Below are 113,885 nucleotides of genomic sequence, written 5' to 3' on the forward strand. Positions count from 1 at the left end.
GCGCCACCGTGCCGTTGCCCGAGTAGCCCAGCGTGAGGCCGTCGGGCTTGGCCTTGGCGGCCTTGACCAGGTCGTCAAAGGTCTTGTAGGGCGAGTTGGCGGGCGCGGCCATCACGATGGGCGCGGAAGACACCAGCGCCACGGGAACCAGATCCTTCAGCGGGTCATAGGGCAGCCTGGCGTACAGCGAGGGGTTGATGGCCAGGTTGCTGGTCTGGCCCATGACCAGGGTATGGCCGTCCGGCGCGGCCTTGGCCACGGCATCCACGCCCAGGTTGCCGCCGGCGCCGGGCCGGTTGTCCACCACCACGGTCCACTTGTTGTGGTCCGCCAGCCGCTGGGCCACGGTGCGCGCAATCATGTCCGTGCCGCCACCGGGCGGAAACGGCACCACCAGGCGGATGGGCTTGCGGGGATAGGTGTCCTGGGCCTGTGCAGCGCCCATGGGCACGATGGCGGCAACGCCGACCAGGGCGGCAAGAAGGCGTGCATTGAGGCAACGCGAAAGCGAGGGAATCGGCATGGCGGTTTGTCTCCGTTTGTTGTGTCCAACGCCCGCATGGCTGCGGTGCGTGGGACGAACTTTATGAAAACGTTTCAACCCATACAATGCCGTTTCATACAGCGCAACCAATTGCATGCCTTGCACCATGAACAAGCCCCCCAGCACCCCTTCCCCGGCGCAGCCACCCGATGACAAGGCCAGCCCGGCCAAGGACGGCGGCGTCATCGCCGTCACGCGTGCCTTGCAGCTGCTTGGCGCCTTCGCCCTCGGGGAGTCGCACCTGTCCCTGGCGGAACTGAGCCGGCGCTGCGCGCTGCACAAGACCACGGTGCTGCGGCTGGCGCGCACGCTGGCGCAGTCGGGCTTCATGGTGCAAAGGGACGATGGGGACTGGCGCCTGGGCCCGGCCGCAGGCTGGCTGGGTGCGCGCTACCAGGCGGGCTTTGATGTGCAGAACGTGCTGGAGCCCGCGCTGCGCGCGCTCACGCAGGCCAGCGGCGAGAGCGCGGCCTTCTATGTGCGCGAAGGCAATGTGCGCACCTGCCTCGTGCGCGTGGAAGGGCCGCAGGCCCTGCGCCACCATGCACGCATGGGCGAGGGGCTGCCGCTGGACCAGGGCTCGCCAGGGCGCGTGATCCTGGCGTTTTCAGGCGAGCCGGGGCCGGTGTACGAGCAGATCCGCCAGCGCGGCTACCACTGGTCCATCGGCGAGCGCGAACAGGGCGTGGCCACGGTGTCGGCGCCGGTGTTCGGCATGCACTGGCGGCTGATGGGATCGGTGTGCATCTCCGGGCCGGCATCGCGCCTGCCCGAGTCCCGGCTGGAAGCCATGGCGCAGACCGTGATGGCGGCGGCCAACCAGCTGTCCTATGCGCTGGCGGGCAGCGCCAGCACACAGGCCCCTGTGGTGCGCGCCAGCCAGTGGCACCCCTGAGAACCCCTTCCGGGGCGACGCCCGGAAGGTGGATGGCCGCTTACTGCAGCGCGCCCATGGGCAGGGCGATGGGCTTGCCGTTGAGCGTGACCTGGCCGGCCTGCATCTTGAGCGCGCTGACCAGCTTGTCGCCTTCCAGGCGGGCATAGCCCGTGGCCTGGGCCATGCCCAGCATGCCTTCCACGTCCTCGGCCGAGACATCGGGCTTGCCCGATGCCTTGAGCAGCGGCTCCAGCCAGGCCTTGGGCAGGCTGGCATTGGCCTGCAGTGCCGAGGTCTTGAGCAGCGCCGGCATCCAGCCGGCCTGGGCGACCTGCTCCTGCGTGGGCGCGCTTTGCACTTCGGCGCCGTACTCCAGGTGGCCGGTCTGGCCCTGGTAGGTGGCCTGCAGCTTCATGGAGTAGGCCGGCAGGGCCGCCACCAGGCGCGGAGCGTTCTGCATCAGCACGCCCATGCCCTGCTCTTCCAGCGATTCCAGCGCCTTGACCAGGCCCTCCTTGCGGTAGCCCTCGACCATGACGCGCTGGAAGCCGCGCAGCGCCTCGATGTCCAGGCGCTGGATCTTTTCCTCGTAGCCCACGGACTCGAAATCGATGGGGCCGATGCGGCCCGTGCCCTTGACCTGGGTGGTCATGCCCAGCGTGGTCTTGTCGGACTCGATGACCGAGCTGCCGTCCACGTTCTTGAGGTCCAGCAGCGTCTTGGCCTCGCCGCCTTCGGCGGGCGTGCTGCTCATGCCGAAGCGGGCGATGCGCACGCTGGCCTTGCCGGGGCCCAGGCCCCACAGGCCGTCGATGACCTTGTTCTCGAAGCTGCTCTCCAGGCCCGTGAGCATGATGCTGGTGCGCTCCACCGGCGCTGCGGCCGGCTGGGTGGGGAGGGCCTCGTCGTTGTCGGATTCCTCCTCCTCGCCCTCTTCCTCTTCCACGCCCATGGACTTGTCGCGGCTGGGCAGGCCCAGCAGGGCCACCTCGGGCCAGCGCCAGGTGCCCTTGACGCTGCCACCGCCCAGGGCCGTGTCCAGCACCATTTCCTGCCAGCGCATGGTGACTTCCTGGTCGCCCAGCTCGCCGGCGGGCAGCAGCAGGCGCACATCCTGGCCGCCCGTGAAGTGGTGCACGCTGGTCAGCGTGGGAGCGACAGCCTTGGCCAGGGTCTGGCGGCTCTTTTCGTCCAGGCCGTCGAGCGCAAAGCGCGTCTCCGACACCGCTGCCGCCAGGCGGCCACCGGCCAGCGGGCCGTGGCGCACCGTGGTGTCCACCACCAGGCGCACGGGCTTGGGGGCGGCTTCTGCGCCGGCGTCTGCAGCGGCGGGCGCATCGGCCTCGCCAGCCGCAGGCCACTGCAGCACCAGCTTGGCCTGGGACGACAGGAATCCCTTGTGGTATTCGTCGGTCACGACGGCCTTCTCGCCCAGCACCTTGCGCAATTCGGCCACGGCATCCTTGTAGCCGGACTCGGCCCTTTGGCCCGTATACCAGGTGGTTCCTCCATAGGCCACGACGGCCAATGCCACGGCAGCAGCCACTGCGGTTTTCTTGTTGCTCATTGTGAATATCCCGTGATGAATAAGACCCTCCCCCTCGGGCGGGCCGCGCGACTGTATCAGTTCGGCGTTTCACCATGCATCGGCAATGGGCTGCGCATTGGCCCGCCTGCACCTTGTGCGGTGGTCCCCTATGGGCGCAAGGCGTTGCCCAGCCCTTGCCAGGCCTTGTCTCCAGCGGCTTTCAAGGATTGGGACCTGGGCATTGCATGCGGGCAGCAGGCATGCGGTTTTTTCAATTGCTTACCTTTTCCGGACACGATTGGCATACCAATTGAATCCATGGAGAACGCTATGTCTCCGCAGATATGGGGCGAATGCACCTTTGCCCTCTTTGCCCTTTTTTGCCGGCTTGCCTGAATGCAGTCCCGAAAGCCAGCAATGACCGCACTCACCCGGCCTGCAACAGAAATGGCAGAGCCGCGTCCAGCAGTGCGTCGGGCGCCTCCTCGGCAATGTAGTGCCCACAGGCCAGTGGCCGACCGCGCACATCGTCGGCCACGAGCTGCCACTCGCGCAGCGGATCGAAGCAGCGGTGCACCACGCCCTCCTCGCCCCAGAGCACCAGCAGCGGCATGGACAGCCTGCGCCCCAGCCGGCGGTCCTCGCGGTCATGGTCCAGGTCGATGCCGGCCGAGGCGCGGTAGTCCTCGCACATGCCGTGCGCGCTGCCCGGCAGCGCCAGGCAGCGCTGGTACTCGGCCAGCGCCCGGGGATCGAAGGGCGCCAGGCCGGCGCTGCGCCGGCCCATGATCTCGCGCACATAGGCGGCGGGGTCGGCCTCGATCAGGCGCTCGGGCAGCGGCGCGGGCTGGATCAGGAAGAACCAGTGCCAGTAGGCGCGCGCAAAGGCCTCGCCGGTCTGCTCGTACATGGCCAGCGTGGGCGCAATGTCCAGCAGCACCAGACGCTGCACGCTGGCGGGATAGTCCATGGCCAGCCGGTGCGCCACGCGCGCGCCCCGGTCATGCGCCAGTACGCTGAAATGCTCATGGCCCAGCCGCGCCATCAGCCGCAGCAGGTCGCGGGCCATGGTGCGCTTGCTGTAGTTCACATGCTCGGGATCGCCGGCGGGGCGCGAGGAGTCGCCATAGCCGCGCAGGTCGGCCAGCACCACGGTGAACTGCTGCGCCAGCCGGGGCGCGACGCGGTGCCAGATGGCGCTGGTCTGCGGGTGGCCGTGCACCAGCAGCAGGGCCGGCCCCTGGCCGCCCACCCAGGCGTTGATCTCCACCCCGTCATCGACCGTGATGCGCTGCTGGCGCAGGCCCGGCATCCATGGATCTGTGTGCATCCCGGAGATTCCTTCTACGTTGTTCATGACGAGGGCCTGTTCACACTAATGCGGGGATCGCGTTGCCCGGCAGCGGGGTCGTATGCAAGGCGCACGTGCGCAGCAAGGCTGATGCCTTGCAAGCGCGTGCAACGCCGCAGACGGCCCCGCTGCCAGGCAACCCGAAGGGAAGCTGCCTGCCAGCCCTCCACTCGGCGTTGCGCTCCTTGTGCGTGCGGACACACGCACGGCGTCGCGCGCCTTGATTGGCGGGCTGGCAGGCAGCTTCGCGACCCCACATTAGTGTGAACAGGCCCTAGCCTGCCATCCTAATCAGTAAACCAGGCTGCATAAATAGCAAAATATTGCATTGATCCATCAGTTCAATTTACGAATCAACCATCCACCGCATCCACCATGGACGGCTTTTCCGACCTGCGTTTCTTCTCGCTGCTGATCCGCGAAGGCAGCCTGGCCGCTGCGGCCCAGCAGATGGGCGTGACGCCGCCCGCCGTCAGCCGCCGCCTGTCCTTGCTGGAGCGGCGCCTGGGCGTGCGCCTGCTGCAGCGCACGACAAGGCGCATCCACCTGACGCCCGAGGGCGAAGCCTACCTGCTGGACGGCGCGCGCATCCTGGCCGACCTGGAGGCGCTGGAGCGCAGCATCTCGGGCACGCGCGCCACGGCGCGCGGCCCGCTGTCCATTGCCTGCACACTGGGCTTTGGCCGCCAGCGGCTGGCGCCCGCGCTGTCGGCCTTTGCGCGCGCCTATCCCGAGGTGCAGGTGCAGCTGCACCTGACGGACAGGCCCGTCAACCTGGTCGAGCAGGGCTTTGACGCCGTGGTGCGCTTTGGCGCCCTGCCCGACTCCGGCCTCACCGCCCGCCTGCTGCTGCCCAACCGCCGCGTGCTGTGCGCCGCGCCCTCCTACCTCAACGCCCATGGCGAGCCGCGCCAGCCCGCCGACCTGCAGGCCCACCGCTGCATCGTGATCCGCGAAAGCGGCGAAACCTATGGCAGCTGGCGCCTGAGCCGGCGCACGCGCCAGGGCCTGAGCGAGCAAAGCATCAAGGTCAACGGCGTGATGAGCACCAACGACGGCGCTTCGGCCCTGGCCTGGGCGCTGGACGGGCATGGCATCCTGCAGCGCTCGCTCTGGGATGTGGCCGCGCCGCTAGCCGCAGGCGCGCTGCGCGAGGTCCTTCCCCAATGGCAGCTGCCTGCGGCCGACATCTACCTCGTGCACGCCACGCGCAGCGAGATGTCGGCCAGGATCCGCGCGCTCACTGGCTTTCTGGGCGACTGGTTTGCACAACGGCCTGAGCCGGACATGGCGCCCGCCTGAGCCCGGGCGCAATCTGCAACCTCGGCGGCAGGCAGGCTGTCATGCGCGTTCACCCCGCGCAGCGCAGGCCATGCGAACATGGCCCGCAACGACAACCACCACACCCAGGAGACAAGACCCATGGCCACTGCCCGCTATCCCCAGCCCGAACTGTCCAGCCTGCCCGAGGACATCCGCGCCCGCATCCTTGAAGTGCAGGAAAAGGCCGGCTTCATCCCCAACGTCTTCCTGGCCTTTGCGCGCCGCCCCGCCGAATGGCGCGCCTTCTTCGCCTACCACGATGCGCTTATGCTCAAGGAAGAAGGCAGCCTGACCAAGGGCGAGCGCGAGATGATCGTCACCACCACCAGCGCGGCCAACCAGTGCCTGTACTGCGTGGTGGCCCACGGCGCCATCCTGCGCATCTACGAAAAGCAGCCCTACGTGGCCGACCAGGTGGCCGTCAACTACCGCAAGGCCGACATCAGCGCCCGCCAGCGCGCCATGCTGGACTTCGCCATGAAGGTCTGCGAGCGCAGCCACGAAATCTGCGAGGCCGACTTCGAGGCGCTGCACGCCCACGGCTTCGACGACGAGGACATCTGGGACATTGCCGCCATCACGGCCTTCTTCGGCCTGTCCAACCGCATGGCCAGCTTTGCCGGCATGCAACCCAATCCCGAGTTCTTCCTCATGGGGCGCGTGCCGCGCGAGAAGAAATAAGGCTCCCGTAGCCTCCAATGATCCTAGGAATAATCTGAAAATAAGCTGAGAGATATTCTGGAAAAATACCGATCAAAGGTCATGATTCGGTGCGCTTTTCAAGATGGACGCTTGGCTATTTTCTTTTCTTGACAATCATTAACACGGGATTCCTGATGTAGCGCATTAGCTGGATTCCCGCACTCCGGCGTAAAAAGAACCGTTCAAAGCCACCCTGCCGCCCAAGAGGGCTCTCTTGCAGGCATACCCGAAGTTCCACAGCATGGACCCCGCAGCCAGCCATGGGCAGAACCACCTGTCCGAGCCACGCGAGCGCATCTGTCCAGCTTCTTCAGGGAGAACCCATGAATCCGGCAATCAAGGCAATTGCGGGCAGCCTGGCGCTGCTGATGACAATGGCGGCGTGGCCCGTCCATTCCCAGGAAGTCATTCCCGACTTCTACAAAGATCCGGGAATTCAACCCAATCGCAGCTATGTGAACCAGGGATTCGGTGAATTCATTGATCCATTCACCGGCGCACTGCAACTGCATTACGTGGATATCCACCTGCCCGGCAATGGCGGCTTCGACCTGAAGGTAGTACGTTCGTACAACAGCACATCGGTAGAGCCCACGAATCCGGCGCTCCATGAATCGCTGGCGGGCGTGGGCTGGAACATCCATTTTGGAAGGGTGCTCAAGTCCCGCGAAACCAGTATTTGCTTCAACAAGAACAGCCAAACCGTCGCTGACAACCCCGTGCTGGAGCTGCCTGACGGCAGCCGCCAGCTGCTGGCTTTCACAGGAACGACCGCACCACTGCTGATCACCACGCAGCGTTGGCGCGCCGACTGCATCACCAGCGGCGCGGGTGGGCTGGCCGTCACATCACCCGACGGCACGCGCTACGACATGAACCAACTGGTCAATCTGGGGGGCGGCCCCTATCCCACCTATGCCTGGTTGACGAGCCGCATCACGGACCGCAACGGTAACTACGCCACCATCCAGTACGCGGCGGCCGCCTCGCCGCAGATATCCAGCGTGGTCACAAGCGATGGTCGCTCAGTCCAGTTTTTCTATGCGGACAGCGGTATGGCGAGCCGGAGGATCACCGCCATCAGCGCGGCAGGCCAGACCTACCACTACGCCTATCAGGGCATCTCAAACGTCAGGGACAAATTCCAGCTCGGCTCCGTCACCCGGCCCGACGGTCTGCGCTGGATCTATGACTACAACGGGAACCTCAACAACACCCCCGGCAGCCACATCATGCGGCGCCTGACCTACCCGCAGGGGGGCTCCATCGGCTATCAATACGGTTTCGTCCACTTCGACACCCAGGCCAATCCCGCCAGCCGCTCCACCGTGGTCATGGCCAAGTCCACAAGCACCGGGGGCCACTGGTCCTTCAGCTACGCGCCAGGACGCCCCGGCGCACACGACGTCACCACGGTCAACACCCCCTCAGGCACCGTGACCTACCGGCACATAGGGCCCAACTACTCCAGCTCGGGCAGCGTATGGATGGTGGGCCTGCTGGCCTCCAAAAGCCTGGGTGGCAGCCAGACCGAGACCTACACCTGGGACAAGCAGAAGATATCGAGCGAGAACAACTTCCGTCCCGGCGCCTTCGCTACCAAGGTCGATATCGGTGAATTCAACGCCCCGCTTCTTGCAGAGCGCACCATCACCCGGGACAACGCCAGCCATACGACCCGCTACAGCAACTTCGACACCTATGGCAATCCTGGCACGATCTCCGAATACGGCCCATCGGGCGGCAACCGCACCACCAGCCTGAGCTACTACGTCAACCCGTCCAAATGGATAGTGCGCCAGTTGCAAAGCGAAAGCCATGCGGGCGGCAGCATATCGCGCAGCTTCGACGGCAATGGCAACATGACATCCATCACCCGCGATGGCATCCAGACCCGCCACGCGTATGACGGCCAAGGCAACCTGAGCGCCACCACCTTCCCGCGAGGGCTGACACACTACTACGGTGGCTACAGGCGGGGCATAGCCCAATCGGAATCGCAGCCCGAGGGCATTTCCATCTCGCGGACGGTCAGCGATGCGGGCAACGTCACTTCCGAAACCCGGGGTGACGGCAGTACCTGGACCTATGGCTATGACGGTCTCAACCGCATCATCTCCGTCGGCTATCCCGCAGGCAACAGCGTCCGGATCAGCCATGGCACCACCACGCGCACCGTCAGCCGGGGAGCGCTCACCCAGACCACCAGCTTCAACGGCTTCGGTCAGCCCGTATCCGTCAACCATGGCGGCATCGTGCGAAGCTTCAGCGTTGACGCGCTGGGCCGCAGAACCTTTGAATCCAACCCGGGCACCAGCGCAGGAACCGCCTACCGGCACGACATCCTGGACCGCGTCATGTCCATACGCCATGCGGATGGCAGCACGCAGGGCATAGGCTACGGTCCCGCCACCCGCGCCGTGGTGGACGAACGCGGCCTGACAACCACCTATCGCTACCGCGCCTATGGCGACCCCGACCAGCCGCTGCTGATGGCCATCTCCACACCGGAGCCGTCCACCAACCTGTCCATCGGCCGCAATGCCAGGGGACTGGTGACCTCAGTCACGCAAGCGGGCATCACACGAAGCTACGGCTACAACGGCAGCTACCAACTGACATCCATCACACACCCCGAGACCGGCACCACCAGCCTGGGCCGCGATGCCGCAGGCAACATGATCTCGAGGATCACAGGGACCGTAGGCACCATCCAATACCGCTACGACGGGCACAACCGCCTGCAGTCCATCAGCTACCCGGGTTCCACCCCGGACGTCACTCACAGCTACGACAGGGCCCACCGCCTGCTCAGCACGGCCACATCCGAAGCCACACGTCGCTTCACCTACGACCGCAACGGCAACCTCACGCGGGAGGAGTTGGCTGCAGGTGGCTTCAATTGGAATGCCGGCTACAGCTACAACGGCAATGACCAATTGGCATCCATCACCTACCCACTGTCTGGCTCCACCGTCAGCTACACACTGGACAGTCTGGGCAGACCCACGGCCATGCCCGGCTACATCAGCAGCGCCAGCTACTGGCCATCCAGCCAGATCCAGCGCATCGTCTACGCCAACGGCGTGCAGTCCGAATACGGACAGAACGCAAGGCTGCTGCCCGCTTCGTTCGCCACCTCGCGCCAGGGCAGCTATTTCCACCGATCCATCCTGACCTATGACCGCACGGGCAATCTCACCAGCGTGAGGGACACGGCCGATGCGGACCATGACCGCACCTTCGGGTACGACGGCGTGCACAGGCTGGTCTCGATGGTCACCCCCAGGGGGCGCGGGAGCATCAGCTACAGCGGCTCCGGCGACATCACCCGCCAGAGCCTGGGCAGCGAACTGATCGACTACCGCTACGACAGCCGATACCGCCTGTCCTCCATCACCGTCAATGGCGGCCCCGCCAACCACTTCACCTACGACACGGCGGGCAACTTCATCCAAAGCAGCCAGAAGTCCTACACCTACGACGCCGTCCCCAACCTGCTGTGCGCCGACTGCTGGGGCAATTCCCCCATCCGGTATGCCTACGACGGCGACCAGAAACGCACCCACACCACCAAGGCAGGCGTCACCACCTACGAGTTCCATGGCGTGCACGGCAACCTGCTCGCAGAATACGGCTCCGGCCAGCTCACCGAATACATCTACCTCAACGGCAAGCGCATTGCACAGAAAGTGAGCGCCCGATGAAGAACGCCATCCGCCAATCCTGCCGGCGCCTGCTGGCAACTGCCGCGCTGCTTCTGACAGCCCTGCTGACCACGCCCGGTGCGCTGGCCCAGGCCACCGTCACCTACTTCCACAACGACGCCGCAGGCACGCCCTGGCTGGCCACCAACCAGTCCGGCGCCGTACTCTGGAAGGAAAACTACCTGCCCTATGGCTACCGCCAGAAAGCGGAGCCAGCCGGCGCGGACAACAAACTGTGGTTCACCGGCAGGCCCTACGACCCCGACACGGGCATGACCTACATGGGCGCGCGGTACTACATGCCGCTGCTGGGCCGGTTCACGGGCATGGACCCCAAGGAGGTGAATCCCGAGCAGATCCACAGCTTCAACCGCTACGCCTACGCCAACAACAACCCGAACAAATACCTGGACCCGGACGGCAAGCTTGCGGAAACCGTCTGGGACGCGTTCAATATTTCCCTGGGCTTCCAGAGCCTGGTCAGCAATGTTCAGGAGGGGAACTGGAGCGGTGCCGCGGTGGATGCGGCGGGTATCGCGATTGATGGGGTTGCGGCGGCGATACCTGTGGTGCCTGGAGGCGCTGGTATTGGTCTTTCCATTTATCGAGCAACAAATTCCGCAAGTTCCACAATTCCAATTACTAAAGCGAAATTTGGTCATACCTTCACAGTTCATGGACAAAACTCGACGGATTTCCTAACAAAGCGTGCAGCAGGATCAGGTTTGCCAACGGGGCAGTTTCTCGACGATCAGACCGCAGCACGGCTTATCTCTGATAATTTAAACAACCTAAAAAATGGAGCAATATCTGTACCAATACCGCCAAACTTTCCCGCCAGAATTATTATGCCTGACGGAAAATATGTACCAGCAACATCAGTGCGTATAGTACCCAGCACCAATGGAGTAAAAACCGCATATCCTGAGCTATGAATATGTCAGAATACTATGGACCCACGGTAAAGGCAGCCAAAATGGCCAGCACTTTGATTGGAATAACCACTAGCGGCAAAGAACAGGATTGGGAAATAGAATTTGCAGATCCTGAAATTATTCCCAGATTATTGAATGCACTAGAATTGAGAGAATTCGACGACGAGGCAAAGACTGCACTCTATCTTTTGCTGCTTGCCTCCTTAGAACTAGAATTCTCTTCTGGAAAGAAAAATCAACTGCATATTGTCAAAACAAAAGAAATCATCGGCGGCGACAAAAACTCTTTGGAGAAGATGCAATTTTATTGGATAAATCTAAAAAAATCGGAACATCAATCTCTTATGAAAGATATCCTACATATTAAAAATCTCAATAGTCCTATTTAAAAATAGCGTGCATGGCAATTTTTCCTGCAATACAGCAACGTTCAGCCATCCGAATACATTCGACTCAAAAGCAAGCACGTTGATCAGTCCGGAGCCGTACTTTGGAAGGAAAACTAACTGACCAACGACTACCGCCGGAAAGCGGGGCCAAGCAGCGCAAACAACAAGCTGTGGCCCGCTGGCAGGCCCTACGACCCCGAAACAGGCATGACCCACATGGCCACATATCGCTGATGGACCGCTTCACAGGCATGGACCCCAAGTAGATGCATTCCGAGAAGATCCACGGCTTCAACTGATACGCCTACGCCAACCTGAACAAATACCTGGACCCGGATGACAAGCTTGCGGAAATCGTCTGGGACGCGTTCAATATTTTCCCAGGCTTTCAGAGCCTGATCAGCAATATCGGGGAGGAGAAATGGAGCGGGTCCGCGATGGATGCGGCAGGTATCGCGATTGATGGAGTTGCAGCGGCAAACCCGTGGTGCCTGGAGGGGTCGGGGCAGGTATTGCGGCGTATCGGGCAGCAAAAAACACTACTCCACAGACAGTTACGTTATTTAGAGCCATTGGACGAGCAGAGTTAGCAGATGTCAAAGCCACCGGAGCTCTAAGGAATCTTGGATCTGCAGAAGGGAAATATTTCACCACATCAGGATCCAGTGCATCCGCATATTCCAAGCAAGCGGTGAGATCTTTTGGAGATCCTCCTTACACCATTATAAAGATAGATATACCAAAATCTCTTCTTCATGACTTACCACCAGCATCAGTTGATCGAGGAATACCAGCTTGGGTTATTCCAGATAATCGGCTTACAGGAATATCACCTACAATTATGAATCATTCACCCTTGCCACCAAGTAAATTCTAGAAAAATGAACCCAGATGCCATAATTTCAGTTCGATTTCTCACAAAAAATGAAGGCGGCAGAAAAACTGCCATTCAAGGCAACTTTTATGGCTGCCCCCTCTTTATTGACAATGAAGCTTTCGACTGTAGATTGCTACTTGATGGAAAACGCTTGGAACTGGGAGAATATTATGAAATTCCTATCAAATTTCTATTTCCAGAATTTGCACTACCCCTGATACAGGAGGGAATGAATATAACTCTCTGGGAGGGGAAAACAGTTGCCACGGCGAAAATCATAAAAATATTAGCCAAAATTTAGCTACCCATCGAACACATCCACCTCAACGGCAAGCACATTGCGCAGAAATTTGGCGCGCGATGAGTTGCGGTGGCGATACCTGTGGTGCCTGGAGGCGCTGCGGAAAGTATTAAGGCTTATAGGGCCATAGATGCCGCAAAGGGTGCTGAGGAGGGCGAAAAGCTACTGTTCCGGCGCGGCCCCATGGACACCAAGAAGCTACTCGAGAGCCAAGCCCAGGCGGCAGAGAATATGCTTGGAATTCACGGCGTCTCCGTGAGCACGAGTTCGGCGGCGAAAGCTGGGCAAGTTGTGCGATGCGCGACCTGCAGTTCAGTTGAGGCAGCGGGGTTCAAGGTTCAGCAGACCGGGAAGGATCTGAACCATCACACGGTTGAACTGCCGAAACCAATTACGCCCGATGTAGTGAGGATATAGAATGAGCTCCTCAAGTGAGTCGCTTCACGAATTCGCCCGTGGCTCCGGTTCGGCCAGTGACCTTGGATTCACGGTGATTCTCGTGTTTGACTACTACGATGGCCCCGAGCACGGTTTAGCGCTCTATCCCTCGGGCGAAGGAGTTCGGTTCTCGTCGTTGGGGGATTCAAAATCTCGCCTCTTCCGGGCGTTCGAATTCATTCCCATCGAAGGCAACTGTGGCCGCAAATCAAAGCGCTGCAACAGGCCGAAGGGGTTGATCCGCCACGTCGAATTCTGCTGCCCTCTGAGGGTAGCGAGGCGCTGGCTGACCTTGAGTGCGATGTTCTCCAAGCATCTGCGGTCGGGCAGTTCGTGGGTGTTGGATCACCGGACTTGGAGAGGATCTCGATATCTCCGGTGACTCAAGAGCAACTGGAAGACTTGCGAAAGCTGGGCTGCTCGCCGACTGGCTTCGAGCTTGCCCATCAGATGGTCAAAGGTCGGAACGCCGAGGACTGACAGCGAAAGACGCCCGCCCTGTGCGGGCGTCGCTATATCGGCGTGGTGAAGGTCAGCCCGTGTTCTTCTTCTCGCCTTGTGTGACGAACCCGATAGGCCGCTTGGGCGGATCGGGCGGCGTCATCAGCTCGCGCAGCGCGTCGAACACTTGCTTGAGCTGATTGCGGGTGTTGCGGCTGAAGAGCAGTGCCACTCGCACGTGCACCCGACGCTCGGACGTGCATGCGCCGACTGCTGGGGCAACAGCCCCATCCAGTATGCCTACGACGGCGACCAATAGCGCACAAGCACCACCAAGGCAGGCGTCACCACCTACGAGTTCCATGGCGTGCACGGCAACCTGCTCGCGGAATACGGCTCCGGCCAGCTCACCGAATACATCTACCTCAACGGCAAGCTAAATCATCGGCGGCGACAAGAATTCTTTGAAGAAGATGCAATTTTATTAGATAAATCTAAAAAAATAGGAACATCAATCTCTTATGAAAGATATCCTGCATATTCAAAACTTCAATAGTTCTATTTAAAAAATAGCGCGCACGGCAATTCTTCCTGCAATACAGCAACGTTCAGCCATCCGAATACATTCGACTCAAAAGCAAGCGCGTTGACTGAGTTCTTCCTCATGGGGCGCGTGCCGCGCGAGAAGAAGTAGGCTGGCCGACCTGCGCCCCCTGACGCGCCGCAGCACCCTCTATCACCCCCCGGCATATCTCCCCCACCTGCCCCACGGCCCCCAGCAGGCGCGGCGTGGGCTCGTTGGCGCAGTTCAGGCGCAGGTGGTTGGGCAGGTCCGATCGCGATGAGAACAGCGGGCCTGGGCTGACGCCAATGCCCAGCTCCAGCGCGCGGCGGTGCACTTCCAGTGCATTTACCTGGCGCGGCAATTCCACCCACAGCAGGAAGCCCGCACGCGGGGCCGAGACGCAGGTGCCGGGCGGAAAGCTGGCCTCGACCCTGGCCGTGACGGCCTGCACCCCGGCCTGCACGCGGGACTTGAGGCGGCGCAGGTGCCGGTCGTAGTCGCCGCTGGCCAGTACCTCGCTCACGGCAGCTTCCAGCAGCGGCGCACCGGCCCAGTCGCCCGCCAGGCGCACCTGCAGTACCTGGGCATGGAAGCGGCCCGCCGCGATCCAGCCCACGCGCCAGCCCGGCGCCAGGGTCTTGGACACCGAGCCGCAATACAGCACGTTGCCGCTGCCGTCGAAGGCCTTGCAGGCCGGCGGGCGCTGGCCGTCGCCCGCAAGGTCGCCATAGACATCGTCTTCGATCAAGGGAATGCCCGCCCGCTCCAGCAGCGCCACCAGGGCCTGCTTGCGCTCCACCGGCATGCTGGCGCCCAGCGGGTTCTGCACGGTGGGCGATGCCAGCACGGCAGCCGGCCGGTGACGGGCAATGGCCTCGGCCAGCGGCTCCAGCAGCAGCCCTTCGCGGGGATCGGTGGCAATCTCCAGCGCCTTCAGGCCCAGGTCCTCCAGCAGCAGCAGGCTGCCGAAATAGGCGGGCCGCTCTACGGCCACGACATCGCCGGGCTTGCACACGGCGCGCAGGGCCAGCCGCACGGCCTGGGTGGCGCCGGCCGTCAGGACCAGGTCATCAGGGCCGAAGCGCGCACCCCATTGCGCAGCCCGGGCCGCGATCTGGCCCCGCAGGTCGGCGCGGCCCGGCGGCATGCTGTAGGTCTGCCCGTGCGCGTCCAGGCGGCGCCCGGCGGTCTGCAGCGCGCGCTGCAGCCGGGCCGTGGGCAGCCAGGCCGGATCGGGCAATGCCGCACCCAGCGGGATCAGGCGCGTGTCGGGGCTGCTGAACAGCGAGCGCGCCAGGGCCGACAGGGTCACGGGCACGGGGCGCGACGACGGGCGGGACGCCTGCAGCGCCGCGCCGCCGGTTGCCTGGCGCACAAAGTAGCCCGAGCGCGGGCGCGCGACGATCAGGCCCTCGGCCTCCAGACAGCGCAGCGCCTCCAGCGCGGTGGGCAGGCTGACCTGCTCGCGCTCGGCCAGGCTGCGCGCGGAAATCAGCCTGTCGCCGGGGCGCAGTGCGCCGCAGGCCAGCGTCTGGCGCAGGGACTGGGCAATGCGGCGGTACTGCGGCAAAGGGTCTTGGGAAGTGGGCATACCGATCTGTGCAGGGTGGTTTTCTTGGATTCTGCTTATACAGCCGTTCGCCGTGCGGATTTATCGTTGCAGCCATCAAGCAACCCGAGGAATCCCATGCAAGCCAGCAATTTCGATCTCCAGACCTACTTCCGCCGCATCGGCTTCGGTGCCGGGGACTCCGCCCGGGCCGATGCCGCCACCTTGCAGGCGCTGATGCGACAGCAGTTGTTCGCGGTGCCTTTCGAGAACCTGGACGTGCAGGCCGGCAAGATCGTCTCGCTGGTGCCCGAAGACATTGCGGGCAAGATCCTCGGCGGCGCCCGGGGCGGCTATTGCTACGAGGTGAACGGCCTGTTCGCCATGGCGCTGCAGGCCCTGGGCATTGCCTACCGCTTTGTCGCGGCACGGCCCATGTTCTATCCGGCACGCCGGCCCCGCACCCACATGGCCCTGGTGGCCGAGGTCGAGGGACGGCGCTGGCTGTGCGACCTGGGCTTTGGCAGCTACGGCATACGCGCCCCGATGGCCCTGGACGTGCTGGACACCGATGTCCGCCAGGATGGTGACACCTTCCGCCTGAGCCTGGACGACCAGGGCGAGTACCTGCTCCAGGCGCGCGTGGACGGCGAGTGGGCCAACCAGTACGCCTTCAATCTGTCGCCTCAGGAGTGGGTGGATTTCGCCCCCGCCAACTACCTGAACTCCACCCACCCCGATGCCATCTTCGTGCAAAAGCGGGTGGTGGTGCTGCACCAGCTGGCAGGCCGCATGATCCTGGTGGGCGACGCGCTCAAGACCATCACGGCCAGCGGCACCGAGACCAGGCAGCTGGCGCCTGATGAAATCCAGGACGTGCTGGGCAGCCTGTTCGGGCTGGCGCCCGAGCGCCAGGCGGCTGCCGTGTGCTGACGCGCTAGAGCGTGTTATGCCGGGCAGGTCGAATCCCGCTCGATCAGCTCGAACCCCAGGTCGAACGCCGAGCGCCCGGCACTCTGGCCCTTGCAGCGTGCCAGCACCAGTTCGGCGGCCAGGCGGCCTATGCCCGGCCCGTCCACATGCACAGTGGTCAGCGACGGCAGCAGGTGGGCCGCGAAATCAGCATTGCCGAAGCCCGAGACGGCCAGGTCCACGGGCACGCGCAGGCCGCGCGCCTGGGCCTCCACCAGAATGCCGTGGGCCAGCATGTCCGAGCTGCAGACCACGGCCTGCAGATCAGGCCGCTGCGCCAGCAACTGGCCCAACGCCTGGCGGCCCAGCTCCAGGCTGCCGGGCGCGGACACGGTGACCGTGGGCACCTCGCGGCCCCAGGCTGCAAGAAAGCCCTCGCGCCGCTGCTGGGCCCGGTGGTCGCTGCCCGTGGCCATGCCCACGCGCTGCAGGCCGCGCGAGAGGAAATAGCCGGCCAGCGCGCTGCCCACCTTCAGGTGGGAGAAACCCACCACCATGTCCAGCGGCCTGTCGCTGAAGTCCCAGGTTTCCACCACGGGAATGCCGGTCCTGCGCAGCCGCTCGCGCGCCTTGTCGGACTGCACAAGGCCCATCATCACAATGCCGTCGGGCTGGCGCCCGATCATGGCGTTGAGCACCTCCTCCTCGCGCTGCTCGTCGTAGAAGGTCTGGCCCAGCAGCAGCTGGTAGCCCTCCTGCGCCAGCGCTGCCGTCAGGGACTGCACCGTGGGCAGGAATTGCGACACCGACAGCGCAGGCACCACGCCCGCCACCATGCGGCTGCGCCTGGACTTGAGCCCGCCCGCCAGCAGGTTGGGGATGTAGCCCGTGGCCTCCACGGCCTGGCGCACGCGCTCGCGCGTTTTCTCGGAAACGATGGCGGGATTGCCCAGGGCACGCGAGGCCGTGATCAGCGAGACGCCGGCCGCCTCGGCCACGTCGTGCAGCGTGGCGGGCCTGGGAGGTGTGGGTGTGTTCATGGGAAAGCGCGATCGCGGGCAGGCATCGGGGACGGCCATGAAGATAGCAGACCGCCTGCCACGCGCGGCCGGACGGCCTGCCCTGCATCGCAGAAATCGCGATTGACAGCCAAAATGACAACGATATCATTTTGATGAAGCGCAACTCTTTGCATATACAAACTGGCATCGGCGCTTTTTCATTTCGCTAGAAATGACAACGATGTCATTCACAAATCAGGAGACAAGATGAATCACATTCTTCGTGCCACGGCGCTGGCCCTGGCCGCGCTCACCGCCTTTTCTGCATCGGCCCAGGCCTGGCCGGAGCGGCCCGTCACCCTGGTCGTGCCCTTTCCCGCCGGCGGCTCCACCGACCAGGTCGCGCGCGCCGTGGCGCCCAGGCTGGGCGACAAGCTCAGGCAGTCCTTCGTGGTGGAGAACAAGGCCGGCGCCACGGGCACCATCGGCGCGGCCGTCGTGCAGCGCGCGGCAGCGGACGGGCAGACCTTTCTCGTCACCTCGCTGGGCCCGCTGGTCATCGTGCCCCACCTGATCAAGAACCTGCCCTACGACGCGCTCAAGGACTTCGACCTGATCACCGTGGCCGTGCAGTCGCCCAACGTGCTGGTCGTGCCTGCCGCCTCGCCGCACAAAAGCGTGGCCGACGTGGTCGCCCACCTCAAGGCCCATCCGGGCAAGATGAGCTTTGCCTCGGCCGGCCACGGCTCCAGCGACCACCTGACGGCCGAACTGTTCTGGCAGCAGACGGGCACCCAGGGCGTGCACATCCCCTACAAGGGCGGCGCGCCCGCCCATGCCGACCTGATCGGCGGCCAGGTCGATGCCTCGTTCCAGAACATCAATGCCGTGATCCAGCACATCCGGGCCGGCAAGATGCGCGCCCTGGCCGTGACCAGCCCGCGCCGCTCGCCCGTGCTGCCGGACCTGCCCACGCTGGCCGAGGCCGGGGTGAAGAACGTGGAGGTCGCCTCCTGGCAGGCCATCGTCGCGCCCAAGGGCTTGCCGCCTGCGCTGCGCGACAAGGCGCATGCGGCCTTTGTCGAGGCGCTCAACGATCCCCGGGTGCGCGAGCAGTTCGTCTCCATCGGCTACGAAATGGTGGCCGGCACGCCCCAGCAGTTCGCCGAGTTCCAACGCCAGGAATACGCGCGCTGGAAGTCGGTCATCGAGGCCGGAAAGATCAGCATCGACTGATGCCTGCCCCTGTCCTTTTTCCAACCACCGCACTCCCGCAGCCATGACTTCTTCCGCGCTCTCCGAAACCACCAGCCAGGACCGCATCCAGTGGATACGCCTGTCGTCCTGCTACCTCCCCCTGGCCCGGCCCATCAGCGATGCCAAGGTGCTCACGGGCCGCCAAAAGCCCATGACCGAGGTAGCCATGCTGTTCGCCGAGATCCAGACCCGCGACGGCCACCGGGGCCTGGGCCTGAGCTACGCCAAGCGCGCAGGCGGCCCCGGCCAGTTCGCCCATGCCAGCGAGATCGCGCCCACCCTGCTGGGCGAAGACCCCAGCGACATTGCGCGGCTGTGGACGCGCATGTGCTGGGCCGGCGCCTCCGTGGGCCGCAGCGGGCTGACCGTGCAGGCCATCGCGGCCTTCGACGTGGCGCTGTTTGACATCAAGGCGCGCCGCGCGGGGCTGTCGCTGTCCAAGCTGCTGGGCTCGCAGCGCGAATCCGTGCGCTGCTACAACACCTCGGGCGGCTTTCTGCACACGCCGCTCGATGAGCTCAAGCGCAACGCCAGCGCCTCGCTGGAGCGCGGCATAGGCGGCATCAAGCTCAAGGTGGGCCAGCCCGACTGCGCGCTGGACATACGGCGTGTGGAGGCCATGCGCGCCCACCTGGGCGATGCCGCGCCCATCATGGTCGATGCCAACCAGCAATGGGACCGCCCCACGGCCCAGCGCATGTGCCGTGTCTTCGAGGAATTCAACCTGGTCTGGATCGAGGAGCCGCTGGACGCCTACGACCACGAAGGCCATGCCGCGCTGGCCGCGCGCTTCGACACGCCGATCGCCACCGGCGAGATGCTGACCAGCGCCGCCGAGCACGGCGATCTCATACGCCACCGCAGCGCCGACTTCCTCATGCCCGACGCGCCGCGCGTGGGCGGCATCACGCCCTTCCTGCAGATCGCCGCCCAGGCCGAACTGGCCCACCTGAGCCTGGCGCCCCACTTCGCCATGGAACTGCACGTGCACCTGGCCGCCACCTGCGCCAACGAGCCCTGGGTGGAACACTTCGACTGGCTGGAGCCGCTGTTCAACGAACGCCTGGAAATCGCCGATGGCCGCATGCTCGTGCCCACGCGCCCCGGCCTGGGACTGAGCCTGAGCGAGCAGGCGCGGCGCTGGGCGCGCGAAAGCGTGGAGTTCGGGGAGCGGGGTTGAGGGCGGCTGCGAACGGCTGACGGCCTGGGTACCCCCGGTACCTCAGGCCTTTCACATATATTGCTTGGCTAAATGGAGTGGACCGTGGACAGCCAGACCAAGACAGCGGCTGCGCATGCCGGGCCGGGCCAGTCGACCATCACAACCTCAACAGACGAAATTTGGGAGCTGACTTGATGCGCGTGGCCTTGCTTCTTTTGGTTCCAGCCATCGCCGGATGCACCCCCGACACGAATCCCGCAGGTGCCGCTCGCACGCAAGTGCAGCGCGACGTTGAAAGCTATGCCATCGCAAGCTGCCTGGCCCAACAGACTGAGCCCTATCTCAAGGACCAAGGAGATGCCTGGGCATCCGTTGTCGTGCAGCGCATGCACGGGGATATCGAAGTGCTGGCGGGCATTGCCGAACAGGTGCAAAGGGAGAACACCAAGGGCGCCAACGGCGATATGGCCGTCATGCGCGACGAAACCCGTCCCAGGCAGGGCAAGCCATTGCCCGTGCTGCACTGTGGCGAGGTGATCGACCGGCCCGCCGTGCGCGCTGCGATTCAAAAGGCGATTGCGGCACTGCGCCCGTCCTACGAATCCAGGTAGGCCAAGCCGTTTCCCGAAAATCCGGGTTGGAGGCGGGCAACCAGCCCCTACCCTTCCAGCCCGTACTTGCGGATCTTGTCGTGCAGCGTGGTCTTGGGGCTGCCCAGGGCCTCGGCCGTGCGTGCCAGGCTGCCGCCGTGGCGGCGCAGGGCGTCGGCGATGAGGGCGCGCTCGAAGGCCTCGACGGTGGCGGACAGCGGCCGGGGCGCGGCGTCCTGCGCGGTGGTGCCGGCCGGCTGGCCGAAGGGGGGCGAGCCGGCCTCGATGCCCAGCACCGTGCGCTCGGCCACGTTGCGCAGCTCGCGCACGTTGCCGGGCCAGTCATAGCCCAGCAACTGCTGCACGCGCGCGGTGGTCAGCTCGGGCACGGGCCGCTGGTGGCGCGCCGCGCCCTGCAGCGCGAAATGCTCGAACAGCAGCGGCACGTCCTCGCGCCGCTCGCGCAGCGGCGGCAGCGAGACGGTGGCCACGTTCAGGCGGTAGTAGAGGTCGGCGCGGAACAGGCCTTGCCGGCTCAATTCCAGCAGATCCACCTTGGTAGCCGCGATCACGCGGCAGTCGATGGGGATCAGGGTGTTGGAGCCCAGGCGCTCCAGCACGCGTTCCTGCAGCACGCGCAGCAGCTTGATCTGCATGGGCACGGGCATGCTCTCGATCTCGTCCAGGAACAGCGTGCCGCCGCTGGCGTGCTCCAGCTTGCCGATGCGCTTCTTGCCCGCGCCGGTATAGGCGCCGGCCTCGCTGCCGAACATTTCGCTGTCGAACAGCGTGTCGGGCAGGCCGCCGCAGTTGACGGCCACGAAGTTGCCATCGCGCCGCGCGCTGGCCTCGTGCAGGCAGCGCGCCACCAGTTCCTTGCCCGTGCCGGTCTCGCCCTGGATCAGCACATCGGCCGCGCTTTGCGCCAGCCCCGTGAGCATCTGGCGCAGCTGGCGCATGTTGGGCGCGCGCCCTATCAGCCGGTGCTCCAGGCTGTCGCGCTGCTGCAGTTGCTGGCGCAGCGCGCGCACCTCCAGCACCAGGCGGCGGCGCTCCAGGGCGCGGCGCACGGCGCCGACCAGGGTTTCGGGGGCGAAGGGTTTCTGGATGAAGTCCTGGGCGCCGTCCTTCATGGCCTGCACGGCCATGGAGATGTCGCCGTGGCCGGTGATCAGCACCACGGGCAGCTCGGCATCCATGGCCACCAGCTCGCGCAGGAAGGCCATGCCGTCCATGCGCGGCAGCCGGATGTCGCTGACCACGATGCCCGCGAAGTCGCGCGACAGGCGCCGGCGCGCCTGCTCGGCGCTGCCCACGCTTTCGCAGGCGATGCCTTCGAGCTGCAGCGCCTGCTCGCAGCCGAGCACGATGTCGGGGTCATCCTCGATGATCAGGACTTTGAGGGCGTCGGTCATGGTGTGTCGGCAGAGGGTGTGGAGAGAGCCAGGGCCAGGCTCAGCGTGAAGACGGCGCCGCCGCCCGGATGGTTGCTGCCCGTCAGCGTGCCGCCGCATTCACGCACGATGCCGGCCGACAGCGCCAGCCCCAGGCCCAGGCCCACGCCCTCTTCCTTGGTAGTGAAAAACGGCTGGAACAGATGGGCCTGCGCCGCTTCGCTCAGGCCCGGCCCATGGTCGCGCACGGTGACCTGGGCGCGGCCATCGGCCACGGCGCAGGCCAGCTCCAGGCAGGGCGCGGGCTGGCCGCGCATGGCGTCCAGGGAATTGTTGATCAGGTTGATCAGCACCTGCTCGATGCGGTTGCGGTCGCACCAGGCCACGGCCTCGGGCACGCCGTCATCGCGCAGGATGCGGGCGCCGGTCTCGGCCACGCGCGACTCCAGCACGGCCAGCGCATTGTCCAGGGCACGCGCCAGCGGCACGGCCTGGCTGGCGCCGCTGGACTTGCGCGCAAAGTTGCGCAGCTGGCCGGTGATGCGGCCCATGCGGTCGGCCAGCTGCGCCATGCGCTCCAGGTTCACGCGCGTGGTTTCGGTATCGCCGCGCTCCAGAAAGCGCTGGCTGTTGCCGGCCAGGGTGCGCAGCGCCGTCAGCGGCTGGTTGAGTTCATGGGCCACGCCCGTGGACAGCTGGCCTATCACGGCCAGCTTGCCGGCCTGCACCAGTTCGTCCTGGGCGGCGCGCAGCGTGGCCTCGGCGTGGGTGCGCTCGGCCACCTCGGCCTGCAGCGCCTCGTTGGCGGCCGACAGGTCGGCCGTGCGCTGCTCCACCTTGCGCTCGAGCTCGTCGTGCGCGGCCTGCAGCGCCTCGCGCGCGGCCAGCCGGTCGCGCAGGTGGCGGCGGCGCTCGTTGACCATCATGGCCAGCAGCAGCACAAAGGCCGCGCCCACGGCCGCGGCCAGCGCGCGGCTCTGGGCCAGCTGGTCGACCTGCTCCAGGTGCGATAGCACGGTGATCGTCCAGGGCGTGCCCGGCAGCTGGCGCGACTGGGCGAGGAAGCGGCCGCTGACCGGGTAGACCGAGCCCGGAGATTCCTCGCCATGGCGGGCAATGCGCACCAGGCGCGCGCCCTGGCCCAGGTCGCGCAGCACCTGCAGGCCCAGCGGCTCCAGCGCGCGGCGGTTGTACTGGCGCGTGTGGTCGAAGGCGGCGCGCGTGCCCTCGTCCAGCGTGCGCAGGGTGGTGAATTTCCAGTCGGAGACCGTGCCCAGGATGACGACGCCGTTCTCGTCGCCCACCAGCACGGGCGCCTCCACCGTGGACCACGACTGCTCCAGCTGGTCCAGGCTGACCTTGACCACGGCCACGCCCAGCGTGTGGGTGTCGTCGCCCAGGGTGGAGGCCAGGTAGTAGCCGGGTTCGCCGCGCGTGGTGCCTATGCCGAAGAAGCGCGCGCTGCCCGTGGCCATGGCCGTGCGGTAGTAGGGGCGAAAGCTCAGGTCCTCGCCCAGGTAGCTGTCGGAGCGCCGCCAGTTGCTGGAGGCCACGACGTGGCCGCGCGCATCGACCAGGTAGGCTGCCAGCGTGCCCGCGCGGTCGTTGAGCTGCTCCAGGTAGGCGTTGACGCGGTTGGTGAGCTGCTCGTCGCCGGGCTCGGCCAGCAGCCTTTGCACATTGCCTTCCAGTGCCAGCACGTCGGGCAGGAAGGCGTATTTGCCGATCTCGCGCTGCAGGCTGGCGCCGTACAGCTCCAGCCGGTGCATGCCCGTGGCACGCAGATCGGCGATGCCCAGCCGCTGCGCCATCAGGTACGCACCCCAGCCGCTCAGCCCGCTCAGGGCAAGCCACAGCAAAAGCAGGATGAGCTGGCGCAGGGGGCGGCGGGCGGGCATGGTGAAGGCACCAATGTTATCAGTGCCCCCCAGCGCCGCCTGGGCCTCAGGCCGAGACAGCGGGCCGCCCTTCCTGGGAGTGCTCCATGGGCAGCAGCGACTCGTCGTCGTCCGTGGTGGCATTCGGATCGACCGCGCCTTCCCACTTGGCCACCACGGCCGTGGCAATGGCATTGCCCAGCACATTGGTCAGCGTGCGGCCCATGTCCAGGAAATGGTCGATGCCCAGGATCAGCAGGATGCCGGCCTCGGGCAGGCCGAACATGGGCAGCACGGCGGCCACCACCACCAGCGAGGCGCGCGGCACGCCGGCAATGCCCTTGCTGGAGACCATCAGCACCAGCAGCATGGTGATCTGGGCCGTCAGCGTCATGTCGATGCCGTAGGCCTGGGCGATGAAGATGGCCAGGAAGGTGGTGTAGACCATGGAGCCATCGAGATTGAACGAGTAGCCCAGCGGCAGCACGAAGCCGATGATGCGCGGCTTGATGCCGAACTTCTCCAGCTGCTCCATCAGCTTGGGATAGGTCGATTCGCTGCTGGCCGTGGAAAAGCCCACCAGCAGCGGGCCGCGGATCAGGTTCAGCAGGCGGAAGATGTCACGGCCCAGCACGACGTAGCCGGCCACGATCAGCAGCACCCACAGCGTGGCCAGGGCCAGGTAGAAGCACAGCATGAACTTGCCGAACACCGACAGCATGCCCAGGCCATGGATGGTGATGGTGCCGGCCACGGCGCCGAACACGCCCACGGGGGCGAAGCGCATCACGTAGTCGGTGACCTTGAGCATGATGTGGACCACTTCGTCCATCAGGCCCACCATGGAACGCGCGGCCTGGTTGTGCAGGTTGCCCAGCGCAATGCCGAAGAACAGCGCGAACACCAGGATCTGCAGCACCTCGTTGGTCGCCATGGCCTCGAAGATGTTCTTGGGGAACACGTGGGCGATGAAGTCCTTGAGGTTCAGCGCCGAGGTCTTGAGGTTCAGCCCTTCGGCCGACGACGGCAGGGCCACGCTCAGGCCATGGCCGGGCTGCAGCACGTTCGCATAGATCAGGCCGATGGCCAGCGAGCAGAACGAGGCCACGATGAACCAGCCCAGCGCGCGGCCGCCGATGCGGCCCACGGCCTTGGCGTCGCCCATGTTGGCCAGGCCCGACACCAGGGTGGCGAACACCAGGGGCGCGATGATCATCTTGATCATGCGCAGGAAGACATCGGTGAGGATGCCGAAGTAGCTGGCGATTTCCTTGGCGGCCTCGGGCGTGGGCGCGCAGCTGTTGCAGGCATAGCCCACCAGCACGCCGAGGACCATGGCCACGAGCACCATGGTGGTCAAGCGATTGAATTTCATGCGGATTTTTTCGTTGGACGTATTTCGGTCTTGCAAGCGAGCCCGGTCCGCCGCAGCCCCCGGCCCTCTGCCAGGTGTCATTGCGAAGACGGGCTTGTCTCCCTGCACACACAACCACGACGCACGTGGCCTGCGCCTGACAGTGCACAGACCGTGCCAGCCGCATCCGGCACCTGCGCCGCGCGCTAACTGCTTGATTCGCCTATATCGACCTTACTTTTATGCATAAGGTGGAACGGAAATCCGAACAATGAAATGCAGGCGCCGTTCGGAAAACCGGATGGCGCGATCTGCGGCCTCCGGCCCTCCCGGGCCATGGCGCAACTGTTTGAACGCCGGCCGGTGCCCGGGCAGGACGGCAGCAGCGGCTGATGCTCCGGCGCCTGTAGAGAGGCCCGCTCTCCCAAAGTCCCGCACCGCGTCTTCACCAGGTGCATCAACCCTGCCTCACCCCTGCGCCAACCCTGCTTCAACCCTGCGCTTGAGGCCCCAGGCGAAAAACGCTCACGGACTGCACAAGGTCATGCGCCTGCTGGCGCAGGCTCGTGGCTGCCGCCGCCATTTCCTCCACCAGGGCCGCGTTTTGCTGCGTCGCCTGGTCCATCTGCGTGACCGCCTCGCCCACTTGTGCCACGCCGCTGCGTTGTTCGGCGGAAGCCGCGCTGATCTCGCCCATGAGGTCGGTGACGCTGCGTATGCTCATCACCACTTCAGCCATGGTGCCTCCCGCGCGGTCGGCCAGCACAGAGCCCTGTTCGACCCGCTCGACGCTGTCGGAGATCAGGGCCTTGATCTCCTTGGCCGCCGCCGCGCTGCGGCCGGCCAGGCTGCGGACCTCGGAGGCCACCACAGCGAAGCCGCGGCCCTGTTCACCGGCACGCGCAGCCTCCACCGCAGCGTTCAGCGCCAGGATGTTGGTCTGGAACGCGATGCCGTCGATGACGTTGATGATGTCGGCGATGCGGCGCGAACTTTCACTGATGCCCTTCATCGTGTCCACGACCTGGGTGACCACCTCGCCCGCCTGCCCGGCCACGCCGCTGGCCTGCTGCGCGAGCGCGTTGGCCTTGCCCGCGCCATCCGCGTTCTGGGTCACGGTCGCTCCGAGCTGCTCCATGGAGGCCGCCGTCTGTTCAAGCGCGCTGGCCTGGCTCTCGGTTCGCGAGGACAGGTCGGTGTTGCCCTGGGCAATCTGGGTGCTTGCACTCGCCACGGATTCGCTGCCGCTGCGCACGACGGCCACGACCTGCGATAGCGCATCACTCATCTCGCCGAGGCTGCGCAGCAGGGTCCCCACTTCATCGTGGGTGGTGGCCTCCACCCGCTGCGTCAGATCCCCGCATGCCACCGCGCGTGCCACCTGGATGGCCCGGCCGATGGGAACCGTGATGGAGCGCGTGACCCAGGTGCCCAGCAAGGCGGCCAGCACGACGGCCACCAGCGCGCCCCCCAGCTCGAACGCCAGCGTCATTGCCGCCAGCGACTCGGTGCGCGTCAGGCGCTCGGCCATGAGCTGCTCCTCCTCCCGCACCAGGTCCGCCAGCAGTGCGCGCAGCCCATCCATGGCCGCCTTCTCGCGCCCCAGGGAGAACTCGCGAACCAGATCCTCGACCGTCGCCGTGCCATCCTGAACTTGCCGCCGCAGCGCCTGCAGCGGCTGCACCGCCTGCACGAATTCACGGTGGCGCAGCCGGATACCGTCGAGCCGGCGCTGCTGGGCGGGGTTGTCCTCGGTCAGGCGTACGGCCTCCTGCCAGGAGGCCTCGAACTCCTTGAGTCCTTCATCCCAGGGGGCCAGAAAACGGGAGTCGCCCGACAGGAGATAGCCCCGCGAGGCCGTCTCCATGTTGACCATGCCCGTGAGCATGCGCTGTCCCTGGGACATCACCTTGAAGGTGTGCTCGTTCCATTGCTGGGCCTCCTTGAGCCGGGACTGGCTGCTCACGGCCAGCGCGATGACAAGAAGAAAAATGGCGATGACGCATGCGAAGGCAGCTGCGAGACGGCGGGCCAGTGGCCAGTTGGACAAATTCATGATGATCATCGGTACGAACTGCGTGGCCGGAAAGACTGCACAAGGGCGCGGCGATCATGGTGTGAAGCCTCGCCTGCGCCTGGGGCCGTCATCTCCTGGCCGGGATCTACAAAGCACTTGCGCCAGCGGCTGCCGGGTGGCGGCCAGCGGGCGTGCGCTTTGTTTCTCTATGTAATATATTGGACAAAACATATTTTTGTCCTAGACAATTCGCAAAATCCCTCAAAACATTCCGGCCATGGCCGGACGTTTTGTTCCCTTCAGATCAATGACGCCACTTTCTGACCCCCTGCCTTTGGCGCCTGGCCCCGGGCTGCCCATCTCGGCCGTCGAACGCGAGACCGGACTTGCCAAGGACACCCTGCGCGTCTGGGAAAGACGCTACGGCTTTCCAAGGCCTGAACGGGATTCGGCAGGCGATCGCCGCTACCCGGCAGACCAGGTTCGACAACTGACCCTGATCCGGCGGCTCATGGATACGGGGCTGCGCCCCAGCAAGCTGATGGGCGTGGACCTGGACGGCCTGCAGGCGCTGCTGGCCCGCGCCGACACCTCGCCAGCCATGAATTTGTCCAGGACAAATTCAGAGAATGCAGCAGACTCTGACCGCTTCGCACCCATGCTCAACGCCATTGCCGCACATGATCCCGCCCAGCTCAGGCATTGCCTGAGCCTGGCCCAGTCGCGCATGGGCCTGGCCGGTTTCGTGACCACGCTCGTGGCCCCGCTGACCACGGCGGTCGGCGAATTCTGGGCACAGGGGCGTTTTGAAGTGTTCGAAGAGCACCTGTACACCGAGGTGCTCACCGGCGTCTTGAGGCAGGCGATCGCCTCGCTCGTCCCGCCTTCCCCGCCGCCCGCGCCCAAGGTGTTGCTGACCACGCTGCCGCAGGAGATGCATGGACTTGGGCTGCTCATGGTCGAAGCCCTGCTGGCCCTGGAAGGCTGCAACTGCGTATCGCTGGGCACCCAGACGCCCATCGGCGACGTGGCACAGGCCGCGCGGGCGCATCGCGCCGACATCGTGGGGCTGAGCTTCAGCAGCGCGCACAACGGAGCGATAGCGCAGGCTTGCCTGGGCGAGCTGCGCAGCCACCTGCCGCCGGCCATCGAGTTGTGGGCCGGTGGAGCATGCCCGGCGCTCTATTCCAGCCCTGTCGCGGGCATCACGCCGGTGCGCCATCTCACGGATCTGCAACCGCTGGTCGCCCGATGGCGGCAGACGACAAGAACATCAAGGACATACGCATGAACTTTCCCGCCCCCCGCCCCGTCTTCATCGCCAGGCGGCGCACCCTGCTGGCAGCGACCCTTGGCGCCGGCCTGCTGGCCAGCGGTTGCGCCAGCATGCGCCCGCCAGGCTCGGTCACGCCCGTCTCACCGTTCGACCTGCAGCGCTACCAGGGCTTGTGGTATGAACTGGCACGGCTGGACCATGGTTTCGAGCGGGGCATGACCGATGTGACCGCCGAGTACACGCCGCAGGCAGACGGCAGCGTGAAGGTGGTGAACCGGGGGTTTTCCGTGCCCCGGGGCCAGTGGCAGCGCGCCGTCGGCAAGGCCTTGTTCACGGGCAAGCCGGACACGGCTTCGCTCAAGGTCTCCTTCTTCGGCCCGTTCTACGGCGGCTACCATGTGGCCGCCCTGGACCCTGACTACCGCTGGGCGCTGGTCCTCGGGCCGGACACGCAGTACTGCTGGATACTGGCCAGGGAGCCGAAACTGCCCCCGCAGACCCTGCAATCCATCGTTGCCAAGGCAGGGGAACTGGGCGTCGATACCAGCGCGCTGATCTGGGTCAGCCATGATCGGCACCAGGAAGCGCGCAGCCAGGAGGCCTTGTGAACAGCCTGCCCCCCGTCGCGGTGATCGGCGCAGGAATGGCGGGTTTGGCCTGCGCACAGTTGCTGGCCGAGGCTGGCTGCCGCGTGGATATCTTCGAGAAAAGCCGAGGCCCTTCCGGGCGCATGAGCACACGGCGCGCGCAGGATCCGCAGGGTGCGTGGCAGTGCGATCACGGCGCCCCATCGTTTGCAGCCCAGGACCCGGAGTTTGTGCAGGAGGTGCGCCAGTGGGAGCAGCACGGCGTTGTCGCCGCCTGGCGTCCGCGCGCAGTGCGCCTGCAGGGCACAGACGCGGTGCCCGCAGAGGCAGGCCCCGACCGCTGGGTGGGCGTGCCGCGCATGACCTCTCCCGCAGCGTTTCTTGTCCAGCGGCTTGGACAGCAGGGGCATGGCGTACGGCTGCACCTGCAGGCCACGGTGCAGCATTTGCAGCACGGGCCTGCCCGCTGGACAGTGCACTGTGCCGAACAAGGGCAGATGGGGCCGGAATACTGCGCCCTGGTGCTGGCAGTGCCTGCACCGCAGGCGGCAGCCTTGCTGGAGCCGGTCTCGCCCTATGCGTCGGCACTGGCCGCCAGCGCGCGCATGCAGCCTTGCTGGGTGGCCATGCTGCGCACCGACGCCCCCCTGCCGCTGGACTGGGATGCGGCAGAAATCACGGATGGCCCGCTGTGCTGGGTGGCACGCGACAGCGCCAAGCCAGGGCGGCAAGGGCAACAAGGGCAGCAGACCTGGGTACTGCATGCCAGTGCACGGTGGAGCCAGGATCACATCGAATCGGACGCTGAATCCGTGGCCGGGCAACTGCTGCAGGCATTCGAGGCCCTGACCGGCCCACTGGCCGGCTCTCTGTCCGACTCTCTGCCAGGCGGCCTGCGCGTCACTGCCCACCGCTGGCGCTATGCGCTGCCGGCGCCGCACCTGGTCAACCGCTACTGGTGGGATGCGCCTGCGGGCCTGGGCCTGTGCGGCGACTGGATGTGCGGCGCAGGCGTCGAAGGCGCCTGGCTCAGCGGACGGGCGCTGGCCCGGCGCGCCCTGGCCACGCTGACGCGCTGAACCACAGGAACGCCCGCGCCATGCACAAGAAGCCCCACCTTCCCTCCAAGCTGTGTGCGTGCTGCGGTCTTGCGTTCACATGGCGCAAAAAATGGGCACGTGATTGGGACGAGGTCAAATACTGCTCGCAGCGCTGCCGCACCGCGCGACTGCCGCCTGATCCCACTCCCCCATCTGCAGGCCGTCAGCCAAGGCGCTGACCTCCAAGCGGGCCATGCGCCCCGCACATTCTGGAGCCCTGGATTGCCGCCAGGCCGGCCCCATAATGCGCCACCCCATTGCATCAAGGAATTGGCACCTATGTCTTCCGGCGGCTTTCACGTCCACGGCCCACACGATCACGAACTCGAACATGCTGCCCAGGGCGAGCATGGCCAAACCGCCCATCACGGCATCGGCGGCGGCAGCCTGACCAACCAGATCGCCATGTGCACGGCAGTCATCGCCACGGTGGGCGCCATCTTCGCGTACATGGGCGGCGCCACCCAGGCCAATGCCGGGCTGTACAAGAACGACGCAGCCATCAAGAAGACCGAAGCGGCCAACCAGTGGGCCTTCTTCCAGGCCAAGAGCACCAAGCAATCGCTGTCCGAGTTCGCGCGTGATCTGGCGACCACGGAGGACAGGCGGGCGGCCTACCAGGCCAAGGTGGAGCGCTACGAAAAGGAAAAGGACGACATCAAGCGCGATGCCGACCGCCTGGAAGCCGAGGCCCGGCAATGGGACGAGAAGTCCGAGATGCAGATGCACCTGCATCACCGCTGGGCGCAGGCCACCACCGCGCTGCAGGTCGCCATTGCCCTTGCAGCCATCGCGCTGCTGACCAAGAAGAAATGGCTGGAATACGCCATGCTCGGCGTGGCAGCGCTGGGCCTTGGCGTGGGCGGGCTGGCCATGCTGCACATCTAGAGCGTGTGGCAAAGCCGCAAAGCCGCATATCCGCCTTGGAAGGCAGCTGTGAAACAGCCCCCCCCGATTCCCCGGCCTTGCCCGCGGCTCAGTCCTCGCTGGGACGGGGGTAGCCTGCCTCTGCCCAGGCTTGCGCAGACGTCCGGGTGAGCTGATGGTCCGGCCTGACTCCCACCTTGGCCAGCTCGCTGCCGTCGGCGGCAGTGGCGGTGAGCGTGGCGCTGGGATTGTCCTCATCGGGCTCGATATCCAGAGAGACGGTCACGCGTGACCCGCCCACCACGATCTGCACATCCTTGTGCAACTGCGCTGCCAGATGCTGCTCATGCCGGCGCATCACCTCGTGCGCCGTCTTCACGAGCGTGTTGAAGGCGGAAACGTCCAGCGGCTTGGGATTTTTCTTGTCGCGGCCCATGGTCCACGGGCCGACCAGGCTTGGCTCCGCCTGGCCGTCCTGGGTCATGGCAACGGCCCAGCCATCGTCGTCTTCATTCTTGATGACGCGGGCCTCCCAGCCGTTGTGATGCCAAAGGCGGTCTTCGAAGATTGAGACGACTTCTTGTTCGAGTTCTGCGGACATGTCCAGACCCTTCCCTTGTGGAAACTATCGAGCCCGAAATTCTACTGTCTATCCATACAGTTCGCGCGCAGGGGTCTATTGCGCAAGCGGCGGCTTCCACGGGGCCATGACACCCGGCAGATACGGTAGCCACGGCAGTCAAAGCAGGCGTGCAGGCTGGTCATCAGCGTCTGACCGAGCTGCGTCAGGTTGCCTCGCTTGCACGTCGCGCTCGCCGCAAATTGCCGCTGGAGCGAAGGGCTTGCGAGTACGATAAGCTTCAAGTCTTATTGAAGGTCAAGGCATCCCTGCCGAGGTCACGTATGAACATTGGCGAACTGAGCAAACGCACAGGCCTGTCCACATCACGCATTCGTTTTTATGAGCAAAGCGGCCTGCTGCAAGCGGCTGAGCGTGGCGCGAATGGCTACCGCAGCTATCCGCCTGAGATGGTGCAGATGCTGGAGCTGATTGCGATTGCGCAAGGGGTGGGCTTCAGCCTGGATGAAATTCGTGCACTCTTGCCGCCCGGCCTGCAAGGCTGGGACCATGAGGCCGTCGTAGGCGCGCTGCGCCAAAAAATTGCCGATATCAAGGCCATGGAGAAAAAGCTGCAGACCAGCAAAAAGCAGTTGCAGGCTTTGTTGTCCGATATTGAAGCGCGGCCAGACAACATGGATTGCCATGACAACGCACGCCGTGTGCTCTCCCATGTACTGGCCCAGCAATCCGAATCCCTGGCCTCTGAAGCAGCGGCCGAAGAAAAAATGGGCAAGCTCATGCGCACCGGACACAAGAAGCGGGCAAGCGCGGCATAGGCCTGCGCCAGTTTGGAACGTGGCCCTAGCGCCTTGCCAAAGCCTGCACCACCTGCTTGGCAGTCGCTTTGGCCGACCCCGGGTTTTGCCCGGTGATGAGGCGGCCCTCGGCCACCACATACGACATAAAAGGCAGCAAGGCTTTCTGATAGCGCGCACCGCGCATCTTCATCTCCTGCTCGGCGTTGTAGGGCATGGACCGGGCCACTCCGGCCAGGATTTCTTCCGTCCATGAAAAACCCGTGACCCGTTTGCCCGCGACCAGCAAAGAGCCGTCGCTGAGCTGCGTATTGAGCAGGCCGCAGTAGCCGTGGCAAACCGATGCAACGATGCCACTTCGCTCCCAGATGCTGCGTGTGATGCGCTGCAGCCCCGCACTATCGGGAAAATCCCACATCACCGCATGCCCTCCGGTGAAGTAGATGGCATCGAAATCGTTCGCATCGATATCGGCAGGTGCCGCAGTGTTCGCCAGCAGGGCCATGCGCGCGGGATCATCGAGCCAGGCTTTGGCCGAAGCATCGAAGTGCGGCCATTGGAGTGCGCGCGGCTCCAGCGGTACGGCGCCACCCAGCGGGCTCACCAGTTGTTGCAGATACCCTTGCGCAGCAAACACATCCCAGGCATGGGTCAGCTCCGACAGCCACAGCCCTGTGGCGTGCGCAGGGTCGTCGTAATGAGCGACATTGGTGACGACATGCAAGATACGTGGCGTACTCATGATGACTCCTGCGCGATGTGCTTGAGGCCCTGTGCGTAGCTGGTGACAGCAAAGTCGGGAAAGCGGCGCTTGAACTTGGACGAATCAAACACATTGTCGTGCGCGTAGCGTGGCAGCAGTTCACGCAGTTCGCGCACGGGCTTGGAGACCCAGCCAGCAACCACCATGGCCAGGTGGCTCAGTACCTTGTAGCGCGGCTCAACCCCAAAGGTTGCAGCCGCCAGGTTCACAAAGGCCTGATAGGTCAGCCGCTCGTCCCAGCAAGGCAGATGCCAGGTCTGGCCATACGCATCTTGCGCATTGCCAATGGCTGCCATGGCGCGGCTTGCATCGGGCGTCCAGATCAGGGTGCGCAGCTTGTCGTCACGGACCGGCACTTTGGCCTTCTGGCCCGCCTTGAGCGGGCCGATCACCAGGGTGTTGGTGATGCTTTGGGTTTTGCCGGGGCCGTAGAACTCTGGCGCGCGGGCAATGGCGACGGGGATATCGCCGCGCTGCATCTCGGCCAGCACCATCTCGGCCATCAAGGCGCGCACGCGCCCCTTGCGGCCCACCGGGGCAAAGGCGGTTTCCTCGGTCTGCCGCTGCGCGGTTTGCGGGTACATGTAGGTGTTGTCGAAGTAGACAAACTTGGCCCCCGCTGCCCGCGTGGCATCGAGCGCGTTGCGCAGCATGGCAGGAAATTGCCCCTCCCATAACTCGGTGTCTGGTGGCAAGCCGGCGGTGAAGTACACGACCTCGCTGCCACGCACGGCCTCCAGGGTTTGCGCGGAATTCATCAGGTCGGCGGACACCAGCTCGTCCGTATCGTTCACCTTGCGCGGCTTGCGGCTGACCAGGCGCAGGTTCTGCGTGTAGTTGCGATGGAGCTCGCGCACCAGCTCCACCGCGATCTGGCCATTGGCGCCCAAAATGGTTTGCATATCGATCCTTGCAGCATCTTGTGTGATGAGAGGATAAGGAGCTTAAGCTTCAAGTTGAGTTGAAGGTCAAGCGGCAAACTACAGATCCCTGATACCAGGTCGAAGACAAACCCGCCGGCTCGCTCAGCGGGTGGACTCTTTGGTCGCTCCGGCACAAATGTTGACGCGACAGGCGTTTCATTCCAGCGTAGTGTCAAACCGGTGATGGTGCCATCGCATCAACAAGGCACCGAAACGGACTGGGATGAAGCCGAGGTTTATTCCAGTCCGCTCATCGGCTCTATTGATTCCTGCGGTCAATCAGGCATCAATCAGCAAAGTCAACGCCCCCGCATCCCCATCAAAACCTCAATCGTCACCGTCGTCGCGTCGTCATCCGGCCTTTTGCGATGCGCGATGCCCAACGCCCTTGACAGTGCCGGCCGCAAGGGTCGCGTGGTGATGCGGGGGTCAGGCTGCGGTGCGCCGGCCTCGTGGGGCAGCAGCGCGGCGCCGTAGCCCGCTGCCACCAGGCTCTTCATTGCGTCGTTGTAGTTCAGCTCGATGCGTGCCTGCGGCCGGGCGCCGCCTGCGGCAAACCATTCGGCGGTCTGGCGCGACAGCCGGGTGCCACGGTCGTTGGCGATCAGGGGGCGGGCCGCAAGCCAGGCGGGCGTGATGTGTCGCGGCGGTTTCCAGGCGGCCGGGATGAAGGCGAGCACGGGGTCCTGGCGCCAGGCCTGCACCTGCAGCCCGCGCAGCACGGGCTGCGGCAAGGCAACGATGCCGATGTCCAGGCTGCCGGCCGCCAGGCGCGCCAGGGCTTCCTCGCTGGTCATCACCGCCACTTGCACGTCGATCTCGGGATGCCGGGCGGCCAGGGTTTCCAGTGCCTGGGGCAAGAGGTGCGCGAGTGCGCCAGTGGAGGCGCCCAGGCGCACGCGGCCCCCGCGCGTGGCGATCTGGCGCTGCACGGTCTGCAGGAGATCGTCGGCCTCGGCCAGGAGCTGGCGCGCCTTGTCTATCAGCAGGCTGCCCGCCGATGTGGCGGTGACGCCGGCCGGTGCGCGGTGCAATAGACGTGTTCCCAGACGCTCTTCGAGCTGCGCCACATGCAGCGTCACCGTGGGCGGCGCCAGGTGCAGCACCTTGGCGGCGGCGGCGAACGAGCCCAGGTCGGCCACCGTCAGCAGGGTGCGCAGACGGTCCAGATTGATTTCGCGCATGGTGCGGTGTCCCAGGTTGCCAGCAATTCAGGAATCATGAATCCGTAGTTTGTCAGATTCAACTGGCCTGCATGCGGCAGGCGCTGCAACATGCGCTCCACACCCAATCGGAGCAACCCATGACCTCTCTTGTTTTCATCGATGGCGACCAAGGCACCACCGGCCTGCAGGTGCGCGAATGGCTGGCGGATCGGACCGACCTGCGCCTGCTGCAGCTGCCGGCCGACCAGCGCAAAAGCACGGCGCACCGCGCCGAGGCGCTCAACGACTGCGACATCGCCTTGCTGTGCCTGCCGGACGAGGCTGCGCGCGAGGCCGTGGCGCTGGTGCGCCGGCCCGGCGTGCGCGTGATCGATGCGAGTTCTGCGCATCGCACCGCTCCGGGCTGGGTCTATGGCCTGCCGGAACTGGAGGCAGGCCAGGCTGAACGCATCGCCCATGCCCGGCGCGTCAGCAATCCCGGCTGCTATCCGACAGGTGCGCTGGCACTGCTCAGGCCCTTGATCGACGCGGGCCTGCTGCCCCCCGACTACCCGCTGGCCATTCACGCGGTATCGGGCTATTCGGGACGGGGCCGCGCAGGACTGCTGGACCATGAGGGCGCTGCCGCCGCCACTGCCGTGCCCCTGCAGGTCTATGGCCTGGGACTGCACCACAAGCACGTGCCCGAGATACAGCAGCATGCCGGCCTGGCCCATGCGCCCGTGTTCGTGCCGGCCTATGGCCACTACCGGCAAGGCATCGTGCTGACCATCGCCCTGCATCTGCGGCTGCTGCCCGCTGGTGTGACCGCCCGCAGCCTGCACGCTGCGCTGCAGGCGCGGTACCAGGGCCAGCCCTGCATCGAGCTGCAACCCCTGGAGGAGGACGCCGACGCGCAGCGGCTCGATCCGCGTGCGCTCAATGGCAGCAACCGGATGCGGCTGGCGGTGTTCGGACAGCCGCAGGAAGAGCAGGTGCTGCTGACCGCCGTGTTCGACAACCTGGGCAAGGGCGCCGCCGGCGCGGCGGTGCAGAACCTTGATCTGATGCTCGGGCTGCAGCCGATGCTGCAGCCAGGATGCGATGAATCCCTGAGCCTGGTGTGAGCCTGGTGTGAGCCTGGTGTGAGCGTGGAGTGAGTGCGGTGTGAGCAGCCGGCCTGGGGAAGACGGGCAAGATCCGGGCAATCCTGCTTCAAGCCTCGACGCCACAGGCCACCGACAGATAGCTTTTCATGCGCGCGCTGGCCCGTTCCGGGTCCGCCAGCGCACCGCAGGCATCGGCCAGCTCGAACACCTTGGCAAAGTGCACGGCCCCGCGTGCAGACTGCATTGCGCCGGCCATGGAGAAGTGCTTCTGGTGGCCATTGAGCCAGGCCAGGAACACGATGCCTGCCTTGTAGTGCCGCGTGGGCGCGCAAAAAATCTCGCGCGACAGCGCCACCGTGGGATCCAGCAGTTCCCGGAAGCGTCCCCTGCGGCCCTGGGCCAGTTCGGCCAGCGCCACGGCCGCCACCGGGGCGATGGGGTCGAAGATGCCCAGCAGGCCGTGGGAGTGGCCGCCCTCACCGGCTGCCGTCCCATCGCCGGCCATGAGTTCGGCGTAGTGGAAATCGTCACCCGTGTACATCTTCACGCCCGCAGGCAGCCTGCGGCGCAGCGCCCTCTCCCATTGCGCATCGAGCAGCGATACCTTGATGCCTTCGACCTTGGGCGCCTTCGCTGCGATCAGCGCGGCGACGGTATCAAGGGCCTGCGCCAGGTCCGTACTGCCCCAGTAGCCGCGCAGCGCAGGGTCGAACATCTCGCCGAGCCAGTGCAGCACCACGGGCTGGTCGGCAGCGTCCAGCAGCCGGTCATAGAGTTGCAGATAGTCCTGCGGGCCGCGCGCGGCCTGGACCAGGGCGCGGCTGGCCATGAGGACCACGGGGCAGCCTTCGGCCTGCACCACGTCCATCTGCTCGCGGTAGGCCCCCTCGACCTGTGCCAGCGTGACCCCGGGTTGCGCCGCCAGCTGGTCGGTGCCCGCGCCGCAGGCCAGCTGGCCGCCCACTGCCCGCGCATGGCGCGCGCTGCGCTGGATGAGTTCGCGTGCCGATGGCCAGTCCAGGCCCATGCCGCGCTGGGCCGTGTCCATGGCTTCGGCGACCTTGAAGCCCAGGCGGTACAGATGCTCGCGGAAGGCCAGCGTCGCCTCCCAATCGATGGCAGGCGGGCCATCCCAGGGATGCGTGGTTGCCAACGGGTCGATCACCACATGGGCCGCTGCATAGACGCTGCGGTTGAAGGCAGGGGCCGGGCCCGCGGGAGCGATGGGACTGGCCTTCATGGCCAGTGGCACGAGACGGCCGTCGCCTCGGGGAAGGAGGATCTGCATGGGGGTCTCCTGCCTCAAGCCCGTCGGCCGAGGATGTGGTCGGCAGCCTTCTCGGCCACCATGATGGTGGGAGCGTTGGTGTTGCACGAGGGGATGAAGGGCATCACGGACGCATCGGCCACGCGCAGCCCCTCCATGCCGATGAGCTGCAGTTGCGGCGTCACCACGCTGTCCGGGTCGTGCTCGGGGCCCATGCGGCAGGTGCCCACGGGATGGTGGTCGGTCTTGGCATGGGCGCAGGCGTAGTCAGACAGCTCGGCATCGCTGTCCCGATGTCCGCCCGGCAATACCTCGCCGTGCACGTAGCGCTGCAGCGCTGGCTGGCCCAGCAGCTTGCGCGCAAGGCGCAGGCCCTTGATGGACATGGCCCGGTCATGGGGGTCTGCCCAGTAGTTGGGATCGATCAATGGCGCCGACGCCGGGTCTGCATCCGCGAGCCGGACCGTGCCGCGCGAGCGGGGGCGCAGGTAGGCCGTGTTCAGCGTCACGCCTGCGTTCTCCAGCCCGGTGATTCCGGCTTCTATGCCCGAGCCCAGCCCCAGATGGAACTGGATGTCGGGCGAGCGCGCGAGCGCATCGGGGTCGGCATACCAGAAGCCCCCGGTCTCGAAGAGGCTGGAGGCGGCCGGCCCTTTCTTGAGCAGCAGGTACTGCAGGCCCGCCCAGGCCGCGTGCCAGGGGCGCTGGTATTTGTCGTAGGTGTGGTCGCCCGTGCATTCGGCGATCACGAACAGGTCCAGGTGGTCCTGCAGGTTGGAGCCGACACCAGGGAGGTCATGCACAGGCGCCAGCCCCACGCTGCGCAGATGGTCGGCAGGGCCTATGCCGGAGTGCATCAGCAGCCTGGGCGAGCCTATGGCGCCCGAGCAGACGATGACTTCGCGGCTGGCGTGCACGCTGAAAGGCGTGCGGCTGGTGCCCGAGACCGCCTCCACGCCAACCGCGCGCCTGCCCTGCACCAGCACGCGCAGCGCCTGGGTCTGCAGCTGGATGGTCAGATTGGGGCGGCGCATGCGCACCGGATCGATGAAGCCCGTGGCGGCCGACGCACGGCGCGCATTCCACTGCGTGAGCTGGTAGTAGCCCAGGCCCTGCTGCGCGGCACCGTTGAAGTCGGGGTTGAAGGGCATGCCCATTTCCTGGCCGGCCTGGAAGAAGGCCTCGCAGATGGGCAGCGGGCTGACGGGGCAGGACACGCCCAGCGGGCCGCCGTAGCCGTGGTACTCGTTGGCAAAGCGCTGGTTGTTCTCCGACCGCTTGAAGTACGGCAGCACGTCGCGCCAGGACCAGCCCGTGGCGCCGCCCAGGCGCTCCCAGTCGTCATAGTCTGCCGGCACGCCGCGCGTGTACAGCTGGGCGTTGATGGTCGAGCCGCCACCGATGACCTTGGCCTGCGTGTAGCGCAGCACGCGCTGGTTCAGATGCCGCTGCGGCACGGTCTGCCATCCCCAGGAGCCCCGGCCCCGGGTCATGCGCGCAAAACCCGCAGGCCAGTGGTACAGAAGATGCGAGTCCCAGCCCCCGGCCTCCAGCAGCAGCACGCGCACCGAGGGGTCGGCGCTCAGCCGGTTGGCCAGCACGCAGCCGGCCGAGCCCGCGCCCGTGATGATGTAGTCATAGCTGTCCATGGTCATCCTCCTCACAGACGCGCGATGGAGAGCGCGCCATCCACATGCAGCACCGACCCCGTCGCAAACGCCAGCCTGCCGCTTGCCAGCGCGCTGGCGGCCTGCGCCACGTCCTCGGGCCGGCCCCAGCGGCCCATGGGCACAAGGCCCGCAGCGATCAGGCCGTCGTACCGATCGGCAGCACCCGCCGTCATGGCCGTGCGGACGATGCCGGGGCGCAGCTCGAACACGCCAATGCCGTGCGCCGCCAGGCGCAGCGCGAACAGGCGCGTCAGCATGCCCAGGCCGGCCTTGGACAGGCAGTACTCGCCGCGCTCCACCGACGCCATCTCGCCGCTGACCGAGGACACGGTGACGATGGACCGCGCAGCGCCCGAAGACGCAGCCAGCATGCGCTGCGCCACGGCCTGCGTGAAAAAGAAGCTGCCGCGCAGGTTGGTGGCCATCACCCGGTCGAAGTCCTCGGCGCGGATGTCCAGCAGATCGCCGCGGCGCGGCGATCCCATGCCTGCGTTGTTGACCAGGCAGGACGGCACACCGCCCCAGGCGCAGACCGCATCGAGCACACGAGCGTGGTCGTGCACGTCGGCCAGGTCGCCGCGCACACGCAGCGCACGCGCGCCGCAGGCCTGGATCTGCGCGACGCTGGCGCCGTCACTGGCGCCATCGTCCTGCAGCGTGGTGATGGCCACGTCAAAGCCGTCGTGCGCCAGTTGCAGCGCAATGGCGGCGCCTATGCCCTGGCTGCCGCCGGTGACCAGGGCCACGGGGCGCCGTACCGTCGATTGCGGATTCATGGCAGCAGCTCCTGAAGGTGGTGACGCAGGTGACAGCCCACGCGCAGGGCCTGGGCCGCCACGGTCAGCGCGGGGTTGACGGCGGCCGAGGACGGGAAGAATCCCGCATCGACCACATACAGGTTGTCCAGCTCCCAGGCCTTGCACTGCGGGTCCAGCGCCGAGGTGGCCGGATCACTCCCAAGGCGCACCGTTCCGCACTGGTGCGACACCACCTCGGTGCCGAAGCCGCGCGACAGCACCAGCGGGTAGCCGGTGCCGCGCAGTATCTGGGCGCAGCGCGCCACCCAACGCTGGTGGGCGCGCAGGTTGGTGCGGTGCCAGTGCAGGTCGATGGCTCCGTCTGCGCGCAGCGTGACGCGGCTGCTGGGGTGGGGCAGGTCCTCGCTTTGCGCGTACCAGTCCACACTGCGCTCGGCCAGCGCGCTGCGCAGCCACCTCGGGGTGCCCGGCAGGGCGGCACGCAGCATGGGCTCGCGGATCTTTCCCAGCAGTTGCAGGCTGCCCAGCGGCGGGCCGCCCGCGCCATCGCCAAAATAGAAGTCGTGCAGCGCCAGCGTCTTGGGAAAGCGCGTGCGGTTGCGCCTGAACGGGTGCCATGCCATCAGGGCCGTGGTGTTGTGCGTCATGTAGTGGCGGCCCACCACGTCGCTGCCATTGGCCAGGCCGCGCGGATGCCGCGCATTGGCCGAGCGCAGCAGCAGGGCCGCCGAGTTGATGGCGCCGGCACTGAGCACGAACAGCCCCGCCGTGATGCGGCGCGCCACGCCGCGGTCCACCACCTCCGCCGCGACGACGCGCCGCCCGCCCGCATCGGTGAGCAGGCGCTGAACGCGCACGCCGGTATGCAGCCGCACATTGCGGTGCGCCAGCGCAGGCCGCAGCAGGCAGGTTTCGGCATCGCCCTTGGCCCCCACCATGCAGGGCACGGCGTCGCAATTGGCGCAGCGCCGGCAGTGTCCGCCCGGTCCCAGGTCGATGGCGCAGGGCATGGGAAACGGCCGCAGGCCCTGGGCACGCAAGCGCTGCTCGATGCGCGAAAGCAGCGGCTCGTGCGGCACCGGGGGATGGGCATAGGCCGTGCTGCGCGGCGGCTCCGTGGGGTCGGCACCGCCCTGGCCGCGCACGCCGAACAGCTGCTCGGCCAGGGCATACCAGGGTTCGAGATCGGCATAGCGCAGCGGCCAGGCGGGCGAGATGCCCTCCTCATGCTCCACCGCCTCGAAATCGCGCTGCCGAAAGCGCAGCATGGCCGTGCCGTAGAACTTGGTGTGCCCGCCCACGAAATAGAACATGCCGGGCCGAAACGCCCGCCCGCTGGCGTACCAGACCTCGTCGGTCTGGTAGCGTCTTTCGGCGAAGACGGCCTCGATGTCCCAGTTCTGCGCCTCGCGCGGCAGCACCGGGCCGCGCTCCAGCACCCATACGCTCGCACCGCTGTCCGCCAGTTGCAGGGCCACGGCCGAGCCGCCCACGCCCGAGCCGATGATGAGCACATCGCAGTCCAGCCCGTTGTGCGCCATGGCGGTCATGCGATCAGCGCCTGGGTGGCGGCATCGAAGCAGACCAGCCGAGACAGGTCGATCAGCAGGCGTGCCCTGTCCCCGGCGCGCAACGGCGCATCGGGCGGCAGCCGCGCGGTGAACGCATGGCCACCGAGCTCCAGCAGGGCCAGCGTGTCCGATCCGGTGGGCTCCAGCAGCTCGACGCGGGCCTCGGCCAGGCCCTGGCCAGGGGCGGCCGGCACGCCTTCGGGCGCCAGGCCCACGGCCTCGGCACGTATGCCGGCAATGACTTCGCGGCCCGCATGGCCCTGCAGCGCGGTGGCCAGCGGCTGCGGCAGGGGCAGGGACTGGCCGCCGATATCGAGGAAGGGACCGCCCTGCCCCTCACCCGCCCCCTCACCCACGCGCGCAGGCAGCAGGTTCATGCGCGGCGACCCCATGAAGCCCGCCACAAAGGTGTTGGCCGGCCGGTTGTAGACCTGCTGCGGCGTGCCCAGCTGCTGCAGCACCCCGCCCTTCATGACGGCGATGCGCGTGGCCAGGGTCATGGCCTCGATCTGGTCGTGCGTGACATAGATGATGGTGGCGCCCAGGCGCTGATGCAGCTTCTTGATCTCGGCGCGCATGTCCACGCGCAGCTGGGCATCGAGGTTGGACAGCGGCTCGTCGAACAGGTAGAGCTGCGGCTCGCGCGCCAGCGCCCGCCCTATGGCCACGCGCTGGCGCTGGCCGCCCGACAGCTGGCGCGGCTTGCGCCCCAGCAGGTGCTCTATCTGCAGCAGCCTGGACACCTCCTGCACCCGCTCAAGGCGCCGCGACTTGTCCACCTTGCGCATCTCCAGCGGAAAGCCGATGTTGCCCGCCACGGTCATGTTGGGGTACAGCGCATAGGACTGGAACACCATGGAGATGTCGCGCTCGGCCGGCGCCGCGTGGGTGATGTCGCGGCCGCCCAGCGCCAGACGGCCGCCGCTGGGCGGCTCCAGGCCCGCGATGATGTTCATCAGCGTGCTCTTGCCACAGCCCGACGGGCCGACGAGGACCAGGAATTCGCCCTCCTGCACGGCAATGCTGATGTCCTGCAGGATGCTGGCCGCGCCGAAGCGCTTGTGGATGCGGTCGAGATCAAGGAATGCCATGGAATGCCTCACTGCAAGATGCTGGGCATCAGCCTTTGACGGCGCCGGCCATCAGCCCGCGCACGAAGAACCGGCCCGACACCAGGTACACGGCCAGCGTCGGCAAGGCCGCGATGAACGCCCCCGCGAAGTGGACGTTGTATTCCTTGACGCCGGTGCTGCTGTTGACCAGGTTGTTCAGCGCCACGGTCAGCGGGTAGGAGCTGAAATCGCTGAACGAGGCGCCGAACAGGAACTCGTTCCAGATGCTGGTGAACTGCCATATCGCGGCCACCACGACGATGGGCAGGCTGTTGGGCAGCAGCACGCGCCACAGCAGCCCGAAGAACCCCGCGCCATCCATGCGCGCCGAGCGCACCAGCTCGGCCGGGAAGGCCGCGTAGTAGTTGCGAAAGAACAGCGTGGTGAAGCCTATGCCGTACACCGTGTTGACGAAGACCAGGCCCTTGAGGCTGCCCGCCAGGCCCAGCGCCCCCAGCATCTTGGCCATGGGGATCAGCACGATCTGGAATGGAATGAAGACCGACAGCAAGATGGCGCCGAACAGCAGGTCCGCCCCCCGGAAACGGAACTGGGTCAGGATGCAGCCGTTGAGCGCGCCCAGGGCCGTGGACAGCAGCACGGATGGCACGGCCACCAGGAAGGAATTGAGGAAGAACGGCCGCAGCCCCGTGGCCTGCACGCCGATCTGCGCCGTGCTCCAGGCGCTGCGCCAGGGCGCCAGCGTCCACTGGCCGGGCAGCGCCAGCAGGTGGCCGCTGCGGATCTCGTCGAGCGGCTTGAACGAATTGGCCAGCATCACATAGACCGGCAGCAGGAAGACCGCCGCCAGCAGGACCAGCGCCGCATACAGCAGCACGCGCCAGGGCTGAAGCCGCCGTGTCAAGGACCAGGGTGTGCGCAGCTCAGTCATGGCGACCTCCTGCGCTGCGCATGGCGCCCCAGAGATAGGGCAGGACGATGGCGCCCACGGCCAGCAGCATCAGCACCGAGCTGGCCGCGCCCACGGCCATCTCGTTGCGGGTGAACGAGTACTGGTACATGAACACCGAGGGCAGCCAGGTCGAGCGGCCGGGCCCGCCATTGGTCAGCGCAATCACCAGGTCATAGGACTTGATGGCCATGTGCGCCAGGATCACGAAGGCCGATACGAAAACCGGCCCCAATTGCGGCAGGACGATGCGCCAGTAGACCTGCCAGGTGCGCGCGCCATCGAGCCGCGCCGCATGGATCTGCTCGGAGTCCACCCCGCGCAGGCCCGCCAGGAACAGGGCCATGGCAAAGCCGCTGGTCTGCCACACGGCGGCGATGACCACGCAGTAGATGGCCATGTCGCCGTCCTTGATCCAGCCGAACGCAAAACCCTGCCAGCCCAGCAGGTGCATGGATTTTTCCAGGCCCACGCCGGGGTCGAGCAGCCATTTCCACGCCGTTCCCGTGACGATGAAGGACAGGGCCATGGGGTACAGGAAGATGGAGCGCAGCACGGCCTCGGCGCGGATCTTCTGGTCGATCAGGATGGCCAGTACCAGGCCCAGCGCCATGGCAATGGCGATGTAGAGGCTGGCGAACACCGCGAGGTTGTTCGCCGAGATCTTCCAGTTCTCCAGCCCCAGCAGCCGCGTGTAGGCAGCGGTGCCGGCCCATTCATGGCGCGGCAGCAGGGTCGATGCCGTGAACGACAGATAGACCGTGAACAGAATGCATCCGTACACGCACACCAGCGTGAGCAGCACGCTGGGGCTGAGCAGCAGCCTGGGGAGCCAGCCGGCCTTCATGGCAGGGGCCTCCATCAGTCGGCCAGGGCCGAGGCCAGCTCGGCCACGGCCCTGGCATCGTCGATCTGGCCGTTGAAGTGGCGCGTGACCACGTCATAGATGGCGTTCTTGGCCGATGCGGCCGTCGCATGGCCCAGCGCAATGGAGCCCAGCATGCTGCGCCGGCCATCGGCCTCGGCCACGTCGCGGATGGCCTTTTTGCCGCATTCGTCGAAGGCCGTATCCGCCACGTCCAGGCGCGCAGGCGCCGCACCCTTGACGACATTGAACGCCGACTGAAAGGCCGGCTCCATGATGGCGGCCGCCAGCTTGCGCTGAGCGGCCGCCTTGCCCGCGTCGGACAGCCTGAACATCACGAACTGGTCGGTACTGAAGGCCACCATGCCCTGGGTGCCCGGGAAGCGATAGCAGGCAAAGTCCTTGCCGGGCTGCTTGCCGGCGTTGAGGAACTCGCCCTTGGCCCAGTCGCCCATGATCTGGAAGCCCGCCTTGCCGGCGATGACCATGCCCGAGGCCACGTTCCAGTCGCGCCCCGAAAAATCCTTGTCCACCAGGCTGCGGATCTGCGCCATGCGCTGGAATACCTTGCGCGTGGTCGCCGACCGGATGGTGGCCGGATCGCGCTCGATGAAGGCCTTGCGGTAGTAGTCGGCGCCGCCCGTGGACAGGGCCACGCTGTCGAATACGATGGCCTCCTGCCAGGGCTGGCCGCCATGGGCGATGGCGATGAAGCCGGCCTGGCGCACCTTGCGCGCCGCCGCGATGAATTCGTCAAAGCTCGCTGGCTCGGCCGTCACGCCCGCCTGGGCCAGCACCTGCCGGTTGGCCCACAGCCAGTTGGTCGAATGGATGTTGACCGGCGCCGCGATCCAGCGGCCCTGGTAGCGCGAGAATTTCTGCACCTCCTGCGGCACGCTCTTGTCCCAGCCCTCGCGCGCGGCCAGGGCATCCAGGTCGGCGACCACGCCCTGGCCGCCCCAGTCCAGGATGTCGAAGCCCAGCATCTGCACCGCCGTGGGCGGGTTGCCCGAGGTCACGCGGGCGCGCACCGCCGTCATGGCCGCCTCGCCGCCGCCACCGGCCACGGGCATGTCGTTCCAGCGCACGCCCTGCTTTTCCAGCCCGCTCTTGAGCAGGTTCAGCGCGGCGGCCTCGCCGCCAGCGGTCCACCAGTGCAGGACCTCGACGCTCTGCCCGGCCATGGCGGCCGGCGGTGTGGCAAGGGCCATGGCCATCGCCATGGCAGTCAGTGGCCGCTTCATGCCGTGTCTCCTTCGTGGATGGGCAGATACCAGTGGCTGCGCGCACCCAGGTGCATGTGCAGGGTCTTGGCCTGGGTGTAGTCCTCGGCGGCACGGCGGCCCAGCTCTCGGCCCAGGCCGCTTTGGCGGTAGCCGCCGAAAGGCAGCTCGGCATGGCCTTCGAGGAAGGTATTGACCCAGACCGTGCCGGCCTTGATGCGCCGCGCCGCCGCCAGGCAGGTGCTGAAGTCACGGCTCCAGACGGCGGCCGAGAGGCCGTAGAGCGTGGCGTTGGCCAGGTCGATCGCATCGTCCAGGTCCTCGAAGACCAGCACCGCGAGCACGGGCCCGAAGACCTCCTGCCTGGCAATGGCCATGTTCGGCGTCACGCCGGCCAGCACCGTGGGCTCCACATACAGGCCCGGGCGCGCCATGCGGCCGCCGCCCAGCACCACGCGGGCGCCGGCCTGGCGCGCGGCCTCGATGTGGGTAAGGATGGCGTCCAGCTGGCGCTGCGTGGTGATGGCGCCCACCTGCACGCCCTGGTCCAGCGGATCGCCCACGCGCACCTGCCGAGCGCGCTCGGCCACGGCGACCACGAAGCGCTCGGCGATGGCCGCCTGCACCAGCACGCGGCTGCCGCTGTTGCAGCACTGGCCGGCATTGAAGTGCATGCCCAGCACCGTGGCATCGACGGCCGCCTCGAAGTCGCAGTCGGCAAAGACGATCTGGGGGTTCTTGCCGCCCAGCTCCAGAGACAGCTTCTTGAGCGTCTGCGCCGATGCTGCAGCCACCTTCCGGCCTGTTTCCGTGGAGCCCGTGAAGGACAGCATGTCGATGTCCGGGTGCGCGGCCAGGACCTCTCCGACAGCGCCACCGCCGCCTGGCAGGATGTTGACGGCACCGGGCGGCAGGCCGGCGTTCATGAGGATCTCGCCCAGCATCAGCGTGGTGGCCGATGTTTCCTCGGCCGGCTTGACCACGGCCGTGCAGCCGGCGGCCAGCGCAAAGGGCAGCTTCTGGCTGACGATGAGCAGGGGAAAGTTCCAGGGCGTGACGATACCGACCACGCCCAGCGGCTCGCGCAGCACCACACCCAGCGTCTGCTCGCCCAGCGTGTCGTAGCTGTCGCCATGCAGGTTGCGCGCCAGTGCGGCGGCGTAGTGCCACAGGTCGGCCGCCGCGCCCACCTCGTCCAGCGACTGGGCCAGCGGCTTGCCGGTCTCCAGCGTCTCCATACGCGCCAATTCCTGCCTGCGGTCCAGCAGGCATTCGGCCACGGCACGCAGCACGCTGGCGCGCTGCGCACCCTTCATGCGGGGCCAGGGCCCGTGGTCCGCAGCGCGGCGTGCTGCGGCAATGGCACGCGCGGCATCGGCCCGCCCGGCCCGCGCATGGATGCTGGCCACGGTGCCGTGGGCCGGGGAGCGGCGCTCCAGCGTCGCGCCGTCGGCCGCATCGGCCCAGGCGCCATCGATGAGCAGCCGGCCATGGAACGGGGGCCTGTGGATGAGGCCGGCCATGGCCCCTGCATTCACTGCAGGTGCATGGGCTGGAGGCGGGTTCGCGGCAGTCATGGTGGCGGTCTCCTTGGGTGGTTCAGGGGGCAAGGGCGGGACGGCGAATCGGCAGGTCGGCAGGTCGGCAGGTCGGCGCAGATTCAGCGGCCCAGGTAGCGCGGCACGCGCTTTTCCTTGAAGCTGAGCAGGCCTTCGGCTGCATCGGCCGTGCTCGCGGCCAGGGCTGCGGCCATGGCTTCCAGTGCGGCGGGTGCGTCTTCGCCGGCGGCGGCATTGATCAGTTGCTTGGTCAGCTGCAGTGCCACGGGCGCCTGGCCTGCCATGTCGTGGGCCAACGCAGCAGCGCGCAGGCCCAGTTCGCTGGCCGGCACCCGTTCATGCACCAGCCCGCAGGCCAGCGCCTGATCGGCGGACAGCCGCACGCCGCCCAGGGCCAGGTACTTCGCGTGGCCGGGGCCGATCAGCCGCACCAGCCGCTGCGAGCCGGACCAGCCGGGACAGGTGGCGATCGATGCCTCTGGCAGCGCGAACTGCGCCGTATCGACGGCGATGCGCACATCGCTGGTGATGGCCAGCTCCAGCCCGCCGCCGAACGCATGGCCGTTGAGCGCCGCAATCACGGGCTGGCGCAGCCGCGCCCACCGGTCGAACACCTGGTGGCCGCGGCGCACCCACTGCCGCCACATGTCCAGCGGCTGCAGCGCGGCCCAGGCATGGATGTCGGCGCCCGCGCAAAAGGCTCTGTCGCCACGGCCGGTCAGCACCACGGCACGGATGGCGCCATCGGCCTCGATCTCGCGCGCCATGTGCTCCAGTGCGTCGAGCATGCAGGGGGTCAGCGCGTTGAGCCTTGTGGGCCGGTCTATCGTGACCTGGGCCACGGGGCCCTGGCGCACCAGTTGAACCAGGGTCTCAGCCACGGCGGACCTCCCGGGCCTGCAGGGCCAGGCCAAAGGGCGCATCGTGGAACAGGCGCTCATCCATTCGCCGCAGGTCGGGCGCCACCTGCAGCGCCATGCCGGCCTGCTCCAGCACATCGCGCTGCAGGTCCACGCCGGGCGCGATCTCGCGCACGACCAGTCCCTGGTCTTCGAGGTCGATGACGCAGCGCTCGGTCACATAGCGCACCCGCTGCCCGCGCTGGCGCCCGACCAGGCCGCTGAAGCTGATGTGCTCGGCCGTGCCGACGAACTTGCGCGTGCCGCCCTCCTCGAGGATGTCCAGCCGCCCGTCTCCCACGCGCAGCCTGGCGCCGGCCGTGAAAAGTCCGCAGAAGACGATGCGCCGCGCATGGGCCGTGATATCCACAAAGCCGCCGCAGCCGGCCGTCAGATAGGGCCTGGCGCCCAGCCGCGAGACATTGACGCTGCCATCGCCATCCACCTGCAGGAAGGACAGCAGCGTCACATCGAAGCCCCCGCCCTGGAAATAGGTGAACTGCTGGGGCGAGGCCACGATGGCATCGGCATTGGCCGCGCAGCCAAAGGCAAAGCCCAGCAGCGGCATGCCGCCGACGGCGCCCTGCTCTATCACCCAGGTCACCTCGCCATGCAGGCCCTCTTCGAGCAGGATGCGCGGCACATTGGCCGCAATGCCAAAGCCCAGGTTGGCGGCATGCCCGTGCGCCAGCTCCATGGCGGCGCGGCGCGCAATCACCTTCTCGGGCCCCCAGGCCTGGGGCTCGAAGCCGGACAGCGGTTGCGCAACCTCTCCGCTGATGGCCGGGTCGTACACCGTCTGCGTGGTCTGCCACTGATCGGCATCGACCACCACATGGTCCACCAGATGGCAGGGGACGCGGACATCGTGCGGCCTCAGGTGGCCGGCCCTGACGATGCGCTTGACCTGGGCAATGACGATCCCACCGTTGTTGCGTGCGGCCATCGCCTGCTCCAGCGCGCCCAGCAGCGCGCCTTCGTGCTCATAGCCCAGGTTGCCGCGCTCATCGGCCGTGGTGGCGCGCAGGACGGTCACGTCGGGTGCCACAGCGGGAAAGAACAGCCAGTCGCGCCCGTCGAAATGCTGCAGGCGCACTACCGGATGGCGGCTGGCCGGCTCGTTCATCGCGCAGCCCTGCTGTGCGGGATCGACAAAGGTGCCCATGCCCGCCTGGGTCAGCACGCCCGGGCGCCGCGCAGCCGCCTCGCGGTGCATGTCGAACAGGATGCCGCTGGGGATGTTGTAGGCCTGGATCTGGTTGTCCACCACCATGCGCCAGATCGCAGGCATGGGCAGCGAGGACGGGCCGCTGGGATACGAGCCGGCCAGGACACGCGACAGCAGCCCGGGCCGGGCCAGATGGTCCATTCCCTTGATGCCGTACATATCGCCGGCCGCAATCGGGTGCAGCGTGGTCAGGTTGCGCGGAGCACCCTCGCGTTCGAAGCGCTCGCCAATGGCGGCCAGCACCTTGTCGGGGCAGCCCAGCCCGCTGGACGAGCTCACGCTGACGATGTCGCCGTCGCGCAGCAAGGCTGCAGCCTGTGCGGCGGTGATGTGCTTGCTCATGCGGCTGCCCCCCGTTCCCGTGCAAGGGGATTGGCTATGGGCACGGCCCGGCCCGTGCGGCAGGCCTGGGCCATGGCCACCGCCGCCGCCAGCGAGCGCACGCCGTCCTCGCCGGTGGCGGCAGGCAGGCCTTCGCCACGCAGCGCGGCGCAGAACGCGGCCACCCCATGCGCGTAGAGACCGTGGTGCTCCACGGCAATGGCCTGCTCGCCGGCCCCATTGCGCAGCAGCACCTCGCCGCCCGGCCGCTGCGTCATCACATCGCGCCCGATGAGCGAGCCCGAGGTGCCATGGATTTCGATGCCGGTTCCCGCATGCGCCACGGTGAATGCCGCATGCAGTTGCGCCAGCACGCCGTTGTCCAACCGCAGCACGGCCATCACGCCGTCCGCCACGCCGTTGCGGGACAGCGGTCCTTGCTGCTCCAGCGCCACCGCCTCCACCGGCTCAGCCCCCAGGATGAAGCGCAGCGCATCCACGTCATGCACGCCGATGTCGAGGATCACGCCACCGGCCTCGGGCCGCTCCAGCCGCCAGCCCTGCACAGAGGGCGGCAGCTCGATGGCGTGGAAGACGCGCGCAAACAGCGGCTGGCCCACGGCGCCATCGCGCACCAGCTCGCGCATCCTGCGGTGCGTTGCCGCGTTGCGCAGGTGGTGGTTGGTGCCCAGCACCACGCCTGCGGCCCGACATGCCCTCACCATGTCCAGCGCCTGCTGCACGGTCAGCGCCAATGGCTTCTCGCATAGGACATGCTTGCCGGCCGCTGCCGCAGCAAGGACCTGGGCGTGGCGCAGTTCGTTGTCGGAGCTGACGTAGACCACCTGGACTGACGGGTCGGCCAGCATGGCGGGCACCGAGTCGTAGGCGCAGGCAATGCCCTGCTCGGCAGCAAACTGCGCCGCGCGCTTTGCACTGCGGCTGGCGACCGCCGCCACCGTATGCCCGCGCTGCGCGCGGATGGCACCGATCATGTGATCGGCAGCAATGGTGCTGGCCCCTATCAATCCCCAACCGACCTCGCTCATGATCTCCCTCCATGTATTGATAATTTCTATTGGAACTTTCTAATTGATTATTGGAACGTTCCAAAAGAAGATCAAGCACAATCGCGCCGACCCAGGGAAAACACCGAACCATGATGAACAAGCCCCCTTCCGTGCGCGCCGTGACCATCCTTGACGTGGCGGCTGCGGCCCAGGTCTCCAAATCAACGGTGTCGCTGGTGCTCAAGGGCAGCCCCCTGATTCCGGCCGAGACATCGGAGCGCGTGCGTGCAGCGGCAGCGCAGCTCGGCTACGTCTACAACCGCCGCGCCGGAGAGCTGCGGCGCCAGTCGTCCAACATGGTCGGTGTCGTGATCAACGACCTGATGAATCCCTTCTTTGCCGAGGTGCTGGCGGGGCTGGAGCGCAGGCTGGCCGATGCCGGCTTCATCACGCTCATGGCCCACACCAGCGAAAGCCTGGAGCGCCAGCAAAAAGTGCTGACCACCATGCGCGAGCACAACGCGGCAGGCATTGCGCTGTGCCCGGCGCTGGACACGCCGGCCTCGCTGGCGCAGGACCTGCAGTCATGGGGCATTCCCCTGGTGGTCATGATCCGCACGCTGGGCGAGGGAAGCTACGACTTCGCAGGCGCCGACAACGCCCATGGCGTGGCGGCGGCCACGCGCCACCTGCTGGCGGCCGGGCATCGCCGCATCGGTTTTCTGGGAGGGCTGGACGGCCTGATGCTGGAGCAGCGCCTGAGCGGCTGCAGGGCCGCCTTTGCCGATGCGGGCCTGGCTTTCGATGAAGATCTGGTTTTCTCCGCCAGCCCCACGCGCACGGGAGGGCATGACGCCATGCGCAGCCTGCTGGCCGCGCAGCCAGCCATCAAGGCGGCCATCTGCTACAACGATCTGGTGGCCTTTGGCGCACTGTCTGCCCTGGACGAAAACGGACTGCGCGCAGGCAAAGACTTCGCGCTCATGGGCTTCGACAACGTGTTCGATGCCGCGCATTCCCATCCCCCCCTGAGCACGGTGGACGTGCGCCCCGCCGAGCTTGGCGAACAGGCTGCCACCTTGCTGCTGGCACGCATGGCCCATCCGGGCCAGCCCCGCCAGCAGTTGTTGGCCAGGCCCAAGCTGGTGCTGCGCCAGTCAGCCTGAAGACCGCGGCGCGGTCGGAACTGGCCCGGATACCGACTGGCTCCACCGCGCTGAGCGGGATGCGCTCCAGCCTGCCGGCTTTTGATGAACCAAGCTCATGGTTTCATGAAATAAGACCACTTTACTTCATCGATTGCCGTCCATAACATCCGCACCTATTGCTTGCCCGCAGTTTTCGGCAAGGGCATGAATCAGGTCGCAGATCACAATGAACCAAGAACTCAGCTTCCATCTCAAGCGCATTCGTTTCGATGAAGACTATCAACCATCGGACAGCACGCGCATTACCACCAACTTTGCCAATCTGGCCCGTGGCGATTGCCGGCAGCAGAACCTGCGCAACACGCTGAGGATGATTGACAACCGCTTCAACGACCTGGCTCACTGGGACAATCCCACGGGAGATCGCTACTCGGTGGAGCTCGAGATCATCTCGGTCGAAATGGGAATTGGCGCCAGAAACGGCCTTGGTGCGTTTCCGTTGATCGAGATATTGAAGACCAGCATCCTCGACAAGAAGAACCACAAGCGCATAGACGGCATCGCAGGGAACAATTTCTCCTCCTACGTGCGCGACTACGATTTCAGCGTTGTGCTTGCGCAGTACAACGCCAACCGATCCGAATTCGGCACCCCCGATGATTTTGGCGACTTGCATGGAAAGCTGTTCAGGCAATTTTCCAGTTCAGGCACCTACAGGCAGCACTTCGACAAGCCGCCCGTCATCTGTATCAGCGTGTCCACCAGCAAGACCTACCAGCGCACCGGAAACCGGCACCCCATACTGGGCATCGAGTATCGGCAGAGCGAGTTCTCCTCGACCGACCGGTATTTCGAGAAGATGGGAATGCAGGTTCGCTTCTTCATGCCTCCAAATGGCGTTGCGCCACTGGCCTTCTACTTTCACGGCGACCTGCTGAACGACTATACGAATATCGAGCTGATCGGCACGATCAGCACCATGGAGACCTTCCAGAAGATTTATCGCCCCGAAATCTACAACGCGAATTCTGCAGCCGGGATGCTCTATCAACCCAGCCTGAAGAATCACGATTACTCGTCGACGCAGATTGTCTATGACCGGGAAGAGCGCAGCCAGTTGGCTGTCAAGCAGGGCAAGTTTGCAGAGCAGCACTTCATCAAGCCGTACAAGAATGTGCTTGAGCAATGGGCTGCCGATTTCGCCCTGTAGCCACCCGCCGCCATGCCTGCCATGGCACCCAATCCGTGGCGGGCCGGGAAAACCGTCCCGGAGCACGCCCGCCATACCCCTGTTTGATTTGAAGGAATTCCCAGATGTTCGAAACCTCGATCGCCGGCAGCCTGCCCAAGCCCGCCTGGCTGGCTGAAACCAACAAGCTCTGGCCCCAGTGGAAGGCCGAAGGCGATGCGCTTCGCCAGGCCAAGGCCGATGCAACCCTGCTGTGGATCAAGGCCCAGGAAGACGCAGGCCTGGACATCGTGTGCGACGGCGAGCAGTCGCGCCAGCACTTCGTGCACGGCTTCCTGGAGCAGGTCGAGGGCATCGACTTCGAGAACAAGGTGAAGATGGGCATCCGCGACAACCGCTACGACGCGATGGTGCCGCAGGTGGTGTCGGCCCTGCGCCTGAAGGGCCGCGTGCATGCCTTCGAGGCGCAACTGGCACGCGCGCACACCAGGAAGAAGCTGAAGTTCACGCTGCCCGGCCCCATGACCATCGTCGACACCGTGGCGGACCGCTTCTATGGCGACAGGGTGAAGATGGCCTTCGCCTTCGCCGAGCTGCTCAACCAGGAGGCCCTGGCGCTGCAGGCCGACGGCGTGGACATCATCCAGTTCGACGAGCCCGCCTTCAACGTCTACATGAAGGACGCCGCCGACTGGGGCGTGCAGGCGCTGGAACGTGCGGCGCAGGGCCTGACCTGCACGACGGCCGTGCATATCTGCTACGGCTACGGGATCAAGGCCAATACGGACTGGAAAAGCACCCTGGGCGATGAATGGCGCCAGTACGAGACGGTGTTCCCCGCGCTGGCCAAGAGCCGCATCGACCAGGTGAGCCTGGAGTGCATCCACTCCCACGTGCCGCCCGACCTGATGAGGCTGCTGGCCGGCAAGGACGTGATGGTCGGCGTGATCGACGTGGCCAGCGACGTGGTCGAGACCCCCGAAGAGGTGGCCGACACCATCGGCCGGGCGCTGGAGTTCGTGCCGAAGGAGCGGCTGTTCCCCTGCACGAACTGCGGCCTCGCACCCATGGGCCGCGACGTGGCGTGGCGCAAGCTGCAAGCGCTGGCAGAAGGCACGCGGCTGGCAAAGGAGCGGTTGGCCGCTGCGTAAGTCGCGCCCGGCCGCCACGCCGGGCTACCCAGGGCTGCGATGGATCTGCAATGCGGCAGAACAAAAACCCCAGCGCACCCTGCATCAAAGGGCTTGTTCGTCCGGACCGGGCCAGCCCCGCCAGCCATTGCTGGCTGCACGTCGGCTGGTACAGCGGGCGAGCCTGAGTCAACCTGGGCCAGCCGTGCCGCCCACCATCTCCCGCACCCAGCCCGGCAGCTCGACGGCCTTCTGCCTGGGAAAGTCCACCCAGATGACGGTGCCGCCACCGGCCGCGCAGATCACGCCGGGTTCGGAGACGCGTTCCATGGTTCCCCAGGTCTCGAAGGTGGTGCGGCCGGGGTCGCTGACGTACATCTTGAGCAGTACTTCGTCGGGATAGGCCAGCTGCTGGTGGAAGTTGCAGAACGCATTGACGATGACCGGCCCCTGCCCGCCCGGCGTAGGCGCCATGCCCGCTTCAACCATCCAGTCGATGCGGGCAGTCTCCAGATAGCGGAAGTACATGGCGTTGTTGACATGGCCCATGGCGTCCATGTCGCCCCAGCGCACTTTGAATCGCATCTCGTGAACCCATTTTTTATATTCTGGAATCTCTATGCGCATGCCTGCAGTCTCCTTGTTGTAGCGCCACCGCAAGGCACCATGCCCCGCAGCCCCCGGTCACTGTGCAGCAGGGCGGATTCCCGCGCTGTCACCTATCAGCAACGACGGGGTCCACGCACGTCATAGAATCCACCGCATTGCGGCTTTTGCGCTGCAACCGAACAAACGTTCGGTCTGCCGACCATCCTGTTTTTCAATATCCAAGCGAGACACCCCGATGACGAACGAAGAAATCCTGGCCCAGTACGGGCCGCGCGAAGCCATGGAATACGACGTGGTGGTGGTCGGCGGCGGCCCCGGCGGGCTGGCCACGGCCATCCGCCTCAAGCAGCTGGCGGCCGAAAAAGGCCAGGATGTCTCCGTCGTCGTGCTGGAAAAGGGGTCGGAACCCGGTGCCCACATCCTGTCGGGCGCCATCATGGACCCGCGTGCGCTGACCGAGCTGATCCCTGACTGGAAGGAAAAGGGCGCGCCCCTGACCCAGCCCGTCACCGATGACGCCATGGTCTTCCTGGGCGAGAAATCCGCCCTGCGCACGCCCAACTTCCTGCTGCCGGCCTGCTTCCAGAACCATGGCAACTACATCGTTCGCCTGGGCTACGTGGTCAAGTGGCTGGGCGAGCAGGCCGAGGCACTGGGCGTTGAAATCTTCCCGGGCTTTGCTGCCGCCGAGGTGCTCTACAACGAGGACGGTTCGGTCAAGGGCGTGGCCACCGGCAACATGGGCATCGGCAAGGACGGCGAGCCCACGGGCGAGTTCCAGCTGGGCATGGAGCTGCACGCCAAGTACACGATCTTTGCCGAAGGCTCACGCGGCCACCTGGGCAAGCAGATCATCGCCAAGTACCAGCTGGACGCCGGCAAGGACCCGCAAAGCTACGGCCTGGGCATCAAGGAGCTGTGGGAAATCGACCCGGCACGCCACAAGCCCGGCTTCGTGATGCACACGGCCGGCTGGCCCATGGACAGCAAGACCTACGGCGGCGCCTTCCTCTACCACCTGGACGACAACAAGGTCACGCTGGGCTTCATCACGGGCCTGGACTATGCCAACCCCTACCTGAGCCCCTTCGAGGAATTCCAGCGCTGGAAGACCCATCCCAACATCCGCTACTACCTGGAAGGCGACGAGTCCAAGGGCATCAAGCCGGCCAAGCGCCTGGGCTACGGCGCGCGCGCCATCACGGCCGGCGGCCTGCTGTCCCTGCCCAAGTTCGTGTTCCCGGGCGGCGCGCTCGTGGGCTGCGACGCAGGTTTTCTGAACGTCAGCCGCATCAAGGGCAGCCATGCCGCCATCAAGACCGGCATGCTGGCCGCCGAGGCCGCCTATGACGCCATCGTCGCGGGCCGCCAGGGTGACGAGCTGGGCGCCTATGTCCAGGCCTTCGAGAACAGCTGGCTGTACGAAGAGCTGAACAAGTCGCGCAACTTCAAGGCCTGGTTCAAGAAGGGCCTGACCACAGCCACGCTGATGAACGGCATCGAGCAGTTCGTGCTCAAGGGCAACATCCCCTGGACGCTGCACCGCGACAAGCCCGACCACGCCTACCTGAAGCCGGCGGCCGAGTGCAAGCCCATCGACTACCCCAAGCCCGATGGCAAGCTGACCTTCGATCGCCTGTCCAGCGTCTTCATCAGCAACACCAACCACGCCGAAGACCAGCCCGCCCACCTGACGCTCAAGGACGCCTCGGTGCCCGTGGCCATCAACCTGGCCAAGTACGCAGGCCCCGAGCAGCGCTACTGCCCGGCCGGCGTCTATGAGTTCGTGGACGATACGGCCCAGGGCGGCAAGCGCCTGCAGATCAACGCCCAGAACTGCGTGCACTGCAAGACCTGCGACATCAAGGACCCCACGCAGAACATCGTCTGGGTCACGCCCGAAGGCGGCGGAGGGCCGAACTACGCGGGCATGTGATCCGCGCGCCACACCGGCCCTTCTCTGAAGCCTGCCCAAGCCTGCTTGTGCAGGCTTTTTCTTTGAGCCTCGTCAAAGCAACATCGGTGCAGAAAGCATAGAAGGCCATCCGAAATGCCATCGCACGCAATAAAAATGCACGGCAAAGCCAAAAACAGGCCCTTGAAGACGCAAACCTGCATCGCCAAACCTGTCCAAGACGCATGAAAAAGTTGCACCTAGGGCATTCCCCGCAGATTTCATGCCAATTTTTAGATACAAACCTATAGGTGAAAACCGGGTCGTCCAAACGCCAAGGCGTACAGGGCGGCTGCAGTAGACTTTGCCGCGAAGCGCCGCGACCGTCCTGTGCGGCCTTCTGCTGAGCAAACAGGAACAACCACAAGCACGTTGGAGATACACGTATGAAGCACTTGTCTTGGGCGCCCCTGGGCGCGCTGGCCCTGGCAATTTCCGCCATTGCGGGCGGCGCCCACGCCGCTGACGAGAAGTCGGTCGCAGTGACCGCCATCGTCGAGCATCCTGCACTCGACGCCGTGCGCGACGGCGTGCAGGCCGCGCTCAAGGAAGCAGGCTACGAAGCCGGCAAGAACCTCAAGTGGCAGTACCAGAGTGCCCAGGGCAACACCGGCACGGCCGCGCAGATCGCTCGCAAGTTCGTGGGCGACAAGCCTGATGCCATCGTCGCCATCGCCACGCCCTCGGCCCAGGCCGTGGTCGCCGCCACCAAGTCCGTGCCCGTGGTGTTCTCCGCCGTGACCGACCCCGTGGCCGCCAAGCTGGTGCCCAGCTGGGAGCCTTCCAAGAACAACGTGACCGGCGTGTCCGACCTGCTGGCCCTGGACAAGCAGATGGAGCTGGTCAAGCAGGTCGTGCCCAACGCCAAGCGCGTGGGCATGGTCTACAACCCCGGCGAGGCCAACTCCGCCGTGGTCGTCAAGGAACTCAAGACCCTGCTGCCCAAGCTGGGCATGACCCTGGTGGAAGCCGCCGCTCCCCGCTCCGTGGACGTCAGCAGCGCTGCGCGCAGCCTGGTCGGCAAGGTCGATGTGATCTATACCAACACCGACAACAACGTGGTCTCGGCCTACGAGTCGCTGGTCAAGGTCGGCCAGGACGCCAAGATCCCGCTGGTGGCCTCGGACACCGACTCCGTCAAGCGCGGCGCCGTGGCTGCCCTGGGCATCAACTACCGCGATCTGGGCGAGCAGACCGGCCGCATGGTGGTGCGCATCCTCAAGGGCGAGAAGCCCGGCGACCTCAAGACCGAAGTCAGCACCAAGATGGAGCTGTTCGTGAATCCGGGCGCCGCCGAAAAGCAAGGCGTCAAGCTGTCCGACGCACTGGTCAAGTCGGCCGCCCAGGTGATCAAGTAATACCCGGGGTTTGCCTGCCCGGGACCAACCCGGGCAGTGCGCCCACGGTGGCAGGCGCCATGGCAACATGGCCCTGCCCTTTTTTTAAGTCGTTTTCCGTTCCCACGCGCCTGTCGCTCTTCCTATGTCCCTCTTTTCATTGCTCGGTGCCGTCGAGATCGGCCTGATCTTCAGCCTGGTGGCGCTGGGCGTCTTCATCTCGTTCAGACTGCTGCGCTTTCCCGACCTCACGGTGGACGGCAGCTTTCCGCTGGGCGGCGCCGTCTGCGCCATCCTGATTTCCACGGGCACCAATCCCTGGCTGGCCACGCTGGCCGGCACGGCCGCTGGCGCCGTCGCGGGCCTGATCACGGGCTGGCTCAATGTGCGCCTGAAGATCATGGACCTGCTGGCCTCCATCCTGATGATGATCGGGCTGTATTCGGTCAACCTGCGCATCATGGGCGGCCCCAACGTGCCGCTGATCAACGAGACCACGCTGTTCACCCTGCTGCAGCCCGACAGCGTGGCCGACTATGTGATGCGCCCGCTGATCCTGTTCGTCATCGTCGTGCTGGCCAAGCTGGGCCTGGACTGGTTCTTCGCCACCGAGCGGGGCCTGGCCATCCGCGCCACGGGCTCCAACGCCCGCATGGCACGCTCGCAGGGCGTGAACACCGGCGCCATGATCCTGCTGGGCATGGCGATCTCCAACGGCCTGGTCGGCCTGGCCGGCGCGTTGTTCGTGCAGACCCAGGGCGGCTCGGACATTTCCATGGGCATCGGCACCATCGTCATCGGCCTGGCTGCCGTGATCGTGGGCGAGTCCATCCTGCCCTCGCGCCGCATCGTCTGGGCCACGCTGGCCGTGGTGGTGGGCGCCATCGTGTACCGCTTCTTCATTGCAGCGGCCCTCAACAGCGATTTCATCGGCCTCAAGGCCCAGGATCTGAACCTTGTCACCGCGCTGCTGGTGACCGTCGCCCTGGTGATCCCCCAACTGAAGCGCAAATTTGCGCAAAGGAAATGACACCCCCTGAGCGGCTATGCCGCTTCCCCCTCTCTACTCGCTGCGCGAGGGAGGGGAACGACGCCTTCGCTGCGGGGCGGTGCGGCCGGCCTAGGCCCTTGCTAGGCGTCCCTGAGTTTGGACCGCGTCAGTTCAAGCACCACGCCTTGAGCGACTGAACGAAGAAATACCGGAGATTGCACTCATGCTGAGCGCACAACAACTCGAAATCACCTTCAACCCCGGCACGCCCATCGAAACGCGGGCGCTGCGCGGCATGTCGCTGGACATTCCCGACGGCCAGTTCGTCACCGTCATCGGCTCCAACGGCGCCGGCAAGTCCACCTTCCTGAACGCCGTCTCGGGCGACCTGTCCGTGGACAAGGGCCGCATCGAGATCGCCGGCCAGGACATGACGCGCCTGCCCGTGTGGGCACGTTCCGAGCGCGTGGCCCGCGTCTTCCAGGACCCCATGGCGGGCACCTGCGAGGACCTGACCATCGAGGAAAACATGGCCCTGGCCCAGCGCCGCGGCACCTTCCGCCGCCTGAGCCGCGCCGTCAAGGCCGAGATGCGCGACAACTTCCGCGAGCGCCTGTCCATCCTGGGCCTGGGCCTGGAAAACCGCCTGACCGACCGCATCGGCCTGCTCTCTGGCGGCCAGCGCCAGGCCGTGAGCCTGCTGATGGCGGCGCTGCAGCCTTCGCGCATCCTGCTGCTGGACGAGCACACCGCCGCGCTCGACCCGCGCACGGCCGACTTCGTGCTGCAGCTGACGGCGCGCATCGTCTCCGAGGCCAAGCTCACCACCATGATGGTCACCCACAGCATGCGCCAGGCGCTGGACGTGGGCGAGCGCACGGTGATGCTGCACCAGGGCCAGGTCGTGCTCGACGTCAGCGGCGAGGAACGCGCCCGCATGGACGTGCCCGACCTGCTGCAAATGTTCGAGAAGGTGCGCGGCGAAAAGCTGGCAGACGACGCGCTGCTGCTGGGCTGAACGCCCCGCACTCCAGGAAACAAGGGGCGCTGCGGCGCCCTTTGTTCATGGGATGGCTACGGGCTGGCTAAACCCACACGTCGTTCAACGCCGTCCTCTCGCCGCCTTCCTCCCCGGTGTTCAGCACACCGCGCGGCTCGATCAGCATGAGGCGGGCTTCCCGCTCGGCGCTGGGCCTGTGCTCCGTGCCTTTGGGGACCACGTAGAGCTCGCCCTGGCGCAGCAGCACATGGCCATCACGGAAGTCGATGCGCAGCTCGCCGTCCAGCACCAGGAAGGCTTCATCCGTTTCGGCATGCGAGTGCCAGATGAACTCGCCCTGCACGCGCACGATCTTGAACTGGTAGTCGTTCATTTCGGCAACGACGCGGGGGCTCCACTGGCCGGTGAAGCGGCTGAATTTGTCGGGGAAGTTGATGGCCTCGCAGGGGCGGTTTTCAACGGGGAACGTCATGGGCAGACCTTATGAAAGCGTGTGAAGCCTCCATGCTAGGAAGCGCCTTCCCTGCGGTCTTGCACGATCGTGCAGCTCAGGCCGCGCCCAGGCGCCTGAGCCAGCGTGCGGGCGGCACGCCATAGGCCATGGCGAACTGGCGTGCCATGTGGCTCTGGTCGAAGAAGCCGGCCTGCAGTGCGGCATCGGCCACGCCCTGCCCCGCCAGCAGCAGGCGCCGCACGGTGTCCAGCCGGCGCATGGTCAGGTAGCGGTAGGGGCTGGTGCCGTAGAGCGCGCGGAAATCCCGGCACAATCGCCAGCGGTCCAGGCCGCTGGCCTGGGACAGCGCCTCCAGGGTTACGCCCTGCTCCAGCGAATCATGGATGCAGGCGCGGGCGCGCTCCACGGCCACCAGGTCCGGCAGACGCCTGAGCTTGCGCCGACCGGCCACGGCCTCCAGGGCCAGCGCCAGGTCGTAGAGGGCATCGTCGCGTGCCAGCGGCTCAAGGTCCTCGCCCAGGCATTGCAGCAAGGGCAGCAGCGCAGCCTTGAGCCGGGGATCAGCCGAAAGTCCTCCCTCGACGAAAGGCAAGGGCCTGCCGCCCAGCACCTGCTGGATCAGGGCCGGCTCCACATAGACCATGCGGTAGCGAAAGCCCGCGTCGGTGCCCGCGTGGCCGTCATGCAATTCATCGGGATGCAGCACCATGGCACCGCCCGGCAGGCTGTGCCGCTGGCTGCGGCGGTAGGCAAAGCTCTGCACGCCGGACAGCGTCAGGCCCAGCGCGTAGGTGTCGTGCCTGTGGGGCGCGTAGCCGTGCCCGCCGAAGTAGGCCTCGATGCGCTCCAGGCCTGCGCCCAGCAGCGAATGCCGGACCCAGTCGCTGGAGATGCTCGTTTCTGCCATGTGGGTTGGTGGTGAGGGGTGTGCAAAGCAGCCGCAGATGGTAACTGCGGGCCAGTGACCTCAAGGCGAGCAGGCAGGCTGCTCCGCGCCCGGCACGGCCTGAATTGCCGGTGCGCGGCGCATGGCCGCCGACACCACCCACCCCAGCAGCGCGATCAGCGCGGCACCCCATTCGGCCTGCTGCAGCCCCCGGGCGGTGGCCTCGCGCAGCGCAACGGGCGCCGTGAGTCCAGCCAGCGGCGCGGTGGCCACCATGACCAGCAGGGCCAGCCCCAGCGCCGCGCCCACCTGCTGGGCCGTGGCCGCAATGCCCGAGGCCACGCCCTGCTGCGCAGCCGCCACGCCCTGGCCGGCCACCACCCACATGGCGGTCCAGCACGCGCCCTGGCCCAGGCTGAGCACCACGAAGCCCGGCACAAGCCAGACATAGCTGCCGCCCAGCGGCAGCGCCCAGGCCATATAGGCCAGGCCGAGGGTGCCTGCGGCCCAGCCCCCCATCAGCACGGCGCGCGGCGTGGAGCGGTGCAGCCAGTGTTCGGCCCAGCGGATGCCCAGCGTGCAGACCGCCGTGGGCAGCAGGAAGGCCAGGCCGGCCTGCAGCGGGCTCCAGCCGTAGATCTGCTGGAAATACAGCGCCAGAAAGTAGTACTGCACGCCAAAGCTGCTCATGAAGATCATGGTCAGCAGCATGGCCGAGCGCAGGCTGGGCACGCGCAGCAGGGACAGCGGCATCAGCGGCGAGGCGATGCGCGCCTCGATGCGCCAGAACAGGACCAGCGCCGCCATGGCCACGGCCAGCGTCCCCAGCGTGGCGGCGCTGGCAAAGCCCCATTCAGGGCCTTGCACCAGGGCCGTCACCAGCAGGCTGCTGCCCACGGTCACGCTCAGGCAGCCGGCCAGATCGAAGCCCTGGCCCGGTGCGGCACGCCCGGTACGGGCCGAGGGCGGCAGAAAGCGCAGCGCCGCCATGGCACACGGCCAGGCCACGGGCACCAGCACCCACAGCACCCAGTTCCAGCCCAGCGTCTGCGTGAGCACGCCGCCCAGCAGCGCGCCGGCCGCCAGCCCGCCGGCCGACGCCATGCTCCACACGGCCAGGGCGCGGTTGCGCTCGGGCCCGGCCGCATACAAGGTATTGATCAGCGACAGCGTGGCCGGAAACAGCAACGCCCCTGCCACGCCCTGCCCTGCGCGGCCCAGCACCAGTTGCCAGGGCTGGGAGGCGAAGCCGCCGACCAGCGAGGCCAGGCCGAACAGCGCCATCCCCGCCACATACATGCGCCGCTTGCCCAGCAGGTCCGCACAGCGCCCGCCCAGCAGCAGGCAGCCGCCAAAGGCCACGCTGTAGGCACTGACCACCCATTGCAGGTGGTGCGCATCCATCTGCAGCTGCTGGCCCATGGCGTCGAGCGCGACGAAGACGATGGTGGCATCCAGCGCAATCAGCAACTGGGACAGGGACAGCAGCGCCAGCGCGGCGCGCGAGTGGCGCAGGGCGCCAGCGGGGGAGTCGTTCACAAGCATGGGAGCGATCCTAATTAATGCATTTCTGAAGATAAACATCAGATATTCATCTTTCTTATGCAAAATCGAATCAATCAAACATGCCATCGCCATGGACCTCAACGCCGTTCAATTGCTCATCAAGGTGGCCGAAAGCCGCAGCTTCACCCAGGCGGCAAGCCTGCTGGGAACCAGCCAGTCCCGCATATCGCGCGCCGTGGCGCAGCTGGAGAAAGACCTGGGCACGCGGCTGCTGCACCGCAATACGCGCAGCGTGTCGCTCACGCCAGACGGCTGCGCGCTGGTGGACCGCTGCGCCCCGCTGATCGCCGGGCTGGAGGAGGCGCGCCAGCTGGTCAGCGACCGGCGCTGCGCGCCCAGCGGCGTGCTGCGCATGACGGCGCCGTCCATGCTGGGCCGCATCGTGCTGGTGCCGCTGCTGGGGCAGTTGCTGCGCGAGCATCCGCAATTGCAGATCGACACCAGCTTCACCGACCGCATGGTGGACATGGTGGAAGAAGGCTTTGACGCGGCCGTGCGCATCGGCCCGCTGGCAGACAGCCGCATGATCGCCCGCGCCCTGCCGCCGCTGCGCTGGGTGACCGTGGCCTCGCCCGCCTACCTGGCGGCGCGCGGCACGCCGCAGACGCTGCAGGAGCTGGCGCAGCACAGCTGCATGGCCGTCTACAACCACTACCTGGGCCGGCGCGTGCCCTGGCAGTTCCTGGCGGGCAATGGCGAGATGCTGGACTGGCCTGCGCCGCAGACCGTGACCTTCGACAGCGGCGACCCGCTGGTGGAAGGCTCGCTGGGCGGCCTGGGCGTGGCCCAGGTCATGGAGTTCGCGGTGCGCGAGCACCTGCAGGCGGGCAGGCTGGTGCGGCTGCTGCCCCAGCACGAAGGCCGCGCCCGCGAGCTGTCCCTGGTCTACCCGCGCACGCGCCAGGCTTCGCCGCGCATCAAGGCACTGGCACAACTGCTGCTGGCGCAGACACAGTGGTGAGGCGGCAGCGGCCAGCCGAGCTGGCGTGGCGCCGCACACACAGTGGGTGCTGATTCAGATCGGCTTATGCGGGTGAAGGGAGATTAAACTGCTGCCTTTCCACGATGGCTGCGTTCTCGGACAATCACGCCTTTTCGTGGTGCATGCACCTTGATGGGGCCGCGACAGCGCGGCTCTTTTGTTTTTACCTGTTTTGCATTCCTGCCCCCGCGCCGGCCAGCGGCCACGCGGGATCTGATCCAACCATCGACACATCCATGGCAGCAGACAACTCCAAGAACGCCGCTCCCACCGCACTCAGGCGCGAACTCAAGGCGCGGCATCTGTCCATGATCGCCATCGGCGGCTCCATCGGCACCGGCCTCTTCGTTGCCTCGGGCGCCACCATCTCGCAGGCCGGCCCCGGCGGCGCCCTGCTGGCCTACATGATCGTGGGCCTGATGGTCTACTTCCTCATGACCAGCCTCGGCGAAATGGCCGCGAACCTGCCCGTCTCGGGCTCGTTCGCCACCTACGGCGCGCGCTACGTGGACGAAGGCTTCGGCTTCGCGCTGGGCTGGAACTACTGGTACAACTGGGCCGTCACCATTGCCGTGGACCTGGTGGCCGCCCAGCTGGTCATGGCCTACTGGTTCCCCGACGGCAACGGCATGCTGTGGAGCGCCCTGTTCCTGGCCATCATGTTCGGCCTCAACGCCATCTCGGTCAAAGGCTTCGGCGAGGCCGAGTACTGGTTCGCCGCCATCAAGGTGACCACCGTCATCCTCTTCATCGGCGTGGGCGTGCTCATGATCCTGGGCATCGTGCGGGGCGGCGCGCCTGAAGGCATCTGGGGCAACTTTGCCCTGTGGAGCCAGGGCGATGCGCCCTTTGCAGGCGGTTTCTCGGCGCTGATCGGCGTAGCCATGATCGTGGGCTTTTCCTTCCAGGGCACGGAGCTGATCGGCATTGCCGCTGGCGAATCCGAGAACCCCGCCAAGAACGTGCCCCGCGCCGTGCGCCAGGTGTTCTGGCGCATTTTGCTGTTCTACGTCCTGGCCATCCTGGTCATCAGCCTGCTGATCCCCTACACCGATCCGCAACTGCTCAAGAACGACCTGGGCGACATCAGCGTCAGCCCCTTCACCCTGGTCTTCGAGCGCGCGGGCCTGCTGTCGGCCGCCGCCGTGATGAACGCCGTGGTGCTGACCTCGGTGCTGTCGGCCGGCAACTCGGGCATGTACGCCTCCACACGCATGCTCTACACCCTGGCCTGCCAGCGCATGGCGCCGCGCATGTTCTCGTACGTCAACAAGCGCGGCGTGCCCACGATGGCCCTGCTGGCCACCACGGTCGTGGCTGCGCTGTGCTTTCTGACCAACATCTTCAGCCCCCAGCTGGTCTACATCTGGCTGCTGAATCTGTCGGGCATGACGGGCTTCATCGCCTGGCTGGGCATCGCCATCAGCCACTACCGCTTCCGCAAGGGCTACGAGGCCCAGGGCCTGGACCTGAACCGGCTGCCCTACCGTGCATCGTGGTTCCCGTTCGGCCCCATCTTCGCCTTCGTGCTGTGCATGGTGATCACGCTGGGCCAGAACTACGAGGCCTTCATGGCAGACCGCATCGACTGGACCGGCGTGGTCGCCACCTATATCGGCCTGCCGTTGTTCCTGCTGATCTGGGGCGGCTACCGCCTGGTCAAGGGCACGCACATCGTGAAGTACAAGGACATGCAGCTGGGCTCCAACGTCGACTGACGCCCTCCCAGTCCCCATGAAAACAGCCCGCAGATGCGGGCTGTCGTCTTTCAGGCATCGGCCGACCACACGGCCAGCTCGTAGCCGTCCGGATCGGTGAAGTGGAACCTGCGGCCCCCCGGGAACGCGAACACCGCGCGGCTGATCACGGCACCGGCCGCTTCCACGCGGCGCTGCGCCTCGGCCAGATCGTCGGCGTAGAGGATGACCAGCGGGCCGCCGGGCCGCACCTCCTCGCCCGTGGTGAAGCCGCCCGTCAGCCGGCCGTCGCTGAACTCGGTGTAGCTCGGCCCGTAGTCTGTGAAGGTCCAGCCGAAGGCCTCGCCGTAGAACGCCTTGCTGCGTGCGATGTCGGCCACGTTGAATTCGATGTTGTCGATCTGGTGGTTGTTGCCCCTGATGCCCATGTGATGCTCCATTGAATGTCGGTAGGCCGCCATCATCGGCCACGCAGGGGCATGGCATCTTGAACAAAACGGCCAGCCGGGCCGCTCAATCCAGCAGTTGCTGCAAGGCAGCGCGGGGCGTGATGCCGCACAGCGCCCTCACCTCGCGCGACAGATGCGCCTGGTCCGCATAGCCGGCCTCCGCCGCCAGGGCCGCAAGACCTGCCTGCCGGTCAGACCGTGCCAGGGCCAGCAGGCGCTGAAAGCGCAGCACGCGCTCCAACGTCTTGGGGCCGTAGCCAAACTGCGCGTGGCACAGGCGGCGCAGGCTGCGCTCGGACATGCTCAGCTGCGCGCGCATGGCGGCCAGCACACCGGATTCGTCCCGCCCGGCTGCAGCCGCCACACCGAACAGCTGCATGGCCTGCCGGTCGGGCTCCGGGGCGTCGCGGCCCATTTGCACCAGTCCATGGATGAACACGGCCTGCCCTGCGCCCGGCTGCGCATCGTTGATGCGATGCACCCACTCGCGCGCGCGCGGCCCCAGCAGATCGCCCAGTTCCACCGCCTGCCCCACGATCTCGTCCATGGGCAGGCCCAGCCAGGCGCTGGCCGCACCGGGGCCGAAGCGCGCCCCCCATACCTCGGACCCCGGCACGAGCGCGGGCCGCGCAGCCACCCTGTCAGGCCCCACGGCCAGCAGCTGCCCGCCTTTGCAGACGATGTCCACGCAGCCATCGGGCACCACGAGAAAGCCGCCGGCATAGTCCGAGGCCACGGTGCTGCTCCACAGGCACTGGAAGTGCGGCTGCAAGGCGGGCGGCGGGGAGTGTTCGCGGTAGGGAGCGGGCGGCGGCGCCTGGCCAGAAGGCATGGACTTCAGACCCCCAGCGGCAGGTCCGCCTTCTTCAGCGTGCGCAGCACAAAGCTGGACTGGCTGTGGCGTATGCCCTTGATCTTGTAGAGCTTCTCGCGCAGCAGGCGCTCGTAGTCGCGCGTGTCCTTGACGACGACGCGCAGCAGGTAGTCGTACTCGCCCGAGACCAGATGCGCCTCCACCACCTCGGGAATGGTCGCCAGCATCTCGCCGAATTTCTCCAGCGTGTTGTCCGAATGGCTGTCCAGCGTGACCTGCACCAGCACCGTATCGCCCAGGCCCAGCGCCAGCGGGTTCAGGCGCACGGTATAGCCCTCGATCACCCCCGCCTCTTCCAGCTTCTTGATGCGTGCCCAGCAGGGCGAAGCGCTCAGGCCCACGGCGGCGCCGATTTCCTGCAGGCTGGCGCGCGCGTTGGCCTGCAGGGCGGAAAGAATCTTTCTGTCGAGGATGTCCATGGCCGGCAATCTACTGCAAAACAGGCAGGCGCAGAATAATTTTCTGTAGCAACGCCTGTTTTGAAGAAATAAAGCAGCATTTTCTGAGACCAGACGCGCACACTTGTCTGCATGGGAGCACGCTTACCGGCGCAGCAAAACCATTCACCCAGCCCCGCCGACTACCGCCAGCGCCCGGATGCGTGATCCCCTCAGGAACCCGTTACAGGCCGCCCCGCTTATCCGCAGTGGGGCGGCCTGTTGCATTGGGGCACCCGGCAGGCATCCGCAGACACCCGGCAGCGCTTTCCCGCAACGGCGGCCGGTGCACAATGCCTCCCGCAAACGTGCACGCCCATGCACTGACCCTGACGTCGGGCATGCATGGGCGCTCGCCACATCAACCAATCGGCCCCTTGATCCACACCCAAGACAATCCCACCGAAGGCCGCCGGAGGCACTGGCCAACGGATTCTGCAATGCGATGGCTGGCGCAAGCCCTGGCAGCCGCAGCGCTTCTGGCGCTGCTCACCCGCTTGCTGCCCAACCCCCAGGCAGCCCAGGGCATCGCGGTCTTTCCCGGCAGGAGCATGGCGCCGGCCGCCATGCTGCTTTACGCGTACATGGGCTCGGCCCTGGCCATCACGCTGATGAGCCTGATCCTGTGGTGCTGGCTCAGGGAAAGGCTCTACATTCTTTGCGCCGCGCTCCTGGCAGCCGGTTTTGCCTACGCTGCTTTCCGTTACCGGCCCGAAGGCCTGTGGCTGCCCGGCGCCGACCAGCCCCAGCATGCGCTGTCCATCGCCTACTGCAGCTTCTGTGTGGTGGCGACGGTGTTTTTCAGTCAATTGTTCGAGTTCCGTCGCCATTGGATCTGGGCTGCGCACCTCTTCAGCGTGGTGGCCTGGCTGAATGCCATCGCACTGGGCCTGGCACTGTTGGGGGGCTATGCGCAGATCTCGCGTGCCGTGGTGTTCACGGCCCTGGTGTCCACATCGTTCGGTGCGGTCTTCGTGCTGTACCTGCTGGTGGTTCGAAGGCAGTGGCAGTACCTGCCGGGCGCGCTGGCGTTTGCGGTGCCTTCCGCCCTGGGCATCCTGAACCTGCTGAGAACCCAGGGCCTGTTCCCCGATGTCGCGCTGCCATCGGCCCAGATGCTCTGGTTTGCCGGGCGTGTTTCCGAGGCCATCCTGCTGGGAATGGCGGTGACCAACCGCACGCGGGTGGCGGAGCGCGCCCTGCGCAGTGAGCGGATGCAGGCCCTGTCACGCGCCCAGGCGGCCGAGCGCGAGCTGGAGTCCAAGGTGCTGCAGCGCACCGCACAGCTGCAAACGGCCCAGCAGGCCCTGCAGACGGCCTTGCACAGCGAGCGGGAGATGCGGCTGGAACAGCGCCAGTTCTTCAACATGATCAACCACGAGTTCCGCACCCCACTCACGATCGTGGACGGCGCCGCGACCGAACTGCAGACGTTCCCGACGACGGACGCGGACTCCCTCATCGAGCAGGCGTCCCAGATACGCAGGGCCTCGCGCCGGCTGATGACCCTGGTGGACACCTGCCTGATCAACGACCGGCTGGACGCGGGCGCGTTCCGGCTGCAACTGGAGCAGACGCCATTGGATGAACTCCTGGAGGAGTCTGCAGAGCTCGTCGGCTGGTCCCGGCGGCATCGCCTGAAACTGGATCTGGAACAAGGCCCGCAGCAATGGCAATGCGACCCTGTCCTGGTGCGCATCGCCATCTCCAACCTTGTCGGCAACGCCATCAAATATGCCAAGGCGGGCGACATCACCCTGGCCGCCCGCTGCGATGCGTCCGGTGACCTGCTGATTTCCGTCAGCGACCAGGGACCGGGCCTTGCGCCCGAAGCGGCAAGACAGGTTTTCGAGCCCTATGAACGCGCAAGCGCCACCCGGCACGTCAACGGGCATGGCCTGGGCCTGTCCGTGGTCAGGCGCATCGCCAGGCTGCACGCAGGCGACGCGTTCTTCCAGCCGGCTGCCGGAGGCGGGGCCTGCTTTGTCATCCGGCTGGGCCGGCTCCTGCCCGGCACGGCAGATGCCCGCCAGGAATGTCCGCCAGCGGCAAGGCCGGCCGCCGTGCCGCCGGGCATGCCCGCCTGACGCGGGCAAGGCCGGGGCCTTTGCCCCTGAAGCAGGGCGTGCTCGCGGCGCTCATGGCGCCGCCGCTGCACGGGCCGTCCCGCCCTGCACCACCAGGAACACGCCGCCCAGGATCAGCGCCACCCCTGCCAGCCGCGACCAATTGACCGGCCTGGCGCCCAGGCCCATCAGGCCGAAATGGTCCACCAGCACCGAAACCACGATCTGCCCCGCCACCACGCAGACCAGAAAACCGCCCGCGCCCAGCTTGGGTGTCACGGCCGCCGCACTGGCCACATAGATGGCACCCAGCACGCCGCCTATCCATAGCCACCACGGCCCCGCGACTGCCTGCGCCACCGCGGGAGTGGGCGCGCGCATGGCCCAGAGCGCGGGCACGACGACCATCACGCTCACGGCCAGCGAAGTCAGCGCGCCCCACAGCGGATGGCCCAGCACCCGCCCGACCATGGCGTTGCTCGCCGCCTGGAACGGCAGGATGGCGCCAGCCAGCAGTGCCATGCCCACGGGGGCCATGGCCAAAATCGTGTTCCGTCCTGTCATGCAAAGCATCCTTTTCCTGTTCGTGAATCCATGCCTGAATGCTCTCGCATCCGCTGGATGAATGGAAATCGTTTGTGTGCACGTTCTATATTCATGGCATGGATGAACTGCGCCGTATCGACCTCAACCTGCTGCTGGCCCTGCACGCCCTGCTGGCCGAAAAACATGTGACGCGCGCGGCCCTGCGGCTGCACAAGAGCCAGCCGGCCATGAGCCATTCGCTGGCGCAGCTGCGCGAGCATCTGGGCGACCCGTTGCTGGTGCGGCGCGGTGGCCGCATGGCGCTGACGGCACGCGCGCAAGGCCTGGTGCAACCGCTGGCGGATGCGCTGGGCAGCCTCAACGGCTTGCTGGCACAGGCGGAGTTCGACCCGGCCCACGCACGCGGACGGCTGCGGCTGGCGCTGTCGGACTACGCATCGCGCATCGTGCTGCCGCCGCTGATGCGGCATCTGCGCCAGCACGCACCCGGGCTGGACCTGGCCATCAGCCAGTCCACGCGCGAGGTGATGCTGGCCCAGCTGGCCGATGGCGAACTGGACCTGGCCCTGGGCCCCTTCCCCGACGCACCCGACCTGCCCGACGGCATCGAGGTGCAGGATCTGTTCCAGGAGCAGTTCGTGAGCGTGGCCGACCAGGCCGTGCTGCCGGCACGCGGCGGGCTGTCACTGCAGGACTGGCTGCAGCGCCCGCACGTCATGCTGGCCATGCGGCCCGACGCCAGCGAGGAGATCGAACGGGCGCTGGCCGCCCAAGGCCTGAGCCGCCGCGTGGTGCTGGCCCTGCCCCACTGGAGCGCGGCGCTGGAGGTGCTGGCAGGCACCGACCTCGTGCTGACCGTGGGCAGCCGCGCCATTGGCGACCTGCGCCGCCACAAAACGCTGCGCCGTTTCGCTCCGCCGCTGGAGCTGCCCCGGTTTGCCTACCAGCAGGCCTGGCATGTGCGCAAGCAGGGGGATGCCATGCATCGGTGGCTGCGCAACTCGATGGCGCAGTGCTGTTCTGCGCAGAAGTAAGCGCAGGCCGCAGCCTCAGGCTGCCACCACCACCCTCAGCAACTGCTTCTGTATCTTCCCGCTGGCCGTCTTGGGCAGGGCTTCGCGGAAGTGGTAGCGGCGCGGGCGCTTGTAGGCAGCCAGGCGGTCGCCATGGACCAGGAAGGCGTCCAGCGCCTCGGCCGTGGGCGTGGCGCCAGGCTTGGCGACCACGTGGGCGGCGACGATCTGGCCCCAGCGCTCGTCGGCCTCGCCGATGACGGCGACCTCGAGCACATCGGCATGCTCGACCAGCGCGTCTTCCACTTCGCGGGGATAGACGTTCTCGGCACCCGAATTGATCATGTAGTCGATGCGGTCGCGGATCCAGAGATAGCCGTCGTCGTCGATGTGGCCCAGGTCGCCCGTGTGGTACCAGCCGTGCGCCAGGGCGCGGGTGTTGGCGTCGGGGCGGTTGAGGTAGCCGGCCATCATGCAGGGGCCGCGCACGAGGATTTCGCCCACCTCGCCGGGCAGGCAGGCCTCGGCCGGGTCGGTGGGGGCGTTGTCTTCGCGCAAGCGGGCCACGATGAGGTCATGGCCCATGGAGGGCAGCCCGGCCGAGCCCGCGTGCGAGAGTTGCTCGCGCGGCAGGAGGATGGACATGCAGGGTCCCATCTCGGTGGTGCCGTAGACCTGGACCAGGTCGCTGCCGACCTTGCGCGTCCATTCGCGGATCAGGTGCGGCGCCATGGAGGCGCCGCCGTACTCCACCAGCCGCAGCGCGGGCGCCTGCTCAGGCGAGGCGATGGGGTCGGCCAGCAGCATGGTGACCATGGTGGGCGCCGCGAAGAAGAAGCTCACGCGCTCTTCGCGGATCAGGCGCCAGGCCTCGGCCACGTCAAAGCGGCGCAGCAGCACCTGGGTGGCCCCGGCCTGCAGGCGCGGCAGAAAGCTGGTGTGCAGCTCGGCCGTGTGGTTGAGCGGCGCCATGGCCAGGCCCACGTCGTCGCGCGTGAACTGCATGGTCTGGTGCATGAGGGCGTTGTGCGCCAGCTTGCTGCGGTGCGTATGCAGCACGCCCTTGGGCCGGCCCGTGGTGCCGCTGGTGTACATGAGGATGCAGGGGTCGCTCTCGCGCACATGGGCCTGGGGCGGCGCGCTGCTGCGGCCCCTGGCCAGGGCGGACAGGCGCTGCGTGGCCCAGACCGGCAGCGGGTCGGCCGGGGCATCGTCGGCAAAGATCCAGTGCTCGATGCCCGTGCCAGTGCCGCCGCCTTCGGCCTTGAGCAGGGCCTGGGCGCGTGCGGCCACCTCGCCGCCCTCGTGCTCGAAGACCAGGGCGCGCGCTGCGCCGTCCTTGAGGATGAAGGCCAGCTCCTGCGCCGCCAGCCGGTAGTTGATGGGGTTGAAGATGGCGCCCAGGCGCGCGGCCGCCAGCATGGTGAAAACAAAGGCCGGCGTGTTGTAGAGAAAGGCCGCGACCACGTCGCCATGGCCTATGCCCAGCTCGGCCAGGCCGTGGGCGTGGCGGTTGACTTCGGCATCGAGCTGGGCGTAGGTCCAGGCGCGGCGCTCGCCGCCCTCCCACGCGACCAGGGCTTCCTTGTTCGGCAGGTAACGTGCCGGCCAGGCCAATGTGTCTCCCAGCGTCTGCTGCATGTGCGCTTCTTCCTTCTCGCTAACGAGATTTCATATATCGATGCACCTCAATGTAGGAGATTTTTTAGACAGTTATGCAATTTGCAAATGCATCCATGCAGGCAAGCGCATGGAGTTGCAGTCGGCCCGCGGAAATCCCGAAGCCGCGCGGACGCTGGCCGCAGCTAGAATGCGCCGGTCAGGAGAGAGTGCCCGCCCGGCCGCAACGGTCGCAGGCAGCGGCACCGCCGAAGGCGCAGGGTTCGCCCCGAACGCTCAGGCAAAAGGACTGGCACCGCCTGCCGCCACGGCCGCAGGCGTTCCTAGCTGGAGAGAGATGCAGGGCACGGCGGTGTGCCCCATCCACCGAAGGAGCAAGCCCCACGCATGGAAGGTGCGGGTGAATCTCTCAGGTAAAGCGGACAGCAGGGCAGCACATCCCGGAGGACCGGGATGGCGTTATGCCTTGTTCCTTGCCTGAAAGAGAGCCCTCCTTGTCCGCTGCCTCCACCACCGATCTGCTCAGGACCCCGCTGTTCGACCTGCACCAGGAACTGGGCGCGCGCATGGTGCCGTTTGCCGGCTACTCCATGCCCGTGCAATACCCGCAGGGGCTGATGGCCGAGCACCTGCACACCCGCGAGGCGGCAGGCCTGTTCGATGTCTCGCACATGGGCCAGATCAGCCTGCGCGGCCCGGATGCCGGCGCGGCGCTGGAATCGCTGCTGCCCATGGACGTGCTGGGCCTGGGCGAACACCGCCAGCGCTACGGCCTGCTGCTCAACGACGCGGGCGGCATTCTGGACGACCTGATGTTCGTGCGCCGCGAGGACGACCTGTTCCTGATCGTCAACGGCGCCTGCAAGCATGAAGACCTGGCGCACATCCAGGCCCGCATCGGCGGGCGCTGCGAAATCGAGCCCCAGTTCGACCGGGGCCTGCTGGCGCTGCAGGGCCCGCAGGCCGCAGCCGCCATGGAGCGCCTGCTGCCCGACACGGCCGGCCTGGTGTTCATGACAGGCGGCCACTTCGACTGGGAGGGGGCCGAGCTGTACATCACGCGCAGCGGCTACACCGGTGAGGACGGCTTCGAGATCTCCCTGCCCGCCAGCCACGCCGAGGCCTTTGCCCGTGCCCTGCTGGCCCAGCCCGAAGTCAGGCCCGTGGGCCTGGGCGCGCGCAATTCGCTGCGCCTGGAAGCCGGCCTGTGCCTGTACGGCAACGATCTGGACACGACCACCACCCCGGCCGAGGCCGCCCTGAACTGGGCCGTGCAGAAGGTCCGCCGCGCAGGTGGCGAGCGCGAAGGCGGCTTTCCCGGCGCGGCCACCGTGCTGGCCCAGCTGCAGTCGCCCGAGCTGCTCACGCGCAAGCGCGTGGGCCTGGTGGCCCTGGAGCGCGTGCCCGTGCGCGAAGGCACGGAGCTGCTGGATGCCGGCGGCCGCAAGGTCGGCCAGGTCACCAGCGGCCTGCTGTCGCCCACGCTGAACCAGCCCGTGGCCCTGGCGTACGTGGAGCCGGGCAGCGCCGCCGTCGGCACCACGCTGCAGGCCATGGTGCGCGGCAAGGCCGTGCCCATGCAGGTGCAGGCCACGCCCTTCGTGGCGCCCCGCTATCACCGCGGTTGAGGACAGCCTGCGCGCTTGGCGTGGATCGAGTTCGGCGGATTCGTTTTTCCTGCCATCGCATGCCGCTACAGTGCGCACTGACCTTTCTCAAACCGCGTTTCACAGGTTTTTTTCAGTTTCTATCGGAGCAAGCCATGAGCATCCAGTATTCCAAGGACCACGAGTGGATCAACGCCGCCAACCCTGACGCGGCCATCGTCGGCATCACCCTCCACGCGCAGGACGCGCTGGGCGATGTGGTGTTCGTCGACCTGCCCGCCGTGGGCACCAGCTTCAACCAGGGCGATGTGGCCGGCGTGGTCGAGTCCGTCAAGGCCGCCGCCGATGTCTACATGCCCGTCAGCGGCGAGATCGTCGAAGTCAACGAGGCCCTGCGCGACGACCCCTCCCTGGCCAACAGCGACCCGCTGGGCGAAGGCTGGTTCTTCAAGGTCAAGCTCAGCGACGCAGGCCAGCTGGCCGCGCTGCTCGACGAAGCCGCCTACACGGCCTTTGCCCAGAGCAACTGACGCCACTTTCCGGCCAGGACGGGCGCCAGGGCCCGCCCTGGCGCTTTTCAGCTTTTGAGACAGGTCCCTCCATGCTGATGTCCTCCACCCAGCCCCTTGCCGCCCTCGAGAACGCCACCGAATTCGTGGCCCGCCATATCGGCATCGCGCCCGAAGACGAGGCCCACATGCTCAGCGCCATCGGCGCGGCATCGCGCGATGCGCTGATCGACGCCATCGTCCCGCCCTCCATCCGGCGCCACCAGCCCATGGCGCTGCCGCCAGCGGCCACCGAGGCCCAGGCGCTGGCCGAACTCAAGGCGCTGGCAGGCCGCAACCAGCTGCTCAAAAGCTTCATCGGCCAGGGCTACTACGGCACGCACACGCCCGGAGTCATCCTGCGCAACATTCTCGAGAACCCCGCCTGGTACACGGCCTACACGCCCTACCAGGCCGAGATCTCGCAAGGCCGCATGGAGGCCCTGGTCAACTTCCAGACCATGGTCTGCGACCTGACGGCCATGCCGATTGCCAACGCCTCCATGCTGGACGAGGCCACGGCGGCCGCCGAGGCCATGACGCTGGCCAAGCGCTCCGTCAAAAGCAAGAGCAACCGTTTCGTGGTGGCCGGCGATGCCCACCCCCAGACCATCGAGGTGATACAGACGCGCGCCGCGCCGCTGGGCATCGAGGTGCTGCTGGCCAACTCGCTGGAGGAATGGAACCAGCTGATGGAGGGCGACTACTTCGCCGTGCTGGCCCAGTACCCTGCCACCAGCGGCCGCCTTCCTGACAATGTGGGCGATCTGCGCGCCGACGTGGACAAGGCCCATGGCAAGCAGGCCGCCTTCATCGTGGCCACCGACCTGCTGGCGCTGACCCTGATCACGCCGCCCGGCGAATGGGGTGCCGACATCGTGGTGGGCACCACCCAGCGCTTTGGCATGCCCATGGGCGCCGGCGGCCCGCACGCCGCCTTCATGGCCTGCCGCGACGAGTTCAAGCGCTCCCTGCCCGGCCGCCTGGTCGGCGTGAGCGTGGACGTGCACGGCAAGCCCGCCTACCGCCTGGCACTGCAGACGCGCGAGCAGCACATCCGCCGCGAAAAGGCCACCTCCAACATTTGCACGGCCCAGGTGCTGCCCGCCGTGGTGGCCAGCATGTACGCCGTCTACCACGGCCCCGAGGGCCTGGAGCGCATCGCCCGCCGCGTGGCCTCGTACACGGCCATCCTGGCGCGCGGCCTGGCCGAGCTGGGCGCGCCGCTGCGCGAGGCGCCCAGCTTCGACACGCTGAGCCTGCACACGGGCGCGGCCACCCAGGCCATCGTGGAGCGTGCCGTGTCCCTGGGCGCCAACCTGCGCGTGTATTTCAAGGAATACCTGTGCATCTCGCTGGACGAGACCACCACGCGCGCCGATGTCGAGCTGCTGTGGAAGATCTTCGCCCGGGACGGCCAGGCCCTGCCCAGCTTCACCGCCTTCGAAAAGGGCGTGGAGCCGCTGATTCCCGACGGACTGCGCCGCAGCAGCGCCTTCCTCACGCACCCGGTGTTCAACACCCACCGCTCCGAGACCGCCATGCTGCGCTACATCCGCCAGCTGTCGGACAAGGACCTGGCGCTGGACCGCAGCATGATCCCGCTGGGCTCCTGCACCATGAAGCTCAACGCCACCAGCGAGATGATTCCCATCACCTGGCCCGAATTCGCCCAGGTGCACCCCTTTGCCCCGGCCGACCAGCAGCAGGGCTATGCGGAACTGGACAAGCAGCTGCGCGACTGGCTGTGCCAGGCCACGGGCTACGCCGGCATCAGCCTGCAGCCCAATGCCGGCAGCCAGGGCGAGTACGCGGGCCTGCTGGCCATCAAGGGCTGGCATGCGAGCCGGGGCCAGTCGCACCGCAACGTCTGCCTGATTCCAAGCAGCGCCCACGGCACCAACCCGGCCAGCGCGCAGATGGTGGGCATGCAGGTGGTGGTCACCGCCTGCGACGCCAACGGCAACGTCGACATGGCGGACCTGGCGGCCAAGTGCGAGCAGCACAGTGCCAACCTGGCCTGCATAATGATCACCTACCCCAGCACGCACGGCGTGTTCGAGACCCAGGTCAAGGAGCTGTGCAAGCTGGTGCATGACCACGGCGGCCGCGTCTACGTGGACGGCGCCAACATGAACGCCCTGGTGGGCCTGGCCGCGCCGGGCAGCTTCGGCGGCGATGTCAGCCACCTGAACCTGCACAAGACCTTCTGCATCCCGCACGGCGGCGGCGGCCCGGGCGTGGGCCCCGTCTGCGTGGTCGAGGATCTCGTGCCCTTCCTGCCCGGCCATGCCACCACGGGCCTTGCGGGCGGCACGGGCGCGATCAGTGCCGCGCCGCTGGGCAATGCGGCCGTGCTGCCCATCAGCTGGATGTACATCCGCATGATGGGCGCCCAGGGCCTGACCCTGGCCACCGAGACCGCCATCCTCAGCGCCAACTACATCAGCGCCCGGCTGCGCGACCACTACCCCACGCTGTACGCGGGCGAGCACGGCCATGTGGCGCACGAGTGCATCCTGGACCTGCGCCCGTTCAAGGAAAGCACGGGCGTCATGGCCGAGGACGTGGCCAAGCGCCTGATCGACTACGGCTTCCATGCGCCCACGCTGTCCTTCCCCGTGCCCAACACGCTGATGGTGGAGCCCACCGAAAGCGAAAGCCTGTACGAGCTGGACCGCTTCGTGGACGCCATGATCGCCATCCGCGAGGAAATCCGCGCCATCGAGCAGGGCCGCCTGCCCCAGGACGACAACCCGCTCAAGAACGCGCCGCACACGGCCGAGACCCTGCTGGCTTCGGAATGGACCCACCCGTACAGCCGCGAGGCCGCCGCCTACCCCGTGGCTGCCCTGCGCCAGTCCAAGTACTGGTGTCCCGTGGGCCGGGTGGACAACGTCTACGGCGACCGCAACCTCTACTGCAGCTGCATCCCGGTCGACGCTTACCTGAGCTGAAGCACCTGCCACCCAAAGGGGCGCTTGTGGCGCCCCGGCCGGCGCGCGTACACTGCGGCCCTGCCCGCGCCGGGCCCCGGTCCATCTGCCGGGCGCCAGGCGCGGGCAACCAGGATTTGTGCGGCAGATGCCGCTTTCCCCAGCGCCAGCACGCGATGAGCAGCCAAGACCCTTCCGACCAGCCTCGCGACGACGAGCACCTGCCCCTGCATGCCTTGCTGGCGCCCGGCGCCGACCTGCCCCCCGTCGAACGTTTCCCCTCCTTCCAGCCCGAGGACGATCCGCTGCAGGCCCTGGTCGCCGAGCTGCGCAACTACCAGCGCGAGCTGGAGATCCAGAACCGCGTGCTGGACTACAGCCAGGCCGTGGCCGAAAGCGCCTCCGAGCGCTTCGAAGCCCTGTTTGCCAGCATTCCCCTGCCCCTGCTGGTGGTGGACGAGCACGACATGGTGGTGCAGGCCAACGCCATGGCGCACAGCGCCTTCCAGCCCACCGAGCATGACCGGCTGCTGGTCAATTTCGCGCCCTTCGTGCACCCTGACGACGCCGAGCGCGTGCGCGAGACCTTCGTTGCGGCACGCGAGCTGGGCCGCACCGAGGCCCACGAGGTCTGCTTCGACATCACCGAGCAGCACCAGCTGCGCGCCGACCTGCATGTGGCCTGCATCGCCATCCCGCAGCAAAGCGGCCCGCCCATTGCGCAGTACCTGTGCGCCGTGGTCGACCAGGGTCCGCTGCTGGCCGAGCGCCTGGCGCTGCAGCAGCGCAACCACCAGCTGTTCCTGAGCGAGCGGCGGCTCGAATCGGTCATCAACTCGGCCCTGGACGCCATCATCTGCCTGGACCACGAGCAGCGCATCACCGTCTTCAATCCCACGGCTGCCGCCCTGTTTCTGTGTCCGCCGCACGACGCGCTGGGCAGTCCGCTGGAGCGTTTCCTGCCCGATGCGGCCCAGGCCCTGTCCTTTGCGCCGCTGACCACGCAGGCCGTGCTGGGCGAGATGACGGCACGCACGGCCAGCGGCCGCGAAATCCCGGTCGAGGTCAGCGTCTCCTTCGAGCACCACAGCGGCGGCGAGACCACCACCGTGTTCGCGCGCGACCTCACCAGCCGCAAGAAGGCCGAGGCCCAGCGCAACGAGCTGGAAGAGCAGCTGCGCGAATCGCACAAGATGCAGGCCCTGGGCACCATGGCCGGCGGCATTGCCCACGACTTCAACAACATCGTGGGCGCCATCCTGGGCAATGTGGAGCTGGCCAAGGCCGACTGCGGCGGCAATGCCGCAGCCATCGAAAGCCTGCAGGAGATCGAAAAGGCCGGCCGCCGCGCGCGCGACCTGGTGCGCCAGATCCTGACGTTCAGCCGCAATGAACCGCCGCAGCGCAAGCCCGTGCAGGCGCGCGAGGTCATGGGCGACACGGCGCGGCTGCTGCGCGTGACCCTGCCGCCCGCCGTGGAGCTGCAGGTGCACGTGCCGCCGCAGATGCCGCCCATGCTGGCCGACGCCATGCAGGTGGAGCAGGCCCTGTTCAACCTGTGCACCAATGCCATGCACGCCCTGGGCGAGCGGCGCGGCCTGATCCAGATGGATGCCGACCTGGTGCGCCCGGACCAGCGCCTGTGCGAACGCCTGGGCCTGCCGCCCGTCAGCTATGTGGCGCTGTCGGTGCAGGACAACGGCCCCGGCATGGACGCACGCACGCTGCAGCGCATCTTCGAGCCCTTCTTCACCACCAAGCCCGTGGGCCAGGGAACGGGCCTGGGCCTGCCCGTGGTGCACGGTGTCATGCGCAACCACGGCGGCGCCGTGGACGTGTACAGCATCCCCGGCCAGGGCAGCCGCTTCACGCTGTACTTTCCTCCGGCCGACCCCCTGACGCCGGCCGACTCTGCACCGGCCGAGCCCCTCGCCGCCCAGGCGCTGCCCAGCGCACCCGAGCCCCTGGCGGCCGCGGAAACCCCGACCGGCCCGCAGTTCGCCCTGCTGCCCGACCCGCAGGCCGCGCAGCAGCATGTGATGTACGTGGACGATGACCAGGCCCTGGTCTTTCTGGTGCAGCGCCTGCTGCGCCGGCGCGGCTACCAGGTCAGCGGCTTCACCGATCCGCACGAGGCCATCGAGGCGCTGCGCGCCGCGCCCCAGGACTGCGACCTGCTGGTCACCGACTACAACATGCCCGGCTACAGCGGCATCGACCTGGTGCATGAGGCCCTGTCCATCCAGCCGCAGCTGCCCATCGCGCTGGCCTCGGGCTACATCACCACCGAGATCGAGCAGGCCGCATTGGCTGCAGGCGCCAGGGCCCTGGTCCACAAGCCCAACGACGTGGAAGAGCTGTGCGCCACGGTGCACAGGCTGCTGAATGAGCGGGGAACGGCTTGACCCCTGAGCAACGCGATGGCGGCGCCAGTGCAGGTGACGGCGCAGGCGTCATCTGCCTGCACGAAGATGCCGAACTGCTGGTGCTGGACAAGCCCAGCGGCCTGCTGTGCGTGCCCGGGCGCGGCCCAGACAAGCAGGACTGCCTGAGCGCCCGCGCCCTGCAGCGCTGGCCCGATGCGCTGGTCGTGCACCGGCTGGACCAGGCCACCTCGGGCCTGGTGATCATGGCGCGCAGCCTGGCCAGCCAGCGCCTGCTGAGCGAGGCCTTTGCGCAGCGCCGCGTGCACAAGCGCTATGTGGCCGTGGTGGCAGGCAGCCCCGCCGCGCGGCAAGCCGGCGCATGGCAGAGCATCGACCTGCCGATTGCCGCCGACTGGGAGCGGCGCCCGCTGCGCATCATCGATGCCGTGCAGGGCAAGCCCAGCCAGACCCTGTGGCGCGCCCTGCCAGGCGCGCAAGCCACCGAAGTCCGGGATGCAATCACCACGCGGGTGCAGCTGCAGCCCGTGACGGGGCGCACCCACCAGCTGCGCGTGCACATGGCCGCGCTGGGGCATCCCATCCTGGGCGATGCGCTCTATGCCGATGCCGCCGTGCAGGCGCTGTCGCCGCGCCTGCTGCTGCATGCGCAGCTGCTGGAGCTGGCGCATCCCCTGTCTGGCGAGACGCTGCGTTTCGAATCCGCCGCGCCGTTCTGATCCATCGCAGGAACGCGCAAATCATCGCCACCGCGTACGTTGCTGCAATGCAACATTCAGCGTACGTGTTTCCCCTTCTTGCAGTTGGTCATATTGACTTCATGAAGCACCGTCAGGGTGCAGCGTCGGCATCAGCCGTTTTCTTCGGCCAAAACAGCCCCCGCCCGACGGCGCAGGCCGCGATGGGAGCCTTAGCGAAAAGCCTGTTGCCGCGCCAGCCCCGGGATACCCTGTTGCCATTGGTAACCAGGCGATTAACCTGTGCTTCTTTGCGCGGCTAGCCCCTACAGGAGCCACCGCGTTTTTCAGAACGCTTTACCCAAAGTTGAAGGAAGTACTCATGAGCATTCCGTTCCGCATGCACACCGTCGTCGCCGCCCTGGGTTTGGCTGGCGCCGCCCTGTTCTCCACAGCGCATGCGCAAATCAAGATCGCCATGGTGGTTCCCACCACCGGCCCGCTGACGCAGTACGGCGACATGGTCAAGGAAGGCGTGAACACCGCCGTGGAAATGGCCAATGCGGCCGGCGGCGTCAACGGCAAGAAGATCGAGCTGGTGTCCGTCGATGACGCCTGCGAACCCAAGCAAGGTCCCGTGGCCGCCAACCGCGTGGTCAACGCCAAGATCGGCTACGTGATCGGCCCCGTCTGCTCGGGCGCATCGATTGCCGCAGCCCCGATCTACAACAACGAAGGCGTGGTCGTGGTGACCCCCTCGGCGACGTCCCCCGCCCTGACCGACGGCAAGAACTACCACTTCATCTTCCGCACCATCGGCCGCGATGACCAGCAGGGCCCGGCCGCCGCCAAGTTCATCCTGGAAAAGGCCAAGCCCAAGAAGGTTGCCGTGCTGCACGACAAGCAGTCGTATGGCCAGGGCATTGCATCCTCCGTACGCGACGACCTGAAGAAGGCCGGCGTGGAAGTGGCCCTGTTCGAAGGCATCAACGCCGGCGACAGCGACTACTCCGCCGTCATCACCAAGCTCAAGAGCGCCGGCGTGGACTTCATCTACTACGGTGGCTACCACCCCGAAATGGGCCTGCTGCTGCGCCAGGCTTCCGAGCAGGGCCTGAAGGTCCGCATGATGGGCCCCGAAGGCGTGGGCAACCCCGAAGTCAACGCCATCGCCGGCAACGCCGTCGAAGGCATGCTGGTGACCCTGCCCGCAGACTTCTCGGCCAACCCCAAGAACGCTGCCGTGGTCAAGGCCTTCAAGGACAAGAAGCGCAATCCTTCGGGCGCCTTCCAGCTGACCGCATTTGCCGCCACGCAAGTGCTGCTGGACAGCATCAAGGCCGTGGGCGACAGCCCCGCCAAGGTGGCTGACCACCTGCACAAGTCCAACTTCGAGACCGTTCTGGGCTCGGTGGGCTGGAACAAGCAGGGCGACCTGAAGTCCTTCGACTTCCAGGTGTTCGAATGGCACAAGGACGGCAGCAAGTCGGTCGCTGCCAAGTAATCCCCCTCCGTCTGACTGACCGGGGCACGCATTCGGCGTGTCCCGGTCGTCTGCATCCTGGCCTTTTAGGCCTTTTCCTGTTTTGGGGCGGCATTACACCATGTCAGAACTCTTACCTCAGCTGATACAGCAGCTGTTCAACGGACTGTCCCTGGGCGCCATCTATGCCCTGATCGCCATCGGCTACACGATGGTCTACGGCATCATCGGGATGATCAACTTCGCCCACGGCGACATCTACATGATCGGGGCCTACATCGGCCTGGTCACGCTGTCGGCCATAGGCACGCAAAGCGGCCTGCCGGTGTGGGCCATCATCGGCCTGATGCTGGTGGTCTCGGTCTTCGTCACCGGCGTCTATGGCCTGGTGGTGGAGCAGGTGGCCTACAAGCCGCTGCGCCGCAGTCCCCGCCTGGTGGCGCTGATCTCGGCCATCGGCATGTCCATCTTCCTGCAGAACTGGGTGGCCCTGGGCCAGGGTGCGCGCGACATGGCCGTGCCCTCGCTGCTGCCGGGCGCGCTGCGCTTCGGTGCCGAAGGCGGCTTCGAGATCTATGTGCCCTACTCGCGCATCCTGATCATCGTGGTGGCCATCGTGCTCATGGTGCTGCTGACGCTGTACATCCGCCACTCGCGCATGGGCCGCGCCTCGCGCGCCTGCGCCCAGGACATGCACATGGCCAGCCTGCTGGGCATCGACACCAACCGCGTGATCTCGTTCACCTTCGTGCTGGGCGCCATGCTGGCGGCCGTGGGCGGGGTGCTGATCGCGCTGGCCGTGGGCAAGCTCAACCCGTTCATCGGCTTTCTGGCCGGCATCAAGGCCTTCACGGCCGCAGTGCTGGGCGGCATCGGCTCCATCCCCGGCGCCATGCTGGGCGGCGTGCTGCTGGGCGTGGCCGAGACCTTTGCGGCAGCCTACATCTCGTCCGAGTACAAGGACATCGTGGCCTTCGGCCTGCTGGTGCTGATCCTGCTGTTCCGCCCCACGGGCCTGCTGGGCAAACCTGAAGTGGAGAAGGTCTGATGAAAACCAAACCCACTTTGAACCTGCGCGACGCCCTGATCGCCACGGTGATGACGGCCGTGGTCGTCACGCCCATCTTCGGCCTGCACCTGGAACGCGCCGGCACCCGCACCATCATCAACCCCGACTGGACGGTGGTGGCCTGGGCCTGCGCCCTGGTCTTCCTGGTGCAGCTGCTGCGCCCGCTGATCGCGGCGAAGATGCCCAAGGTCTCGCTGCCCTCGCTGCCGCAGGCGCGCCCCAGCCACCGCAACGGCCTGATGCTGGCGGCCCTGCTGATCGCCGTGTCCTGGCCCTTCTTTGCGGGCCGCAACGCGGTGGACATCGCCACGCTGGCCATGATCTACGTGATGCTGGGCCTGGGCCTGAACATCGTCGTGGGCTTTGCCGGCCTGCTGGACCTGGGCTTCGTGGGCTTCTACGCCGTGGGCGCCTACACCTATGCGCTGCTCTTCCACTGGGCCGGCTGGTCCTTCTGGGAAGCGCTGCCGCTGGCCGGTGCCGCTGCCGCGATGTTCGGCTTCGTGCTGGGCTTTCCGGTGCTGCGGCTGCGCGGTGACTACCTGGCCATCGTGACCCTGGGCTTTGGCGAGATCATCCGCCTGCTGCTGGTCAACCTGACCAGCATCACGGGCGGGCCGGACGGCATCTCCAGCATCCCCAAGCCGACGGTGCTGGGCCTGGAGATGACGCGCACCCCCTCCACCGAGGGCGGCACGACGTTCCACCAGTTCCTGGGGCTGGAGTTCAGCTCGCTGCACATGGTGATCTTCCTGTACCTGATGGCGCTGCTGCTGGCCGTGGTCACGCTGTGGATCTCCAACCGCCTGGTGCGCATGCCCATAGGCCGCGCCTGGGAGGCACTGCGCGAGGACGAGATCGCCTGCCGCTCCCTGGGCCTGAACCCCATGAAGATCAAGCTGTCGGCCTTCACGCTGGGCGCCATGTTCGCCGGCTTCGGCGGCGCCTTCTTCGCGGCGCGCCAGGGCATCGTCAACCCCGAGTCCTTCACCTTCATCGAGTCGGCGCTGATCCTGTCCATCGTGGTGCTGGGCGGCATGGGCTCGCAGCTGGGCGTGATCATCGCGGCCATCTTGCTGACGGTGCTGCCCGAGCTGGCGCGCGAGTTCTCCGAGTACCGCATGCTGATCTTCGGCCTGGTGATGGTGCTGATGATGGTCTGGCGCCCGCAGGGCCTGCTGCCCATGCGCCGTCGCCATGTGGAGGTGCGCTCATGAAGCATGCCGACACCATGATTTTTGGGACAACAGATAGCAGCAAGGGCCGGCAATGAGCGAGTATTTGCTAGAAGTCAAAGACCTGTGCATGCGCTTCGGCGGCCTGCTGGCCGTGGACCACGTGGGCTTCAACGTGCGTCCGCAGGAAGTGTTTGCCATCATCGGCCCCAACGGTGCCGGCAAGACCACGGTGTTCAACTGCATCAGCGGTTTCTACCAACCCAGCAGCGGCTCCATCGCGCTGGACGGCAGCGCCATCGAGGGGCGCAGCAGCCACCACGTGGCCAACCACGGCGTGGTGCGCACCTTCCAGAACGTGCGCCTGTTCAAGTCCATGACGGTGCTGGAAAACCTGCTGGTGGCACAGCACCGCCGCTCCGGCGTCAACCTGCTGTCGGGCCTGTTCAACACGGCGGGCTACCGCCGCAGCGAAGAGGAAAAGATCGAGAGCGCCCTGCACTGGCTGGACGTGATGGGCCTGCGCGAGTTCGTCAACCGCGAGGCCGGCAACCTGGCCTACGGCCACCAGCGCCGCCTGGAGATCGCGCGCTGCATGATCACCAAGCCGCGCGTGCTCATGCTTGACGAACCCGCCGCCGGCCTGAACCCGCAGGAGAAAAAGGACCTGCAGGGCCTGATCGACCAGCTGCGCCGCCAGTACGGCATTGCCGTGCTGCTGATCGAGCACGACATGGGCCTGGTCATGGGCGTGTCCGAGCGCATCCTGGTCATGGAGTACGGCAAGCCCATCGCCATGGGCCTGCCGGATGCCATTCGCAACGATGAACGGGTCATCAAGGCCTATCTGGGAGAAGCCTGATGCCTGCCATGCTGCAACTGGAGAACATCTCCACCCACTACGGCGCCATCTGCGCGGTCGACAGCGTCAGCCTGCACGTCAACCAGGGCGAGATCGTCTCGCTGATCGGCTCCAACGGCGCCGGCAAGACCTCGCTGCTGATGACGGTGTGCGGCAACCCGCGCGCCAGCTCGGGCCGCATCTCGTTCGAGGGCGAGGACATCACCCAGCTTCCTTCGCACCACATCATGCGCAAGGGCATTGCGGTCTCGCCAGAAGGGCGGCGCATCTTCTCGGACCTCACGGTCACCGACAACCTGAAGATGGGCGGATTCTTCCTGGACAAGCCGCAGATCGAGGCCGGCATCGAACATGTGTTCGGCCTCTTCCCGCGCCTGCGCGAGCGCGCCCACCAGCGCGCCGGCACCATGTCGGGCGGCGAGCAGCAGATGCTGGCCATCGGCCGCGCGCTGATGAGCAAGCCCCGCCTGCTGCTGCTGGACGAACCCACGCTGGGCCTGGCGCCGCTGATCATTGCGCAGATCTTCGAGATCATCCAGACCATCCGCGCCGCTGGCGTCACGGTCTTCCTGGTCGAGCAGAACGCCAACCGCGCCCTGCAGATCGCCGACCGCGGCTATGTGCTGGAGACCGGCAAGGTGGTGCTGGAGGACACCGGCGCCAACCTGCTGACCAACGACGCCGTGCGCCGCGCCTACCTGGGCGCCTGAGCGCCTGCGCGCCCGGCAAAACGCCGGCAATACTGCACGCCGGCACTGAACGGAGGCCTGCCATTCGGCGGGCCTTTTCATTTCAGAGCCCGCGAGACCTCACACCAGGCCGCGCTGCTTGAGCAACGCCCAATGCGCATCCGGCAGACGGGCCTTCATGGCCTTCAAGGGATCGACCTCGCCCGTGTTGTCGGCAAAGGCCACCACGAAATCATCGGTCACGGGCAGGCCCGCCTGCCTGACCATGCTCTCCAGCAAGGGCAGCATGTGCCTGAGCACCCGCATGGCCGAGGCATTGCTTTGCTTCATCTCCATCAACTGGCCATGCAGCAGGCAGGCTTCGCCTAGCGCCTCATCGGAGAACCAGTGCTCATCGGCCTCGCCCATGCCGCGTATCTCGTCCGGCGCCCACAGGTAATACGGAATCTCTTCACCACGCTCCAGCACCGCGCGCCGATAGGATTCGCGCCCCCAGACCAGAAAAGGCGGCCAGGCTGCAGTCAGGTCCTCATGCGTGTAGCAAAGCAAAAGACCGTAGAGCGGTTCGCCGCGTGGGATCTGCTGCAAGGCCGTGGCCAGTGACTGCTCCAGCAGCTGCTGCACACGCGCCTCGACGGTCTTCAGCGTCTCGCCCCTGGGCAGGCGCAGGTAGAGCAGCCTGTCGGCACCCGGCTCGGGCTGGCCCTGGGTGTCCAGGTATTGAAGGTGGATGCGATCCAGAACGCCGTCCGCGCCATGCACGAACACATGCCGCGTGAGCCAGGGCTTCTCACGGGTTTCCCAGTTCCGGGTCACGCTGCACTGCAGTTGCCGGCCGTCGTACTCATAACGGCTGTCCATGCCACGGTAGCCAAGGTGCATGTGATGGGCGACCAGCCGCCCCTCCTCGTAGCGGCTTTGGCTGACGGAATCGATGCTGCCGCCTCCATGCCACGACACGGTTGTGCGCTGGCCGGGCGTGTACAGGCATACCTGCTCGCGCGCGTTGGACCGGCATTCGATGACGATACGGCCCTGGGCATCAAAGCCGTGGTGCACATGCTTTTGCGGGTCTGCCCGCCCATCGCCGAGCCAGCGTGCGGCAGGGCCGCCGAACAGCTCACGGGCATAGGGTTCGTCAAAGCTCATGGAGTCGGACGCCCAGCGCCAGCTTGCGACCTGGCTGCGGATCTCGGCCCTCAATCGCTCCGAGGCCTCGGCACCGCTGAATTTCGAATACAGGGCCTGGATTTCTGAAGGGGAATTCATGTTCAAGCGAGATGCATGCGCGCGGAAAAAACCATTCTTGCATGGTGCTCCAATCCCGCTGCCGCGATTCTGGAAGTGGTCTGGCCGTGCTCCCTGGATTGTGCTGCCGGCCCTCGCATGGCAGCGCTATAAATGCAGCTTCGCCCAAGAATGACCACCCGCAAGGCCGCCCATGAACGCCCCCGCCCCCCATGACATGCTGCAACCCCTGGCCATCGACGTGGTGTCCGTGCAGTCCCAGGTCGTCTACGGCCGCGTTGGCAACAACGTGGCCATGCCCACGCTGCAGGCCCTGGGACTGGCGGCGGCGGCCGTACCCACGGTGGTGTTCAGCAATACGCCGCACTATCCCAGCATCCACGGCGGAGCAATTGCCGCCGAGTGGTTTGCGGGCTATCTGCAGGACCTGGGCGCGCGCGGCGCGCTCGGGCAACTGCAGGCCGTGCTGGCCGGCTACCTGGGCGGGCCGGACCAGGCCGGGCTGCTGGCGGACTGGGTGGCGGGCCTGCTGCAGCAGCGCCCCGGCCTGCGCGTGGTGGTGGACCCGGTGATCGGCGACCACGACAGCGGCATCTATGTGGACCCCGCCATGGTCGAGGCCTACCAGCGCCACCTGCTGCCCCTGGCCGACGGGCTGACACCCAACCATTTCGAGCTGGAACGGCTGACCGCGCGCCCTGTGCACGGCATGGACGATGTGGTCCAGGCCGCACGCAGCCTGCTGACCGGCCGCACGCAGTGGGTGGCCGTGACCAGCGCGGCGCCCGAGCTGGGCGGCGAGCATGCACTGCGCATGCGCGTGGCGCTGGTCACGCGCGAGGACGTGCATGTGGTCACCCACGCGCGCGTGGATGCGGTGCCCAAGGGAACGGGCGACTTGTTCAGTGCCGCGCTCACCGGCCACTGGCTGCAGGGCGCCAGCCTGCGCGAGGCGGCCGAGCGCGCCTGCGAACGCATCGTGCAGGCGCTGGAGCGCACGCGGCAGGCGCGCAGCGCCGAGCTGCTGCTGCCCTCGGACCCCGTCGCCGCCCGGGCAATGACCGCGCAGGCAGCACCGGCAGCACGGGCACAAGCGATACCATCGCCCGCATGAACAATGCATCGCCTCTCCTTTCCCTGACGATTCTCACGGGCGCTTCGCGCGGCATGGGCCTGGCCATGGCCCGGCAACTGCTCGATGCCGGCCATGAGCTGGTCACGCTGTCGCGCTCCACCAGCGAAGACCTGAACCGGGCCGCCGCCACGGCAGGCGCCCCGCTGCAGCAGTGGAGCGTGGACCTGGGCGAGCCCGAGGCAGCGGCCCGCAGGCTGGGCGAATGGCTCGCCGGGCTGGACGCCACGCGCTACGCCAGCGTCACCCTGATCAACAACGCGGGCGTGATTCCGCAGATCGCGCCGCTGTCGCAGCTGCGGCCCGCCGACATCGCCCAGGCCATGCGCGTGGGACTGGAGGCGCCCATGCTGCTGACGGCCGCCTTCCTGGCCGCCACCGAAGGCTGGACGGCCGTGCCGCGCAAGGTGCTCAACATTTCTTCGGGCCTGGGGCGGCGCGCCATTGCCTCGCAGGCCTCCTACTGCGCGGCCAAGGCCGGCATGGACCATTTCAGCCGCAGCGTGGCGCTGGACGAGGCGCTCAAGCCCCACGGCGCGCGCATCTGCTCGCTGGCGCCCGGCGTCATCGACACCGACATGCAGGTGCAGCTGCGCAGCGCCGATGCCGCAGCCTTTCCCGATGCAGGCAACTTCGCCCAGCTCAAGGAGGGCGGCAAGCTGTCCACGCCCGAGCAGGCCGCCACCCTGGTGCTGGGCTGGCTGCAGCGCGCGGATTTTGGCGAGCAGGTTGTGGCCGACGTGCGCCAGCCCTGAACGCACGGGTCTGGCAGGCTCGATGCAGCAATGAAAACCCCGGCAGCAGACAGAAACATATCGCCGTGCTGCCGGAAACAATCCAGCCATTCGCCCCGGAAAATATTCCGCAAGTTTTACCGATTGCAGGAATCATTTCCCATATCCAGGCCGCGCATTGCCTTCAGAAACGTCATCTGGCAAAGGATGACGTTTTTCGTCTGAGTTTTCCAGTCCCGCTTTTCCAATCCTCCTACAGTGGCGTTTATTTCGGCTGGCAAGAATGGGGCACTCAACTCCAGGAAATCCAGCCATGTCCATTGCCTATTCCGATCCCCTGGCAACGCCAGTGGTCCCTGCGGCCAATACATCCGTCAGCGGTGTTTCATGGGCGGCGATATTCGCGGGCGCCATGGCGGCGGCCTCGCTGTCGCTGCTGCTGTTCATTCTGGGCACGGGCCTGGGCCTGTCGTCTGTCTCGGTATGGACCGGCCAGGGCATGGATGCCGGCGCCCTGGGGTGGACGGCCGTGGCCTGGATCGCCTTCACCCAGCTGGCCTCCGCCGGCGTGGGCGGGTACCTGGCCGGGCGGCTGCGCACCCGCTGGCAAGGCGTGCATACGGACGAGGTCTACTTCCGCGACACGGCCCACGGCTTTCTGTCCTGGGCGCTGGCCACGCTGGCCATGGTGGCCCTGATGGGCGCTGCGGCCGGTGGTGCGGTGTCCGGCGCCTTCAAGGCGGCGCAGACCGTGGCCACCAGCGCCTCCAGCGTGGTGGGTAGCGCGATCGGCGCCGCCGGCGGTGCGGCTGCTGGCGGTGCCGCAGCCATGGCCGGTGCCTCGGGCGCCGATGCCTCGCCCCAGGGCCTGGCCTACTGGACCGGCAGCCTGTTCCGCAATTCCGCAGCAACCTCCGGCAGCACAACGCCTGCCGACATGGCCAGCGCCACGCGGGAGGCCGGCGTGATCTTTGCCCAGTCGCTGCGCACCGGCCAGCTTTCTGCGGTCGATGAGCAATATCTGGCCCAGCTGATTGCGCGCAATTCCGATATTCCGGTGGAAGAAGCGCAAAAGAAAGTGCGAAGCACCTTTGATTCCGTACAGATGCAGATAAAGCAGGCCGAGCAAAAGGCAGAAGAGGCCAAGCAAAAGGCCAAGCAGGCCGCTGAAGAAACGCGAAAGGCCACCGCCCATTCCATGCTCTGGCTGTTTGTTTCCCTGATGCTGGGCGCCTTTGTGGGCAGCCTGTGCGCCACCTGGGGTGGCCGCCAACGCGATGCCATTTGATTTTGCATCGCAGTCAACACCATCCAACCATTCATTGAACGGAGGCCATTCATGCGATCCATACTGCTTTTTCTTCTGGGCGTGCCCATTCCCATCATCATTTTGATTGCACTGATGTTCTGAAGGAGCGCCGCATGCCCGCACCGCGCCGCAGCCACCCGGCCGCGCAGCAGCCGCGGCGGGCTGCTGCGGCCGGCGGGCAGGACAAGGCTGCCGCTTCGCTGGCGGCCTACCGGCAAAAGCGCGACTTCACGCGCACACCGGAGCCCTCGGCAGAACCTTCCAGCGACACGATTGCAGGGCAGCCCGGCGCGGGCGCCCTGCAATTCGTCATTCAAAAGCACTGGGCCAGCCATCTGCACTACGACTTCCGGCTGGAGCTGGACGGCAGCATGAAAAGCTGGGCCGTGCCCAAGGGCCCCAGCTACGACCCGGCCGACAAGCGCATGGCCGTGCAGGTGGAAGACCACCCCATGGCCTACAACCGCTTCGAAGGCCAGATTCCGCCGGGCCAGTACGGTGCGGGCAAGGTCATCATCTGGGACCGGGGCACCTGGTGGCCACAAGGCGACGCCGCCGAGGGCCTTCGCAAGGGCAAGCTCAGGTTCGAACTGCGCGGCCACAAGCTGCAGGGCCGCTGGACCCTGGTGCGCATGCGCGGCAAGGACGATGCCAAAAAACCCGCGTGGCTGCTGATCAAGGAGCATGACGGGCTGGAACGCGCCGCCGGCGAATTCAGCGTGGTCGAGGACATGCCCGACAGCGTGGCGGGCCTTCCCCTGGAACCTGCAGCAGCGGCAACGACAGAAACAGAAACAACAACAGCAACAGCGCCAGCGCCAGCACGAAAGCAGCACGCCGGCACCGCGACCATGCCGCAGGAGATCGCCCCCCAGCTGGCGACCTTGGTGGACCGCCCGCCCACGGAGGCCGGGCAATGGATCTTCGAGAGCAAGTTCGACGGCTACCGCCTGCTGGCGCGCGTCGACAGCGGTACCGTGCGGCTTGTCACGCGCAACGGCAAGGACTGGACCGCCAGAATGCCTGCCCTGGCCCGCGCCTTGGCGGCCCTGCCCTTGCAAACAGGCTGGATCGACGGCGAGGTGCTGATGCTGGACAGCGACGACCGCCCCGACTTCCAGGCCCTGCAGAACGCCTTCGACGGCGAGCACACCGACCTGCTGGTCTTCTTCGCCTTCGACCTGCTGTGGCACGACGGCCAGGACCTGCGCCAGCAGCCCGTGGAACAGCGCCGCCAGCGGTTGCAGGAGCTGCTGCACAAGGCGCCGTCGGACCGCGTTCGGTTCAGCCAGGCCTTTGACGCCCCGCCCGCCGACCTGATGGCCGCCGCCTGCCGGCTGGGCCTGGAGGGCGTGATCGGCAAGCGGCGCGGCAGCGCCTACGTCTCGCGGCGCAGCATGGACTGGATCAAGCTCAAGTGCGGCCACCGCCAGGAGTTCGTGATCGCCGGCTATACCGATCCCCAGGGCTCGCGCACCGGCCTGGGGGCCCTGGTCCTCGCCGTGCACGGCGAGGACGGGCAGCTGCACGCGGCCGGCAAGGTCGGCACGGGTTTCAACGCACGCACCCTGGCCGCCCTGCGCCAGCGCCTGGACGGCCTGGCCACCGGCACATCCCCGCTGGCAGACACCCGGGGCCTTGGCAGCCAGGTGCACTGGGTGCGCCCCACCCTGCTGGCCGAAGTCTCGTTCGCGCAATGGACCGCGGACGGCCGCATCCGCCACGCCGTATTCCAGGGCCTGCGCACGGACAAGCCTGCGCGCCGCATCGCAAAAGAGGAGCCACAGCACGTGCCATCGACCGCATCTTCACCCCGCACCGCAACCCGCCACAAAGCCGCCCCGCCCCGCATGGCCAAGGCGGCGCGCCTGCCCGCCACGATCGCCATCACCCATGCCGAGCGTGTCATCGACCCCTCCACCGGCATCACCAAGATGGAGCTGGCGCGCTACTACGCCACGGTGGCCCCCTTCATGATCACCCACCTCAAGGCCCGGCCCGTGGCCATGGTGCGCGCGCCGGAGGGCATCGAGGGCGAGCTGTTCTTCCAGAAACACATGGACCAGACGCCGCTGCAGGGCATTGCCGCCCTGGCGCCCGAACTCGATCCCGGCCATGCGCCGCTGATGGAGGTGGCGCGGCGTGAAGGCCTGGTGGCGGCCACGCAGATGAACACCATCGAATGGCACACCTGGAATGCCCGCCGGGACCGCATCGACCGGCCCGACCGCATGACCTTCGACCTGGACCCCGGCGAGGGCGTGCCCTGGACGCAGGTGCAGGAAGCGGCCACCTTGCTGCATGTGCTGCTGCAGGAGCTGGAGCTGCCGGCCTTCCTCAAGACCAGCGGCGGCAAGGGCCTGCATGTGGTCGTGCCGATCAAGCGGCTGCTGGATTGGGACACGGTCAAGGCCTTCTCCCAGGCCGTGGTCCAGCACCTGGCCAGCACCGTGCCCCAGCGCTTCGTGGCCAAGAGCGGGCCACGCAACCGCGTGGGAAAAATCTTCGTGGACTACCTGCGCAACGGCTTTGGCGCCACCACGGCCTGCGCGTGGACAGCGCGTGCGCGGCCCGGCATGGGCATCTCCGTGCCCGTGGGCTGGAACGAGCTCGACAGGCTCACGGGCGGCGCGCACTGGACCATTCGCTCGGTGGACCAGCGCCTGCGCCTGGGCAACTCGCCCTGGGAGCACTACGGCACGGCGGCCACCAGCCTGGGCCGCGCCATGAAGGCGCTGGGCTTCGAGGCACCGGCCCGCGAAGCGCCGCCAACGAGGAAAGCACAACGATGACCAGGAAAGCCACATCTCCTCGCACGGCCCCGGCCGTCTCCTCGCGCAGCCTGTGGAAGGGGGCCATCAGCTTTGGCCTGGTCCACATCCCGATAGGCCTGTATGCGGCCACGGCCAGCACGGACATCGACTTCGACTGGCTGGACAAGCGCAACATGCAGCCCGTGGGCTACAAGCGCATCAACAAAGTCACGGGCAAGGAGGTGGCCTCGGCCGACATCGTCAAGGGCGTGGAATTCGAAGAAGGCCGCTACGTGGTGCTGAGCGCCGAAGAGATTGCCGCCGCCTTTCCCAAGACCACGCAGACCATAGAGATCGAGGCCTTTGTCGATGCCGACGATATCCCCTTCATCTACCTGGAGCGGCCCTACTACACCGCCCCCCTGCACCGGGGCGGGAAGGTCTACGCACTGCTGCGCGAGGCGCTGCGCAAGAGCAACAAGGTGGGCGTCGCCAAGGTCGTCATCCAGGCCAAGCAGCACCTGGCCATCCTGATCCCCTGCGGCCGGGCACTGGTGCTGAACCTGCTGCGCTGGGGCGGCGAGATCCGTTCCTTCGAGCAGCTGGACCTGCCGCCGCTGGACGCAAGGGCCGCAGGCATCAAGGCCGCCGAAATGACCATGGCCCTGGCACTGATCAAGGACATGAGCCAGGCCTGGGACGCCGACCAGTTCCGCAACTCCTTCAGCGAGGAAATCCACCAGCTGGTGCAGGCCAAGGCCCATGCGGGCGACGTGCAAAGTGTGCAAAGGCAGCAGGACGCGCCCGCCGCACCCGCCAACGCAGCCGTGCTGGATCTGACCGCCCTGCTCAGGAGCAGCCTGGGCAAGGCAGGCAGCGGGGCCCCCGCCTCCGCGGCCAAGGAAAAAAATACCGGGGCGGCGGCAAAAGCTGCAAAAGCTGCAAAAGCGCCCGCGACCCGGACAACGCCCAAGCCCCGAAAGCCAGCGTCCAAGGCGCCTGCAAAACGTTCAACATCCAAATGAAACGGACCATTGCCGTTTTGCATAATCTACAAATGGCATTTCATGATAAAAAATACATGCATTTTTTGCCGCAAAAATGGATTCCACGATACGCATAGCAAATTCCAATGATTTACCAAAAGTAATCTTCCGAATTTCCTACACGCCGTGGATTTTTCAGGCAGCACAATGAAATTGCAGTGATGACGGCATCGCTGTTTACTTAAGGAGTATGGAAATGACGCAACAGACCAATAACCCTCAAGGCAACACGGCCAGCAACCAGCAAAACGACAAGAACAAGCAGAACCAGCAGCAGCAGCAAAGCAATCCCAATAATCCCAACCATCAGCAACAGCAGAGCAACCCCCAGCGCAACCAGCCGGGTCAGCAGCAAAAGCAGGACAGCCACCAGCAGCGTTGAGCCGCAGGTTGCATGACCTGAAAAAAGGGTCCTCCGGGCCCTTTTTTTATTTTCCCATTGCGGCAACTGAAAAACATACCGTTGCTCCGCTTGAAATATCCGCGTCAAAAGAACATGGCGTTCATTCCCAAGGAGTGCATCATGGCCAAGAAAGCCCCAGCTGAAAAGAAATCCCCATCCCAATGCCCCGTTGGCCACGGCGGAGAACTCCAGCAGCAGGCCGAAGCCTCTCATCCTGTATTGACGACGCAGCAGGGCATACCGGTTGCGGACAACCAGAATTCATTGAAGCAAGGGCCAAAGGGACCCACGCTTCTGGAAGATTTCATATTGCGCGAGAAAATCACGCATTTCGACCATGAGCGCATTCCGGAGCGGATCGTCCATGCACGCGGCACAGGTGTCCACGGTTATTTCCAGCTGACCGATTCACTGGAGCAGTACACCACCGCCAAGGTGCTGACCGAAACCGGCAAGCAGGTGCCGGTCTTCGTGCGCTTTTCCACCGTGGCCGGCGGCGCAGGCTCGGTGGACACCCCGCGGGACGTGCGCGGCTTCGCCATCAAGTTCTATACCGAAGAGGGCAACTGGGATCTGGTCGGCAACAACATTCCGGTGTTCTTCATCCAGGACGCCATGAAGTTTCCCGACCTGGTCCATGCCGTGAAGATGGAGCCGGACCGGGGCTTTCCACAGGCCGCCACGGCGCACGACACGTTCTGGGACTTCATCTCCCTCATGCCCGAGTCCATGCACATGGTCATGTGGATCATGAGCGACCGCACCATCGCGCGCAGCCTGCGCATGATCGAGGGCTTTGGCGTGCACAGTTTCCGGCTGGTCAATGCGCAAGGCAAAAGCACCTTCGTGAAATTCCACTGGCGGCCCGAGCTGGGCATCCAGTCCACGGTCTGGGACGAGGCCCTGAAGCTGCAGGCCGCAGACAACGACTACCACCGCCGCGACCTGTTCGAGGCCATCGAGGCGGGCGACTATCCGGCCTGGGAGCTGTGCGTGCAGCTGTTTTCGCAGGAACAGGCAGACGCCCTGCCCTATGACCATCTGGACCCCACCAAGATCATTCCGGAAGAGGAAATACCGCTGCGCAAGATCGGCCGCTTCGTGCTGGACCGCTGGCCCGACAACTTCTTTGCCGAGACCGAGCAGGTCGCCTTCTGCCCGGCCAACCTGCCCCCGGGCATCGACTTCAGCAACGATCCGCTGCTGCAGGGCCGCCTTTTCTCCTACCTGGACACCCAGCTGTCGCGCCTGGGCGGGCCCAACTTCACGCAGCTGCCCATCAACGCGCCCAAATGCCCGTTTGCCCACGACCAGCGCGACGGCCATATGCAGACCCAGGTGCCCAAGGGCCGCGTGGCCTACGAGCCCTCCAGCCTGCAGGCCGACAGTCCGCGCGCCTCGGCGGCGCGCGGCTTCAGGCACTTTGCCCAGGATGACGGGGACGGCGCCAAGGGCCGCATCCGCCCCGAAAGCTTTGCCGACCACTACAGCCAGGCGCGCATGTTCTACGCCAGCCAGAGCGCGGTGGAGCAGGCCCACATCGCCAGCGCCCTGGTGTTCGAGCTGTCCAAGGTGCAGACGCCGCATGTGCGACTGGCCGTGGTGGGCCACCTGCAGGTGATAGACGCCGACCTGGCAAAGCGCGTGGCCGACGGCCTGGGCCTGCCCCAGCTGCCGCCTGCCGCCAAGCCTGCCGTGCCCCCGCAAAAGCTGCCGCCCAGCCCGGCCACGCGCATCATCGACCGCATGAAGCCCACACTGCAGGGCCGCTTCGTGGCCATCCTGGTGGATGAAGGCTCCAGCGCCCGGCACATTGCCGCCTTCCACAAGGCCCTGGTGGCGCAAAAGGCCAGCGTGAAGATCATTGCGCCCAAGATCGGCGGCGCCACGCTGGACGACGGCAGCCACCTGCCCGCAGACGGCCAGCTGGCCGGATCGCCCTCGGCGCAGTTCGACGCCGTGGTGTCCATCCTCACGCCGCAGCGCGGCGAAGCCCTGGCCCGGGAAGCGGCCGCCCAGGACTGGTTCCGCGATGCCTTCGGCCACCTCAAGGCCATTGCTGCCTGCAAGGCCACCGGGCACATCCTGCAGACCGCGGGCATCACGCCGGACGAGGGCGTGTTTCCCATCGACACGCCCAAGCCCTTTGTCGAAGGCGCCAAGAAACGCTTCTGGGACCGCGAGCCCACGCTGAGGACGCTGGCCTGAGGCCGCCGGCCACCGGTTTTTGCGAATCATTGCTACCAAATGTCAACGCTTCGGCCCCGTGCAAGGGTCCGGGCATGGCGATTGCTGCAGCGGCTGCATGTCCGCTGCGGCCCGCCACCATCACAGGAGAAACCGTTCCATGATCGCTGCGCCACCCACACCGCCTGCCACACCTCCCGTCGCTCCGCCGGTCAATCCGCCGCCGACCGAGCCGCTGGTGCCACCCGTGGGTGATCCTCCGCCGGCTCCGGCGCCTTCACCCTATTCCGATCCCCCCATCGCACCTCCGCCTCCGCCGCCGCAGGGGTTGCACTGACTGCAGACCTCATCCATATCAACGACCGCATGCCCGGCTGGCGCCGCGTGCGGCGTGGCAAAGGCTTTTCCTATGTGGACCAGGACGGCAGGCCCGTGCGCGACGCCCAGGCGCTGGAGCGCATCCGCAAATTGGCCATTCCACCGGCCTATGTGGATGTATGGATCTGCCCTGACGCCCGGGGCCACCTGCAGGCCACGGGCCGCGATGCCCGCGGGCGCAAGCAATACCGCTATCACCCGCAGTGGCAGGAGCAGCGCAAGCAGGTCAAGTTCGACCGCATGCGCGAGTTCGGCCGGCATCTGCCCGCCATTCGGCGTGCCGTGGCGCGGGACCTCAGGCCGGGGCGGCCGCAGCTCGAAACCGTGGTGGCCACCATCGTCTGGCTGCTGGACTGCACGGCGCTGCGCGTTGGCAACGACGAGTATTCAGAAGCCAATGGATCCTTCGGCCTGACCACGCTCAGGAACCGCCACGCCCAGGTGCGCGCCGGCGAGCTGACGCTGAGCTTCAAGGGCAAGAGCGGCGTCGCCCAGCAGGCCCGCGTGTCCGACCGGGCCGTGGCCCGCATCGTCAAGCGCTGCCAGGACCTGCCGGGGCAGCGGCTTTTCCAGTTCGTGGACGACGAGGGGGATGTTCACCATGTGCGCTCCGAGCACGTGAACGACTACATCCGCAGGATCTGCAGCAAGGCCGGGGCAGACGAGGCAGACGGACCGGACTTCAGTGCCAAGGACTTCCGTACCTGGCATGCCAGCGTGTACGCGCTGGAGCTGGCCATGGCCGCCGCAGCGTCACCGGCGGGCAGCCGCCATCCGGGCGCGCTCACCTTCACGGACCTGATCGCCGAGGTGGCGCGGCGCCTGGGCAATACTTGTACGGTTTGCCGCAAGTTCTACATCCATCCCCGGGTACTGGCCCTGTGCGAGCAGCCCGGGCAATGCCCGCCCGCCGCGACCGCTGCACCCGCACGGCGCACGCGCGGGCTGAGCGCCAAGGAATGCCTGTTCCTGGGCCTGCTGGAGCCCCAGCCCCGGCCCCGCCGGACCCCGCCCCGCCGTGGCCAGGGCGCCAGCCGCCGGCCCGCCTGATCCGCTTGATCCCCTCTTTGCGGCGACGGCGGCGGGGACCGGACCACCCGGCAAGCACTGTGCCTGTGGACTGACACCGATGCATACATCCCAGCCCCTAAACTGCCGGATCATGAATTTTTGTCAAAACAGGCTGCGGCCAGCAGCTCTGGAGGCCATGGAATGAACCACGTGCTGATCGTCGATGACGACGCGGACTCGGCAGCCACCATGCGCGAACTGGTGGGCGTGGACCGCTTTTCGGTCGCCGTGGCCCACACCCTGCGCGATGCGCGCCGCCAGATGGCCATGCAGCCGCCCAGCCTGGTTCTGCTGGACCTGCAGCTGCCCGATGGCAACGGCATGGACCTGTTCGGCGACCGGCAAGTGCCGCAGGACTCGCAGATCGTGCTGGTGACCGGCCATGCCAGCCTGGACTCCTCCATCGAAGCCCTGCGCCGAGGCGCCATGGACTATCTGGTCAAGCCCGTGGGCATAGGCCGGCTCGAGGACATTCTTTCGCGCTTTCTCATCCCCACGCCGGGCCTGTCGGGCGCGGACAGCCGCAACGGCGCAGGCCCGGCCTCCGATCAGATCACGGCACAAGACCATTGCGCACCCGCTGGCAGCTACTGCGCGCAGGAAGGACGCTTTGGCCGGCTCCTGGGCCAATCGCCTCCCATGCAGCGCCTGTACCAGCAGATGGAGCGCGTGGCAGGCACCTCGGTCACGGTATTCCTCACGGGGGAGAGCGGCACCGGCAAGGAGGTCGTGGCGCAGACCCTGCACGACTTGAGCCAGCGGCGCAGCCGCCCGTTTCTTGCCGTGAACTGCGGCGCTATTTCGCCGCATCTCATCGAAAGCGAGATCTTCGGCCACGAAAAGGGCAGCTTCACGGGCGCCGACCGCCAGCACCAGGGCTTTTTCGAGCGCGCGGCCACGGGCACGCTGTTCCTGGACGAGATCACGGAAATGCCCATGGAGCTGCAGGTCAAGCTGCTGCGCGTGCTGGAGACCGGCCGCTTCATGCGCGTGGGCTCCACCCAGACGCTGCAGACCGATGTGCGCGTGATCGCCGCCACCAACCGCTGCCCCTTCGAGGCCGTGGCCAGCGGCAGGCTGCGCGAGGACCTGCTCTACCGGCTGAACGTCTTTCCCATCGAGCTGCCGCCGCTGCGCGAGCGCCTGTCCGACGTCCCGCTGCTGGCCCAGCACTTGCTGCAGGCCATCTCGCAGCGAGAGGGGCAGACCAAGCAGTTCACGGCGTCGGCCCTGAGGCAGTTGGCGCAGCACAGCTGGCCCGGCAATGTGCGCGAGCTGCGCAATGCCGTGCAGCGTGCCTACGTCATGGAGCCCGGCCCGCAGGTAGGCACCGAATGGCTGCCCCGCCCACCGGTGGCCATTGCCCAGCCCGCCCCCATGCCGGTGTCATTGCACGCATCCGTGCACACATCCGTGCCTGCACAGCTGGCCGCCAACGCCCCGCAATTGCCGCCCACTTCGCAGGCCGCGCCTGTCGCCGTGCATCCTTTCGCCGACCACGGCGCGGCAGGCGACGTCTACGACCTGCCCGATATGGAGCCGGCCACCATACAGCTGCCCATCGGCATGACCATGGCGCAGGCCGAGCGGCTGCTGATCCAGGCCACGCTCAAGCAGTGCAAGTACCAGAAGGAACGCACGGCCGCCGTGCTCGGCATCAGCCTCAAGACGCTGTACAACCGGCTCAAGGACTATGCGGGCGGCAAAAAGGACAGGACGGACGCCGAACCCGGCTGACACGTGCGCAGACGCGCACAGCACCTGCTGCCGTTGCCTTGCGGGCACGCTGCTTGCCACCCTGCAAGCACCTTTGAGCAACCAAGGACAAGCCCATGGACTCCTCTCCTGCCCGCGCCTACGGTGTCTTCAAGCCCGTGGGCCACATGGTGGTCTCTTTTCCCACTGCTGCGCAGGCCGATGACGGCATGGCGGCGCTGCAGGCGCTGAACCTGCCCGAGCAGGACGTACGGCGCTACACCGACCGGGAAATGCTGGCCCAGATCGACCAAGACCTGCGACAGGCCAGCCCCGTGGCCGCCGTGGGCCAGGAACTCAATCTGGTCAAGGCCCACCAGGCCCTGGCCGAGCGCGGCTACCACTGGCTGGTGGTACGGGTGGACAGCGACGAGGCCGCACGCAACGCCGCAGATGCCCTCAAGGCCGCCGGCGCCGAGCGCGCCCAGCTCTACGGCCGCTTCATCATCGAGGAATTGATAGAACACGCCGCCGATCTGCCCCAGGTCAGCGAGTCGCCCGACCGGGGCCTGGACGCCCAGACACCTTCAGGCCGCGAAGCCGAGCGGGCACAAATCCGCCCCGCGCCGGCCCAGGGCAACGGCACCCCGCGACCGGAGCGCTGAGTCGCTTGCGACGGGCAGGCACGCCGATTGCCATTGATATTCAACTGCAACTTTTGTCAAAGGCGATGCCATGGATTTCCTCATCTGGCTGATGGTGGGCGGGCTGATCGGCTGGATCACCAGCATGGTCACGAACACCCAGGCCCAGCAAGGCATTTTGCTCAACGTGGCAATAGGCGCCATCGGCGCCTTGCTGGGCGGCTGGCTGCTGGCGCCGCTGCTGGCGCCCTCGGCCATGGATGCGCAGGCGCAGGTGCCGGCCACATCCATGTCCATCTTCATTTCGATGGCCAGCGCCGTTGCGCTGCTGGCCATCTTCAACCTGTGCAAACCGCGCATGCGCCACTGAGCCGGCCCGGCCACGGGCCATTGACTTGCAGGAAAGGAGCCTCCATGAGCAAAGATCCCTTCCAGACCAGAAGTACCGCTGGCAGCACCGACCTCTCCCGCCAGGGCAGCGCCGTGTGCAAGAAACCGCTGCGCTCCATTGCCACGGCGCTGGCGGCGGGGCTGCTGATCGCGCGCCTCGCACGCTGACCGGGCTCGGCCCTCCTCTCTTTTTTGACTTTCCTGCTTGCTGACTGCGCGCCCCGGCGCGCAGTCCTGTTTCCAGGACCGCGAATGCCAGCTCAGTCCAGGCTTTGCGCAAGACAATCCTGCGCCGCCATGGGCACGCGCGGCAGGACCAGGGAGACGACCAGGCCGCCGCTGGCTCCATCGCCGTCGCCTCCCCCGCTGCCCCCCTCGGCCCACGCCACGCCACCGCCAGCCAGGCACAGCCGGCGCGCCAGGGCCAGGCCGCAGGAGGCATCTGCATCGGCGTCGCTCAAGCGCACGCCGGGGCGGGATTCCTGCGGCCGCTGTGGCGCCTCGGCGCTGGCTGCGGCCACTACGCCCGCTACGCCCGCTACGCCCGCTTCGGCCGCAGCGCCCGCTTCGCCCGGACCCGCCCCCTCCGGCCCCGGCTCGGTGTCCTGCCAGTGGGCCACGGCCTCGATGCGGATCTCCACCTGCTCGCCCTTGGCGGCCGATGCCGCAAGATGTCCGCCCACGGGATGTGCCGCCATGCGCACGCGTGCGCCATCGGGCAAGGCCTCGCGCACGGACAGGAAAATGCTGATCAGCGCCAGCTCCAGCTCGTCAGGGTCCACATACACGCCCAGGCGCGCGGCCGGCTGGCCCGGCGGGCTGGCCTCGGCGGGCTCAGCCACCTCCAGCGCCACGCGCTTTCCCAGCACCACGGCCAGCGTGCCCCGCACGCCCGGCAACCAGCGGTACAGATCCACCACCAGCGCATGCGTGCTGTGGCGCGGCCCGAAGCGCAGCAGCTGCTGTGTCAACCGGCTGGCCGTGTCCACCGAACGCAGCATGGCCTGTGCAGGCAGGCGCAGGTTCGGGTCCTCCGAACGACGCTCAATCAGATAGGCGCTGTTGCTCAGAACGCCGAGCTGGTTGTTGAACTCATGGGAGAAGCGGCCTGCCAGCCGGCCGACCACCTGCAGGCGCTCGTTCTGGATATGGGCCTCGCCGGCTTCGTTGTCCCGCTCCCCCGGTGCGCCGCCGGCCTGGCTGCGCCGGGCCGGCCTCATCGGGTCCGCCCTGCCACGCAAGGCCAGCCCCGCCAGGCCCAGGCCGGCCAGCGCAAACAACACGATCGCCGCCCAGATCACGCCCCTCAGGAGCGGGGAACACGCCGGATCCAGCGCGGAACAGGGAACCCAGCTCACCCAGGTCCAGCCCTGGGCCGTCCTGCTGAAGAAAACGCGCAGGGTGCCGCCCTGCGCATCGGGCACATCCAGCCAGCCGTGCGCCAGGCTGGAAGCCAGGCGCTCGCTGAAATCAGCGGGCAAGGCAGGCTGACCCGTTGCCGCAGCCGTGCCGGCCGGCACCGCACGGCCCGCGCTGTCCACCAGAAAGCCGGACCATCCCGCCTCCAGCAGCGGTTGGACGGCAGCCAGCGCCTGCTCGGCATTGGCAGCGCGTGGCTCCTGCCTGTCCAGCAGGCGGGCCGCGGCCATGCTGGCGATGCGAACGGCCTGCTCCTGCGCCGCGTGCCCGGATTGATAGGCGCGCAACAGCAGCCAGGACGAGGCGGCCAGCACAAGCACCAGCAAGGCCAGAAGCAACAGGACCCGTCTCAGGCGCATGGACATGGATGGCCCGCGTGCGGCGCCGCGCGCCCCGCCTTGCGGGACTGCATTGAGGGTTCCCGGCGGCGGGACCGTGTGAAAACCGGTGGATTGGTACATGGCAAAGTTTGCAGAAAACCTTGCGCCCGAGCGGAAATTTTTACCGCAGGCGCCTTGAGCGGCCCTGCTGTTGCAAAGCCGATACCCGCAGCGACGGCCGAACCCCGGGCCCCTGTGCCTTCTGCGCAGCAAGTACGCAGCAGGTTTCGTGCCCAAAGTGTATCCAGACGATTCGCCACGCTGATCGGGGCATGAACGTTGCGTCCTTGTGGCCATCGCAACAAGGAGACGAGATGGGTTCCATGCACCTCAAGGCGGACATACGCCAGTCCCAGACGCTTTCCCCGCGCTTGCAGCACGCGGTGCGCATGCTGCAGATGTCCTCGCTGGACTTTGCCGCGATGGTGCGCAGCAAGATGGAGGACAACCCATTCCTGGAAGATGCCGAGCCCGCAGATGACCGCGACCTGTGGGTGGCCGACATGCACCTGGGCGCGCGCCAGGCCGTTGACGCGGAGGGCTCCGCCATGGACACGGCTGCCTGCGAAACCACGCTGGCCATGCACCTGCACGGCCAGCTCAACGTGACGGCCATGACGCCGCGCGACCTGTGCATGGCGCGCGCCATCGTGGAATCGCTGGACGACGACGGCTATCTGCGCACGGACCTGCAGGAGCTGGCCGGCCTGCTGGCGCTCAGCCCGGCGCCCGATGCGCAGGAAATGCTCATCGCCCTGCGACTGGTGCAATCGCTGGATCCGGCGGGCGTGGCCGCGCGCAGCGTGGGCGAATGCCTGTTGCTGCAATGCCCGCAGATGGCTGACGCCACGCTGCGCCAGCTGTCGCAGACCCTGCTGCAGCACCACATGGACGCGCTGGCCGCGCGCGACGTGCCGCGGCTGGCCAAGGCGCTGCAGGTGCCGGCGGCCCAGATCGTGCAGGCCATGGATGCCATACGGCGCCTCAACCCCAGGCCTGGCTGGAGCTTCGGCTCCACGCGCGTGGACTACATCGTTCCCGACGTGATCGTGCGCAGGGGACCGAGCGGCTGGAATGTGCAACTGAACCCCGCCGTCGTGCCGCGCGTGCGACTGAACAGCGTCTACGAGCAGCTGTTCCAGCGCCACCGCTGCACGGGCCAGGCCCAGCTGGCCGACCATCTGCAGGACGCGCGCTGGACCGTGCGCAATGTGGAGCAGCGCTTTTCCACCATCCTGGACGTAGCCCGGGCCATCGTGCGAAAGCAGGAGCTGTTCCTGGAGTTCGGCGCCATGGCCATGAAGCCGCTGGTGCTGCGCGAAATTGCCGAGGAAGTGGGTGTGCACGAATCCACCGTCTCGCGCGTGACCAACAACAAGTACATGGCCACGCCCACGGGCGTGTTCGAGCTCAAGCACTTCTTCTCGCGCCCCATGCTCAGTGCCAGCGGCAGCGCCTGCTCGGCCACGGCCATCCGCGAGCTGATCGGCGACATCATCGCGGCCGAATCCGATGCCCGGCCCCTGTCCGACGTCGATATCGCACGCCAGCTGGGCGCCCAGGGCCTGGTCGTGGCCCGCCGCACCGTCACCAAGTACCGCCAGCTGCTGCGCATAGCGCCGGCCGACCGGCGCAGGCGCCACGGCTGACACGGCACCTGCCGTCGCGGCCGCGGCCTTGCGATGGCCCTTGGCGCCGCTGCCCGTGGCGGTGTGTCCTGCCAAGCCCCACTGCCTTGCAGCGGCTTGTCGCTCCCCCAGGTCCTGCCTTGTCCGACAGTTGCAGGCCGCCGTCCGGCCTAAGGTGAAGGCTCATGGATTGAAGGAGACCGCCATGGACACCCCTCCCCGCAGAGTGCACGCCCCCCTCGAACGCCAGCGCAGCGAGAACAACCACAACCGCGATGGCCGCTGGCCGCTGCGCATCGCCGCCCTCACGGCCGCCGTCGCACTGATCCTGGTGCTGATGTTCAACTTCATGGCACCCAGGGGGCGGCTGGATGCGCCCAGCGCCACCGGAGGGCCAGCGACAGAGCCCACCTCCTCTGCCTCGCCGGCCGCACCTGCCGCACCTGCCGCGCCGTCCATGACGCCGCCGCAGGCCGATCCGGCCACCGCCCCCGCCACCGCCGCGCCACGCTGAGCCCGCCTGCCCACTTGTATCAACCCTTCCCCTCAGGACAGCAGCAGCCATGAACCACCCCCTGCCCCACGCACCCAATATTCCCCAGGTGCCGACCACGCCCAACGACCCCGTGGCACCCGACGATCCCAACCGCCAGCCCGGCCGCCCGCGCGGACCCGAGCCGATAGATCCGCCCACCACGGCGCCCCCCATAGAATTGCCGCCCGCGCCCGAGCAGGAACAGACCCGCAAGGGAGAGTGACATGCCCCGAGGAGACCAATCCACCGATACCCATGAGCGAAAACGCCAGGCCCGGCACATAGTGCACAGCCACGAATCGCGCGGCGCAGGCCATGAAGAGGCCGAAAGGCGCCTGTGGGCCACCGTGGACAAGGACAGCGGCGGCGGCAGGCAATCGGGCTGCGGCCGGGGCCGGCAAGCAGCGCATTGCGCTGCCCGCAAGGGCGCCCGCAGGCGAGGCGCCGCACCTGCAGCGCAATCCGCCTCGCGATAGCTGCGCCGCCCCCGCGGCCCCGGCGCCTGGATCAACGACACAGGCCGGCCCGCGAAGTCGGCAATCCCGTGGGAGAACCCGTGAATTCAGAAGACGGTTTTGGATTCCTGCCGCAGCGCGGCGAAATGGCGGCGCGCGTGCGCGCCCACGACTGGGAGGGCACGCCCCTGGGCTCGCCGCAGAGCTGGCCGCAAAGCCTGCGCAACGCCGCCAGCCTGATGCTGGGCTCGCGCTTTCCCATCATCATCTGGTGGGGCGATGACTTCCGGCTGATCTACAACGACGCCTACATTCCCTTCCTGGGCACCAGCAAGCACCCCAAGGCGCTGGGACAGGCCGGCGCGCAATGCTGGAGCGAGATCTGGGACGACATCGGCCCCATGCTGGAGGGCGTGCTGCGCACGGGCCAGGCCACCTGGTCCACCGATGCGCGCTACTTCTTCGACCGCGAGCTGCCGCAGGAAGAGGTCTTCGTCACCTTCACCTACGGCCCCATCCTGGCCGATGACGGCATCACCGTGCAGGGCGTGTTCTGCCCCTGCACCGACACCACCGAGAAAATCGTCAGCCGGCGGCGCCTGGAGACGCTGCACCGCCTGGGCATCCGCACGCTGGACATGCGCAGTGCCAAGGACGCGGGCGAAAAGGTCTGCGCCGTGCTGGATGAAAACCCCTACGACGTGCCCTTCGCCATCATCTACGAATGCCAGGCCGCCCCGGATGCAGGCAGCGCAGACACCGCTCCCCCGGCCTTCCAGCTGCTGTGCTCCACCGGCATGGACACCGACCTGGCGGCCGACCCCGCGCCCTGGCCGCTGGCCCAGGCCGTGCAATCGGGCCAGCCGGCCAACGTGGACCTGGCGCAGCTGGGCCTGACCCTGCCTGGCGGCCCCTGGCCCGAACCCTCGCGCCTGGCGCGCATCGTGCCCGTTCGCTGGTCGGGCGACGGCCAGGCCTCGGGCGTGCTGGTGCTGGGCGTCAGCCCGCGCCGCCCGCTGGATGCGGAGTACTGCGCCTTCCTCGATATGGTGGCAAGCCACACGGGCGGCGTTGTCGCGCACGCCGTGGCCTATGAGCAGGAAGCGCGGCGCGCCCGGGCCCTGGCCGAGGTGGACCGTGCCAAGACCGTGTTCTTCTCCAACGTCAGCCACGAGCTGCGCACGCCGCTGACGCTGATCCTGGGGCCGCTGGACGACGCCCTGCGCGAGCACGGCGGCCACCTGCCGCCCGATCAGGTGCAGATGGTCCACCGCAACGCGCTGCGCCTGCAAAAGCTGGTCAACGCCCTGCTGGACTTCGCGCGCATCGAGGCCGGGCGCATGCAGGCCAGCTACGAGCCCACGGACCTGGCCCGCGCCACGGCCGAGCTGGCCAGCGTGTTCCGCTCGGCCATGGAGCAGGCGGGCCTGCGGCTGCGCGTGGACTGCCCGCCACTGCAAGGGCCGGTCTACGTGGACCAGGACATGTACGAAAAGATCGTGCTCAACCTGCTGTCCAACGCCTTCAAGTTCACCTTGCAGGGCGAGATCGCCGTGGCGCTGCACGACGCGGGCCCTGCGGTGGAGCTGTCCGTCAGCGACACCGGCTCGGGCATTTCGCCCCAGCACCTGCCCCATCTTTTCCAGCGCTTTCACCGCATTCCGGGCAAGCCCGCCCGCACGCACGAGGGCACGGGCATCGGCCTGGCCCTGGTGCAGGAACTGGTGCGGCTGCATGGCGGCACCATCACGGTCACCAGCACGGAGGGCGAGGGCAGCCGCTTCGCCGTGCGGCTGCCCAAGGGCAGCGCGCACCTGCCGGCCGAACAGGTGAACCCCATCGCGTCACCGTCAACCCCGCCGCCGCCGGGGCACGGCGCGGGCGCCCCGGCCGCACGCCAACTCGTGGACGAGACGCGGCAGTGGGAGCCGGGCGAATCGCCCACGCACGTCCCGCACGTCCCGCACGCCCCGCACGGCATGCCGGCTGGGGCCGAACCGCAAGGCCCCCGGCCGCGCATCGTCTGCGCCGACGACAACGCCGACATGCGCGGCTACATCGGCCAGTTGCTGCGTCCGCTGTACGAGGTGGAGGTGGCCGGCGACGGCCGGGCCGCGCTGGACTGCATCCGGCGCCAGCGGCCCGATCTCGTGATTGCCGACGTGATGATGCCCGTGCTCGACGGCTTCGAGCTGCTGCATGCGCTGCGCAGCGACGAGGCCACGCGCTCCATCCCCGTCATCATGCTGTCCGCGCGTGCAGGCCAGGAGGCCCAGGTCGAAGGCCTGCGCGCAGGCGCGGACGACTACCTGGTCAAGCCCTTTTCGGCGCGCGAGCTGCTGGCGCGCGTCGCCTCGCTGCTGCAGCTCGAGCGCGTGCGCGAGCAGGCCCATGCCGCCCTGCGCGCCAACGAGAAAAGGCTGCGCGCCATCATCGACCAGATGCCGGCGGGCGTGGGCGTGTCCGACATGGGCGGCACCATGGTGCTCAGCAATGCGCTCATGGACCGATTCGTCCCGCGCGCCATCCCGTCCACCCTTGCCGACCGCGTGCAGCGCTGGCGCGGCTGGGACGACAAGGGCCGGCCCATACCGCCCGAGAACTGGCCCGGCAGGCGCGCGCTGCGCGGCGAGGTGGTCATGCCGGGGCTGGAAATGCTGCACACCGACGACGAGGGCCGCGAATGGTGGATGCGCGTCAGCGCCGCTCCGCTGCGCGATGACGGCGGGCAGCTCGTGGGCACCTGCTCCATCATCCAGGACATCACCGAACTCAAGCGCGCCGAGCAGCACCTCAGGGAGGCCGACCGGCGCAAGGACGAGTTCCTGGCAACCCTGGCCCACGAGCTGCGCAATCCGCTGGCACCCATCAGCCACGGCCTGCAAATCCTCAAGCGCACCGCCCATGGCGACGACAGCGCGCGCCGCAGCCAGGAGATGCTGGAGCGCCAGGTCAACCACATGGTGCGCATGGTGGACGACCTGCTGGAGGTCTCGCGCATCACCACGGGCAAGGTCCAGCTGCGCAAGGAGGTGGTGGAGCTGAACAACGTGCTGCAAGGCGTGGCGGCGGCCAGCCATGCGGTCATGGAATCCGGCGGCCACCAGCTTCGGCTGGAGCTGCCCGCCGAGACCCTGCTGCTGCCGGCCGACCCCGTGCGGCTGGCGCAAATGGTCACCAACCTTCTCAACAATGCCGCCAAGTACACCGATCCCGGCGGCCACATCGTGCTGGCGGCCTGGGCAGAGGGTGCGCAGGCCGTGATCTCCGTGCGTGACGACGGCATAGGCATCCCCGCCGCGCTGCTGGACAGGATCTTCGACATGTTCATGCAGGTGGACCGCGGCGGCCGCCGGGGCCAGGGGGGCCTGGGCATCGGCCTGACCCTGGTGCGCAGCCTGGTGGAGATGCACGGCGGCAGCGTGCAGGCTCTCAGCGAAGGTCCGGGCCAGGGCAGCGAATTGCGGCTGCGCCTGCCCTTGCCGGCCCATGCACCTGCCGATGCATCCGCCCATGCACCCGCCGATGTGCCCTCCCTGCCCGGACCGGCCGCAGGCGCGCAGTCCGGGGATGCGCCAGCCTTCGGCCGCATCCTGGTGGTCGATGACAACGCGGACGCAGCCGACACCCTGTCCATGCTGCTAGGGCTGCTGGGAGCCGAGGTCGAGATCGCCCGCGACGGCCCCGGCGCGCTGGCCATGCACGACGCCTTCAGGCCCGACGTCGTGCTGCTGGACATCGGCCTGCCCGGCATGGACGGCCTGGAAGTTGCGCGCCGCATCCGCGCCCGGCAGGGCCGCGACCAAGTCCTGCTGATCGCCCTCACGGGCTGGGGGCAGGAGGATGACCTGAGACGATCGCGCGAGGCCGGCATGGACCACCACCTGGTCAAGCCCGTGAGCTTCGACACGCTGGAGCGGCTGCTCAGGAGCCTGCGCACGTCTGCATGAGCACCGCCTTTGCGCGCGACAATCCCCGCTTCGCCCAGCCTGCCTGCGCCGCCTGCGCGGCTCGCGCGCCTGCCGCAGAACTCACCGAGACCCATGACCGCCCTGCCCCCCATCAATGCCGAGCGCCTTTGGCGCCGTGTCCAGACCCTGTCCACCTTCACCCTGCCCGACCGGCCCTGGACCCGCCGCGCCTTCTCGCCCGAGTTCGACCAGGCCCGCGCCTGGCTGCGCGCCGAGTTCGCGGCCGCGGGCATGCAGGTGCATCTGGATGAAGGCGGCAATCTGGTCGGCCGCCTGCCGGCGGCCCAGGCCGCTGCGGGCGGCGCAGAACGCGCCCCCATCTCCACCGGCTCGCACTGCGACACCGTGATGATGGGCGGGCGCTTCGACGGCATCATCGGCGTGCTGGCCGGCATCGAGGTGGCGCACTGCCTGCATGAAAACGGCATCGCCCTGCAGCACCCGTTCGAGGTGATCGACTTCCTGTCCGAGGAGCCCAGCGACTACGGCATCTCCTGCATCGGCAGCCGCGCGCTGTCGGGCAAGCTGGACGCCGCCATGCTGGCCGCCCGCAACCCGCAAGGCGAAACCCTGGCCGAAGGCATGCGGCGCATCGGCGCACGGCCCGAGGCGCTGCACCGCCCGCTGCGCAGCGCCGGCGGCACGGCCGCCTTCGTGGAGCTGCACATAGAGCAGGGCCCGGTGCTGGAGCAGCGCGGCCTGCCCATTGGCGTGGTGACGAACATCGTGGGCATACGCCGCGTGGGCTTCACCGTGCACGGCCAGGCCGACCACGCAGGCACCACGCCCATGGACATCCGACAGGACGCGCTGGTGGGCGCGGCGCGCATCATCGATGCGGCCAACCGCAAGGCCGCTGCGCTCAATGGCCAGCCCCACTATGTGGTGGCCACCGTGGGCCGGCTCTCGCTCACGCCCAATGCCTCCAATGCCGTGCCCGGCCTGGTCGAGATGATGATGGAAGTGCGCAGCGACCACGCCGGCGTGCTGGAGCGCTTTCCCGAGGAACTGCTGGCCGAAGTCCTGCCCGGCCTGGCCGCCCTGCGCGTGCGTGCCGAGATGGCCGACGTGAGCCGCTCCCAGCCCACGGACTGCGCTGGCCTGGTCATGCAGGGCGTGGAGCAGGCCTGCGACAACCTGGGCTACGCCCACATGCGCATGCCCAGCGGCGCCGGCCATGACGCCGTCTACATGTCGCCCACCGGCCCCATGGGCATGATCTTCATCCCCTGCCTCCACGGCCGCAGCCACGCGCCCGAGGAATGGATAGAGCCGTCCCAGCTGCTGGACGGCACCCGGGTGCTGTACGAGACGGTGCGCGTGCTGGACAGGCAGTTGGCGCAGGGCTGAGCGCCTGGCCTGCGGCCAGGCACCAAGGCGGCATAAAATAGCCCGCTTCCCTCTGGAGCAGGCACAAGCTGCTCCTTGGTGGAAGCCCCTGTGGCACAGATTGCGGAAATCCGCCCAAATAGCGGGTTTCCCAATGCAAGATGGCGGAACCACCCTCCCCGATCATCGACAACCCACCGCATGGGCGGCCCGGCACTGCCGGTCCGCTGCGAGAGGGTTGCACCGCCCCATCAGACCCTGGAGTTTCTTCTTTCATGTTCCGCCAACTGATCACCTGCACCGCCGTGGCCGCCGCCATGGGCCTGAGCTTTTCCGCAGCCGCCCAAGGCGCGGCGGCCGACTATCCGAACAAGCCCGTGCGCATGATCGTGCCCTTCCCGCCCGGCGGCGGCACCGACATCCTCGCGCGCGTGGTGTCCAACAAGCTCACCGAAGTCAGCAAGTGGACCGTGGTGCCCGACAACCGCGCGGGCGCAGGCGGCACCATCGGCATCACCGAGGCCGCCAAGGCAGCGCCCACGGGCTACGACATGGTCATGGGCCAGAAGGACAACGTGGTCCTGGGCCCCTACCTCTACAAGAACCTGCCCTGGAACCCGGTCAAGGACCTGGTGCCCGTGGCCCACGTGGCCTACACGCCCATCGTGATCGCCACCAGCGTGAACTCGCCCTACAAGACCCTGGCCGACATCTTGGCCGCTGCCAAGCAGCACCCGGGCAAGGTGACCTACGGCTCGCCGGGCAATGGCACCAGCATCCACCTCTCGGGCGTGCTGCTGGAGAAAGCGGCGGGCATCCAGCTGGTGCACGTGCCCTACAAGGGCTCCAATCCGGCCCTGATGGATGCGCTGGCCGGCAACGTGGATCTGCTGGTGTCCTCCGTGCCCTCGGCCATCGGCCAGATCAAGGCCGGCAAGCTGCGCGCCATCGCCGTGACCTCGGCCAAGCGCTCGTCCTCGCTGCCCGACACGCCCACGCTGGCCGAATCGGGCCTCAAGGGCTTTGACGTGAGCACCTGGTACGGCCTGTTCATGCCCAAGGGCACGCCCACGGCCATCGTGACCAAGGTCAACGCCGAAGTGAACAAGCTGCTGGCCATGCCCGAAGTGCGCGACGCCATCCAGACCCAGGGCGCCGAGCCCCAGTCCATGACCGTGGCCGACTTCGACAAGATGTTCCAGGCCGACTTCAGGCAGTCCAAGCAGATCGTCGAGTCCTCGGGCGCCAAGATCGAGTGACGCCGCGTCTCCTTGATGCAGATCAGACTGATCTGCATCAAGGGGCGATGTGACAGTCCCGTGAATACTTCTCCGGAAATCACCGAATTCCTGGAGAACGCCATGGCATTGCTGGTCTGGGTCCCCGAGCTGGACACCGGAATTGCAGAGATCGACAGGCAGCACCGCCGCATCGTCGACTACATCAACAAGCTCTACGAGCTGCGTTCCTCGCCCGACCGCGAGGCCCTGGGCGATGTCATCGGCGAGATGATCGACTACACCGTCTCGCACTTCGTGTTCGAGGAAAGCCTGATCGAGAGCGCCGGCTACATGTTCGCCGGCCCGCACAAGAAGGTGCACGAGCTGTTCACCCGCCGCGTGATCGAGATGCAGACCCGCTTCGATGCCGGCGAGGACGTGGCCGCCGAGCTGCACGGCATGCTCTCGCGCTGGCTGTTCAACCACATCCGCAACGAAGACACCGGCTACGTGGACTCGGCCAAGGCCTATCTGCGCATGGCGCGCGAGTCCAGTCCTGCCGCCGAGAAGGAAAGGCTCAAGAACGAAGTGCTGCAGGAACTGGAACTGCAGCGCAAGAAAAAGGGCTGGCTGGCACGGCTGCTCAATCGCTGATCGCCCTCTCTCCCTGCAGCGCACCAATAAAAACGGCTCCCGAGGGAGCCGTTGACGTTTCACCCGGCGAAGGGCCGAGCGGTCCGGTGATTACTCGCGCACCACCAGCACCGGCACGCGCACGGCGCCCAGCACGCGCTGGGTCACGCTGCCCAGCATCAGCTTTTCCAGGCCACGGCGGCCTTGCGAGCCCATGATGATCAGGTCGGCGCCCGTGCTCTCGAGCACGCGCACGATGCCTTCGTGCACCGCATGGCCTTCGCCCACCACGGTGGTGGCGGTGATGCCGGCCTCGTCGGTGATCTTCTTGACGGCGTCCAGCGTGGTGTTGGCCTCGGCCGTGGCCGCGCTCAGGTACTGCGACTGGCCGTAGGCGAAGTCGGCGCCCACGCCCGTGAACGGATAGGGGTCCACCACGTAGACCGCCGTCAGCGTGCTGCCAAAGACCTTGGCCAGCTCCACGCCCTTGTGGACCGCCAGCATCGAGCTGTTGGAGCCGTCCACGGGAACCAGGATGTGCTTGAACATGCGTTTTCTCCTTTGTGCTTGGCCGCCCTCAGGAATCGGGGGCGGCCGGGTCGATGAACCAAAGTGTGCGCCCATCATGCGCCAGCGTCTTGAGCTGCATCAATCCTTGCGGCGACGCGTCAGCTCCGAGCCCTGGAAACCCTGGCGGCGATAGGTCAGCACCAGGGTATCGCGCACACCGCCCGGCTGCTCGGGCTGTATGGGCGTGGTCTCGTGGATCATGCGGGCATCGTCCAGCAGCATTACCGACCAGGGCTCGGTCAGCGTGAAGCGCTGGCCGCTGGGGCCCGTGGCCTCGAAAATGCGCGTCTCGCCGCCCTTCACGCCCTCGCGCCCGACCAGGATCACGGCCACCAGGTCCACGCCGTCGCGGTGCGCGCCTTCGGGGGTGGGCCGGCCAATGCCGTCCGTGGTGTCGATGCGGAACTGGTGGGACTCGATGAACCAGCGCTCGTGCTGCACATCATCGCCCTGGGCGCAGAACACCTGGTCGGACAGGCCCGCCAGCGCCAGCAGCAGGCGGCTCCAGGTGGCGCTTTGCGCCGTGGCATCGCGCATGGGCTCGAACATGCGCAGCATGCCGCCATGCAGGGCGTTGTACTCCACCGGCTGCCAGTGCGCGCGGTGCTCCACCTGCTGCAGCCCGTCCTGCCCGGCGATGAAGCAGGAATGGCGGCGACGCCGGTAGCGGCCCCCGTCCTTGAGAAAGGCATCGGGCGGCAGCTGGGCCCAGTCGGCATCGAGCGCATGCAGCTCGGTCAAGGACA

Annotated in this window: 99 protein-coding genes and 2 riboswitches (2 of these 101 only partly in view); of the genes, 59 read left to right on the forward strand and 40 right to left on the reverse strand. The window is 66.8% G+C overall.

The window, feature by feature from the left end; translation table 11 throughout:
* On the reverse strand, nt 1-523 hold the 5' portion of the coding sequence (locus tag PO605_RS19420) for a Bug family tripartite tricarboxylate transporter substrate binding protein (protein ID WP_047472366.1). Its footprint begins 479 nt before the window's first position; 523 of the gene's 1,002 nt are visible here — the first part of the coding sequence; the start codon lies at nt 521-523; its stop codon lies beyond the left edge, outside the window.
* A 127-nt stretch (nt 524-650) separates the two neighbouring features.
* Between PO605_RS19420 and PO605_RS19425 the strand changes: the two genes are divergently transcribed.
* Complete coding sequence (locus PO605_RS19425; RefSeq protein ID WP_047472365.1) at nt 651-1,439, forward strand: IclR family transcriptional regulator; 789 nt, start codon at nt 651-653, stop codon at nt 1,437-1,439.
* 40 nt (nt 1,440-1,479) lie between these two features.
* On the opposite strand, the gene PO605_RS19430 is transcribed toward PO605_RS19425, so the two are convergent.
* Nucleotides 1,480-2,988: a YdgA family protein gene (locus tag PO605_RS19430; protein ID WP_272206757.1), complete on the reverse strand. Its 1,509-nt coding sequence runs from the start codon at nt 2,986-2,988 to the stop codon at nt 1,480-1,482.
* Between the two features lie 15 nt (nt 2,989-3,003).
* On the opposite strand from PO605_RS19430, the gene PO605_RS19435 reads away from it, so the two are divergent.
* Nucleotides 3,004-3,345 (forward strand): hypothetical protein, encoded by a 342-nt coding sequence (locus PO605_RS19435; protein WP_272206758.1) that lies wholly within the window; start codon nt 3,004-3,006, stop codon nt 3,343-3,345.
* 31 nt (nt 3,346-3,376) lie between these two features.
* Here the strand turns inward: PO605_RS19435 and PO605_RS19440 are convergent, their stop codons facing one another.
* Nucleotides 3,377-4,279, reverse strand: a complete 903-nt coding sequence (locus tag PO605_RS19440) for an alpha/beta fold hydrolase (RefSeq protein WP_016451547.1) — start codon at nt 4,277-4,279, stop codon at nt 3,377-3,379.
* Between the two features lie 396 nt (nt 4,280-4,675).
* Between PO605_RS19440 and PO605_RS19445 the strand changes: the two genes are divergently transcribed.
* The 6 genes from PO605_RS19445 to PO605_RS19470 all read left to right on the forward strand — a co-directional run bounded on the left by PO605_RS19445 (nt 4,676) and on the right by PO605_RS19470 (nt 12,534).
* Nucleotides 4,676-5,602, forward strand: a complete 927-nt coding sequence (locus tag PO605_RS19445) for a LysR family transcriptional regulator (RefSeq protein ID WP_047470404.1) — start codon at nt 4,676-4,678, stop codon at nt 5,600-5,602.
* Nucleotides 5,603-5,722: 120 nt separating this feature from the next.
* Nucleotides 5,723-6,304: a peroxidase-related enzyme gene (locus tag PO605_RS19450; protein WP_047470411.1), complete on the forward strand. Its 582-nt coding sequence runs from the start codon at nt 5,723-5,725 to the stop codon at nt 6,302-6,304.
* A gap of 344 nt (nt 6,305-6,648) precedes the next feature.
* Nucleotides 6,649-10,032: a DUF6531 domain-containing protein gene (locus PO605_RS19455; RefSeq protein ID WP_272206759.1), complete on the forward strand. Its 3,384-nt coding sequence runs from the start codon at nt 6,649-6,651 to the stop codon at nt 10,030-10,032.
* Complete coding sequence (locus PO605_RS19460; protein ID WP_052195764.1) at nt 10,029-10,967, forward strand: RHS repeat domain-containing protein; 939 nt, start codon at nt 10,029-10,031, stop codon at nt 10,965-10,967. Before PO605_RS19455 ends, PO605_RS19460 begins: the two co-directional genes overlap by 4 nt.
* Before the next feature lie 2 nt (nt 10,968-10,969).
* On the forward strand, nt 10,970-11,356 hold the full coding sequence (locus PO605_RS19465; protein ID WP_156136001.1) for a hypothetical protein: 387 nt from the start codon (nt 10,970-10,972) through the stop codon (nt 11,354-11,356).
* 881 nt (nt 11,357-12,237) lie between these two features.
* Nucleotides 12,238-12,534 (forward strand): hypothetical protein, encoded by a 297-nt coding sequence (locus PO605_RS19470; protein WP_156136000.1) that lies wholly within the window; start codon nt 12,238-12,240, stop codon nt 12,532-12,534.
* Between the two features lie 970 nt (nt 12,535-13,504).
* Here the strand turns inward: PO605_RS19470 and PO605_RS19475 are convergent.
* Nucleotides 13,505-13,645: a hypothetical protein gene (locus PO605_RS19475; protein ID WP_231574377.1), complete on the reverse strand. Its 141-nt coding sequence runs from the start codon at nt 13,643-13,645 to the stop codon at nt 13,505-13,507.
* 135 nt (nt 13,646-13,780) lie between these two features.
* On the opposite strand from PO605_RS19475, the gene PO605_RS19480 reads away from it, so the two are divergent.
* Nucleotides 13,781-13,969 carry a hypothetical protein gene (locus tag PO605_RS19480; RefSeq protein ID WP_156135999.1) on the forward strand — a complete coding sequence of 63 codons (189 nt, stop codon included), beginning with the start codon at nt 13,781-13,783 and terminating at the stop codon, nt 13,967-13,969.
* A gap of 106 nt (nt 13,970-14,075) precedes the next feature.
* On the opposite strand, the gene PO605_RS19485 is transcribed toward PO605_RS19480, so the two are convergent.
* Complete coding sequence (locus tag PO605_RS19485; protein ID WP_272206760.1) at nt 14,076-15,569, reverse strand: aminotransferase-like domain-containing protein; 1,494 nt, start codon at nt 15,567-15,569, stop codon at nt 14,076-14,078.
* 96 nt (nt 15,570-15,665) lie between these two features.
* On the opposite strand from PO605_RS19485, the gene PO605_RS19490 reads away from it, so the two are divergent.
* Nucleotides 15,666-16,460: an arylamine N-acetyltransferase family protein gene (locus PO605_RS19490; protein ID WP_047473483.1), complete on the forward strand. Its 795-nt coding sequence runs from the start codon at nt 15,666-15,668 to the stop codon at nt 16,458-16,460.
* Between the two features lie 14 nt (nt 16,461-16,474).
* Here PO605_RS19490 and PO605_RS19495 read toward each other — a convergent pair whose 3' ends face one another.
* Nucleotides 16,475-17,479: a LacI family DNA-binding transcriptional regulator gene (locus PO605_RS19495; protein ID WP_047473485.1), complete on the reverse strand. Its 1,005-nt coding sequence runs from the start codon at nt 17,477-17,479 to the stop codon at nt 16,475-16,477.
* 228 nt (nt 17,480-17,707) lie between these two features.
* On the opposite strand from PO605_RS19495, the gene PO605_RS19500 reads away from it, so the two are divergent.
* The 3 genes from PO605_RS19500 to PO605_RS19510 all read left to right on the forward strand — a co-directional run bounded on the left by PO605_RS19500 (nt 17,708) and on the right by PO605_RS19510 (nt 20,470).
* Nucleotides 17,708-18,676, forward strand: coding sequence for a Bug family tripartite tricarboxylate transporter substrate binding protein (locus PO605_RS19500; protein ID WP_047473482.1), 969 nt, complete (start codon nt 17,708-17,710; stop codon nt 18,674-18,676).
* A 43-nt stretch (nt 18,677-18,719) separates the two neighbouring features.
* Nucleotides 18,720-19,877 carry an L-talarate/galactarate dehydratase gene (locus tag PO605_RS19505; protein ID WP_047473481.1) on the forward strand — a complete coding sequence of 386 codons (1,158 nt, stop codon included), beginning with the start codon at nt 18,720-18,722 and terminating at the stop codon, nt 19,875-19,877.
* A 176-nt stretch (nt 19,878-20,053) separates the two neighbouring features.
* On the forward strand, nt 20,054-20,470 hold the full coding sequence (locus PO605_RS19510; RefSeq protein WP_047473480.1) for a hypothetical protein: 417 nt from the start codon (nt 20,054-20,056) through the stop codon (nt 20,468-20,470).
* A gap of 47 nt (nt 20,471-20,517) precedes the next feature.
* Here PO605_RS19510 and PO605_RS19515 read toward each other — a convergent pair whose 3' ends face one another.
* From PO605_RS19515 to PO605_RS19530, 4 genes are all read right to left on the reverse strand, one after another.
* On the reverse strand, nt 20,518-21,864 hold the full coding sequence (locus tag PO605_RS19515) for a sigma-54-dependent transcriptional regulator (RefSeq protein WP_272206761.1): 1,347 nt from the start codon (nt 21,862-21,864) through the stop codon (nt 20,518-20,520).
* Nucleotides 21,861-23,741, reverse strand: coding sequence for a sensor histidine kinase (locus PO605_RS19520; RefSeq protein ID WP_272206762.1), 1,881 nt, complete (start codon nt 23,739-23,741; stop codon nt 21,861-21,863). The genes PO605_RS19515 and PO605_RS19520 overlap by 4 nt, the downstream gene beginning before the upstream one ends.
* Nucleotides 23,742-23,787: 46 nt before the next feature.
* Nucleotides 23,788-25,095, reverse strand: coding sequence for a dicarboxylate/amino acid:cation symporter (locus PO605_RS19525; RefSeq protein ID WP_047472602.1), 1,308 nt, complete (start codon nt 25,093-25,095; stop codon nt 23,788-23,790).
* 469 nt (nt 25,096-25,564) lie between these two features.
* Nucleotides 25,565-27,139, reverse strand: coding sequence for a methyl-accepting chemotaxis protein (locus PO605_RS19530; RefSeq protein WP_047472603.1), 1,575 nt, complete (start codon nt 27,137-27,139; stop codon nt 25,565-25,567).
* Between the two features lie 259 nt (nt 27,140-27,398).
* Between PO605_RS19530 and PO605_RS19535 the strand changes: the two genes are divergently transcribed.
* The 5 genes from PO605_RS19535 (at nt 27,399) to PO605_RS19555 (ending at nt 30,942) form a co-directional block, all read left to right on the forward strand.
* The gene (locus tag PO605_RS19535) at nt 27,399-28,382 is read left to right on the forward strand and encodes a MerR family transcriptional regulator (RefSeq protein ID WP_052195816.1); all 984 of its coding nucleotides are present in this window, start codon (nt 27,399-27,401) and stop codon (nt 28,380-28,382) included.
* Nucleotides 28,343-28,975, forward strand: a complete 633-nt coding sequence (locus PO605_RS19540) for a lipocalin family protein (RefSeq protein WP_047472605.1) — start codon at nt 28,343-28,345, stop codon at nt 28,973-28,975. Before PO605_RS19535 ends, PO605_RS19540 begins: the two co-directional genes overlap by 40 nt.
* Nucleotides 28,972-30,033, forward strand: a complete 1,062-nt coding sequence (locus PO605_RS19545; RefSeq protein ID WP_047472606.1) for an NAD(P)/FAD-dependent oxidoreductase — start codon at nt 28,972-28,974, stop codon at nt 30,031-30,033. The genes PO605_RS19540 and PO605_RS19545 overlap by 4 nt, the downstream gene beginning before the upstream one ends.
* A gap of 20 nt (nt 30,034-30,053) precedes the next feature.
* Nucleotides 30,054-30,233, forward strand: coding sequence for a DUF2256 domain-containing protein (locus PO605_RS19550; protein WP_013801983.1), 180 nt, complete (start codon nt 30,054-30,056; stop codon nt 30,231-30,233).
* 100 nt (nt 30,234-30,333) lie between these two features.
* Nucleotides 30,334-30,942, forward strand: a complete 609-nt coding sequence (locus PO605_RS19555) for a DUF4337 domain-containing protein (RefSeq protein WP_012206105.1) — start codon at nt 30,334-30,336, stop codon at nt 30,940-30,942.
* Nucleotides 30,943-31,030: 88 nt separating this feature from the next.
* Here PO605_RS19555 and PO605_RS19560 read toward each other — a convergent pair whose 3' ends face one another.
* Nucleotides 31,031-31,522 carry a hypothetical protein gene (locus PO605_RS19560; protein WP_016446290.1) on the reverse strand — a complete coding sequence of 164 codons (492 nt, stop codon included), beginning with the start codon at nt 31,520-31,522 and terminating at the stop codon, nt 31,031-31,033.
* A gap of 302 nt (nt 31,523-31,824) precedes the next feature.
* On the opposite strand from PO605_RS19560, the gene PO605_RS19565 reads away from it, so the two are divergent.
* Nucleotides 31,825-32,319 carry a MerR family transcriptional regulator gene (locus PO605_RS19565; RefSeq protein ID WP_016451534.1) on the forward strand — a complete coding sequence of 165 codons (495 nt, stop codon included), beginning with the start codon at nt 31,825-31,827 and terminating at the stop codon, nt 32,317-32,319.
* A gap of 25 nt (nt 32,320-32,344) precedes the next feature.
* On the opposite strand, the gene PO605_RS19570 is transcribed toward PO605_RS19565, so the two are convergent.
* From PO605_RS19570 to PO605_RS19580, 3 genes are all read right to left on the reverse strand, one after another.
* The gene (locus tag PO605_RS19570) at nt 32,345-33,040 is read right to left on the reverse strand and encodes a type 1 glutamine amidotransferase domain-containing protein (RefSeq protein ID WP_016446292.1); all 696 of its coding nucleotides are present in this window, start codon (nt 33,038-33,040) and stop codon (nt 32,345-32,347) included.
* Nucleotides 33,037-33,963 carry an NAD-dependent epimerase/dehydratase family protein gene (locus PO605_RS19575; protein ID WP_047472607.1) on the reverse strand — a complete coding sequence of 309 codons (927 nt, stop codon included), beginning with the start codon at nt 33,961-33,963 and terminating at the stop codon, nt 33,037-33,039. Before PO605_RS19575 ends, PO605_RS19570 begins: the two co-directional genes overlap by 4 nt.
* Nucleotides 33,964-34,283: 320 nt before the next feature.
* Nucleotides 34,284-35,168 (reverse strand): LysR family transcriptional regulator, encoded by an 885-nt coding sequence (locus PO605_RS19580; protein ID WP_017407463.1) that lies wholly within the window; start codon nt 35,166-35,168, stop codon nt 34,284-34,286.
* Between the two features lie 119 nt (nt 35,169-35,287).
* Here PO605_RS19580 and argC point away from each other — a divergent pair, with 119 nt between their 5' ends.
* The gene (argC, locus tag PO605_RS19585; protein WP_272206763.1) at nt 35,288-36,256 is read left to right on the forward strand and encodes an N-acetyl-gamma-glutamyl-phosphate reductase; all 969 of its coding nucleotides are present in this window, start codon (nt 35,288-35,290) and stop codon (nt 36,254-36,256) included.
* 88 nt (nt 36,257-36,344) lie between these two features.
* Here the strand turns inward: argC and PO605_RS19590 are convergent, their stop codons facing one another.
* From PO605_RS19590 to PO605_RS19645, 12 genes are all read right to left on the reverse strand, one after another.
* Nucleotides 36,345-37,526, reverse strand: a complete 1,182-nt coding sequence (locus tag PO605_RS19590) for a dihydrodipicolinate synthase family protein (protein WP_272206764.1) — start codon at nt 37,524-37,526, stop codon at nt 36,345-36,347.
* A gap of 14 nt (nt 37,527-37,540) precedes the next feature.
* A complete protein-coding gene (locus PO605_RS19595) occupies nt 37,541-39,154 on the reverse strand; it encodes a GMC family oxidoreductase (RefSeq protein WP_272206765.1) in 1,614 nt (537 codons plus the stop codon).
* A gap of 11 nt (nt 39,155-39,165) precedes the next feature.
* On the reverse strand, nt 39,166-39,951 hold the full coding sequence (locus PO605_RS19600) for a 3-ketoacyl-ACP reductase (protein ID WP_272206766.1): 786 nt from the start codon (nt 39,949-39,951) through the stop codon (nt 39,166-39,168).
* Nucleotides 39,948-41,483: a GMC family oxidoreductase gene (locus PO605_RS19605; protein WP_272206767.1), complete on the reverse strand. Its 1,536-nt coding sequence runs from the start codon at nt 41,481-41,483 to the stop codon at nt 39,948-39,950. The genes PO605_RS19600 and PO605_RS19605 overlap by 4 nt, the downstream gene beginning before the upstream one ends.
* Nucleotides 41,480-42,595 carry an ABC transporter ATP-binding protein gene (locus PO605_RS19610; RefSeq protein ID WP_272206768.1) on the reverse strand — a complete coding sequence of 372 codons (1,116 nt, stop codon included), beginning with the start codon at nt 42,593-42,595 and terminating at the stop codon, nt 41,480-41,482. Before PO605_RS19610 ends, PO605_RS19605 begins: the two co-directional genes overlap by 4 nt.
* 28 nt (nt 42,596-42,623) lie before the next feature.
* Nucleotides 42,624-43,508, reverse strand: coding sequence for a carbohydrate ABC transporter permease (locus tag PO605_RS19615; RefSeq protein WP_047216922.1), 885 nt, complete (start codon nt 43,506-43,508; stop codon nt 42,624-42,626).
* Nucleotides 43,501-44,373 carry a carbohydrate ABC transporter permease gene (locus PO605_RS19620; protein ID WP_082001472.1) on the reverse strand — a complete coding sequence of 291 codons (873 nt, stop codon included), beginning with the start codon at nt 44,371-44,373 and terminating at the stop codon, nt 43,501-43,503. Before PO605_RS19620 ends, PO605_RS19615 begins: the two co-directional genes overlap by 8 nt.
* 14 nt (nt 44,374-44,387) lie before the next feature.
* Nucleotides 44,388-45,635 (reverse strand): ABC transporter substrate-binding protein, encoded by a 1,248-nt coding sequence (locus tag PO605_RS19625; protein WP_047468896.1) that lies wholly within the window; start codon nt 45,633-45,635, stop codon nt 44,388-44,390.
* Nucleotides 45,632-47,191: an aldehyde dehydrogenase family protein gene (locus tag PO605_RS19630; protein ID WP_272206769.1), complete on the reverse strand. Its 1,560-nt coding sequence runs from the start codon at nt 47,189-47,191 to the stop codon at nt 45,632-45,634. Before PO605_RS19630 ends, PO605_RS19625 begins: the two co-directional genes overlap by 4 nt.
* Nucleotides 47,192-47,274: 83 nt before the next feature.
* Entirely contained in the window at nt 47,275-48,054 is a 780-nt protein-coding gene (locus PO605_RS19635) for an enoyl-CoA hydratase/isomerase family protein (RefSeq protein ID WP_047473902.1), read from the reverse strand.
* Entirely contained in the window at nt 48,047-49,642 is a 1,596-nt protein-coding gene (locus tag PO605_RS19640; RefSeq protein WP_046985419.1) for an acyl CoA:acetate/3-ketoacid CoA transferase, read from the reverse strand. Before PO605_RS19640 ends, PO605_RS19635 begins: the two co-directional genes overlap by 8 nt.
* Nucleotides 49,639-50,670, reverse strand: a complete 1,032-nt coding sequence (locus tag PO605_RS19645; protein WP_047473901.1) for a Gfo/Idh/MocA family protein — start codon at nt 50,668-50,670, stop codon at nt 49,639-49,641. The genes PO605_RS19640 and PO605_RS19645 overlap by 4 nt, the downstream gene beginning before the upstream one ends.
* A 110-nt stretch (nt 50,671-50,780) precedes the next feature.
* Here PO605_RS19645 and PO605_RS19650 point away from each other — a divergent pair, with 110 nt between their 5' ends.
* From PO605_RS19650 to PO605_RS19660, 3 genes are all read left to right on the forward strand, one after another.
* Nucleotides 50,781-51,797, forward strand: a complete 1,017-nt coding sequence (locus PO605_RS19650; protein ID WP_017404855.1) for a LacI family DNA-binding transcriptional regulator — start codon at nt 50,781-50,783, stop codon at nt 51,795-51,797.
* A 208-nt stretch (nt 51,798-52,005) separates the two neighbouring features.
* Nucleotides 52,006-52,989, forward strand: a complete 984-nt coding sequence (locus PO605_RS19655; protein WP_034366714.1) for a DUF1852 domain-containing protein — start codon at nt 52,006-52,008, stop codon at nt 52,987-52,989.
* Between the two features lie 104 nt (nt 52,990-53,093).
* Entirely contained in the window at nt 53,094-54,119 is a 1,026-nt protein-coding gene (locus PO605_RS19660) for a methionine synthase (RefSeq protein WP_017404854.1), read from the forward strand.
* A gap of 168 nt (nt 54,120-54,287) precedes the next feature.
* Here the strand turns inward: PO605_RS19660 and PO605_RS19665 are convergent, their stop codons facing one another.
* The gene (locus tag PO605_RS19665) at nt 54,288-54,725 is read right to left on the reverse strand and encodes an acyl-CoA thioesterase (RefSeq protein WP_016446312.1); all 438 of its coding nucleotides are present in this window, start codon (nt 54,723-54,725) and stop codon (nt 54,288-54,290) included.
* 217 nt (nt 54,726-54,942) lie between these two features.
* Between PO605_RS19665 and PO605_RS19670 the strand changes: the two genes are divergently transcribed.
* The 4 genes from PO605_RS19670 to PO605_RS19685 all read left to right on the forward strand — a co-directional run bounded on the left by PO605_RS19670 (nt 54,943) and on the right by PO605_RS19685 (nt 60,007).
* Nucleotides 54,943-56,643, forward strand: a complete 1,701-nt coding sequence (locus PO605_RS19670) for an electron transfer flavoprotein-ubiquinone oxidoreductase (protein ID WP_016446313.1) — start codon at nt 54,943-54,945, stop codon at nt 56,641-56,643.
* 404 nt (nt 56,644-57,047) lie between these two features.
* Nucleotides 57,048-58,019, forward strand: coding sequence for an ABC transporter substrate-binding protein (locus tag PO605_RS19675; RefSeq protein WP_047473900.1), 972 nt, complete (start codon nt 57,048-57,050; stop codon nt 58,017-58,019).
* Nucleotides 58,020-58,143: 124 nt separating this feature from the next.
* Complete coding sequence (locus PO605_RS19680; protein ID WP_016446315.1) at nt 58,144-59,028, forward strand: ABC transporter permease; 885 nt, start codon at nt 58,144-58,146, stop codon at nt 59,026-59,028.
* Nucleotides 59,029-59,212: 184 nt separating this feature from the next.
* The gene (locus PO605_RS19685) at nt 59,213-60,007 is read left to right on the forward strand and encodes an ABC transporter ATP-binding protein (protein WP_016446316.1); all 795 of its coding nucleotides are present in this window, start codon (nt 59,213-59,215) and stop codon (nt 60,005-60,007) included.
* Nucleotides 60,008-60,074: 67 nt separating this feature from the next.
* On the opposite strand, the gene PO605_RS19690 is transcribed toward PO605_RS19685, so the two are convergent.
* From PO605_RS19690 to PO605_RS19700, 3 genes are all read right to left on the reverse strand, one after another.
* A complete protein-coding gene (locus tag PO605_RS19690; RefSeq protein WP_016446317.1) occupies nt 60,075-60,461 on the reverse strand; it encodes a cupin domain-containing protein in 387 nt (128 codons plus the stop codon).
* Between the two features lie 76 nt (nt 60,462-60,537).
* Nucleotides 60,538-61,350: an AraC family transcriptional regulator gene (locus PO605_RS19695; protein ID WP_047473899.1), complete on the reverse strand. Its 813-nt coding sequence runs from the start codon at nt 61,348-61,350 to the stop codon at nt 60,538-60,540.
* 60 nt (nt 61,351-61,410) lie between these two features.
* The gene (locus tag PO605_RS19700) at nt 61,411-62,874 is read right to left on the reverse strand and encodes an MFS transporter (RefSeq protein WP_272206770.1); all 1,464 of its coding nucleotides are present in this window, start codon (nt 62,872-62,874) and stop codon (nt 61,411-61,413) included.
* Nucleotides 62,875-62,965: 91 nt separating this feature from the next.
* On the opposite strand from PO605_RS19700, the gene PO605_RS19705 reads away from it, so the two are divergent.
* Nucleotides 62,966-63,856: a LysR family transcriptional regulator gene (locus PO605_RS19705; RefSeq protein ID WP_016446320.1), complete on the forward strand. Its 891-nt coding sequence runs from the start codon at nt 62,966-62,968 to the stop codon at nt 63,854-63,856.
* 257 nt (nt 63,857-64,113) lie between these two features.
* The gene (locus PO605_RS19710; RefSeq protein WP_047216913.1) at nt 64,114-65,595 is read left to right on the forward strand and encodes an amino acid permease; all 1,482 of its coding nucleotides are present in this window, start codon (nt 64,114-64,116) and stop codon (nt 65,593-65,595) included.
* A gap of 50 nt (nt 65,596-65,645) precedes the next feature.
* On the opposite strand, the gene PO605_RS19715 is transcribed toward PO605_RS19710, so the two are convergent.
* The 3 genes from PO605_RS19715 to PO605_RS19725 form a co-directional block, all read right to left on the reverse strand.
* Nucleotides 65,646-66,002: a VOC family protein gene (locus PO605_RS19715; protein ID WP_016446322.1), complete on the reverse strand. Its 357-nt coding sequence runs from the start codon at nt 66,000-66,002 to the stop codon at nt 65,646-65,648.
* 85 nt (nt 66,003-66,087) lie between these two features.
* Entirely contained in the window at nt 66,088-66,855 is a 768-nt protein-coding gene (locus PO605_RS19720) for a helix-turn-helix domain-containing protein (RefSeq protein WP_047472919.1), read from the reverse strand.
* A gap of 5 nt (nt 66,856-66,860) precedes the next feature.
* On the reverse strand, nt 66,861-67,316 hold the full coding sequence (locus PO605_RS19725; protein ID WP_012206124.1) for an Lrp/AsnC family transcriptional regulator: 456 nt from the start codon (nt 67,314-67,316) through the stop codon (nt 66,861-66,863).
* A gap of 458 nt (nt 67,317-67,774) precedes the next feature.
* On the opposite strand from PO605_RS19725, the gene PO605_RS19730 reads away from it, so the two are divergent.
* Complete coding sequence (locus tag PO605_RS19730; protein ID WP_047472920.1) at nt 67,775-69,421, forward strand: sensor histidine kinase; 1,647 nt, start codon at nt 67,775-67,777, stop codon at nt 69,419-69,421.
* A gap of 51 nt (nt 69,422-69,472) precedes the next feature.
* On the opposite strand, the gene PO605_RS19735 is transcribed toward PO605_RS19730, so the two are convergent.
* On the reverse strand, nt 69,473-69,964 hold the full coding sequence (locus tag PO605_RS19735; protein WP_047472921.1) for a DMT family transporter: 492 nt from the start codon (nt 69,962-69,964) through the stop codon (nt 69,473-69,475).
* 98 nt (nt 69,965-70,062) lie between these two features.
* Here PO605_RS19735 and PO605_RS19740 point away from each other — a divergent pair, with 98 nt between their 5' ends.
* Nucleotides 70,063-70,980 (forward strand): LysR family transcriptional regulator, encoded by a 918-nt coding sequence (locus PO605_RS19740; RefSeq protein ID WP_047472923.1) that lies wholly within the window; start codon nt 70,063-70,065, stop codon nt 70,978-70,980.
* Nucleotides 70,981-70,995: 15 nt separating this feature from the next.
* Here PO605_RS19740 and PO605_RS19745 read toward each other — a convergent pair whose 3' ends face one another.
* Nucleotides 70,996-72,600 (reverse strand): fatty acid--CoA ligase, encoded by a 1,605-nt coding sequence (locus tag PO605_RS19745; RefSeq protein ID WP_047472924.1) that lies wholly within the window; start codon nt 72,598-72,600, stop codon nt 70,996-70,998.
* A 169-nt stretch (nt 72,601-72,769) separates the two neighbouring features.
* A riboswitch (glycine riboswitch) is annotated at nt 72,770-72,881 on the forward strand.
* 15 nt (nt 72,882-72,896) lie between these two features.
* Nucleotides 72,897-73,015: riboswitch (glycine riboswitch) on the forward strand.
* Nucleotides 73,016-73,040: 25 nt separating this feature from the next.
* On the opposite strand from PO605_RS19745, the gene gcvT reads away from it, so the two are divergent.
* From gcvT to PO605_RS19795, 10 genes are all read left to right on the forward strand, one after another.
* Entirely contained in the window at nt 73,041-74,207 is a 1,167-nt protein-coding gene (gene gcvT / locus PO605_RS19750; protein ID WP_272206771.1) for a glycine cleavage system aminomethyltransferase GcvT, read from the forward strand.
* A 134-nt stretch (nt 74,208-74,341) separates the two neighbouring features.
* On the forward strand, nt 74,342-74,716 hold the full coding sequence (gene gcvH / locus PO605_RS19755; protein WP_012206130.1) for a glycine cleavage system protein GcvH: 375 nt from the start codon (nt 74,342-74,344) through the stop codon (nt 74,714-74,716).
* Nucleotides 74,717-74,787: 71 nt separating this feature from the next.
* Nucleotides 74,788-77,691 (forward strand): aminomethyl-transferring glycine dehydrogenase, encoded by a 2,904-nt coding sequence (gcvP, locus tag PO605_RS19760; RefSeq protein WP_272206772.1) that lies wholly within the window; start codon nt 74,788-74,790, stop codon nt 77,689-77,691.
* A 155-nt stretch (nt 77,692-77,846) separates the two neighbouring features.
* Entirely contained in the window at nt 77,847-80,075 is a 2,229-nt protein-coding gene (locus tag PO605_RS19765; RefSeq protein ID WP_272206773.1) for a PAS domain-containing hybrid sensor histidine kinase/response regulator, read from the forward strand.
* Entirely contained in the window at nt 80,072-80,773 is a 702-nt protein-coding gene (locus PO605_RS19770) for an RluA family pseudouridine synthase (RefSeq protein WP_047473721.1), read from the forward strand. The genes PO605_RS19765 and PO605_RS19770 overlap by 4 nt, the downstream gene beginning before the upstream one ends.
* A gap of 340 nt (nt 80,774-81,113) precedes the next feature.
* Complete coding sequence (locus PO605_RS19775; protein ID WP_016446333.1) at nt 81,114-82,235, forward strand: branched-chain amino acid ABC transporter substrate-binding protein; 1,122 nt, start codon at nt 81,114-81,116, stop codon at nt 82,233-82,235.
* Between the two features lie 100 nt (nt 82,236-82,335).
* Entirely contained in the window at nt 82,336-83,262 is a 927-nt protein-coding gene (gene livH, locus PO605_RS19780) for a high-affinity branched-chain amino acid ABC transporter permease LivH (protein WP_016446334.1), read from the forward strand.
* Nucleotides 83,262-84,500 carry a high-affinity branched-chain amino acid ABC transporter permease LivM gene (locus tag PO605_RS19785; RefSeq protein ID WP_016451503.1) on the forward strand — a complete coding sequence of 413 codons (1,239 nt, stop codon included), beginning with the start codon at nt 83,262-83,264 and terminating at the stop codon, nt 84,498-84,500. Before livH ends, PO605_RS19785 begins: the two co-directional genes overlap by 1 nt.
* Nucleotides 84,501-84,552: 52 nt before the next feature.
* The gene (livG, locus tag PO605_RS19790; protein ID WP_016446336.1) at nt 84,553-85,320 is read left to right on the forward strand and encodes a high-affinity branched-chain amino acid ABC transporter ATP-binding protein LivG; all 768 of its coding nucleotides are present in this window, start codon (nt 84,553-84,555) and stop codon (nt 85,318-85,320) included.
* Between the two features lie 8 nt (nt 85,321-85,328).
* Nucleotides 85,329-86,030 (forward strand): ABC transporter ATP-binding protein, encoded by a 702-nt coding sequence (locus PO605_RS19795; RefSeq protein WP_026062223.1) that lies wholly within the window; start codon nt 85,329-85,331, stop codon nt 86,028-86,030.
* A 99-nt stretch (nt 86,031-86,129) separates the two neighbouring features.
* Here the strand turns inward: PO605_RS19795 and PO605_RS19800 are convergent, their stop codons facing one another.
* Nucleotides 86,130-87,278 (reverse strand): hypothetical protein, encoded by a 1,149-nt coding sequence (locus tag PO605_RS19800; RefSeq protein WP_047473722.1) that lies wholly within the window; start codon nt 87,276-87,278, stop codon nt 86,130-86,132.
* Nucleotides 87,279-87,450: 172 nt separating this feature from the next.
* Between PO605_RS19800 and pdxK the strand changes: the two genes are divergently transcribed.
* The 5 genes from pdxK (at nt 87,451) to ku (ending at nt 94,210) form a co-directional block, all read left to right on the forward strand.
* The gene (gene pdxK, locus PO605_RS19805; RefSeq protein ID WP_016446339.1) at nt 87,451-88,371 is read left to right on the forward strand and encodes a pyridoxine/pyridoxal/pyridoxamine kinase; all 921 of its coding nucleotides are present in this window, start codon (nt 87,451-87,453) and stop codon (nt 88,369-88,371) included.
* Nucleotides 88,368-89,144, forward strand: coding sequence for an SDR family NAD(P)-dependent oxidoreductase (locus tag PO605_RS19810; protein ID WP_046240202.1), 777 nt, complete (start codon nt 88,368-88,370; stop codon nt 89,142-89,144). Before pdxK ends, PO605_RS19810 begins: the two co-directional genes overlap by 4 nt.
* A gap of 292 nt (nt 89,145-89,436) precedes the next feature.
* Nucleotides 89,437-90,411, forward strand: a complete 975-nt coding sequence (locus tag PO605_RS19815) for a hypothetical protein (protein WP_272206774.1) — start codon at nt 89,437-89,439, stop codon at nt 90,409-90,411.
* Between the two features lie 134 nt (nt 90,412-90,545).
* Nucleotides 90,546-93,224, forward strand: coding sequence for a DNA ligase D (gene ligD / locus PO605_RS19820; RefSeq protein ID WP_272206775.1), 2,679 nt, complete (start codon nt 90,546-90,548; stop codon nt 93,222-93,224).
* Nucleotides 93,221-94,210: a non-homologous end joining protein Ku gene (gene ku, locus PO605_RS19825; RefSeq protein WP_016451498.1), complete on the forward strand. Its 990-nt coding sequence runs from the start codon at nt 93,221-93,223 to the stop codon at nt 94,208-94,210. Before ligD ends, ku begins: the two co-directional genes overlap by 4 nt.
* A gap of 202 nt (nt 94,211-94,412) precedes the next feature.
* On the opposite strand, the gene PO605_RS19830 is transcribed toward ku, so the two are convergent.
* Entirely contained in the window at nt 94,413-94,847 is a 435-nt protein-coding gene (locus tag PO605_RS19830; protein WP_272206783.1) for a hypothetical protein, read from the reverse strand.
* Here PO605_RS19830 and PO605_RS19835 point away from each other — a divergent pair.
* From PO605_RS19835 to PO605_RS19860, 6 genes are all read left to right on the forward strand, one after another.
* Nucleotides 94,755-96,842 (forward strand): catalase, encoded by a 2,088-nt coding sequence (locus PO605_RS19835; RefSeq protein WP_156136130.1) that lies wholly within the window; start codon nt 94,755-94,757, stop codon nt 96,840-96,842. The two genes, PO605_RS19830 and PO605_RS19835, sit on opposite strands and share 93 nt — an antisense overlap.
* A 345-nt stretch (nt 96,843-97,187) precedes the next feature.
* Entirely contained in the window at nt 97,188-98,249 is a 1,062-nt protein-coding gene (locus PO605_RS19840) for a DNA topoisomerase IB (RefSeq protein WP_267178609.1), read from the forward strand.
* A gap of 162 nt (nt 98,250-98,411) precedes the next feature.
* On the forward strand, nt 98,412-100,007 hold the full coding sequence (locus tag PO605_RS19845; protein WP_272206776.1) for a sigma-54-dependent transcriptional regulator: 1,596 nt from the start codon (nt 98,412-98,414) through the stop codon (nt 100,005-100,007).
* A 95-nt stretch (nt 100,008-100,102) separates the two neighbouring features.
* Entirely contained in the window at nt 100,103-100,630 is a 528-nt protein-coding gene (locus PO605_RS19850; RefSeq protein ID WP_047473796.1) for a hypothetical protein, read from the forward strand.
* Between the two features lie 70 nt (nt 100,631-100,700).
* A complete protein-coding gene (locus PO605_RS19855; protein ID WP_016446350.1) occupies nt 100,701-100,979 on the forward strand; it encodes a GlsB/YeaQ/YmgE family stress response membrane protein in 279 nt (92 codons plus the stop codon).
* Between the two features lie 44 nt (nt 100,980-101,023).
* Nucleotides 101,024-101,167, forward strand: coding sequence for a hypothetical protein (locus tag PO605_RS19860; protein ID WP_016446351.1), 144 nt, complete (start codon nt 101,024-101,026; stop codon nt 101,165-101,167).
* Between the two features lie 92 nt (nt 101,168-101,259).
* Here the strand turns inward: PO605_RS19860 and PO605_RS19865 are convergent, their stop codons facing one another.
* On the reverse strand, nt 101,260-102,879 hold the full coding sequence (locus PO605_RS19865) for a hypothetical protein (protein WP_272206777.1): 1,620 nt from the start codon (nt 102,877-102,879) through the stop codon (nt 101,260-101,262).
* Nucleotides 102,880-103,112: 233 nt separating this feature from the next.
* On the opposite strand from PO605_RS19865, the gene rpoN reads away from it, so the two are divergent.
* The 7 genes from rpoN to PO605_RS19900 all read left to right on the forward strand — a co-directional run bounded on the left by rpoN (nt 103,113) and on the right by PO605_RS19900 (nt 112,590).
* Nucleotides 103,113-104,447 carry an RNA polymerase factor sigma-54 gene (gene rpoN, locus PO605_RS19870; protein ID WP_017404821.1) on the forward strand — a complete coding sequence of 445 codons (1,335 nt, stop codon included), beginning with the start codon at nt 103,113-103,115 and terminating at the stop codon, nt 104,445-104,447.
* A gap of 184 nt (nt 104,448-104,631) precedes the next feature.
* Nucleotides 104,632-104,940, forward strand: coding sequence for a hypothetical protein (locus PO605_RS19875; protein ID WP_047468927.1), 309 nt, complete (start codon nt 104,632-104,634; stop codon nt 104,938-104,940).
* A gap of 49 nt (nt 104,941-104,989) precedes the next feature.
* Nucleotides 104,990-105,184: a hypothetical protein gene (locus tag PO605_RS19880; RefSeq protein WP_016446355.1), complete on the forward strand. Its 195-nt coding sequence runs from the start codon at nt 104,990-104,992 to the stop codon at nt 105,182-105,184.
* A gap of 333 nt (nt 105,185-105,517) precedes the next feature.
* Nucleotides 105,518-109,366 carry an ATP-binding protein gene (locus tag PO605_RS19885; protein ID WP_272206778.1) on the forward strand — a complete coding sequence of 1,283 codons (3,849 nt, stop codon included), beginning with the start codon at nt 105,518-105,520 and terminating at the stop codon, nt 109,364-109,366.
* Nucleotides 109,367-109,459: 93 nt separating this feature from the next.
* Nucleotides 109,460-110,737, forward strand: a complete 1,278-nt coding sequence (locus PO605_RS19890; protein WP_047475034.1) for a Zn-dependent hydrolase — start codon at nt 109,460-109,462, stop codon at nt 110,735-110,737.
* Nucleotides 110,738-110,991: 254 nt separating this feature from the next.
* A complete protein-coding gene (locus PO605_RS19895; RefSeq protein ID WP_047475036.1) occupies nt 110,992-111,975 on the forward strand; it encodes a Bug family tripartite tricarboxylate transporter substrate binding protein in 984 nt (327 codons plus the stop codon).
* 60 nt (nt 111,976-112,035) lie between these two features.
* Nucleotides 112,036-112,590, forward strand: coding sequence for a bacteriohemerythrin (locus tag PO605_RS19900; RefSeq protein WP_227468561.1), 555 nt, complete (start codon nt 112,036-112,038; stop codon nt 112,588-112,590).
* Between the two features lie 90 nt (nt 112,591-112,680).
* On the opposite strand, the gene PO605_RS19905 is transcribed toward PO605_RS19900, so the two are convergent.
* Nucleotides 112,681-113,118: a universal stress protein gene (locus PO605_RS19905; RefSeq protein ID WP_016446360.1), complete on the reverse strand. Its 438-nt coding sequence runs from the start codon at nt 113,116-113,118 to the stop codon at nt 112,681-112,683.
* A gap of 99 nt (nt 113,119-113,217) precedes the next feature.
* Nucleotides 113,218-113,885: the 3' portion of a 2OG-Fe dioxygenase family protein gene (locus tag PO605_RS19910; protein ID WP_016451485.1), read on the reverse strand. It continues 115 nt past the right edge of the window; 668 of the gene's 783 nt are visible here — the last part of the coding sequence; its start codon lies off the right edge, out of view; it ends in the stop codon at nt 113,218-113,220.

It is taken from the genome of Delftia sp. DT-2, assembly GCF_028401915.1.
GTDB classification, from domain to species: Bacteria; Pseudomonadota; Gammaproteobacteria; order Burkholderiales; family Burkholderiaceae_C; genus Comamonas; species Comamonas tsuruhatensis.

What these genes read in the sequence shown, in the direction of transcription:
- PO605_RS19425 (WP_047472365.1), top strand. Translation starts at nt 651, where the DNA reads ATGAACAAGCCCCCCAGCACCCCTTCCCCGGCGCAGCCACCCGATGAC.
- PO605_RS19430 (WP_272206757.1), bottom strand. Translation starts at nt 2,988, where the DNA reads ATGAGCAACAAGAAAACCGCAGTGGCTGCTGCCGTGGCATTGGCCGTC.
- PO605_RS19435 (WP_272206758.1), top strand. Translation starts at nt 3,004, where the DNA reads ATGAATAAGACCCTCCCCCTCGGGCGGGCCGCGCGACTGTATCAGTTC.
- PO605_RS19440 (WP_016451547.1), bottom strand. Translation starts at nt 4,279, where the DNA reads ATGCACACAGATCCATGGATGCCGGGCCTGCGCCAGCAGCGCATCACG.
- PO605_RS19445 (WP_047470404.1), top strand. Translation starts at nt 4,676, where the DNA reads ATGGACGGCTTTTCCGACCTGCGTTTCTTCTCGCTGCTGATCCGCGAA.
- PO605_RS19450 (WP_047470411.1), top strand. Translation starts at nt 5,723, where the DNA reads ATGGCCACTGCCCGCTATCCCCAGCCCGAACTGTCCAGCCTGCCCGAG.
- PO605_RS19455 (WP_272206759.1), top strand. Translation starts at nt 6,649, where the DNA reads ATGAATCCGGCAATCAAGGCAATTGCGGGCAGCCTGGCGCTGCTGATG.
- PO605_RS19460 (WP_052195764.1), top strand. Translation starts at nt 10,029, where the DNA reads ATGAAGAACGCCATCCGCCAATCCTGCCGGCGCCTGCTGGCAACTGCC.
- PO605_RS19465 (WP_156136001.1), top strand. Translation starts at nt 10,970, where the DNA reads ATGTCAGAATACTATGGACCCACGGTAAAGGCAGCCAAAATGGCCAGC.
- PO605_RS19470 (WP_156136000.1), top strand. Translation starts at nt 12,238, where the DNA reads ATGAACCCAGATGCCATAATTTCAGTTCGATTTCTCACAAAAAATGAA.
- PO605_RS19485 (WP_272206760.1), bottom strand. Translation starts at nt 15,569, where the DNA reads ATGCCCACTTCCCAAGACCCTTTGCCGCAGTACCGCCGCATTGCCCAG.
- PO605_RS19490 (WP_047473483.1), top strand. Translation starts at nt 15,666, where the DNA reads ATGCAAGCCAGCAATTTCGATCTCCAGACCTACTTCCGCCGCATCGGC.
- PO605_RS19495 (WP_047473485.1), bottom strand. Translation starts at nt 17,479, where the DNA reads ATGAACACACCCACACCTCCCAGGCCCGCCACGCTGCACGACGTGGCC.
- PO605_RS19500 (WP_047473482.1), top strand. Translation starts at nt 17,708, where the DNA reads ATGAATCACATTCTTCGTGCCACGGCGCTGGCCCTGGCCGCGCTCACC.
- PO605_RS19505 (WP_047473481.1), top strand. Translation starts at nt 18,720, where the DNA reads ATGACTTCTTCCGCGCTCTCCGAAACCACCAGCCAGGACCGCATCCAG.
- PO605_RS19510 (WP_047473480.1), top strand. Translation starts at nt 20,054, where the DNA reads ATGCGCGTGGCCTTGCTTCTTTTGGTTCCAGCCATCGCCGGATGCACC.
- PO605_RS19515 (WP_272206761.1), bottom strand. Translation starts at nt 21,864, where the DNA reads ATGACCGACGCCCTCAAAGTCCTGATCATCGAGGATGACCCCGACATC.
- PO605_RS19520 (WP_272206762.1), bottom strand. Translation starts at nt 23,741, where the DNA reads ATGCCCGCCCGCCGCCCCCTGCGCCAGCTCATCCTGCTTTTGCTGTGG.
- PO605_RS19525 (WP_047472602.1), bottom strand. Translation starts at nt 25,095, where the DNA reads ATGAAATTCAATCGCTTGACCACCATGGTGCTCGTGGCCATGGTCCTC.
- PO605_RS19530 (WP_047472603.1), bottom strand. Translation starts at nt 27,139, where the DNA reads ATGATCATCATGAATTTGTCCAACTGGCCACTGGCCCGCCGTCTCGCA.
- PO605_RS19535 (WP_052195816.1), top strand. Translation starts at nt 27,399, where the DNA reads ATGACGCCACTTTCTGACCCCCTGCCTTTGGCGCCTGGCCCCGGGCTG.
- PO605_RS19540 (WP_047472605.1), top strand. Translation starts at nt 28,343, where the DNA reads ATGGCGGCAGACGACAAGAACATCAAGGACATACGCATGAACTTTCCC.
- PO605_RS19550 (WP_013801983.1), top strand. Translation starts at nt 30,054, where the DNA reads ATGCACAAGAAGCCCCACCTTCCCTCCAAGCTGTGTGCGTGCTGCGGT.
- PO605_RS19555 (WP_012206105.1), top strand. Translation starts at nt 30,334, where the DNA reads ATGTCTTCCGGCGGCTTTCACGTCCACGGCCCACACGATCACGAACTC.
- PO605_RS19560 (WP_016446290.1), bottom strand. Translation starts at nt 31,522, where the DNA reads ATGTCCGCAGAACTCGAACAAGAAGTCGTCTCAATCTTCGAAGACCGC.
- PO605_RS19565 (WP_016451534.1), top strand. Translation starts at nt 31,825, where the DNA reads ATGAACATTGGCGAACTGAGCAAACGCACAGGCCTGTCCACATCACGC.
- PO605_RS19570 (WP_016446292.1), bottom strand. Translation starts at nt 33,040, where the DNA reads ATGAGTACGCCACGTATCTTGCATGTCGTCACCAATGTCGCTCATTAC.
- PO605_RS19575 (WP_047472607.1), bottom strand. Translation starts at nt 33,963, where the DNA reads ATGCAAACCATTTTGGGCGCCAATGGCCAGATCGCGGTGGAGCTGGTG.
- PO605_RS19580 (WP_017407463.1), bottom strand. Translation starts at nt 35,168, where the DNA reads ATGCGCGAAATCAATCTGGACCGTCTGCGCACCCTGCTGACGGTGGCC.
- argC (WP_272206763.1), top strand. Translation starts at nt 35,288, where the DNA reads ATGACCTCTCTTGTTTTCATCGATGGCGACCAAGGCACCACCGGCCTG.
- PO605_RS19590 (WP_272206764.1), bottom strand. Translation starts at nt 37,526, where the DNA reads ATGCAGATCCTCCTTCCCCGAGGCGACGGCCGTCTCGTGCCACTGGCC.
- PO605_RS19595 (WP_272206765.1), bottom strand. Translation starts at nt 39,154, where the DNA reads ATGGACAGCTATGACTACATCATCACGGGCGCGGGCTCGGCCGGCTGC.
- PO605_RS19600 (WP_272206766.1), bottom strand. Translation starts at nt 39,951, where the DNA reads ATGAATCCGCAATCGACGGTACGGCGCCCCGTGGCCCTGGTCACCGGC.
- PO605_RS19605 (WP_272206767.1), bottom strand. Translation starts at nt 41,483, where the DNA reads ATGACCGCCATGGCGCACAACGGGCTGGACTGCGATGTGCTCATCATC.
- PO605_RS19610 (WP_272206768.1), bottom strand. Translation starts at nt 42,595, where the DNA reads ATGGCATTCCTTGATCTCGACCGCATCCACAAGCGCTTCGGCGCGGCC.
- PO605_RS19615 (WP_047216922.1), bottom strand. Translation starts at nt 43,508, where the DNA reads ATGACTGAGCTGCGCACACCCTGGTCCTTGACACGGCGGCTTCAGCCC.
- PO605_RS19620 (WP_082001472.1), bottom strand. Translation starts at nt 44,373, where the DNA reads ATGAAGGCCGGCTGGCTCCCCAGGCTGCTGCTCAGCCCCAGCGTGCTG.
- PO605_RS19625 (WP_047468896.1), bottom strand. Translation starts at nt 45,635, where the DNA reads ATGAAGCGGCCACTGACTGCCATGGCGATGGCCATGGCCCTTGCCACA.
- PO605_RS19630 (WP_272206769.1), bottom strand. Translation starts at nt 47,191, where the DNA reads ATGACTGCCGCGAACCCGCCTCCAGCCCATGCACCTGCAGTGAATGCA.
- PO605_RS19640 (WP_046985419.1), bottom strand. Translation starts at nt 49,642, where the DNA reads ATGAGCAAGCACATCACCGCCGCACAGGCTGCAGCCTTGCTGCGCGAC.
- PO605_RS19645 (WP_047473901.1), bottom strand. Translation starts at nt 50,670, where the DNA reads ATGAGCGAGGTCGGTTGGGGATTGATAGGGGCCAGCACCATTGCTGCC.
- PO605_RS19650 (WP_017404855.1), top strand. Translation starts at nt 50,781, where the DNA reads ATGATGAACAAGCCCCCTTCCGTGCGCGCCGTGACCATCCTTGACGTG.
- PO605_RS19655 (WP_034366714.1), top strand. Translation starts at nt 52,006, where the DNA reads ATGAACCAAGAACTCAGCTTCCATCTCAAGCGCATTCGTTTCGATGAA.
- PO605_RS19660 (WP_017404854.1), top strand. Translation starts at nt 53,094, where the DNA reads ATGTTCGAAACCTCGATCGCCGGCAGCCTGCCCAAGCCCGCCTGGCTG.
- PO605_RS19665 (WP_016446312.1), bottom strand. Translation starts at nt 54,725, where the DNA reads ATGCGCATAGAGATTCCAGAATATAAAAAATGGGTTCACGAGATGCGA.
- PO605_RS19670 (WP_016446313.1), top strand. Translation starts at nt 54,943, where the DNA reads ATGACGAACGAAGAAATCCTGGCCCAGTACGGGCCGCGCGAAGCCATG.
- PO605_RS19675 (WP_047473900.1), top strand. Translation starts at nt 57,048, where the DNA reads ATGAAGCACTTGTCTTGGGCGCCCCTGGGCGCGCTGGCCCTGGCAATT.
- PO605_RS19680 (WP_016446315.1), top strand. Translation starts at nt 58,144, where the DNA reads ATGTCCCTCTTTTCATTGCTCGGTGCCGTCGAGATCGGCCTGATCTTC.
- PO605_RS19685 (WP_016446316.1), top strand. Translation starts at nt 59,213, where the DNA reads ATGCTGAGCGCACAACAACTCGAAATCACCTTCAACCCCGGCACGCCC.
- PO605_RS19690 (WP_016446317.1), bottom strand. Translation starts at nt 60,461, where the DNA reads ATGACGTTCCCCGTTGAAAACCGCCCCTGCGAGGCCATCAACTTCCCC.
- PO605_RS19695 (WP_047473899.1), bottom strand. Translation starts at nt 61,350, where the DNA reads ATGGCAGAAACGAGCATCTCCAGCGACTGGGTCCGGCATTCGCTGCTG.
- PO605_RS19700 (WP_272206770.1), bottom strand. Translation starts at nt 62,874, where the DNA reads ATGCTTGTGAACGACTCCCCCGCTGGCGCCCTGCGCCACTCGCGCGCC.
- PO605_RS19705 (WP_016446320.1), top strand. Translation starts at nt 62,966, where the DNA reads ATGGACCTCAACGCCGTTCAATTGCTCATCAAGGTGGCCGAAAGCCGC.
- PO605_RS19710 (WP_047216913.1), top strand. Translation starts at nt 64,114, where the DNA reads ATGGCAGCAGACAACTCCAAGAACGCCGCTCCCACCGCACTCAGGCGC.
- PO605_RS19715 (WP_016446322.1), bottom strand. Translation starts at nt 66,002, where the DNA reads ATGGGCATCAGGGGCAACAACCACCAGATCGACAACATCGAATTCAAC.
- PO605_RS19720 (WP_047472919.1), bottom strand. Translation starts at nt 66,855, where the DNA reads ATGCCTTCTGGCCAGGCGCCGCCGCCCGCTCCCTACCGCGAACACTCC.
- PO605_RS19725 (WP_012206124.1), bottom strand. Translation starts at nt 67,316, where the DNA reads ATGGACATCCTCGACAGAAAGATTCTTTCCGCCCTGCAGGCCAACGCG.
- PO605_RS19730 (WP_047472920.1), top strand. Translation starts at nt 67,775, where the DNA reads ATGCGATGGCTGGCGCAAGCCCTGGCAGCCGCAGCGCTTCTGGCGCTG.
- PO605_RS19735 (WP_047472921.1), bottom strand. Translation starts at nt 69,964, where the DNA reads ATGACAGGACGGAACACGATTTTGGCCATGGCCCCCGTGGGCATGGCA.
- PO605_RS19740 (WP_047472923.1), top strand. Translation starts at nt 70,063, where the DNA reads ATGGATGAACTGCGCCGTATCGACCTCAACCTGCTGCTGGCCCTGCAC.
- PO605_RS19745 (WP_047472924.1), bottom strand. Translation starts at nt 72,600, where the DNA reads ATGCAGCAGACGCTGGGAGACACATTGGCCTGGCCGGCACGTTACCTG.
- gcvT (WP_272206771.1), top strand. Translation starts at nt 73,041, where the DNA reads ATGCCTTGTTCCTTGCCTGAAAGAGAGCCCTCCTTGTCCGCTGCCTCC.
- gcvH (WP_012206130.1), top strand. Translation starts at nt 74,342, where the DNA reads ATGAGCATCCAGTATTCCAAGGACCACGAGTGGATCAACGCCGCCAAC.
- gcvP (WP_272206772.1), top strand. Translation starts at nt 74,788, where the DNA reads ATGCTGATGTCCTCCACCCAGCCCCTTGCCGCCCTCGAGAACGCCACC.
- PO605_RS19765 (WP_272206773.1), top strand. Translation starts at nt 77,847, where the DNA reads ATGAGCAGCCAAGACCCTTCCGACCAGCCTCGCGACGACGAGCACCTG.
- PO605_RS19775 (WP_016446333.1), top strand. Translation starts at nt 81,114, where the DNA reads ATGAGCATTCCGTTCCGCATGCACACCGTCGTCGCCGCCCTGGGTTTG.
- livH (WP_016446334.1), top strand. Translation starts at nt 82,336, where the DNA reads ATGTCAGAACTCTTACCTCAGCTGATACAGCAGCTGTTCAACGGACTG.
- PO605_RS19785 (WP_016451503.1), top strand. Translation starts at nt 83,262, where the DNA reads ATGAAAACCAAACCCACTTTGAACCTGCGCGACGCCCTGATCGCCACG.
- livG (WP_016446336.1), top strand. Translation starts at nt 84,553, where the DNA reads ATGAGCGAGTATTTGCTAGAAGTCAAAGACCTGTGCATGCGCTTCGGC.
- PO605_RS19795 (WP_026062223.1), top strand. Translation starts at nt 85,329, where the DNA reads ATGCTGCAACTGGAGAACATCTCCACCCACTACGGCGCCATCTGCGCG.
- PO605_RS19800 (WP_047473722.1), bottom strand. Translation starts at nt 87,278, where the DNA reads ATGAATTCCCCTTCAGAAATCCAGGCCCTGTATTCGAAATTCAGCGGT.
- pdxK (WP_016446339.1), top strand. Translation starts at nt 87,451, where the DNA reads ATGAACGCCCCCGCCCCCCATGACATGCTGCAACCCCTGGCCATCGAC.
- PO605_RS19810 (WP_046240202.1), top strand. Translation starts at nt 88,368, where the DNA reads ATGAACAATGCATCGCCTCTCCTTTCCCTGACGATTCTCACGGGCGCT.
- PO605_RS19815 (WP_272206774.1), top strand. Translation starts at nt 89,437, where the DNA reads ATGTCCATTGCCTATTCCGATCCCCTGGCAACGCCAGTGGTCCCTGCG.
- ligD (WP_272206775.1), top strand. Translation starts at nt 90,546, where the DNA reads ATGCCCGCACCGCGCCGCAGCCACCCGGCCGCGCAGCAGCCGCGGCGG.
- ku (WP_016451498.1), top strand. Translation starts at nt 93,221, where the DNA reads ATGACCAGGAAAGCCACATCTCCTCGCACGGCCCCGGCCGTCTCCTCG.
- PO605_RS19835 (WP_156136130.1), top strand. Translation starts at nt 94,755, where the DNA reads ATGGCCAAGAAAGCCCCAGCTGAAAAGAAATCCCCATCCCAATGCCCC.
- PO605_RS19830 (WP_272206783.1), bottom strand. Translation starts at nt 94,847, where the DNA reads ATGAGAGGCTTCGGCCTGCTGCTGGAGTTCTCCGCCGTGGCCAACGGG.
- PO605_RS19840 (WP_267178609.1), top strand. Translation starts at nt 97,188, where the DNA reads ATGCCCGGCTGGCGCCGCGTGCGGCGTGGCAAAGGCTTTTCCTATGTG.
- PO605_RS19845 (WP_272206776.1), top strand. Translation starts at nt 98,412, where the DNA reads ATGAACCACGTGCTGATCGTCGATGACGACGCGGACTCGGCAGCCACC.
- PO605_RS19850 (WP_047473796.1), top strand. Translation starts at nt 100,103, where the DNA reads ATGGACTCCTCTCCTGCCCGCGCCTACGGTGTCTTCAAGCCCGTGGGC.
- PO605_RS19855 (WP_016446350.1), top strand. Translation starts at nt 100,701, where the DNA reads ATGGATTTCCTCATCTGGCTGATGGTGGGCGGGCTGATCGGCTGGATC.
- PO605_RS19860 (WP_016446351.1), top strand. Translation starts at nt 101,024, where the DNA reads ATGAGCAAAGATCCCTTCCAGACCAGAAGTACCGCTGGCAGCACCGAC.
- PO605_RS19865 (WP_272206777.1), bottom strand. Translation starts at nt 102,879, where the DNA reads ATGTACCAATCCACCGGTTTTCACACGGTCCCGCCGCCGGGAACCCTC.
- rpoN (WP_017404821.1), top strand. Translation starts at nt 103,113, where the DNA reads ATGGGTTCCATGCACCTCAAGGCGGACATACGCCAGTCCCAGACGCTT.
- PO605_RS19875 (WP_047468927.1), top strand. Translation starts at nt 104,632, where the DNA reads ATGGACACCCCTCCCCGCAGAGTGCACGCCCCCCTCGAACGCCAGCGC.
- PO605_RS19880 (WP_016446355.1), top strand. Translation starts at nt 104,990, where the DNA reads ATGAACCACCCCCTGCCCCACGCACCCAATATTCCCCAGGTGCCGACC.
- PO605_RS19890 (WP_047475034.1), top strand. Translation starts at nt 109,460, where the DNA reads ATGACCGCCCTGCCCCCCATCAATGCCGAGCGCCTTTGGCGCCGTGTC.
- PO605_RS19895 (WP_047475036.1), top strand. Translation starts at nt 110,992, where the DNA reads ATGTTCCGCCAACTGATCACCTGCACCGCCGTGGCCGCCGCCATGGGC.
- PO605_RS19905 (WP_016446360.1), bottom strand. Translation starts at nt 113,118, where the DNA reads ATGTTCAAGCACATCCTGGTTCCCGTGGACGGCTCCAACAGCTCGATG.